General features: G+C 49.1%; 113 protein-coding genes, 1 pseudogene and 1 riboswitch (1 of these 115 running past the window's edge). Of the genes and pseudogenes, 62 read left to right on the top strand and 52 right to left on the bottom strand.

Translation table 11 applies throughout. The features are described from left to right. Positions 1-613: the 5' portion of a S24 family peptidase gene (locus ACYSNS_RS09785; protein ID WP_461722973.1), read on the bottom strand. Its footprint begins 35 nt before the window's first position; only the first 613 of its 648 coding nucleotides appear in the window; its start codon is at positions 611-613; its stop codon lies beyond the left edge, outside the window. Between the two features lie 308 nt (positions 614-921). On the opposite strand from ACYSNS_RS09785, the gene ACYSNS_RS09780 reads away from it, so the two are divergent. From ACYSNS_RS09780 to ACYSNS_RS09630, 31 genes are all read left to right on the top strand, one after another. Beyond that, on the top strand, positions 922-1,143 hold the full coding sequence (locus tag ACYSNS_RS09780) for a hypothetical protein (protein WP_461722972.1): 222 nt from the start codon (positions 922-924) through the stop codon (positions 1,141-1,143). 411 nt (positions 1,144-1,554) lie between these two features. Then, positions 1,555-1,935, top strand: coding sequence for a hypothetical protein (locus ACYSNS_RS09775; RefSeq protein ID WP_461722971.1), 381 nt, complete (start codon positions 1,555-1,557; stop codon positions 1,933-1,935). After that, complete coding sequence (locus ACYSNS_RS09770) at positions 1,932-2,720, top strand: hypothetical protein (RefSeq protein WP_461722970.1); 789 nt, start codon at positions 1,932-1,934, stop codon at positions 2,718-2,720. The genes ACYSNS_RS09775 and ACYSNS_RS09770 overlap by 4 nt, the downstream gene beginning before the upstream one ends. Before the next feature lie 4 nt (positions 2,721-2,724). Further along, complete coding sequence (locus ACYSNS_RS09765) at positions 2,725-3,081, top strand: hypothetical protein (protein WP_461722969.1); 357 nt, start codon at positions 2,725-2,727, stop codon at positions 3,079-3,081. 8 nt (positions 3,082-3,089) lie between these two features. Continuing rightward, positions 3,090-3,569, top strand: coding sequence for a class I SAM-dependent methyltransferase (locus ACYSNS_RS09760; protein ID WP_461722968.1), 480 nt, complete (start codon positions 3,090-3,092; stop codon positions 3,567-3,569). Beyond that, positions 3,566-3,850, top strand: coding sequence for a DUF2312 domain-containing protein (locus tag ACYSNS_RS09755; RefSeq protein ID WP_461722967.1), 285 nt, complete (start codon positions 3,566-3,568; stop codon positions 3,848-3,850). The genes ACYSNS_RS09760 and ACYSNS_RS09755 overlap by 4 nt, the downstream gene beginning before the upstream one ends. A gap of 152 nt (positions 3,851-4,002) precedes the next feature. Then, a complete protein-coding gene (locus ACYSNS_RS09750) occupies positions 4,003-4,284 on the top strand; it encodes a hypothetical protein (protein WP_461722966.1) in 282 nt (93 codons plus the stop codon). Beyond that, entirely contained in the window at positions 4,281-4,793 is a 513-nt protein-coding gene (locus ACYSNS_RS09745; protein ID WP_461722965.1) for an ImmA/IrrE family metallo-endopeptidase, read from the top strand. The genes ACYSNS_RS09750 and ACYSNS_RS09745 overlap by 4 nt, the downstream gene beginning before the upstream one ends. After that, positions 4,790-5,074: a hypothetical protein gene (locus ACYSNS_RS09740; protein ID WP_461722964.1), complete on the top strand. Its 285-nt coding sequence runs from the start codon at positions 4,790-4,792 to the stop codon at positions 5,072-5,074. Before ACYSNS_RS09745 ends, ACYSNS_RS09740 begins: the two co-directional genes overlap by 4 nt. Further along, positions 5,071-5,544: a helix-turn-helix domain-containing protein gene (locus ACYSNS_RS09735; RefSeq protein ID WP_461722963.1), complete on the top strand. Its 474-nt coding sequence runs from the start codon at positions 5,071-5,073 to the stop codon at positions 5,542-5,544. The genes ACYSNS_RS09740 and ACYSNS_RS09735 overlap by 4 nt, the downstream gene beginning before the upstream one ends. After that, positions 5,544-6,149, top strand: coding sequence for a hypothetical protein (locus ACYSNS_RS09730; RefSeq protein WP_461722962.1), 606 nt, complete (start codon positions 5,544-5,546; stop codon positions 6,147-6,149). Before ACYSNS_RS09735 ends, ACYSNS_RS09730 begins: the two co-directional genes overlap by 1 nt. Before the next feature lie 212 nt (positions 6,150-6,361). Then, the gene (locus tag ACYSNS_RS09725) at positions 6,362-6,598 is read left to right on the top strand and encodes a hypothetical protein (protein ID WP_461722961.1); all 237 of its coding nucleotides are present in this window, start codon (positions 6,362-6,364) and stop codon (positions 6,596-6,598) included. Positions 6,599-6,807: 209 nt separating this feature from the next. After that, entirely contained in the window at positions 6,808-7,041 is a 234-nt protein-coding gene (locus ACYSNS_RS09720) for a hypothetical protein (RefSeq protein WP_461722960.1), read from the top strand. Beyond that, on the top strand, positions 7,028-7,390 hold the full coding sequence (locus ACYSNS_RS09715) for a hypothetical protein (protein WP_461722959.1): 363 nt from the start codon (positions 7,028-7,030) through the stop codon (positions 7,388-7,390). Before ACYSNS_RS09720 ends, ACYSNS_RS09715 begins: the two co-directional genes overlap by 14 nt. A 1-nt stretch (position 7,391) precedes the next feature. Further along, positions 7,392-7,826, top strand: coding sequence for a hypothetical protein (locus tag ACYSNS_RS09710; protein ID WP_461722958.1), 435 nt, complete (start codon positions 7,392-7,394; stop codon positions 7,824-7,826). Between the two features lie 12 nt (positions 7,827-7,838). After that, positions 7,839-8,246 (top strand): hypothetical protein, encoded by a 408-nt coding sequence (locus ACYSNS_RS09705; RefSeq protein ID WP_461722957.1) that lies wholly within the window; start codon positions 7,839-7,841, stop codon positions 8,244-8,246. Further along, on the top strand, positions 8,227-9,474 hold the full coding sequence (locus ACYSNS_RS09700; RefSeq protein ID WP_461722956.1) for a PBSX family phage terminase large subunit: 1,248 nt from the start codon (positions 8,227-8,229) through the stop codon (positions 9,472-9,474). Before ACYSNS_RS09705 ends, ACYSNS_RS09700 begins: the two co-directional genes overlap by 20 nt. After that, positions 9,471-11,258 carry an anti-CBASS protein Acb1 family protein gene (locus ACYSNS_RS09695; RefSeq protein ID WP_461722955.1) on the top strand — a complete coding sequence of 596 codons (1,788 nt, stop codon included), beginning with the start codon at positions 9,471-9,473 and terminating at the stop codon, positions 11,256-11,258. The genes ACYSNS_RS09700 and ACYSNS_RS09695 overlap by 4 nt, the downstream gene beginning before the upstream one ends. A 1-nt stretch (position 11,259) precedes the next feature. Then, a complete protein-coding gene (locus ACYSNS_RS09690) occupies positions 11,260-12,084 on the top strand; it encodes a phage minor head protein (RefSeq protein WP_461722954.1) in 825 nt (274 codons plus the stop codon). Further along, complete coding sequence (locus ACYSNS_RS09685; RefSeq protein WP_461722953.1) at positions 12,084-12,491, top strand: HK97-gp10 family putative phage morphogenesis protein; 408 nt, start codon at positions 12,084-12,086, stop codon at positions 12,489-12,491. The genes ACYSNS_RS09690 and ACYSNS_RS09685 overlap by 1 nt, the downstream gene beginning before the upstream one ends. Before the next feature lie 334 nt (positions 12,492-12,825). Continuing rightward, positions 12,826-13,944, top strand: coding sequence for a DUF2213 domain-containing protein (locus ACYSNS_RS09680; RefSeq protein ID WP_461722952.1), 1,119 nt, complete (start codon positions 12,826-12,828; stop codon positions 13,942-13,944). A 12-nt stretch (positions 13,945-13,956) separates the two neighbouring features. Continuing rightward, positions 13,957-14,445 carry a structural cement protein Gp24 gene (locus ACYSNS_RS09675; protein ID WP_461722951.1) on the top strand — a complete coding sequence of 163 codons (489 nt, stop codon included), beginning with the start codon at positions 13,957-13,959 and terminating at the stop codon, positions 14,443-14,445. 25 nt (positions 14,446-14,470) lie between these two features. Next, positions 14,471-15,499 (top strand): major capsid family protein, encoded by a 1,029-nt coding sequence (locus ACYSNS_RS09670; protein ID WP_461722950.1) that lies wholly within the window; start codon positions 14,471-14,473, stop codon positions 15,497-15,499. Positions 15,500-15,514: 15 nt separating this feature from the next. Next, the gene (locus ACYSNS_RS09665; RefSeq protein WP_461722949.1) at positions 15,515-15,847 is read left to right on the top strand and encodes a hypothetical protein; all 333 of its coding nucleotides are present in this window, start codon (positions 15,515-15,517) and stop codon (positions 15,845-15,847) included. Beyond that, entirely contained in the window at positions 15,837-16,316 is a 480-nt protein-coding gene (locus ACYSNS_RS09660) for a DUF4054 domain-containing protein (protein WP_461722948.1), read from the top strand. Before ACYSNS_RS09665 ends, ACYSNS_RS09660 begins: the two co-directional genes overlap by 11 nt. Next, positions 16,313-16,687 (top strand): hypothetical protein, encoded by a 375-nt coding sequence (locus ACYSNS_RS09655; protein WP_461722947.1) that lies wholly within the window; start codon positions 16,313-16,315, stop codon positions 16,685-16,687. The genes ACYSNS_RS09660 and ACYSNS_RS09655 overlap by 4 nt, the downstream gene beginning before the upstream one ends. A gap of 11 nt (positions 16,688-16,698) precedes the next feature. Then, a complete protein-coding gene (locus ACYSNS_RS09650) occupies positions 16,699-16,926 on the top strand; it encodes a hypothetical protein (protein ID WP_461722946.1) in 228 nt (75 codons plus the stop codon). After that, positions 16,926-17,345: a DUF3168 domain-containing protein gene (locus tag ACYSNS_RS09645; RefSeq protein WP_461722945.1), complete on the top strand. Its 420-nt coding sequence runs from the start codon at positions 16,926-16,928 to the stop codon at positions 17,343-17,345. The genes ACYSNS_RS09650 and ACYSNS_RS09645 overlap by 1 nt, the downstream gene beginning before the upstream one ends. Positions 17,346-17,406: 61 nt before the next feature. Beyond that, on the top strand, positions 17,407-18,156 hold the full coding sequence (locus ACYSNS_RS09640; RefSeq protein ID WP_461722944.1) for a phage tail tube protein: 750 nt from the start codon (positions 17,407-17,409) through the stop codon (positions 18,154-18,156). A gap of 11 nt (positions 18,157-18,167) precedes the next feature. Then, positions 18,168-18,536 (top strand): gene transfer agent family protein, encoded by a 369-nt coding sequence (locus ACYSNS_RS09635; protein WP_461722943.1) that lies wholly within the window; start codon positions 18,168-18,170, stop codon positions 18,534-18,536. A gap of 65 nt (positions 18,537-18,601) precedes the next feature. Beyond that, a complete protein-coding gene (locus ACYSNS_RS09630; RefSeq protein WP_461722942.1) occupies positions 18,602-18,754 on the top strand; it encodes a hypothetical protein in 153 nt (50 codons plus the stop codon). Here the strand turns inward: ACYSNS_RS09630 and ACYSNS_RS09625 are convergent. Both ACYSNS_RS09625 and ACYSNS_RS09620 read right to left on the bottom strand, forming a co-directional pair. Further along, positions 18,751-19,299 (bottom strand): hypothetical protein, encoded by a 549-nt coding sequence (locus tag ACYSNS_RS09625; RefSeq protein ID WP_461722941.1) that lies wholly within the window; start codon positions 19,297-19,299, stop codon positions 18,751-18,753. The two genes, ACYSNS_RS09630 and ACYSNS_RS09625, sit on opposite strands and share 4 nt — an antisense overlap. A gap of 218 nt (positions 19,300-19,517) precedes the next feature. Further along, the gene (locus ACYSNS_RS09620) at positions 19,518-20,285 is read right to left on the bottom strand and encodes a hypothetical protein (RefSeq protein WP_461722940.1); all 768 of its coding nucleotides are present in this window, start codon (positions 20,283-20,285) and stop codon (positions 19,518-19,520) included. 20 nt (positions 20,286-20,305) lie between these two features. Between ACYSNS_RS09620 and ACYSNS_RS09615 the strand changes: the two genes are divergently transcribed. After that, positions 20,306-20,536, top strand: coding sequence for a hypothetical protein (locus ACYSNS_RS09615; RefSeq protein ID WP_461722939.1), 231 nt, complete (start codon positions 20,306-20,308; stop codon positions 20,534-20,536). Positions 20,537-20,586: 50 nt separating this feature from the next. Here the strand turns inward: ACYSNS_RS09615 and ACYSNS_RS09610 are convergent, their stop codons facing one another. Further along, entirely contained in the window at positions 20,587-21,120 is a 534-nt protein-coding gene (locus tag ACYSNS_RS09610; RefSeq protein WP_461722938.1) for a hypothetical protein, read from the bottom strand. A 445-nt stretch (positions 21,121-21,565) separates the two neighbouring features. Here ACYSNS_RS09610 and ACYSNS_RS09605 point away from each other — a divergent pair, with 445 nt between their 5' ends. Genes ACYSNS_RS09605 through ACYSNS_RS09565 form a run of 9 tightly spaced genes read left to right on the top strand, consistent with a single transcriptional unit; the run spans position 21,566 to position 30,879 of the window. Continuing rightward, complete coding sequence (locus ACYSNS_RS09605; RefSeq protein WP_461722937.1) at positions 21,566-21,910, top strand: gene transfer agent family protein; 345 nt, start codon at positions 21,566-21,568, stop codon at positions 21,908-21,910. Positions 21,911-21,915: 5 nt separating this feature from the next. Continuing rightward, positions 21,916-24,174, top strand: a complete 2,259-nt coding sequence (locus tag ACYSNS_RS09600) for a tape measure protein (RefSeq protein WP_461722936.1) — start codon at positions 21,916-21,918, stop codon at positions 24,172-24,174. Position 24,175: 1 nt separating this feature from the next. Beyond that, positions 24,176-24,775 carry a hypothetical protein gene (locus ACYSNS_RS09595; protein WP_461722935.1) on the top strand — a complete coding sequence of 200 codons (600 nt, stop codon included), beginning with the start codon at positions 24,176-24,178 and terminating at the stop codon, positions 24,773-24,775. Beyond that, positions 24,775-25,452, top strand: a complete 678-nt coding sequence (locus ACYSNS_RS09590; RefSeq protein ID WP_461722934.1) for a hypothetical protein — start codon at positions 24,775-24,777, stop codon at positions 25,450-25,452. The genes ACYSNS_RS09595 and ACYSNS_RS09590 overlap by 1 nt, the downstream gene beginning before the upstream one ends. Continuing rightward, positions 25,449-25,883, top strand: a complete 435-nt coding sequence (locus ACYSNS_RS09585) for a GNAT family N-acetyltransferase (protein ID WP_461722933.1) — start codon at positions 25,449-25,451, stop codon at positions 25,881-25,883. The genes ACYSNS_RS09590 and ACYSNS_RS09585 overlap by 4 nt, the downstream gene beginning before the upstream one ends. 15 nt (positions 25,884-25,898) lie before the next feature. Then, positions 25,899-28,940 (top strand): phage tail protein, encoded by a 3,042-nt coding sequence (locus ACYSNS_RS09580; RefSeq protein WP_461722932.1) that lies wholly within the window; start codon positions 25,899-25,901, stop codon positions 28,938-28,940. A gap of 3 nt (positions 28,941-28,943) precedes the next feature. Further along, positions 28,944-29,171, top strand: coding sequence for a hypothetical protein (locus tag ACYSNS_RS09575; RefSeq protein WP_461722931.1), 228 nt, complete (start codon positions 28,944-28,946; stop codon positions 29,169-29,171). Then, entirely contained in the window at positions 29,161-30,294 is a 1,134-nt protein-coding gene (locus tag ACYSNS_RS09570; RefSeq protein ID WP_461722930.1) for a hypothetical protein, read from the top strand. Before ACYSNS_RS09575 ends, ACYSNS_RS09570 begins: the two co-directional genes overlap by 11 nt. 12 nt (positions 30,295-30,306) lie before the next feature. After that, complete coding sequence (locus ACYSNS_RS09565) at positions 30,307-30,879, top strand: hypothetical protein (RefSeq protein ID WP_461722929.1); 573 nt, start codon at positions 30,307-30,309, stop codon at positions 30,877-30,879. 48 nt (positions 30,880-30,927) lie between these two features. On the opposite strand, the gene ACYSNS_RS09560 is transcribed toward ACYSNS_RS09565, so the two are convergent. Continuing rightward, positions 30,928-31,866, bottom strand: a complete 939-nt coding sequence (locus tag ACYSNS_RS09560; protein ID WP_461722928.1) for a hypothetical protein — start codon at positions 31,864-31,866, stop codon at positions 30,928-30,930. 170 nt (positions 31,867-32,036) lie between these two features. Here ACYSNS_RS09560 and ACYSNS_RS09555 point away from each other — a divergent pair, with 170 nt between their 5' ends. The 3 genes from ACYSNS_RS09555 to ACYSNS_RS09545 all read left to right on the top strand — a co-directional run bounded on the left by ACYSNS_RS09555 (position 32,037) and on the right by ACYSNS_RS09545 (position 33,388). Further along, a complete protein-coding gene (locus ACYSNS_RS09555; RefSeq protein ID WP_461722927.1) occupies positions 32,037-32,702 on the top strand; it encodes a lysozyme in 666 nt (221 codons plus the stop codon). Beyond that, complete coding sequence (locus ACYSNS_RS09550) at positions 32,699-32,953, top strand: hypothetical protein (protein WP_461722926.1); 255 nt, start codon at positions 32,699-32,701, stop codon at positions 32,951-32,953. Before ACYSNS_RS09555 ends, ACYSNS_RS09550 begins: the two co-directional genes overlap by 4 nt. Before the next feature lie 90 nt (positions 32,954-33,043). Next, entirely contained in the window at positions 33,044-33,388 is a 345-nt protein-coding gene (locus tag ACYSNS_RS09545; protein ID WP_461722925.1) for a hypothetical protein, read from the top strand. Positions 33,389-33,972: 584 nt separating this feature from the next. Here the strand turns inward: ACYSNS_RS09545 and ACYSNS_RS09540 are convergent. From ACYSNS_RS09540 to madL, 10 genes are all read right to left on the bottom strand, one after another. Then, a complete protein-coding gene (locus tag ACYSNS_RS09540; RefSeq protein ID WP_461722924.1) occupies positions 33,973-34,161 on the bottom strand; it encodes a hypothetical protein in 189 nt (62 codons plus the stop codon). Positions 34,162-34,753: 592 nt separating this feature from the next. After that, a complete protein-coding gene (locus ACYSNS_RS09535) occupies positions 34,754-36,928 on the bottom strand; it encodes an ATP-binding cassette domain-containing protein (RefSeq protein WP_461722923.1) in 2,175 nt (724 codons plus the stop codon). A 39-nt stretch (positions 36,929-36,967) separates the two neighbouring features. Then, on the bottom strand, positions 36,968-41,755 hold the full coding sequence (locus ACYSNS_RS09530) for a hypothetical protein (RefSeq protein ID WP_461722922.1): 4,788 nt from the start codon (positions 41,753-41,755) through the stop codon (positions 36,968-36,970). A gap of 76 nt (positions 41,756-41,831) precedes the next feature. After that, entirely contained in the window at positions 41,832-43,109 is a 1,278-nt protein-coding gene (locus ACYSNS_RS09525) for an HlyD family type I secretion periplasmic adaptor subunit (protein WP_461722921.1), read from the bottom strand. Further along, positions 43,081-43,728, bottom strand: a complete 648-nt coding sequence (locus ACYSNS_RS09520; protein ID WP_461722920.1) for a hypothetical protein — start codon at positions 43,726-43,728, stop codon at positions 43,081-43,083. The genes ACYSNS_RS09525 and ACYSNS_RS09520 overlap by 29 nt, the downstream gene beginning before the upstream one ends. A 1-nt stretch (position 43,729) precedes the next feature. Continuing rightward, positions 43,730-45,172, bottom strand: a complete 1,443-nt coding sequence (locus ACYSNS_RS09515) for a TolC family protein (protein WP_461722919.1) — start codon at positions 45,170-45,172, stop codon at positions 43,730-43,732. A 5-nt stretch (positions 45,173-45,177) separates the two neighbouring features. After that, the gene (locus ACYSNS_RS09510) at positions 45,178-46,545 is read right to left on the bottom strand and encodes a hypothetical protein (protein WP_461722918.1); all 1,368 of its coding nucleotides are present in this window, start codon (positions 46,543-46,545) and stop codon (positions 45,178-45,180) included. 726 nt (positions 46,546-47,271) lie between these two features. Beyond that, positions 47,272-47,952: a GntR family transcriptional regulator gene (locus ACYSNS_RS09505; RefSeq protein WP_461722917.1), complete on the bottom strand. Its 681-nt coding sequence runs from the start codon at positions 47,950-47,952 to the stop codon at positions 47,272-47,274. Between the two features lie 12 nt (positions 47,953-47,964). Further along, on the bottom strand, positions 47,965-48,726 hold the full coding sequence (gene madM / locus ACYSNS_RS09500) for a malonate transporter subunit MadM (protein ID WP_461722916.1): 762 nt from the start codon (positions 48,724-48,726) through the stop codon (positions 47,965-47,967). Continuing rightward, a complete protein-coding gene (gene madL, locus ACYSNS_RS09495) occupies positions 48,723-49,133 on the bottom strand; it encodes a malonate transporter subunit MadL (protein ID WP_461722915.1) in 411 nt (136 codons plus the stop codon). Before madL ends, madM begins: the two co-directional genes overlap by 4 nt. Positions 49,134-49,290: 157 nt before the next feature. Between madL and mdcA the strand changes: the two genes are divergently transcribed. The 7 genes and pseudogenes from mdcA (at position 49,291) to ACYSNS_RS09460 (ending at position 55,449) form a co-directional block, all read left to right on the top strand. Beyond that, the gene (gene mdcA, locus ACYSNS_RS09490; RefSeq protein ID WP_461722914.1) at positions 49,291-50,937 is read left to right on the top strand and encodes a malonate decarboxylase subunit alpha; all 1,647 of its coding nucleotides are present in this window, start codon (positions 49,291-49,293) and stop codon (positions 50,935-50,937) included. 9 nt (positions 50,938-50,946) lie between these two features. Further along, on the top strand, positions 50,947-51,264 hold the full coding sequence (mdcC, locus tag ACYSNS_RS09485) for a malonate decarboxylase acyl carrier protein (protein ID WP_461722913.1): 318 nt from the start codon (positions 50,947-50,949) through the stop codon (positions 51,262-51,264). Further along, positions 51,261-52,157 (top strand): annotated as a pseudogene (locus ACYSNS_RS09480) (biotin-independent malonate decarboxylase subunit beta); the annotation flags it as partial. The gene mdcC and the pseudogene ACYSNS_RS09480, both read left to right, overlap by 4 nt. Before the next feature lie 150 nt (positions 52,158-52,307). Next, the gene (locus tag ACYSNS_RS09475) at positions 52,308-52,931 is read left to right on the top strand and encodes a biotin-independent malonate decarboxylase subunit gamma (RefSeq protein ID WP_461723063.1); all 624 of its coding nucleotides are present in this window, start codon (positions 52,308-52,310) and stop codon (positions 52,929-52,931) included. After that, positions 52,928-53,674 carry a malonate decarboxylase holo-[acyl-carrier-protein] synthase gene (gene mdcG, locus ACYSNS_RS09470; RefSeq protein WP_461722912.1) on the top strand — a complete coding sequence of 249 codons (747 nt, stop codon included), beginning with the start codon at positions 52,928-52,930 and terminating at the stop codon, positions 53,672-53,674. Before ACYSNS_RS09475 ends, mdcG begins: the two co-directional genes overlap by 4 nt. Then, positions 53,658-54,515: a triphosphoribosyl-dephospho-CoA synthase MdcB gene (gene mdcB, locus ACYSNS_RS09465; protein WP_461722911.1), complete on the top strand. Its 858-nt coding sequence runs from the start codon at positions 53,658-53,660 to the stop codon at positions 54,513-54,515. Before mdcG ends, mdcB begins: the two co-directional genes overlap by 17 nt. Positions 54,516-54,519: 4 nt before the next feature. Beyond that, positions 54,520-55,449: an ACP S-malonyltransferase gene (locus ACYSNS_RS09460; RefSeq protein WP_461722910.1), complete on the top strand. Its 930-nt coding sequence runs from the start codon at positions 54,520-54,522 to the stop codon at positions 55,447-55,449. Positions 55,450-55,530: 81 nt separating this feature from the next. Here the strand turns inward: ACYSNS_RS09460 and ACYSNS_RS09455 are convergent, their stop codons facing one another. From ACYSNS_RS09455 to ACYSNS_RS09410, 10 genes are all read right to left on the bottom strand, one after another. Further along, positions 55,531-56,832, bottom strand: a complete 1,302-nt coding sequence (locus ACYSNS_RS09455) for an MFS transporter (RefSeq protein ID WP_461722909.1) — start codon at positions 56,830-56,832, stop codon at positions 55,531-55,533. A 24-nt stretch (positions 56,833-56,856) separates the two neighbouring features. Next, the gene (gene otnC, locus ACYSNS_RS09450) at positions 56,857-57,489 is read right to left on the bottom strand and encodes a 3-oxo-tetronate 4-phosphate decarboxylase (protein ID WP_461722908.1); all 633 of its coding nucleotides are present in this window, start codon (positions 57,487-57,489) and stop codon (positions 56,857-56,859) included. A 29-nt stretch (positions 57,490-57,518) separates the two neighbouring features. After that, positions 57,519-58,484 (bottom strand): D-erythronate dehydrogenase, encoded by a 966-nt coding sequence (gene denD / locus ACYSNS_RS09445; RefSeq protein ID WP_461722907.1) that lies wholly within the window; start codon positions 58,482-58,484, stop codon positions 57,519-57,521. 1 nt (position 58,485) lies between these two features. Then, positions 58,486-59,274, bottom strand: a complete 789-nt coding sequence (locus ACYSNS_RS09440; RefSeq protein ID WP_461722906.1) for a DeoR/GlpR family DNA-binding transcription regulator — start codon at positions 59,272-59,274, stop codon at positions 58,486-58,488. Positions 59,275-59,276: 2 nt separating this feature from the next. Further along, positions 59,277-60,056 (bottom strand): 2-oxo-tetronate isomerase, encoded by a 780-nt coding sequence (otnI, locus tag ACYSNS_RS09435; protein WP_461722905.1) that lies wholly within the window; start codon positions 60,054-60,056, stop codon positions 59,277-59,279. Between the two features lie 4 nt (positions 60,057-60,060). Beyond that, positions 60,061-61,329, bottom strand: coding sequence for a 3-oxo-tetronate kinase (otnK, locus tag ACYSNS_RS09430; protein WP_461722904.1), 1,269 nt, complete (start codon positions 61,327-61,329; stop codon positions 60,061-60,063). Between the two features lies 1 nt (position 61,330). Beyond that, positions 61,331-62,230: an L-threonate dehydrogenase gene (gene ltnD, locus ACYSNS_RS09425; protein ID WP_461722903.1), complete on the bottom strand. Its 900-nt coding sequence runs from the start codon at positions 62,228-62,230 to the stop codon at positions 61,331-61,333. A gap of 421 nt (positions 62,231-62,651) precedes the next feature. Further along, positions 62,652-64,016, bottom strand: coding sequence for a sensor histidine kinase (locus ACYSNS_RS09420; protein WP_461722902.1), 1,365 nt, complete (start codon positions 64,014-64,016; stop codon positions 62,652-62,654). Next, the gene (locus ACYSNS_RS09415; protein WP_461722901.1) at positions 64,013-65,125 is read right to left on the bottom strand and encodes an ABC transporter substrate-binding protein; all 1,113 of its coding nucleotides are present in this window, start codon (positions 65,123-65,125) and stop codon (positions 64,013-64,015) included. The genes ACYSNS_RS09420 and ACYSNS_RS09415 overlap by 4 nt, the downstream gene beginning before the upstream one ends. Further along, positions 65,109-65,789 carry a response regulator transcription factor gene (locus tag ACYSNS_RS09410; protein WP_461722900.1) on the bottom strand — a complete coding sequence of 227 codons (681 nt, stop codon included), beginning with the start codon at positions 65,787-65,789 and terminating at the stop codon, positions 65,109-65,111. Before ACYSNS_RS09410 ends, ACYSNS_RS09415 begins: the two co-directional genes overlap by 17 nt. Before the next feature lie 277 nt (positions 65,790-66,066). Here ACYSNS_RS09410 and ACYSNS_RS09405 point away from each other — a divergent pair, with 277 nt between their 5' ends. From ACYSNS_RS09405 to ACYSNS_RS09395, 3 genes are all read left to right on the top strand, one after another. Beyond that, positions 66,067-67,161 (top strand): ABC transporter substrate-binding protein, encoded by a 1,095-nt coding sequence (locus ACYSNS_RS09405; protein ID WP_461722899.1) that lies wholly within the window; start codon positions 66,067-66,069, stop codon positions 67,159-67,161. Positions 67,162-67,425: 264 nt separating this feature from the next. Next, a complete protein-coding gene (locus tag ACYSNS_RS09400) occupies positions 67,426-69,153 on the top strand; it encodes an ABC transporter permease (protein ID WP_461722898.1) in 1,728 nt (575 codons plus the stop codon). Next, positions 69,146-70,219 (top strand): ABC transporter ATP-binding protein, encoded by a 1,074-nt coding sequence (locus ACYSNS_RS09395; protein ID WP_461722897.1) that lies wholly within the window; start codon positions 69,146-69,148, stop codon positions 70,217-70,219. Before ACYSNS_RS09400 ends, ACYSNS_RS09395 begins: the two co-directional genes overlap by 8 nt. A gap of 142 nt (positions 70,220-70,361) precedes the next feature. Here ACYSNS_RS09395 and ACYSNS_RS09390 read toward each other — a convergent pair whose 3' ends face one another. The 7 genes from ACYSNS_RS09390 to ACYSNS_RS09360 all read right to left on the bottom strand — a co-directional run bounded on the left by ACYSNS_RS09390 (position 70,362) and on the right by ACYSNS_RS09360 (position 77,442). Beyond that, positions 70,362-71,192, bottom strand: a complete 831-nt coding sequence (locus tag ACYSNS_RS09390) for an ABC transporter permease (protein ID WP_461722896.1) — start codon at positions 71,190-71,192, stop codon at positions 70,362-70,364. 2 nt (positions 71,193-71,194) lie between these two features. Beyond that, the gene (locus tag ACYSNS_RS09385; RefSeq protein ID WP_461722895.1) at positions 71,195-72,046 is read right to left on the bottom strand and encodes an ABC transporter permease; all 852 of its coding nucleotides are present in this window, start codon (positions 72,044-72,046) and stop codon (positions 71,195-71,197) included. A gap of 29 nt (positions 72,047-72,075) precedes the next feature. Continuing rightward, on the bottom strand, positions 72,076-73,155 hold the full coding sequence (locus ACYSNS_RS09380; protein WP_461722894.1) for a quaternary amine ABC transporter ATP-binding protein: 1,080 nt from the start codon (positions 73,153-73,155) through the stop codon (positions 72,076-72,078). A 75-nt stretch (positions 73,156-73,230) separates the two neighbouring features. Further along, positions 73,231-74,082 (bottom strand): glycine betaine ABC transporter substrate-binding protein, encoded by an 852-nt coding sequence (locus ACYSNS_RS09375; protein WP_461722893.1) that lies wholly within the window; start codon positions 74,080-74,082, stop codon positions 73,231-73,233. Between the two features lie 219 nt (positions 74,083-74,301). Continuing rightward, complete coding sequence (locus tag ACYSNS_RS09370) at positions 74,302-75,822, bottom strand: aldehyde dehydrogenase (protein ID WP_461722892.1); 1,521 nt, start codon at positions 75,820-75,822, stop codon at positions 74,302-74,304. Then, positions 75,815-76,726, bottom strand: a complete 912-nt coding sequence (locus ACYSNS_RS09365; protein ID WP_461722891.1) for a dihydrodipicolinate synthase family protein — start codon at positions 76,724-76,726, stop codon at positions 75,815-75,817. Before ACYSNS_RS09365 ends, ACYSNS_RS09370 begins: the two co-directional genes overlap by 8 nt. Continuing rightward, positions 76,723-77,442: a GntR family transcriptional regulator gene (locus ACYSNS_RS09360; protein ID WP_461723062.1), complete on the bottom strand. Its 720-nt coding sequence runs from the start codon at positions 77,440-77,442 to the stop codon at positions 76,723-76,725. The genes ACYSNS_RS09365 and ACYSNS_RS09360 overlap by 4 nt, the downstream gene beginning before the upstream one ends. A 492-nt stretch (positions 77,443-77,934) precedes the next feature. On the opposite strand from ACYSNS_RS09360, the gene ACYSNS_RS09355 reads away from it, so the two are divergent. Further along, positions 77,935-79,260 carry an NAD(P)/FAD-dependent oxidoreductase gene (locus ACYSNS_RS09355; RefSeq protein WP_461722890.1) on the top strand — a complete coding sequence of 442 codons (1,326 nt, stop codon included), beginning with the start codon at positions 77,935-77,937 and terminating at the stop codon, positions 79,258-79,260. Positions 79,261-79,535: 275 nt separating this feature from the next. Here the strand turns inward: ACYSNS_RS09355 and ACYSNS_RS09350 are convergent, their stop codons facing one another. Beyond that, the gene (locus tag ACYSNS_RS09350) at positions 79,536-80,978 is read right to left on the bottom strand and encodes an RtcB family protein (RefSeq protein WP_461722889.1); all 1,443 of its coding nucleotides are present in this window, start codon (positions 80,976-80,978) and stop codon (positions 79,536-79,538) included. 867 nt (positions 80,979-81,845) lie between these two features. Beyond that, on the bottom strand, positions 81,846-83,402 hold the full coding sequence (locus ACYSNS_RS09345; protein WP_461722888.1) for an RNA-binding protein: 1,557 nt from the start codon (positions 83,400-83,402) through the stop codon (positions 81,846-81,848). A 208-nt stretch (positions 83,403-83,610) separates the two neighbouring features. Here ACYSNS_RS09345 and rtcR point away from each other — a divergent pair, with 208 nt between their 5' ends. Beyond that, the gene (rtcR, locus tag ACYSNS_RS09340; RefSeq protein WP_461722887.1) at positions 83,611-85,212 is read left to right on the top strand and encodes an RNA repair transcriptional activator RtcR; all 1,602 of its coding nucleotides are present in this window, start codon (positions 83,611-83,613) and stop codon (positions 85,210-85,212) included. Between the two features lie 100 nt (positions 85,213-85,312). On the opposite strand, the gene ACYSNS_RS09335 is transcribed toward rtcR, so the two are convergent. From ACYSNS_RS09335 to ACYSNS_RS09315, 5 genes are all read right to left on the bottom strand, one after another. Further along, positions 85,313-86,758, bottom strand: coding sequence for a c-type cytochrome (locus tag ACYSNS_RS09335; protein WP_461722886.1), 1,446 nt, complete (start codon positions 86,756-86,758; stop codon positions 85,313-85,315). After that, positions 86,755-88,410, bottom strand: a complete 1,656-nt coding sequence (locus ACYSNS_RS09330; protein WP_461722885.1) for a GMC family oxidoreductase — start codon at positions 88,408-88,410, stop codon at positions 86,755-86,757. The genes ACYSNS_RS09335 and ACYSNS_RS09330 overlap by 4 nt, the downstream gene beginning before the upstream one ends. Before the next feature lie 16 nt (positions 88,411-88,426). Further along, positions 88,427-88,999, bottom strand: coding sequence for a sugar dehydrogenase complex small subunit (locus ACYSNS_RS09325; RefSeq protein WP_461722884.1), 573 nt, complete (start codon positions 88,997-88,999; stop codon positions 88,427-88,429). Between the two features lie 326 nt (positions 89,000-89,325). Continuing rightward, positions 89,326-90,099, bottom strand: a complete 774-nt coding sequence (locus ACYSNS_RS09320) for an acetoin reductase (RefSeq protein WP_461722883.1) — start codon at positions 90,097-90,099, stop codon at positions 89,326-89,328. 91 nt (positions 90,100-90,190) lie between these two features. Further along, positions 90,191-90,751, bottom strand: coding sequence for a histidine phosphatase family protein (locus ACYSNS_RS09315; protein WP_461722882.1), 561 nt, complete (start codon positions 90,749-90,751; stop codon positions 90,191-90,193). Positions 90,752-90,805: 54 nt separating this feature from the next. Next, positions 90,806-90,957, top strand: a riboswitch (adenosylcobalamin (AdoCbl) riboswitch). A 3-nt stretch (positions 90,958-90,960) separates the two neighbouring features. Here ACYSNS_RS09315 and ACYSNS_RS09310 point away from each other — a divergent pair. The 3 genes from ACYSNS_RS09310 (at position 90,961) to tcuC (ending at position 93,544) form a co-directional block, all read left to right on the top strand. Then, a complete protein-coding gene (locus ACYSNS_RS09310) occupies positions 90,961-91,167 on the top strand; it encodes a CbtB domain-containing protein (protein ID WP_461722881.1) in 207 nt (68 codons plus the stop codon). A gap of 11 nt (positions 91,168-91,178) precedes the next feature. Then, positions 91,179-91,904 (top strand): CbtA family protein, encoded by a 726-nt coding sequence (locus ACYSNS_RS09305; protein WP_461722880.1) that lies wholly within the window; start codon positions 91,179-91,181, stop codon positions 91,902-91,904. Positions 91,905-92,230: 326 nt separating this feature from the next. Further along, entirely contained in the window at positions 92,231-93,544 is a 1,314-nt protein-coding gene (gene tcuC, locus ACYSNS_RS09300; protein WP_461722879.1) for a tricarballylate/proton symporter TcuC, read from the top strand. Between the two features lie 58 nt (positions 93,545-93,602). Here tcuC and ACYSNS_RS09295 read toward each other — a convergent pair whose 3' ends face one another. The 4 genes from ACYSNS_RS09295 to amaB form a co-directional block, all read right to left on the bottom strand. Further along, positions 93,603-95,033 (bottom strand): APC family permease, encoded by a 1,431-nt coding sequence (locus ACYSNS_RS09295; protein WP_461722878.1) that lies wholly within the window; start codon positions 95,031-95,033, stop codon positions 93,603-93,605. Positions 95,034-95,090: 57 nt separating this feature from the next. Beyond that, positions 95,091-96,365 (bottom strand): NAD(P)/FAD-dependent oxidoreductase, encoded by a 1,275-nt coding sequence (locus tag ACYSNS_RS09290; RefSeq protein WP_461722877.1) that lies wholly within the window; start codon positions 96,363-96,365, stop codon positions 95,091-95,093. Positions 96,366-96,521: 156 nt separating this feature from the next. Next, the gene (locus tag ACYSNS_RS09285; protein WP_461722876.1) at positions 96,522-97,745 is read right to left on the bottom strand and encodes a pyridoxal phosphate-dependent aminotransferase; all 1,224 of its coding nucleotides are present in this window, start codon (positions 97,743-97,745) and stop codon (positions 96,522-96,524) included. Positions 97,746-97,980: 235 nt separating this feature from the next. After that, positions 97,981-99,513 carry an L-piperidine-6-carboxylate dehydrogenase gene (gene amaB, locus ACYSNS_RS09280; RefSeq protein ID WP_461722875.1) on the bottom strand — a complete coding sequence of 511 codons (1,533 nt, stop codon included), beginning with the start codon at positions 99,511-99,513 and terminating at the stop codon, positions 97,981-97,983. Positions 99,514-99,623: 110 nt separating this feature from the next. Here amaB and ACYSNS_RS09275 point away from each other — a divergent pair, with 110 nt between their 5' ends. Further along, complete coding sequence (locus tag ACYSNS_RS09275) at positions 99,624-100,598, top strand: LysR family transcriptional regulator (protein ID WP_461722874.1); 975 nt, start codon at positions 99,624-99,626, stop codon at positions 100,596-100,598. Between the two features lie 235 nt (positions 100,599-100,833). Here the strand turns inward: ACYSNS_RS09275 and hglS are convergent, their stop codons facing one another. The 8 genes from hglS to ACYSNS_RS09235 all read right to left on the bottom strand — a co-directional run bounded on the left by hglS (position 100,834) and on the right by ACYSNS_RS09235 (position 108,945). Beyond that, entirely contained in the window at positions 100,834-102,201 is a 1,368-nt protein-coding gene (gene hglS / locus ACYSNS_RS09270) for a 2-oxoadipate dioxygenase/decarboxylase HglS (protein ID WP_461722873.1), read from the bottom strand. A 218-nt stretch (positions 102,202-102,419) separates the two neighbouring features. Beyond that, positions 102,420-103,469: an ABC transporter substrate-binding protein gene (locus ACYSNS_RS09265; RefSeq protein WP_461722872.1), complete on the bottom strand. Its 1,050-nt coding sequence runs from the start codon at positions 103,467-103,469 to the stop codon at positions 102,420-102,422. A 24-nt stretch (positions 103,470-103,493) separates the two neighbouring features. Continuing rightward, complete coding sequence (locus tag ACYSNS_RS09260; RefSeq protein WP_461722871.1) at positions 103,494-104,612, bottom strand: NAD(P)/FAD-dependent oxidoreductase; 1,119 nt, start codon at positions 104,610-104,612, stop codon at positions 103,494-103,496. Positions 104,613-104,622: 10 nt separating this feature from the next. After that, the gene (locus tag ACYSNS_RS09255; protein ID WP_461722870.1) at positions 104,623-105,981 is read right to left on the bottom strand and encodes an FAD-dependent oxidoreductase; all 1,359 of its coding nucleotides are present in this window, start codon (positions 105,979-105,981) and stop codon (positions 104,623-104,625) included. Further along, positions 105,968-106,282: a (2Fe-2S)-binding protein gene (locus tag ACYSNS_RS09250; protein WP_461722869.1), complete on the bottom strand. Its 315-nt coding sequence runs from the start codon at positions 106,280-106,282 to the stop codon at positions 105,968-105,970. Before ACYSNS_RS09250 ends, ACYSNS_RS09255 begins: the two co-directional genes overlap by 14 nt. Before the next feature lie 3 nt (positions 106,283-106,285). After that, the gene (locus ACYSNS_RS09245) at positions 106,286-107,080 is read right to left on the bottom strand and encodes an ABC transporter permease (RefSeq protein ID WP_461722868.1); all 795 of its coding nucleotides are present in this window, start codon (positions 107,078-107,080) and stop codon (positions 106,286-106,288) included. Then, positions 107,077-107,940, bottom strand: a complete 864-nt coding sequence (locus ACYSNS_RS09240; protein ID WP_461722867.1) for an ABC transporter permease — start codon at positions 107,938-107,940, stop codon at positions 107,077-107,079. Before ACYSNS_RS09240 ends, ACYSNS_RS09245 begins: the two co-directional genes overlap by 4 nt. A 6-nt stretch (positions 107,941-107,946) precedes the next feature. Continuing rightward, positions 107,947-108,945: an ABC transporter ATP-binding protein gene (locus ACYSNS_RS09235; RefSeq protein WP_461722866.1), complete on the bottom strand. Its 999-nt coding sequence runs from the start codon at positions 108,943-108,945 to the stop codon at positions 107,947-107,949. A gap of 232 nt (positions 108,946-109,177) precedes the next feature. Here ACYSNS_RS09235 and ACYSNS_RS09230 point away from each other — a divergent pair, with 232 nt between their 5' ends. Continuing rightward, positions 109,178-109,972: an IclR family transcriptional regulator gene (locus ACYSNS_RS09230; protein WP_461722865.1), complete on the top strand. Its 795-nt coding sequence runs from the start codon at positions 109,178-109,180 to the stop codon at positions 109,970-109,972. A 276-nt stretch (positions 109,973-110,248) separates the two neighbouring features. Here the strand turns inward: ACYSNS_RS09230 and ACYSNS_RS09225 are convergent, their stop codons facing one another. After that, entirely contained in the window at positions 110,249-112,762 is a 2,514-nt protein-coding gene (locus ACYSNS_RS09225; RefSeq protein WP_461722864.1) for an autotransporter outer membrane beta-barrel domain-containing protein, read from the bottom strand. A gap of 750 nt (positions 112,763-113,512) precedes the next feature. Here ACYSNS_RS09225 and ACYSNS_RS09220 point away from each other — a divergent pair. Next, complete coding sequence (locus tag ACYSNS_RS09220) at positions 113,513-114,331, top strand: M55 family metallopeptidase (RefSeq protein ID WP_461722863.1); 819 nt, start codon at positions 113,513-113,515, stop codon at positions 114,329-114,331. Positions 114,332-115,343 lie beyond the last annotated feature (1,012 nt).

The raw sequence follows: 115,343 nt of genomic DNA, 5'->3' as shown, positions 1-115,343 counted from the left end.
TCACTTTGATTGCGCCCTCAAGCTTTGGCGGGTCAATGTTTTCATAAGACGCGGGCTGCCAGGGTGGCGTCTCGGTTGGCCTATGCCGCTTATACGTAGCCTTGCCTGTTTCATCTGCAATGACATAACAGCCGTTTGCTACCAGCCGTCTATCGCGTGTATTTACAAATATGATCGAATCTGGCGGGCTTATTTTATTCATGGAAGGGCCGTCAACACGCAGCGCTATCCACTCCCCTTCTGGAAGATTTACCGTCTCAATAACAGGGTAATCAGATAGATTAGTGACGCTATCTTGTTCCGTCATTTCACCGGCACTAATCCACGAGATAAGAGGAACCGGCTGTATATCATAAACTTCTTCTGATAAATCATTCGGGTCACCTTCACCCAACATCAGCCATTTCAAACTAACGTTGAATGCCTTGGCATAACGCTTACCATCAACCGCTTCAAAACCGTTACGGCCAGCTTCGTGTGCCTTATAATTATTGACATTGATGTCAAGCAAATTGGCTACGGGCGTAGGGCCTGAAAAACCTGCATCTTTCCTGGCTTTGACAAGTCGTTTAGCGCGAGCAATGCGCTCAAGTTTTTTGAGATCTATATTCATGGTCTAAATTATACCCATTTATCGGGTACAAGTAATATCTTTGCGTATTGACAAGTTGAGGGTATATATTGTACCTTTACGCTTATGACACATACAGAAATTATCAATTCATGGCCTTCTTTAAAGGATTTTGCTGACGATATAGGCGTTGCTTATGGGACAGCTAAAGCCATGAGGCGGCGCGGTTCTGTTCCAGCAGTCTACTGGGATGTAATGATATCAAAGGCAGCTTCCCGTCATATTGTTGGGGTATCATATAAAAAGTTGGCAGTGTCCATCGCTCGCCCCTCCAAACAGGAGGACGCAGCATGAAGGCTTTGTACTGGATAGCTCTTATCTTTGTAAAAGCTCTTGAAGTGATGCTTTTTGCAATCATGTTTTTTCTTTTTTGCATTAGCTTTGTATGCGAGAAAATCAGCGAAGCTCTTAATGCTATAGACCGTATAGCATTAAGCCTATGCAGCATGGTTGCTGACTCCCTTGTGGCTAGGGATAAATATCTAAAAGCTAAAATCCGGGGACGCAAATGACCCCCATAACGATTTCAATCAATTCAACTATCACACGGGGCGCATTCCAGCGCGATCTTTCTACTTCACAGTCTCGCCCGTGTAACAGGCAATGGCTGGCTGTGAACTCCCCTTATGCGACGACAAACGAAAGCATACGCACTGAAATAAAAGCCATTGCCGATCTATTCCAATTTCCGCACGAGTTTAACGACTTGCTGTTGTGCGGAAACGGGGCTGGTTGCAGATTCCCCCGCATTGACCAGCCCCGCCCTTTTCGCTCGAACGTCACACATTACCCTAAACAAAACACGTCCGAGCGGTTCAAATCCAATTTCATCAACTCCTGGCTGTCTTTGATCTCCTTTCATGAGTTCAAAAATAGCTTGGGAGTTTTCGTAAATGTCCAAAAATCCTTCGGAGTTTTCCGAAATGTCTGAATTAGTTTTTGCGTCTCAGATTTTGAAAGAGCATATCGCGCCGCGTTCGGTGGGCGACCAGATCAAAGCACGTATTCGGTACGCCGCTCGCAAGCTTGGCTGGTCATACACACGAACGAATGACGTTTGGTATGCAGATGAACGTATTTCATTAAAGCCGCGCGAGTTGCGCCAGATCGAAGATTACACGGGAATTTATTATGGCCGCAAGGAAGCACAAGAGATCGACGATCTTATCAATGCCGCAGACAGTTTCTTTGTGGGCGAAGATGAGAATTTCGTTCGCGCGTTTTTTGCTGCGTTTCGCACGTTCAAGCGCACTCTGGATAGCGCCGGAACTGAAGGCGGAAGCGGAAAGGAAACGTCGGAATGAGCATTGACGCCGCAACTCTTCGTCACCTCTCATCTCTGAAACTATCAGCCGAACAGATGTCCGGCGTTTTGGAAATATTGGCTGGTATCGAAGAAAAAGAGGAAAAGCGCAAGGCGTCTCAACGGGAACGTGTTCGTCGTCATCGTGACAATAAAACCGTTACTGTAACGTTACAGAAACGTGACTGTAACAGTGACAAAACGTTACCCCTTTCCCCTAAAAGAAAGGTCCCCCCATACCCCCCTAAAGAAAATAACCCCTATCCCACGTTTTCGGAAACTATCGTTTCCTCAAACGAAACACGCGCATCGGCAAAACGGGAAATCGAAACTGAATTTCACGGGACCTTCTGGCCAGCCTATCCCCACAAGGTCGGCAAGCCTGTAGCGCTCAAAGCTTTCCTCAAAGCCAGAACGTCAAACAATCTCGAAAGCATCATGGCGGGGCTAAGGGGATACATCGCCCACAAGCCACCTGACAGGTCATGGATGAACCCTGCAACCTTCCTGAACCAAGAACGCTGGAACGACCAACCTGCAACCATCACGGAGCAAAACCATGCAAGCGCTCACACAGACAACCGACCGTCAGCTCGCAAAGTCATCGACGCAATGCGCGGTCTCTCTGATGAATTCAACGCTAGACAAGCTTTCCACGCTCATGAAAGAGGGGTATCCGCCGATTTTCAAGGCTGGCAAGAAGTTGACCCCTTCGCAGATCGAGAAGACCCAACGGATAGTCACAGCGGCCCTCAACTCACTCTCGTTGCCAGCAACGGCAGATGAAATCATGGATCAATTCTATTTGCTCTCAGGTGCCATGAAGCTTCCAAGAGATATGGATGGGGAAAGCGTTGCCAAGGGCTACATGATTGCTCTTGAAGGCTGCTCAAGTTGGTCAATCCGTGAAAGCGTGATCCGCATCATTAAGGGCAATGCAGATGGCTTCAACAAAACATTCATGCCAGCAGCGCCCGAATTGGCCGCTTACTGCCGAGAACTTGAAAGGCTTGAACGGAGTAAAATAGAAGCTATCAAACGCCGCATAAAAGCCGATGAAGAACAATCGCCAGCCGAAAGCATAACGGCAGAACGCTTTCAAGAGCTTCAGGGCGCAATCAACCAATACACAGGAGAGGCAGCATGAGCCAGATAATGGAAAAACCTATTCTCGACGTTTGTTGTGGATCCAAAATGTTTTGGTTTGACAAATCTGATGATCGAGCGATTTACGGCGACATACGCGCTGAAAAACATACGCTTTGCGACGGTCGTACGCTTGAAATCAGCCCTGATATAAATATCGATTTTCGCGACCTGCCATTTGCAGATGATAGTTTTCACCTGGTCGTGTTTGATCCTCCGCACCTTGTAAATGTCGGCGATAAAAGCTGGCTCAAGCTCAAGTATGGGAAGCTAAACAAACAAACATGGCGCGATGATCTGCGCAAAGGATTTTCCGAAGCATTCCGGGTTTTAAAGCCAAACGGAACATTGATTTTCAAGTGGGCGGAAAAGGATATTCCAGTGCGCGAAATCCTCGCCCTTACACCACACAAGCCAGTCATCGGTCATAAATCAGGGAAATCCGCTGGTACACATTGGATTACATTTCTCAAAGGAGCAGCAGCATGACCACACAAACCGAAACAAATACCCCCGGATATGACGCGCATGTTGCGCATGTCGTGGCGTCAGGACAACTTCGTTCTTTCATCGAGCGCATTGAAAACCGAGAGGCTGAAAAGAAAGTCGTAAGCGACGAGATCAAGGACATTTATGCGGAAGCTGAAGGATCCGGCTTTGACAAGAAGACCATGCGCGGAATCATTCGGCTTCGCAAGAAGGAAGAGCATGAGCGTCAGGAAGAGGAAGCCATGACGCAGCTTTACAAAGACGCTCTTGGAATGAAGTGAGGTGGGAAGATGGGTGATTTGCTTTTATTCTCTTTGCAGCTATTGGGCCTTCTATTCCTATGGCTTATCGGGCTTTGTTTAATCATCGCGATATTTACCCCCATAGTTCTTTTTTCATGCGAGATTTTTAATTCAATTAAGGGGCGTAAAAAATGATCTGGCCCTTTCGAAAGCAGGCTGAAAAGACATTCAAAGCGACTGCGTTTGGTCACTATGCAACCGGTGTTTCATGCCGTGAAGTTTACATTAACCTGTTTGAACATGAAGACGGAAGCCGCTCATATACGGAGCACTTTGGCAAGGAATGCGATGGAATACCGGATGATGCGGCATTCAGCGTAAAGGCAGAAGCCGAGGCGTGGCAGTACAAAGGCTCATTGCCCCGGTGTCTGTTCAATGCACTTGACCGCTTTCCTTTGGAGGTGGGCGAATGATGATCGCTGAATTAAATCCAGAGCTGAAGGCCAAAATCGAGCAACACTTGAAAATAGCGCCTGTGAAAATTGGCGATATTGCAAAAGATTTGGGTGTGATCGTTAAACGTTCTGCAAACCTTAAGCGCAGCATTTCCGGCAGCATTAAGAAGGTTGATGGCAGATGGTTTATATACATAAACCGCTTTGAAGCCCCGAACCGGCAACGATACACACTCGCGCATATGCTTTCGCATTTTATCCTTCACCAGCACGTCATTGAAGAATTGGGCGGTGTATTAAACGACAACGTTTTATACAAAAGTGATGCATCCACAGAGATAGATAACGAGGCAAGGCGGCTGGCACTTGAACTTATTGTGCCTAGCGACCTGTTTATAAAACGTCGACAAGAACTTATCCAATCGAACAAAGGAGGCACGGTAGAATGCTTAGCGTCTGAGTTCAGAATACCAAGAGCTATAGCTGCACTTCGCCTCATTGATGTCCATTTGGAGGATAGGCTATGAGACGAGCAGCCAAACGCGACCTATCAGAAAAAGGCATTGTGAGGGTTCTGGAACAACTTCACATGTCCGTCTATCGGCTTAACCAGCCCGTTGACTTGCTCGTTGGTTTTCGAGGCAAGAACTATCTTGTCGAGGTCAAGAGTGGGCGGAAGGGATACGGCAAGGGCCTTAACGACAATCAAACAGAATTTGCCAATAGTTGGCGTGGCGGTGACGTTGTTATCCTGCATGACGAAATCGACGCTTACGACTGGTACAAGATAGTAGCGGGGCAAGCATGAGATTCATAGACGATAGCATACACTTCAAGCCGTCTTACAATCCGGCATTCATTGAAAGAGCCGCCCGCAACAATCGTTTGAGAGCCGTAAAGCGCGAGAATGAAGAGCGAGCTATTGCCGCGAAAGAACGGTTTGAGAAGGCACTGAAGCTGCTTGAAGCAGCCAATCAAACGGAAACAACTGAAACAGTAGAGCCGGTCATAAAGCGCAGCACCTATCAGAAGATTGAGTTCCGCATATGCAAGGCGCTGAAGATTACCCGCAATGAAATCCGCTCAGTACGGCGCGACAGTGAGATAGCTTTTGCGCGGCAAGCAATCATGTATTGGGCCGTCAGGCTAACCCCGCTTTCATACCCCAGAATAGGCGTACTCATGGGCGGGAAAGACCACACAACAATCTTACATGGCGTGAAAGTGTACCGAGTAAAGCGCGCGAAAATGGGCAGAACATTGAGAAAGGCACGATAATGTTCGGACAAGAGACAATCAAAACCAAAGCACGATCAAAAGCAGACAAGTTACGGTCAAAGCGTAGTCGTGGACGGCCAAAACTTGAGGGTATCGAGCGCGAACCTAATGGCCGCCGGTTAAGGGCAAAAAAACCAAAAGAAGCAATTGATAAACTCGCTATCTCAATGCGAGCAAAACATACAGGATTAAGTATGCAACAAGCTAAAGACCCTCGGGCGGCAACCTATATTGGAAGACTTTTCATGATGGGGGTTGAAGGTGGCGGTATAAGCGAAGACCAGTACAATGCAGCGGTAAAGTATCTTGAGATTGACAACAATTTCAAGAAGGCACAGCAATCACCTGGTGCATATTATGACCAGCATAGCAGCGCTGAAGATCCTATGCTTTATGAGGAATTTTGTATCATCGCAAAGCAGAAGTACCAAGCAGCCAAAAAAGCTATTCAAGAGGCGCAATTTGATAACCGTTATGATAATCTTTATGCAGCGCTCCAATATGTTGTAATTGAAGATTTAGAACTGCCATACTTAGTCGGAGCAACGCGCTTGCTTTTAAACGCGCTTGAACGTCATTTTTTTCTTGCAAAAACATGTCACTAATTATTTAATGACAAATACGGCACTACTATAACTGCGTCAAGATTTTAGGCGTTGCGGCTAGACCGCGTTTTCTGATCCAGCATTACCGGCCCATTGGCGTGCCATGGGTTCAAAGGCTACCGAAGAGCAATCTAAGGTGGCCTTTGCTTTATTCGCGTGGGTGCAAGTCAAAACAGTTTGTCTATCAAAAACGGCAGAATGTGAGAGCCAAAATGCGTCCTTGTATTCACTTCGTCGGCTTTCGCGGTGAAGAATACTGGAGTGCAATCAAGGTATTTGGAAAGCCTGACTTTATCCATAGAGGCTGGGATATGAGAGCGCAACGCGAGATTGCTGACGATGATGTTATCGTCTTCGCGATCGGCAACGAGCATCTAGATCCAAGCCGATACAATTACAACGATTTGCAGGAACAACAAGCAACCGATCAACTGACAGACAGACGTTAAAAGCGCGTTGTGACGTTCCTGCTTTCAACACTGAGGCCCAGCATGGCTAAGCAAGTTTATAGACGCGGGCTTTTATTCCCTGCAGGAACCTTAAAGTCAGTTGTAGTGGAGCAGGAAAACGAGGATAGCCCACTTCCTCAATTCGCTGTGGGCGACCGTATATTGTGGGCTTATCCAAATACCGGGAAAATAAAAGTCGAGGCGATCAAATGAGCAAAGGACGCCGCCACTCATTACGCCACCTGTCTAAAGCGAAGGCAAGCAGAGTTATCCAAGGCGAGAGGCTTAGGGCTGAGGGTGTTGAACTCCTTATCGAAGGACTAAACATGCTGCTTGCGGGCCTTCAAGAAGCTTTAGACCAATCTATGTCTTTCAACCGTGCCATATATGGAACTGGGATGAATATGTTCGATCGTATCGAGGCATTACATGCAGATCAATAAGGCATTACTCGAACACATCAGCTTGCACATGAGTGACCTTGAAGTGACCGCACCCGGTGCTACGAGATACATTGCAGTCTTTGAAAGATATAATTTAAAGGGGTGGGGAAGCACTCTCATTTGCCAGGTTGATCGCGAAGGTTCAGATTTATACATAGACCAAGCCCCTCCAGAAAGCGAGCGCGGTTACGTAAACGATATAAAACTAGAACTTTATACAGTAGCAAACAGACGCCTACAATTGGCGGGTATATACACAAGCTATAAAGCCTCAAGGCTACCTAATGGCAAATATAAAATTCTTGCCATCGGAAGCAATGACGGTATCGCGGAAGTGATGTGGGGTTAAAATGCAGATCAATGAAGAAGTATTAAAGCGCCTCGGCTTTACAACGCCTGATGGCTTTGAACTGCAATCTGCAGAGATTGGCACTGATCTTCCTGATTGCGCCAATCCTGATAGAGATGACGTATGCGTGACGGTAACAATGAAGATTGTTGAACCGGGGAAAGGCACCTCAAAAGATAATCCTGAAGATATGGAATGGGCAAGCATTCATTTGCCGATTGTCTCATTCGTCAAAACAGGGCCTATTGAGGTAGAAAGCGTACAATATTTATGTGACTACGGTGTTCTAATCAAACTATCGGCAAACGGTAAAACAGATAAAATCAACGTTGGTGATACGCTTTTAATCACAGCGCGAACAGGCAAAAGCTGGAACGCAAAAGTCGCTAAAATAGAAGACCGCTTTATAGAAGCGTGGATTGATACGATAGCGTAAAGGCGTTTACTCATGACAGATAATCAAAAGCCAATGGGACGCCCTACAGACTTCCGCCCAGAGATGGGAGAAGAGATATTAGCGCTTATGTCCACAGGGTTATCACTTGCTGCGGCAGCCGCTGAAATAGGGATACACCGGCAACGTGTCTATGAATGGGTCGATAGGCATCCAGAATTTGCGGACACTGTAAAGCTCGCACAAGTAAAAAGGCAGGCTTTCCTAGAAAAACGGCTCTTAAATGACGCAGCAACGGGGCCTGTCGTTACATCTACTATTTTCGCACTGAAAAACGCAGGGCCAGAAGACTGGCGGGATAAGCGCGAACTAGACCTACAGTCGAGTGACGGTTCGATGACACCAAAACCAAACGTCATCGAGTTTATAACACCACAGGCAGATGACGAAAGCGACGATTGAAGAGATCCCCAAAATCACGAAGAACTTTGCCCATGAGGCGAGAACACGTGTTTTTAAGGGTGGTCGAGGATCAGGCAAAACAAGAGCACTAGCAAAGCGATCGGCGCTGCGCATTTATCAATTGGCTGAGATGGGTGTCGAAGGCGTCTTTCTCGCTTCACGTGAGCATTTAAACAGTCTCGATGAAAGCTCGATGGAAGAGATTAAAGCGGCCATACGTTCAGAACCATGGCTGCACGATTATTTCGAACTTGGCGAAAAATACATAAGGACGAAAAATAGACGTATCAGTTATGTGTTCGCTGGATTGCGTCATAATCTCGATAGCATCAAATCGAAAGCCCGCATCATTGGCAACTGGACAGATGAAGCGGAAAACGTTTCCGAGGTAGCTTGGCGCAAGCTGATACCAACACTGCGAGAACAAGGCTCAAACTGGAAAGCTGAAAACTGGATTAGTTACAATCCTGAAAGCCCTGATAGTGCTACTCATAAGCGGTTCATCGAAAAACAACCTGATGATTGTGTTGTAACGGACGTAAACTGGTCGGATAACCCTTGGTTTCCAGATATACTCAACACACAGCGTCTCGAAGATCAACGGTTACGACCAGAGATTTATGACCATGTGTGGGAAGGCCAGTTTCTAACGCTGACAGATGCGCAAGTGTTTGCTGGTAAATATCGGATATCCGAGTTTGAATTATCACCCTCATGGGATGGGCCATATCAAGGCGGTGACTTTGGTTTCAGCCAAGACCCAACGGCTGCGGTTCGATGCTACATATCAGGTGATGTTCTGTATGTGAGCCATGAGGCTTATAAGACAAAGCTTGAACTTGATGACACAGCAACATTCATAAGCGGGAAGATTCCTGATTTCGGTCGATATGTGACGCGATGGGATAATGCTAGGCCGGAAAGTATAAGCTATCTCAAGCGTCATGGCTTGCCCAGATCAGAAGCGGTCGCGAAATGGAAAGGCAGCGTGGAGGACGGAGTTCAGTTTCTTCGCTCATTCCGCGAGATCGTTATTCATTCGCGCTGCAGCAATTTAGCAAGAGAGTTCAGGCTTTACAGCTACAAGACAGACAGAAACACGGGTGATGTATTGCCGGTGATAATAGACGCGTTCAATCACGGGATAGACGCCCTACGCTATAGCGTTAATCCGATGATTAAGAGGCAAGGCTATTCAGCCGCGGATATGGCAAAGGCTTTTTCATGACAAAAAAAAATAAAGGCCAAGTGCTGACATTCGATGGCTTTGCCAATGTGATTGCTGGTCTTGGCGCCGCTAATCCAAAGCAGTCCGCAGATACCTATATAAACAACTGCGATTGCCAGTCTTTAGAAAACGCTTACCGCTTTTCGACATGGTTTAAAAAGATCGTTACGGTTCCCGCCAAAGATGCAACGCGACAAGGCCGGACGTGGAAAGCTGAAAAAGAGCAAGTGACTGCTATTGAAGCCGTCGAGAAGAAGCATGGCGTACTAAAGAAGGTGCAACAAGCAATCATATGGCAGCGTTTATATGGCGGCGCTGTGATGGTTATCGGAGGCTTGACAGGTTCGAACGAAGAAGAGCTTCAGCTCGATACAGTCGGCAAGAGCGCTCTCAAAAGCATCACAGTGCTATCCAAAGAGCAGATAGGTTACAGCAATCTAATCAGCGACCCGTTTTCGCCCTGGTATGGTAAGCCTCATAGCTGGACGATAAACACCAATGACGGACAATCGGTCAACCTTCACCCCTCCCGCGTAATCCTATTCAACGGCGACAAGGTGGCTTCAAACAATAATACGACTTTATGGGGCGATAGTATTTGGGCACACATGCGCGACAGTGTGACGGCAAGTGATGCTGGCGCTTCGGTTATCGCTGCACTAATGAAGGAAGCCAAGGTTGATATCTACGGGCTGCCCGATATGATTGGAATGATGGCCGATGGTGAAGGCGAACAGGCCATTATGAAACGCTTCATGATGACCAATGTTCTCAAGAGCGTGACAAACTCGGTCATTAAAGACGCAGAAGATACGTGGGATCAAAAGCAAATCAATTTTAGCGGCTTGCCTGATGTTATGACAACACTCCTAACCATCATGGCGGGCGCAGCCGATATTCCAGTAACACGACTAATTGGCAAGAGTGCCAGCGGCTTGGCGGCTACTGGTGAGCACGATCTGGTCAATTATTATGACAATATCAGGTCGATGCAGGAAATGGAGATAACGCCAGCAATAGAAACGCTGGACGAGATTATCATTCGTTCTGCTCTCGGTTCGCGCCCCGATGAGATCCATTATGAATGGGATAGCCTCTGGCAGCCGACAGAAAAGGAACAGGCCGAAACTGCAAAGATCAAAGCCGAAACAACTGTTGCCTATGTCAATAGCGGTTTGTTGCCAACGTCTGCTTTGTCTACTGGTGTTCAAAACCAGCTTGTAGAGGATGGAACATATCCCGGTCTTGAACAAGCAATGCAGGATGCCGAGAACGACCTATCGTTGCCTGACATAACAGAGGAAGAAGTGGAGCGATCGCTGAACGTATCAGATGCGGCTCCAAAACCATTATACGTAAGCCGCAAGGTCAAAAATGCAAAAGACATTTTAGCATGGGCAAAGATGCAAGGTTTCGAAACTACTTTAAAGCCTGATGACTTGCATGTAACTATCGCTTATTCGAGAAATCCTGTAGATTGGATGAAAGTCGGCGAGTCTTGGCAAAACGAGATCACGATAAGCGAAGGCGGACCACGTTTAATAGAGAAATTTGGTGACGCAGTTGTTCTCCTTATTTCGTCGAATGAACTGTCATGGCGTCATAAAGAGATTAGAGAGGCTGGCGCTTCGTGGGATTATGACGAGTATCAACCGCATATAACTATTTCATACAATTCAGAGAATTTGAATATAGATAGCATGTCGCCATATCAGGGTGAAATTATCTTTGGGCCAGAGATTTTTGAGGAATTAGGCACTGAAGACCTTATCGAAGAGGTTTGATGTGCAGAAGATTGATTTAAAGCGCCAGATTAAAGCCAAAGGAAGCCATAGAGCGCAAATCGACGCGCCTTTGATAAACACCACCAAAGCACAAAAAAACGATCTGGCGAGGCTCTATGTCAATATCGTGCGCATATGGCAGCAGGGTTCAAAGGAACAGATAATTCCTGAGTATCAACGGTCGCTGGAGCAGGCTAGTTCAAATGACGGCATGATAGCGGATAGAGCAAGCGATCTCGAAGTTATCATTGAAGCTATAGAGAGCGCCGCAGTACAGGCGACGTTCACCTTCCGCAATCTATTCCGTTCATGGTCGCAATCCTTCCAGTTGTGGCATATGCGGCGTTTTATACGAAGCATTCTTTACGCGACGAATGTTGACCTATCAACGCAGATAAGCGGCGATGACGTTACAGAGACTATGGAAGACATCTTGGCTCGGAACGTTGCGCTTGTCCGTGACGTATCCAATCAAACGCGCGGGCGGATTGCAGATATAGTATTCAGGGGGCTACAGAACAGAACGCCAGTGAGAGACGTTGCGAAGCAGATAAGCGCGGCAACGGGCATGGCAAGAGACCGGTCATTGCGCATAGCCAGCGACCAGACTGTCAAGCTTTCATCTGAATTGGATAAACAACGCCAGTTGCAAATGGGCATGACCGATTTTGAATGGATCCATTCTGGCAAGAAACACTACAGGCCGGAACACTTGGCGAGGAATGGCAAGATTTTTTCTTGGACAAGTGAAGTCGCCAAAACCGACCCGCCCGGGCACGCCCCGTTTTGTGGCTGTAAGGCTAAAGGCAAGCTAAGGTTAGTTTGATGGCAAAAATCAAAGGTGCCGACAGGTTCCAAAAGCGATTGCGCGGGATGCGTGATATGAAGCAGGTTGTCGCAGCGCTCTATGCGGCAGGACAAGATATTGAGATCGAAGCCGAACGATCAATAACGCAAGGTAGCGTATCGGGAAAAGGGCACGTTCCCTCTCGTCCTGGACAGCCACCAAACGCTGATACACGCTATCTCGATACAAATATTGAAACGACTATCGAAGCGCAAAACCCACCGACCGTTCATGTCACTTCACATGCGCCTTATTCCGCTGCTTTGGAATACGGGACGAGTAAGATGGCAGAGCGTCCGTTTCTTCGTCCTGCCGTAGAAAAAAACCGCAAGAATATAACTGAAAAAGTCAAAGAGGCGGTGAATATTACTATTCGGCGGTCGTAATTTTCTTCAAGCACTTTAACGGCAGGTAAAAGCTATCATCATCATGAAGCGTTGATGCAAAACGATAGGGTTCCGAAGTCGTCCCGAATTTACTATCGGTAGGAGTATACGCTACGTCGTCTTGAGTTCTATGCAAAACAGCATGCCCGCTTTTTATTTCGCATATCGTTGCTGTCCCGAGCTTAGTTGAACTGTGAATAGGTTCTGGACTAATCCACGATATAAACTGCACTCTATCGCCTTCTTTCAAGTTCTGATCATCATTCTCTGAGAGAACCCAGAAATATAATATTTTCTCTTCCATTTTTTTCCCTTAAAAAGAAGTTATCTGACCATGCAATTCACTGACAGATTAACTCTGGACGGCGTTCGCCGTACCGGTGACGGATACCTTGTTGCTACTCCAAAGGTGGCACGAACTGGCATTCAAGTCTATGCCGGATATGAGGTGGACCCACAGGATATTCATGGGCTGCGCGATAAAGCCACGGTCAATGTCTACCGCCCAGAAGATGAAGTGTTCCACGCTGATGCTCTCAAGTCATATGCGCATCGACCAGTAACAAACGATCACCCGCCTGTCATGGTCGATGCTTCAAATTGGAAACAATACGCAATCGGACAAACCGGCGACGAGATCGCCCGTGACGGTGATAGCATTCGCGTTCCTCTTGTCCTGATGGATGAAGCAGCGATCAATGACGTTGAAGGCGGTAAGCGCGAATTGTCCATGGGATATAGCGCTGAACTCGTTTTCGGCGACGGCGTAACGCCGGAAGGCCAGCCTTACCAAGTCAAGCAAACCAATCTCCGCATGAACCATCTTGCAGTCGTCACCGCTGCGAGAGGCGGTTCAACACTCAAAATCGGTGACAATGATATGAAAGGAAATCGGTCAATGAGTAACCGAACGATCCAAGTTGATGGCCTTCCGGTGGAATTGGCCGATAAGGACGCTGCTATTGTCGAAAAAGAGTTGAATAAGCTCAAAGAACAGGTTGCAGCAAAAGAAGAGGAACTGGCAGAAGCCAAGAAAGCATCTGATGCAAAAGATGCACAAATGGCAGCTAAGGACGCCGAAATCGACGCTCTCAAAGGCGAGGTATTGGACGCAGCCGCACTTGATGCCCGCGTTGCAGCCCGTGCCGAACTCATTGCTGTGGCCAAGGATATTGCGCCAGATGTGAAAACGGCTGGTCTATCCGATGCCGACATTCGCAAGGCGGTTGTGGTTTCCAAGATTGGCGATGAAGCCATGAAAGACAAGCCAGAAGCCTATATCGACGCCCGTTTCGATATTCTGGCGGATACAGCCAAGAAAACCACAGACAGCAACAACGCTCTTCGTGGTGCGATTGCTGGTATCAAAATAGATGCAAGCGATTCATTAAGCGCAGAAAAGACTGCGCATCAGGCAATGATTGACCGCCTCAACCGCAAAAAATCAGCATAAGGAGAAATAGCCATGCCTTTTCAGACAAATTATAAAACAACTATGGACGCTGGACTTGTCGGTCGTCGCGTCAATATGGAAGAATGGAACACCGTTACTTGCCTTGCAGAAAATACAGGCACTTATCCGATCAATTATGGTCAACCAGTGCAACGCGGTACAGCAGGCGAACAGGTTCGCAAGCTTGCCAACGGTATTTTCCGTGGCATTACAGAACTCGACCAGACAACAGGTGATGAATCCTACTCTGAGGGCTACAATGTACCTGTGATGGAAAGTGGCGTTATCTGGGTGGCTGCTGGAGGCGTCTGCACTATTGGCGGCGAAGTTAAGTGGAATCCTGCCACTGAGCAATATTCAGATGCCGGAACCGTAACAATCCCGAACGCGGAATTTGACAGCTCAGCAACCGCAGCAGGCGATATTGTCAAGGTTCGCTTGCATCGTATCCCTGGCGCTTCTGGCTCGACTAGCGGCGGCTCTGGTGGCAGCAATCCGTAATATTTGACAAAAGGAAACCAAACAAATGAATACGAATTTTTCAGATGCTATGCAAAAGCTCTATGATGAGCCGCAAGCAATTATGGGCTATGCTCGCAAACAGGGTTATGTTGTCAATACCCGTGTTTATCAGATGGAATATCCAGAAATGGATTATGCTGCTCTGGTTCCAGTCAACACCAATCTTCCTGAGTTCGCGCTTGGGCAATATACTGGACAGATTGAAAATGTGGGTCAAGCTGAGTGGCAGTCTGGCTATGCTAAAGATATCCCACTTGCTGATGTAAAGCAGTCAGAAATCATGTCGCAGTTTGATATGTACGCTATCGGGTATCAGTGGAACCTAGAAGAACTTGGTAAGGCCATGTTTATGGGTGTTCCATTGAGTGACCGCCGCGCAATGGCTGCACGTCAAGGCGCAGAACAGTTCTTATGGCGTAATGTCATCACAGGCTCAAAAGGCAAGAAATGGACAGGACTTATAAATAGCGCGTATGTGAAACCTATTGCGGCACCGGACACTGGTACGGCTACACCGAATACAGCTTGGGTTCTTATTAATGGTACTGGCAATAAAACAGCGGAGCAGATCGTTGCGGAACTTAACGGTCTTATTCTTGGCAATCAGAATATTGATGACATCGGCATTATGTCGTCTCTTCTTGCCGATACTATCCTATTGCCGCCTCGTGCATTCAAATATATCAGCGAAACACCTTATGGTGTGACTGCTCCCAATATGACTATTCTAACGTTCTTTATGCAGAATAACGAATACACACGTCGTACAGGGCAGCAGATTAAAGTTCTTGATATGCCCGCGCTTAGCCGTGCGGCTACAGAAGGCATCGCTGGCGGCGGTCGTGCAGTTGGTTATCGCAATAGCGATGACGTTCTTTCATTGCCCTTACCGATGGCTTACCGCTTCCTTCCCGCCTATCAGGACGGCGCTCTGAACTTTGTTGTTCCGGGTATTGCTCGCGTTGGCGAACTCGATGTCATCAAGCCCAATGCCATTCGCTATCTCGACGGCGTGACACCGGTTCCAGCTTAACAATAGGAGGGGCAAATGCAAACAATCAAAAACCTAACCAACTCGCCTTATGATGTTCACGTTAAAGGTGGTGGCAAAAAGCGACTTCCTGCAAGGGGAGAAATCACGGTTGATATTGACCCGTTGCATTTGCCCTTCTACCGCCATGTCGGATACTTCCAAATCGGCGAAACAAAAGGTAGTGACGAGCCTAAAAAGCCCGTCACAACCACACAGAATCCCGCTGATAGCAACCTCGAACAGTTGCAGGCAGATTATACCGGATTGACTGGCGAAAAACCTCACCACCTCTGGAAAGAGGAACGGTTGCAATCTGAAATCGACAAGGCTTTGAACGATGGCAATTGAAAAGGTGACAGTCGATCAGTTCAAGACTGCAAAGCCGCAATTCGCAAACGTGCCCGACGATACGATACAAACATATCTTGACCTTGCCGAATTGTGGGTGGATGGCTCATGGCCCGAAAAGCTATATAAACCTGCAATGATAGCTGCGGCTTGTCACCTCATGACACTTGATGGCCTTGGAGCTGATGCATACAGTCAAAGCCAAAAGGACGGGACGGCGCAATTCAGCACTATCCGTTCGGGGCAACTATCGTTGACGCGTTATCAGCAATCATCAGGCGGCAATTCTGACTATCAGTCATGGCTATCACAAACACCATGCGGGCAGTTCTTCTTGCAGCTATTGCGGCGTGTGAAAGCGGGACCGCGTGTTGTAACAGTTTCAGGTATGGGCTGCGCTTCACCTTATGCGAAAGACCAACATTGCGGCAGCTACGGTTGGCCCGGTGTCTTTCTAGGAAATAAATGATGTCTTTGCTTTCAAACGGATCGATCAAGGCGCTATTTTCATCTGTCTTGTCATCTATCTATGAAGATGGGCAACTTATCAGATCAACAATGGTGCGCGATCCCAAAACCGGCTCAATGCGACCAGTAAAACAGCCTCCAGTAACGATCAAGGTACAAATCGACGAATGTACCGAAGCCATGCGCCAGCAGGCTGGATACACGGACACAGACGTTCGCATGATTATCCTTCAACAGGGGATTGAGGGCGAAAAGCCAAACAGTGATGACCTGATTGTCGCTGGCGGGCAGAACTGGAAAGTTTACGGCGTGACAGAAGATCCCGCCCATTCATACTGGCAGATGCGAGCGGTCAGACAAGCGTCTAAATAAGGAAACATAACATGGCTAAACGGACGAAAGCCCGTGTCGTTAAGACACAGGCAACAGATAAACGCGCCAACATTCTTGTTGAACTGCATCAACACATTGATATCCCCCGTTTTCGTGATGGCGCGAAAACACCATGCGGTTTTACAGCGTATGATGCGGGAAAGCACTTCTTTCCTCGCAATATTGCCTTGTATCTCATTGAAAAAGGCATGGCTACAGAATTGCCGGACGAAGCCTAATGGCAGCCGACCTATCGCTTGCGATTAAAGGCTCGGTCATCAATCAGTTGATGGGTGACGGCGACCTGATGGCGATCGTTCAAGACCGTATTTATGGACTGAGCGCACCAGCTAACCCGACCTTTCCTTTCATAAAATACGGCAGCGCTATCTCAACCCCTTATGATGCCACCTGCTGGACTGGTTCTTCTGTCAGGGTGACGCTTCACGCCTTTGCGGAAAGCACGGACGAAATGGCCGGTGAAGATGCTGCATATCTTATCGCCGGACTTATCCAGAAAGCCATGTCCGACTATGTGCCAGATGATATCGACATTATTGAAAGCGAATGGCTGCAAACAAACGTCATTCGCGACGGCGACGAAGCCGACCGTTACCACGCAATCATAGAATTCCAAATCACGGCCATAGAGCAGTGACCAGCCTTTAGCGCCCTTCGGCAAGGCAAAATCATTTACAATTAAATATGGAGAATGACCTATGGCACGTAAAACACGTGATAAAGACGAAGATAACTATTCGATTAAGTATGGAAGCCAGCAGCTTTTAATCGAAGGCATTGCGGGCAGTGATAGCTTCACTGCACCTTGCGGTATTACCAGCCTGACAAAAAGCGTTGAGACAAATACTAACGATATTGATTTACCTCCCTGTAATGACCCTGATGCAGTTATCTGGTTAGGTATTGACCCCGTTTCGAAGCGTTTGACCCTTACAGGCTCAGGAACTCTTGCAAAGCAGGACTATTTGGACTTCTGGGAAGACTGGAGCATGTCAGAAGGCAATGAAGGTTCTTTCCGTCGCGTTCGTTGGTATCGCAATCTCGACGCGGACAATGCAGGATATTGGGAAGGGAAAGCACTTTTGACCCAGTGGGAAGAAAGCTCAGAAAGCCGTGGTCGTTGGCAAATGTCATTCACAATCGTATTTGATGGACGCCCATCTTGGACTGATATCCCTGCTGCACCTGTCAACACGGTTGCTCCGACAATCACCGGTACACCGGCGGTCGGACAAACGCTTACTGCTGATGCCGGAACATGGTCAGGCGACCCGACATTTACTTATCAGTGGCTGGCTGATGGCGTCGCAATCGCAGGTTCAATGGGCGCAAGCCTGCTTTTGTCCAACAACGAAGTTGGCAAGGCCATCTCCGTTAAGGTCACAGCCACGAACCTTGGTGGGCAAAACACTGCGACCAGCTCTCCTACTGCCGCAGTGACAGCGTAAAGGGGATAACAATGACAGGTAACCTCAAAGCAGAAGTTGTTTTGCCTTTTGGCAATGGAGAATATCTATTTGCTTTAAAAGGCACACAGGTTGAAGAGCTTGAGTATTTGCGAGACAAGACGGGCTTTGGGGTCATCTATCAGCGCGTTTTGTTGGGTGGTTGGTCTGTTGGCGACCTATACGAAATCATCCGGCTTGGATTGATAGGTGGCGGTATGCCAATACTTGAAGCCAAGAGAATTGCTGACACGTACTGCGTCGCTCCATACAGCGGAGATGATACAAGTCCGGAATCGGTAGCACGTGCAATCATTTCGGCTGTAATGACCGGCTTTGAGGACTTACCCACATCGGGGGAGCAGGAAAGCCCGAAACCCTGATTGACTTCGGGGCGTATCGGGCAGCTTTCTTCAGTAGCGGGATAGATCCACGCGCAATGGAGACAATGAGCCTTTACGAACTCGTCTCTATGGTGAAAGCCCTGGAATTGCAAAACAAGGGTATCAAAAAGGTTGAAGTAACAGACGAAGAGCTGGAACAAGCCGAACAGATGCTATTCGATGCAACGCGGTTTGATCCAAGTGTGCAATTGATCTAATTCCCGTGTAATCGCTGCATTATTCGATTAATTTCTTTTAGTACCCATAAAGCGTCTTCCAATACCTCGCCTATAGTCATGTCACGCCTATAATACTGCATCACTCGGTGAGATAGGTTGGGTATCTGTGTTTTTAGCTCGTGCCCAAATTCTTTCAACAGCTTTGCTTCATACTGACAAATTCCAAAAGTTGCGTTTTGTATTCGATCTAAGTCAGCAGTTATTGTTGTTGCCAAATCGCTAAATCGCATAAATTGCTTTTGGTCTAAGAATATAGCAGTCTCACCTATAAAAAATGGGCTTTCCATCGTTTTTTGTTCGCCAATTTCACGTGACAAAAATCGAATTAGTTTTTCGGTGTCCCTCTGAACCTGGATCAAATCATCAGTCAGTCTATCCAAAAGAGAATCTCTAATTCCTGAAGTGTCCTTTTTAAATCGATCAATGTATTTTGTAGCGATTGGATCTAACGCAGCGACAGAAGCCACTACGGACGCCACCGTAGATATAACCGTCCACGGATCAGGATCAAATTTATCAGACATATCTACTCCCATTTCTATAGAAAGGACTACCCAATGCAACTGGAACATTGGCTGGCCGCATTATGCGTATTGAACATGGTCTTGAATATCATCAACATGTTTATGTCACGATCAGAGCGCCGTGAACGGCTTAGCACAGAGAAGAAAATGAGTCGATTCCACTAGTCCTTGTAGGTGTTATAAGAAGATATAAAAACTTTTCTAGCATTTGATAAAAATTAAAAAATGTAACCAAACATCACTTTTAAAAGCTCAATAGCCGCTGTACAAATCTGACCAGCAACAGTTTCTGCGAAGACCGTTGATATCCAAACCAGCCCTCCAAGGAATAGAGTCTTCAAAACTGTAGACCTCACAGTCATAGCTTGCCAGATACGCCGCATAGCCCCGACCTCTGAAATGGCTTGCTCTTTTGCTCCAACATCACCAGAGTTCACAGTTTTGAGCGTTTTTTCAAGCTCTTCAAGTCTTTTATCCAACTCTTGATATTCTGGTGTATTATGGTTGATTGAGACAGTTCTATCAGAAGCTGGCACATCAATTGATGAAGAAGCAAAGATCTTCTTTATTTCCCTTCGTAACTCGCGTTGGAAAGGATGAAAAAATTGCTCTGACATTTTATTGATATTGTCATCAAATCTATTACCTGAATTAAAATACATAAACGCAAAGCCTTCTGGCTTAACATCTGGTTCAAGAAGCTTTTCTATCACTTGTAGCTGTGCACTTAGCCTATCCTCTTTTCTGTCAGGCCATTGTATCAATGCGCTCCCGACCATTGAACTTGGCTCTTTGAAAATATCGGCATCATGTTCTTTGATATTTATCTCTGAACGCAATCTTAGAATATAGCCTGTAACAGATGGACTAGAATAAACAGTTAGGAAGTCATGCCAACGTTTTAAACTTTGTTTGAAGTGACGATAACCTGACTTTTCGACTAAGATAGCTAATTCATCATACTCTTCAAAAAAATCATCTTCCATCTGATCCCCCTGAGGTAAACATGCGAGTTACAGTTGATACAGCTCACAAAGATTATATCTCGCCAGAAAACCGACAAGGAATCAAGACATTTTTGAACGACGTCGAACAAACAGATGTCTATGCGGCTGATGAAGAAAAAGGCACCATCACGAAGGTCAAGAAAGATAAAGATGACAGACGGATTGTCAAAGATGGACAAGTGCAAATTGAGACAATCTGCGGCAGCGTCAAAATAAATTTTCCACGCTAGAACCACATTTTTAACAACCTGCTTTCGCGCTAGTCCTTGCCGGTGGGTGGTTATGGGGTTTGTGAGCACCATATCCTCGCTTGCCCAACCTCACATTCACAGCCTTTAGGTGGAAAGCAAAACAAAGAAGATAAATCGACTTCCTGTTTATCAAGCTCATAGCATTGCGGGCAGGAGTTTGTCGGAACCCAATAAAAAAGTCGGGTGTAACCTCTATCAATCCATTCGGTTGCGCTTTTGACCATCGACATTGCAGAGGTTGAACGCAAGATTGTATATAAAATAGCGTCCAGCGGACTTTCTTTACCCTTGTCGGTCAAAAGGTCGTATGCCTCATATGTATAAAACGCTTTCTTTCTTATCTTGAGTGACTTCTTTTCGACTTCGGGGATTGGGTGCCCTGATTTACGAAAGGCGAGTTCGATAGGTCGCGAACCTAACTGCATAGCTTCACGGGACAATCTGGCTATATCTTTGTATTTATCAATGCGAACTAGCCCTAATGCTGTGCAAGACTCATGGGCGCAAAGTTCAGCCAGTTCGTTGATATAAATACCTAACAAATTGGCTGGTGTTTTATTCATTTGTTACGCGGTTTTTTTTCACCGAACCTACCGAGACGTACAAAGCGCATGGCTTATAGTGTTGAGAGGGATATAAATCACTCATTCTAATGAACAATCTTTTTTAACAGAGCAATAATTAAACCAATTGTCGGAAGCCCAACAATTACAATGAGAACCTTTATGCCATCTGGCACACTGGCCCATCCTTTGTTTGGGTTGTAAGTTTTGGTCTTCTCGCCGCAGCGGCTACAAACCGCAGCTGGCGAACTTATGGACAACAGCAGCCAAACGACGAGCCAAAGACCGCCGGTAATAATCGTCAAAATCAGATGCAACAGATGGTTCGGCCTGTTTTCGTAGGCTGGAACTGTCGCATCACATGATGGGCAATATCTTGAAACTATTCTTTGAGACATAGCCCAAATTATCACAACAATTTAAAAAGTGAAGAACGGAAGTGAACATGTCACATCTGAATACTGCATTGTATCTAAATTGGGCCGACGGCACTTATAAATTCCTTCTAGGGAAGAAGGAAATAGATGAACTTGAGCGGAAGTTAGGTAAAGGCATTGGCGAGATTAGCCAAGTCTTCGCAGCGCGGTCATGGTATTTAAACGATATATACGAAACCATACGTCTCGGTCTTATTGGCGGGGGTATGGGGCCACTAGAGGCAAAAGCATTATGCGACATGTATGGCACAATGCCTATCGCTGACGGTGAGAACTCACCGGCATCTGTAGCCGAGTCAATCATTGCCGCATTGATGTTTGGCGCTCCTGCCTCAGCGCGAGTTGCGGAGTAATAGCTATGGCGGCAACGGCGGATCAGGTTGTAGTTGAACTTAAAACAAAAATAGATACATTTTTGCGCGACACGAAACGTGCGGGCGATCAGTTTGATAGCCAAACAAAACGTATGAGTAATTCTGCAAGCCGCATGGCACGGCAGATAAGCACGTCTACAAGCACTATAAAAACGGCCTTTGCCGCATTAGGGGCAGCTTTTACCTATCAAAACTATCAAAAACTTACCGATGAATACACGACAATTCAAAATGCATTGAAGGCCACCGGCTTAGCAGGGGACGATCTAGCAAAGACGTATTCTGATCTATATCAAGCCGCGCAACGTAATTCAGCACCTGTATCAAGCCTTGTGCAGCTATATTCGCGTTTATCTATAACTCAAAAAGAGTTAAACACATCATCATCTGAGATTGTTCAATTTTCGGACACTATTTCTCAGGTTTTGAGGGCAACGGGTACGTCATCACAAGAGGCTTCAGGCGCGCTATTGCAGCTATCGCAGTCCTTAGGTAGTGGAACCGTCAGAGCTGAAGAATTTAATTCTATTCTTGAAGGCGCGCCTGGCATATTGCGCGCTGCTGCTGCGGGCTTAAAAGAGGCGAATGGTTCAGTGTCAGAGTTAAGAAAACTGATGCTTGATGGGAAGCTATCCTCCGAGGCATTATTTAGAGCAATCATGGCAGGCGCAGGAGATGTCACGCAGAACCTCGGCTCAACGAATAGAACAATCGCACAAAGCATGACAGGACTTTACAACTCACTCGTAAATGCAGTGGGTAAGTTTAATGAATCGTCACAGGCTGCCAATACTTTCGGTAAGTCATTGGATGGCTTGGCAACGTCAATTGATAATTTCGATATGACCGGCGCTATATCAGAGGTAAACAACTTTATCGGCACATTACGGTCCGGCGTAGAGGAGGTTATCAAATTTTCAGATACGATGTCGGAGTGGGCCCGTAAGAAGAGTAAAGACTGGGGCACTGACCGCGTAGGAGAGTATCTAGGGGGTTCAGGGGTGCTTTCATATATCGGCGCTGAAAGCAATAGCCAAAGAGCTGCGCGGCTGGAAAAGGAAAACGGCAAGCAATCTTGGCGCACACAAGGATCTGCCGATGGGCAAGAATACGTCGACGGCTTAGAACAATCCATAGTTGCAGCTTACAAACCGAAGTACCCGAAAGGGGTTGCTGATTATCTAGCCAGCCAAAACACAACAGTAATAACCGCAAGCTCACCCAATAAACCAGCGAATAGCCAGCAAAAGCCGGTTTCGATAGCAGATTATCCCGCGATGGGAACAGGTAAAACCGGCAAGGGAGCTAAGGAAAAAGAAGATGAATATCAGCGGTTAAACAAAAGCATATACGAACAGATCGATGCGCTCAATGCGCAAGCGACGGCACAATCTAACCTGAATCCGTTTATTAACGATTTTGGTTACGCCGTGGAAAAAGCGCGTATTCAACAAGAACTCCTTACTGCTGCCAAAAAAGCAAACATACCTATCGATAAAGACACTACAGCGGCGATAGACGATTTATCGACAAAATATGCATCTGCGTATGCCTCTCTTGCGAAGCTTAGCGCGGGTCAAGAAGAGATGCGTCAAAAGCTTGAAGCTGTAAAAGACGTATCTCGTGACGTAACGCGAACGTTTGTCGATGGGATGATCCAAGGCAAGTCAGCAGCCGAGGCTTTAGGCGACGCTGTATCGCGTCTTGGGCAAAGGTTCCTTGATGCGGGTCTCGACCAACTCTTCAACGGCTTATTCAGTGGGGGATTGGGTGGTTTGTTCGGCGGTGGGCAATCCCTATTTTCTCGATACGGTAGCGGCGTCGGGCTATATGACAGCGGCGGCTATACCGGTGCAGGTGGGAAATATGAACCTGCTGGCATAGTACACAAGGGGGAAGTTGTATGGTCGCAGGATGATGTGAAGCGTTGGGGCGGGGCTAAAGCCGTTGATGCTATGCGCCGTGGCTATGCAAATGGCGGCATCGGCGGACAGCCCTCTATCCCTGCAATTCCTCGCATTCCGTCACCTTCTGATTTACGACCTAAGCCAAACCAAGTAGCGGTCAACTCAAACGTTCGCGTGGGCGTAGATCAAGACGGCAACTTGCAAGCCTACGTCGCGAAGGTGGCTCAGGAAAACACAGCAAAGGGAATTCAGCGGTTTGCTGGAAGCCGTGAGTTGCAGCAAATAGCATGGGCGCAAGCAAATAAACGCGCATCAGATAAGTTTGGGAGGCCGTAAGATGTATCAAGACCCATTTGATTTTCTCGACGGTTTTCCAGGATGGCCCACGAACTTTGATCTATATCACCGACAGGAGCGCAGCCGAACCGCTGGCGGCGTGACAATCGTCAAAGATATGGGGTCACCACTATGGAAGGCGTCGTATTCTTCAAAGACATTGCGCCCGTCCGAACTGTCTTATTGGCGCGCGCGGGCAAATGGGCTTGGCAATGGCATTGTGCGGTTTTATGCAAGGCCGACAAACTGTTTTCCATGGGCCTATCCGAACGGGAAAGGTCTTGGCGATGTCTCCAAGGTGTCGATCCAGACTATCACCAACAACAACGCCTTGACGTTTTCTGGCTTGCCGTCTGGCTATGTCTTTACCGTAAGCGATAAGATACAGATCGGCGACCGTGACCTGCACGACGTTATTGCGGTCAACGGCATATCTGTTCAGGTATATCCGCCTCTTTGGCCCGGCGCCACGACCGGCACGAAGGTTACGCTTGTGCGACCTCATTGTTTGATGACCATCGTTCCCGACAGCTTGTCAGCACAAGCCGATGCTGGCACGGGGCGCGGTACGGTGTCGTTTGACGCATTGGAGGCACGTTGATGCGTTATCTATCACCTGAGAACGTGACAGCGCTTAAACAGCGCGTGTTAATGCCACGCGAATTCTTGTGGGTTGTGGCAAAGGATATGAACAACGGTTCGCAATTCCCTTATGGTTTCTGGTCGGGTATCGGCAATATCCAAGCAGAGGTATTAAACCCGGATACAGGGCGGCCCGAAACGCGCTCGTTTGAAGGGTCAGGAACACTCATAGAAATTGACGCCATCCCTCAAACGGTCGGCATTGAAGCAAGACCGATCAATATCAAGATGTCGCAATTAAGCGAGGGCGTCCAGAATATCGCTCGCGGTTATGACCTCAAACAAGCGCGTATCGAGCTTTACCGAGGTCTTTTGAATACCGAAACGCGATTGCCGGTCGCGCCAGCGTTTTGCAGGTTCATCGGCTTTGTTGATGAAGTTGACATCACGACCCCGAAAGAAAACGAAGAAGGGGCAATCTCTCTAAGCTGTTATTCACATGCGCGAGAGGTATCCCGCTTTAATCCAGACACGCGATCAAACGAAAGTCAAAAGCGTCGTTCGTCGAATGATGGGTTCTTTGAAGACACTTCGACAGTTGGCGAATGGGAGCTTTTTTGGGGACAGACCAGTGGCAAGGTTGCAACCACGCCATGGAATAAACGAAGCGATCAAGGAACGGTGTCTGGCTTATGATACGGAAAGCAGTATCGAGCGACCTACAAGACGTTCTGCGTCTTTGTCGTGAGTTCCACACAGCATCGGGCGTACCCTTCCCGTTCTCAGAGACGATGGCCAAAGCGATATTCCAAGCTTGCTTAACAAATACCGACCTTGTTTGCCTTCTCATGGAGAACGAAACAGGCGTCCAAGGCATATTGGCGGCACAGTGTGGTTTGCACCGGTTTTCACCGGTCAAAATCGCAGAAGAGATCATTTGGTGGGTCTCTTCAGAACATCGCGGCATGTCATCAATTAAGATGCTGGAACGCTACGAGGAATGGGCGAAGGCAAAGGGTTGTGCATTCGCGTCCATGATCGGTCTTGGTGACGATCCTATCACAACCGCGCTCTATCGGCGCAAGGGATATCAGGCGCAGGAAAAGCACTTCCTCAAACGCCTCTAAAAATCGGAATACAACATGGCTGTTTTTACCGGGTTAGCTACGCTGATCGGCGGATTGTTTTCGTCCGTCCTTGGCGGCGCACTTTTGAGAGTCGTTCTTGGCGTAGGCTTAAGCCTCTTGGGGCAAACGCTTGCGGGCAAGAAGAAAAAACAAAGTGAGCAGTCAGGCGTTCGTGGGGAAATCGCAGGCGGCGGAGACTTGCCGCGCTCTATACTGCTTGGTCGCATCTGCACCGCCGGTTCGCTTGTTTATGCCAATACATGGGGGCGTGCCAGCAAGACGCCGAACGCCTATGTTACACAGGTTATTGCACTGGCTGATCATAGGATCAAAGGCATATCCGCGCTTTGGGTGAATGGTGAGCCTGTCGATATTGACCAAAACAATTCTTCATTAGAGGGATACAACATCCCGCAGTATGACGGCTGCCTTTTCATAAAGCCAAAGAATGGCGAGCAAACAGTTGCAGACCCTTTACTGGTGCAGCGTGTTAACAACTCCGAGCGTCCTTGGCCAAATACCCGTGTTGGCTACAATGTGGCTTATTCGATTATGACAGCAAAGGCCAATCCTGAGCTGTTTACAGGCTTCCCGCAATTTAAGTTCGAAGTGCTTGGAAGGCGGCTTTATGACCCGTCGCGCGACAGCTCGGTCGGCGGGCGCGGCTCGCAACGATGGGCTGATACTTCCACATGGGGCGGCGACGGCGACGATCTTCCCGCCGTCCAGATATACAATATCTTGCGTGGGATCTATGAATACGACCAGAACGGCGTCCGCACATGGGTTTATGGGCTTCAGAATATGCCTGAATCCCGCTTGCCTGTCGCTCATTGGATTAGCCAGATAAATAAATGCCGTCAACTCGTGGATGGGCCAAATGGGCAAGAAGAACAGTATTTATCAGGCATTGAGATAACCGTCGACACTCCAATCGGCGACACCATTGAAAAGCTTCTAACCGCCTGTAACGGTCGGTTGGTCGAAGCGGGTGGCTTCTATAAGATTTATGTCGGCGAACCGGATGCACCGGTCTATTCGTTCACAGATGCCGATATCCTATCGACTGAAGAACAGACATTCACGCCGTTCTTTGGTCTTGCTGAAAGCGTCAACGGCGTGTCTGCTACGTATCCAGAGATTAACGAAGGCTGGAACACCAAGACCGCGCCAGCTCTTTACAATAGAACGTATGAAGCAGAAGACGGCGACCGCCGGTTGATGACAAGCGTTCAATTGGATACGGTTTATCGCGCTTCGCAAGTTCAGCGGCTTATGCTGTCGTCATTGCGCGAGGCAAGGCGTGCCCGCCGTCACACATTCCTTTTGCCACCTGAAGCATGGGTGTTGGAGCCGGGCGATATTGTCTCTTGGACATCCGAGCGTAACGGCTATGTCAACAAGCTGTTTCGCGTTGATGGCACGATCGATCACCCGAATAATGACGTGACGGTTGATCTTACAGAAGTTGATCCGTCAGATTACGACTGGGATCAGCAAAACGACTATACGCCGCCGGAGTTTGCTCCTCTTGGCCCTGTGCGCCCACAGCCGCAGCCCATGATTGACTGGACGGCAACAGCCTCTCAGGTTGATGACTATGAAGGCAACGCCCGCCGCCCTGCCATCCGTCTTGGTTGGGATGGAGAGCAAGAAGACGTTTACGCCGTTCAATATGAGGTTGCTCTTGCCTATAACCTTGAGGTCGTCGTCCGTGGAAGAACCGACAGGCCGGAAGTCGGATCACTTCTGATAAGCCAAGACGTACTACCACTGACTGATTATGCTATCCGTGGGAAGTATGTGTCCAGCTATAACCGGCAAACGCTATGGTCGGATTGGCTGACGGTTAGAACGCTTGATATCCGTCTTGGCCCGAAAGACATGTATCCTATCGACCTTGGCGATCTTACAGAAAACATTAACAAAAATCTTGAATTTTCCGCAGATACTTGGCGTTACGTTTTGGAAGAAATGCAGCGGCTTGGAGAGATATCATCGGATCAAGGCGCAGAAAACTATCTACAACAGCAAACGATAAAGCGGGAACTATCCGTCTCGCTTGAGACAGCAAGCGCCAACTTTACTGAGCAGATAACGGTAGCTGTTGGCGATCTCCGCGCTCTTGCGGCAAGAACGCAATCGCTGGAAGCAAAGGTTGAAGATCCCGATACAGGATTAACCGCGACAGCGAACGCGGTTGATCTGCTAAAAACGGAGGTCAAGGAAGTTGACGGCAAGCTCACCGCCACAGCCGAGGCCGTTACCATCGTTCGCTCGCAAGTTGGAAACGTAACCGCAGAAGGTCTATTCCGAGTAAAGACAGAAGCAACCGCCGCAGGTTCAAGCAGCACGATAGGTTTGACGGCAGCGGCATCAGATGCCAGCGGCCCTAACAGCGCTTCGTTGTTCATTGATGCAAAGACTGACGGGACAAGCCGCGTCTCTGTCGTTGGCAACCAGTTTGTTGTGATGAACCCGTCGAACAAAGGGCAATACTACCTGCCATTTCTTATCCAAGATGGGAAAATGTATGCCAACGAAATGTATGTCAATTGGGCGAAGATAACGGATGTTCAGATTGACACAGCGCAGATAAGAGACGGGTCTATTACATCGGCAAAGATTGGATATTTGGAAGTTCAAACAAGCAATTTGGGCTTTAACAGCGTCACCAAAGCTTATCAGAATACGGGGCTTTTGCCACCGTCAGCGCAAGCAACACCGATTATCAACCTAAGCACGAATAACCCGCAGGCGAACACGTCTTTAGTTGGCTGCAACTACAATCTGTATATCAGCCCGGTTAACTCTAACAGTGATTGGGGTATCAATGTTTATCTATCCAATGCCACGACAGGCAATAGAATATGGGAGTTTACCCATACGGGACGCGGTGCGGGTTGGATAGCGGGCAGCGGGCTTAATATCGATGCCAGTGCAATCAATGGCACGAATACCTATCAGTTTTGGGCCGTGTCTAACGGCTCGGTTAGCGCGACCGTTTCACGCGATCAAGGTTTCGGGAAAATCAGCGCCTTAATATGGGAAAGATAGAACATGACTGAGAAAATACGATTGGAGCCGCTGGCTCTATTGAACGAAGAATCATGGCTGGCAGAAAAGTTAAAGGAGAGAGTTAGACTTCTTTCCCATTTTCGTTTCGTCGCTGAACAAGAGCGGGACGCAGCAGTTGCAAAGTCGGAACAGCTTGAAGAAGAGAATGCGCATTTGCGTTCCGAGGTTAAACGGCTGACGCCAGAAGCGGAGGTTATCAATGGCCTATGATAATGCCCAATTGATCGGCGTACGCCCGATCTATAGCGTTGGCACAATTACCCTTGTTGCCGGCGAGAGAGACTTCACGTGCGTCGGAACAATGTTGCAGTCTATTGCGAACGCATGGCCCGGTGACGAGATAGAAACGACAAATGGAAAACGTTTAACGATTGCAACAATTACCAGCGACACGAAAGGAACGTTGCGCGATCCTTGTCCGGCAGATTGTGCGGGTGAGAACCTTCCCGTTTACATAAGGCCACAGCCGGACGGAAGCCGTTCAAGCGCCGCCGTTCGCAATCTTATCGCGAAATACGGAACGGGTTATGTTGCGGCTCTTGCAGACCTGACGCTTGAACCTGGACAAGTTCCCGCCGCCGGTCAAGTGCAGGGCAGCTTTGTTGCTGGCGACTTGCCTACCGCTCCTGATTTAAGCCCATACATGAAGATCGAAACATACGACAAAAACGGCAAGAAAGCCGACGTTTACGACGCCGGGAACTTCGTTGAAAACACAACGGCCCACAACGACAAAGGCGCTCTCTTACTCACGAATGCCGAGCGTGAGGCAATAAAGAACAGAGTTTCAACCGTTGGGCAGGTTATTTACTCAACAAGCACAAAACCGCCATATGGCTGTTTGTCGCCGAATGGAACATTAATTAAACGGGCTGATTATCCGCCACTCTGGCAATTTGCAAATGATAGCGGCATGATTGTTTCGGATGCGGATTGGTTAGATGTGACGAAAAATAATTGGGGTAAATGGTCAACAGGTGATGGCTCAACTACATTTCGCATTCCAATGATTTTGGGTGAATTTTTGCGTGTGTGGGATAATGGTCGGGGTGTCGATAATGGGCGTGTTGCAGGTAGCTGGCAGGGCGACGCGATTAGAAATATTACCGGCGGGGGTGTGCTGCATGGTAGCGACCAAGGTACGAACCTAGCTTCGGTTTACGGAGCCTTTTCCGGCAACGTTCTTTCCAATTACAAAAACGGCGGTGATTACGTCAATTCAGGCGCGAATTCCTATGGGAGCTTTTCACTTGACGCTTCAAGTGTTGTCCCTACAGCGACCGAAAACCGACCGCGCAGTATAGCACTCCCCGCTTACATTTGTTATATCTAAGGAGCTGTTTAAATGACAGGAACTTATTTCTTATATTCACCAGCCACGAAAGAGTATCTAGGCAGCGGTGTCGCAGATATTGACCAGCAAAACCCCGACAGATATCTTTATCCGGCCTTTAGCACGCGACAGAAGCCTCCAGAGGTTGAAGAAGGCGTCGTGCTTTTATGGACTGGCGCGACATGGGCTGGCGTTAAAGATTATAGAGGTCAGGTCTGGTTCAAAGAGACTGGAGAAGAAGTCACCATAGACTTTATCGGCGACCCGTCAGAGCGCGGTTTGACGGCTGACAAGCCTGTGTTGCCAGAACCGGAACCAGTCGTACCAGCATTAACAGCAAGACAATTCTGGCAAGCTGCACTTGTAATAGGTGTAACAGAAGAAGGTTTAGCAAGTGAAGTTTCGTCACCCGAAAGCCCGTTATATGTGGCTGATGATGAAGAGCGCGAAAGCGTGTTGATTGATATCAAGAAGACCACACTGTTTAGCCGTGACCATTACCTTGTTGAGAAAATGGCGAAGGCGAAGGATATCCCGACGGAACAGCTCGACTGCCTTTGGCAGTGGGCTTCAAACATTCAGTAAGCACAGCACAAATTCAATACCCGTACGCACCGCCTCAATGGCGGTTTTTTATGCGGACGGCAGAAGTTTTGATTCGACAGCCGCAATGGCAAGTTGTGCAAACGAAGGTGGTAGTTCTCCCTTTTTCACCTTGCTAGATAGGTAACCACTAAATTTCCCACCTTCAATGTACTCGGATTGAAGCCACTCTCTAAAATCACCAAGTGCTGATAACGGGTAACACCAAGATTCCTGCGGATTGGATTTAGATTGTGGATGGCTATCCGGGTAGTGGTGAGGGTATTTATTTCTGTAACCATGTACTTCTGAAAGGTTTTGTTCTTCCCAAAACTTGGACCAATGTAAGCCTATGGAGATATCTACAACAAACTTATCTCCAATCTCAGCCCCCGCCATGATCAATTCGTATATAATGGTATGGGCTTCATTAAAAACATGGAAATAACCCTTCGGAGCGGACTGGAAGTTCAATGATATGCGCTCATGCCACTTATCAAAACGGTTAGCATGAGTTGGGTCATAACCAACTTGACTATAAATCAAATCATTAAGTTTAGAACCTGCCAAAGTTCTAAAATTGTCTCTAGCCGTCTCTTGGATATTACTACCGGCGTCAAATGCATAGTACTCAAGTATAGATAAGCAAACATCTGATGGGTAACAATAATGAACCACTCCTTTATGCGTGACTTCTATATACGCTTCGGGGCGTGGAATGGTTATTTTTGAAAGGATGCTTTTAATAGTCTTAACACGAGGTTTCTCAACTTCGTCCGACCATTCTTTACTAATTTCTCCAATTCTGGAGTGATGAACCCCGCAAAGAGCAGCTAAGCCTCGCTGGTTAAGGTAGGGAGTACCATCAGTCAACACCCCCATTCCTATACCCTCTAATTCCGCATCCTTATCAATGAACAATTGCCCTTGTCCCGCACTGGTGCCCTCCCTCAATGAATTTGCAGCTAACTTATTGATCTTAATATTCATTTTGGTGGTGCCCTCCGTGTGAAAATTACAACCATCAGTTTATGATCCTTTAAACCCACACGCAATAATTATTCACCCCATTCACAACGAAAAGCAAGTTTCCAATCACATACCGAAAAATAATTTGCCTCGCTATTGCGGGGCTTTTTTATGCCTGAAAGGAAAATAAAATGGCACGACAAATCAACAAGCTTGGCCTTGACCATATCAAACAGTGGGAAGGCCTGAGAACGACAGCCTATAAGGATGTAGCAGGGATCTGGACGATTGGATATGGACACACGGCTGCAGCAGGTGAACCAAAGCCCAAGGCTGGCATGAAAATAACCGAGAAGCGGGCGACTGAGATTCTCATGTCCGATTTAGGCCAGTATGAACAGGCGGTCGAAGATGCTGTAAAGGTCGATATCAATGACAACCAGTTCGCAGCGCTCGTCTCTTTCACTTACAATGTGGGTATTGGAGCTTTTAAAAAGTCTACCTTGCTCAAAAAGCTGAATAAGGGCGACTATGATTCCGTTCCTACCGAAATGATGAAGTGGACAAAGGCAGGCGGCAAGCGTGTTCAAGGGCTTGTAAACCGCCGTCGCGCTGAGGGGGCAATCTGGATTAAGGGCGCTTTCGTGTCTTCCAATTTTGTGAAGCCTGATGCGAACAGCAACAATCCTTTGAAGAACCCGCAAGTGCTTGCACCGGTTACTGGCCTCCTATCTGGTCTAGGCGGTTTTATCTCTGGCACTGGCCCTGTTCAATGGGCTTTTGCAGCTATTATGGTTGCGGCTTTTGCATTCGGCATCTGGCATTTCTTCTTTCGTGATAAGGACGCCGTGGCATGACGCTGCCCTATCGCATCGGCTTCTTAGCCCTTTTGTTCGCCGCCGCCTTTATAAGCGGCTTCTTTTATGGCCGCAGCTATCAACATAAGGCCACGCTTCAAAGCGTGGTCGAGGCTTTCCAAACCCGCGAGGAAATAGACCATGAGACTTCTGACCTTTCTCCCATTGATGCTTGTATTGCCATTGGCGGCTTGCCAAACGAGTGCGCCGCCCTCTTGCGCAGGGTGGAAAGCTCCACCGAAAGCGAATGAACCCGCCCGCATGGTTCAGATTGAACCTGAGCTAACGCGCTGGATAATTGCAACAGACCGCTTCGGTCAAAAACAGAAGTGCTGGAAATAATGCCACAGAAAATCATCCCGCCAGATTGGCTTGCCTATCTGCTCTACACAGTTTTAACGGCTCTTGCCGGTGCTTTTGGTGCCTTTGTGAGACAGATCCACGGGCCAGCCCGCAAATGGCCGCAGCGTGTTATCGAATGGATAGGCGGGGCATTATGCGCCGTCTATGGCGCTGAGATTGTTGCGCAAACGATCTATCACCTGCTAAGCAAATACGACCTTATCCATACAGGCTATGTTGTGCCTGAAAAGATTATCGGTTTGGCGGGGTTCTTATGCGGTGCGCTTGGCGTGTCTGCGATTGATGGGGTGATCGCCCTGATAAGAAAGAAATGTTCCGATTGATAGATGATATCATTGTCATACAAATTCTTGCTTCTTCCCTATCACCAAATAATTAAATTACTCCATACTAACAATGATTTATCCCCAACAGCATGACAGTAACGATAACAATTCTTTAAAGATGCAATCTGTTCCCAGATGATCATACTACATAACTCACGACGTTATGGAGAGTAAGTGCTATGACAAAGAAAATGGATACATATGAGAAAAGACGCCTATTGATGGAGTGGGCAGCAGATGCATTTTATCGCCGGTCAAGGTACGAAGCGTTGCTCCTAGACATGATAGCTACGATTCTATGGGATAATGAATGAAGCATTGATATTATCATGTGGGGTACAGAAACTAATCGCGGATTTTGGGGTATACGCCCAAACTCCCGTTTTTCGTATGGCAATACCCGCATGATAGTTTTGGCTCTATATCCTTCAGATAGTAATCTAGCCCAAACCGTTGCTCTAGGGCTTTCCTGTCCAACATGAGACTATGGCGGCATTCGTTGCAATACGCATAGATGTTAAACCAGTGCTGCAACGTTCTGAAGGTCTCCTCTTCGGTGACAGGGTAAAAACGAAAGCGGTTCATTTAGGTAGATTCGGCTTCCAACCACGTGCATAGCCGCTCGACATCGCGCTGGCTGCGGTTCCAATCTGCTTTACCAGCATAGACCGCTCTTCTAGTAACTGGCTTACGAGCGCCTTTATGTCCCCGTTCCATGCATCAATCAAAAGATCGATCTCGTCTTTCTGTCTCACTTCACTCGACTCCATTTTGTTCCCGTATTGTTCTCATTTTGTATTTAGGAGTCAATGGGGTGGGTGTGTCCTATTTTGGGAACTGAAAAGTAAGGGCAACGTTTGAAATAATCTTTAAAAATCAATAGAGCGCTTATGCCCCCACTTTTTTATAACATGTTGTTTTAATGGAGTTTTGTCATATCTCTTCTGGGCACCATATACACCTCTTTGAACCAGAGAGTAATGCCATCTTCGGTTAGGCTTACGAGTGGTATGTCCCGGTTATTGCAAAGGTTCAACGTGTTTTCAACAAACAGCTAAGTTTAGAGTACCCAATCATCGCTTTGCGAATGGTTTTCTAGCGGTATCGCTTGTGTTTTACTCTTGAAAAACAACATTCATCAGCCAAAATTCTAAAATTCAACCACAAAGCTGGTTTGATGACTTTGACGGTTGCGTCGTAATGCAAACAACAATCAACGCGCGTGTTGTAATTGATCGCGTTTATACCCTTCAAAAAAACTTCGCGCATACAAGCAACCCATTTTGCGCGGCCAATCAGGTTCAAGTGTCCGTTCCTATGGTGATATGACAAACGCGCACTAAACAACAGGGCTTATAGTCTTCAACTTTCCACGCGGCGCGTGCTCCGGCTTAAGAATTCCTGGGTTGGACCGTCAAATTTAATATGGCCCTGATCAAGCACTATAACGCGTTCCGTCAATGCAAGCATATCGTAGCGGTCAGTAACAACGACCATCGTTGTGTCAGGGGTCAGTTTGTTTTTTAAAAGATTTGCCACACGAGATTCCTGCTTCTGTGACAATTGTGATGTCGGCTCATCCAATAGGAAAATCTTGCGCTTACTTAACGCAAGTCGCGCAGATGCAAGCATTTGCCTATGGGCAGGATTGGGATAAAAACCTGCATCACGCCAAGTGACTTCAAGCTTGTCGGCAATCTGCATCTCGCCACTCACAAGGTCGAGCTGGTGCAATATATCTTCACATTCCTCACGTGATAGCCGTTCTTCCAAGCATAGAAATTCATACACCGAACTCGTCAACATGACATGGTCTTGCCAGTCATAATGCACTAACCGTTTGACCGTCTCGTCACCCGCATGCAGTGGTCGTTTAGAAAAAGCTATTGTCCCCTTTTCTAGAGACAAATACCCTGCAAGCAATTGCAAAAGTGTTGTCTTGCCGCTGTTTGCTGGTCCAAATATTGCAACCTTCTGTCCATTTGGAATGGAAAGCTGCAGATTATCCAGAACAATCTTTTCAGAGTTATAATAGAAAGATCCTTGCTCGATATTCCAAAGCGGTGTCTTCAGGTTTTCTTGCTTTTCAAGATGAAGCGCCGTTTCTGTCGCTTCACTGCTTTGCGCAATAACCTCTTTTATATTTTTATAAGCCTGACGCGCGCCGTAGGCATCATAGACGATGCTGGAGGCGCTCAGAAGTGGCTGCATCATTCTTCCGGCCAACAGGATGACGGCAAAAATCGCCCCTTGGTTTAAAGAGCCTGCAACGACAAGATAATATGCACAGATGACGATAACGACTGTTTGACCAGCATTGATAGCGTAGTTTGCACGCTGTGATCGCGCCGAGCGCTGATAGCGCTGTTTCCAGTTTTCAGTCTCGCTTTCTGAATCCGCCATAAACCGATCACTCACGACATCGGGACGCCCGATAATCGAGGCGACCTTAAGATCAGCTAAATTGGGCGCGTCGCGATGCAGCGGTCTGACATTATAGGCAACCGCCGCTTCACGCCAAGAGTGAACCATAAGACCGATAATCACTGCAATTACCAGAATGGGCACGATAACAACCCAATGCCCCAATAGCGCAATGAAGATGAGAAACAGCAACATGAACGGCACATCGATAATGTTCGCGTTCAATGCCATAAGACCAAAATTGCGCACTTGACGCCAATCGTTCAAACTACGAAATTTTCGAGCACCCCATTCATTGGACTGACTGACATTAATTCGCAGTAAACGTCGAATGATATTAGGCTCAAGCGTCGTATGCAAACGCTGTACCAATTCAAGGTTTAAACGTTGTCGATCACGGCGCAACAAATATTCGGCAATACCGGCCAGAATAACACCAACTGAAAATGCCCATAGAGATGCTGATGCATAAGCTGGCAGAATACGACTATAGATCGCATTAAGATAAAGTGGTGTGACTACAACCATGAGATTGATGAACAAAGAGCCAAACAAGAGCTTTTTAATCAACGAGACCGAAACAGGATCTGCACTGATGAGACGCCTCAGTTCAAAATGATCAAGCAGGCTTGCTTTGAAAACCTGATATTGAGGAATAGAATTGTTGATCTCATCGTCTAAGAGCTGAGGGACATTTGCAGCTGATGGCTTAAGCGCATCGCTCGCACCTCCATCGACTGCCAACATCTCGACTGCCGATGGTGATTGTTGCTTCCCGACATTATCCGGTTCGTCTATCGGATTGGCCGGTTGGCCATCGCCTTCAGCAATACCATCACCCGATTGATCCTCGATAAATCTCAGCTTCCCGTTATTGGCAACACATGCCGCGCGGTAATCTCCCCGTGGGGTGAGCACAATATAAAATCCGCCGATCTGTAATGCTGACTGTTTATTAACACGCACCACATGCACACCCACCTGTCGCTCAACAAGTTTTATCAGGGTTTCGTCGCTGGATACCGGCAATGTACGAATTCGTTGCCAATGGTAAGGAAGAGAACCGCGTAGCTTGTCACACGCGGTCTCAAGAGCATCAATTAAAGCGATCATTCACACAACTTCCAAAACCATCAACCGATGCCAAGACACCTATTGCGGATGAGAATCCCCTTCAGAGCCGACGGTGACATCAATGGTATGGCCGGTATTATTTCCTTGATCGTCAAACGCTGTCCAGGTTCTATTGCCATTACCGTCATTGGCTGTTTCTTTCCAGTCCCAACCACCTTGCTTGTCATCAACGTTGAATTCGTCATTGCCGTCAACGAAGAAGTGGGCATGATATTTGCCATCCGCATCGGCGGTGCCGGTTATGAAGTCCTTGAAAAAGCCATCCATATCAAGGTTGACGACATCCTTATGCTTGTCGATAAAGCCAATCGCTTCAACATTTTTGAAGCCACCACTAATATCATATTGCGAACCGCGTCCGGTATCCTGACGTTTTACAAACCAGTCTTCACCGCCCTGCCCATCGAAGGAAATGAGGTTGGTATTGTAATTGATCGGATGAACCGAGAAATAGACCAGATCGTCACCCTGTGTTCCGACTAGACTGGTGATATTCGTAACGGTATCATTTTGGTTGCGATCATTATCGCGAAGCAAAGTACCTGAAAACTCACCGCTCATCGTGAAGACGAAACTATGCTTGACAGTATCGCCATCCTTATTCACATAAGTGTTCAGTGCGCTGTAATCCAGAGTAGCAGAATTGTTGCCTGTTCCATCAAATGACGACCAGACACCGCCTTTACTGTAAAATATATCATCCCCACCATTGCCGTGAAAATTATGACCGCCGGATTCATGGCCATAGAATTTATCATCACCTTTAGTGCCGTATATTTCGTTGATATCGTGCAGCTCGTCGTTACCCTGTTGTCCGTTGATACCTTTCTTAACCGTGCCGGTCGTACCACCAGTCATTGTGACGACGACACCGTTAATATATTTGCCATCCGAAGTTTCATAGTCATAACGGACAGTATCATTCGCTGAATCGCCGTTACCATCTATTTTTGTAACGCCATCGGGACTGGCATTCTCGACAGAATAAAATACATCTTCTTTTGTACCACCAACCAAAATGCCGTCAGTTCCCCAGCGCCCGGTGATCGTATTCTTATAATCAAGGGCCCCATAGGCATTTTCAAAATCGTGCAATGTATCTCTTCCGCCCCAGAGGGTCGTTGCATACCCTTTGTCCAGATCGATAATAATTGTTGTTCGTGATCCGATAGTCGGGGTACTTGCCCAAGCGTCTAATGTGGTATCGCCCGGCATCCCCATAATCTTGCCACCATTATTGGGACTTCCGACGTAATAAGTATCCGAACCCGCGCCACCATAATAGATATCGCTTCCTTCGGTGGATAAGAACCAATTGTCTTTTTCATTGCCATAGATCAAATCGGAATATTTTGATCCGATGACATGCTCGACATTGGTGATGCTACCCTTCATGTCGCCCGAATTGACCACGCCACCGTTTTCATCGAAGCTGGTCACCTTGGAACGATCGCTATAGTTACCGTTACCTAAATTGATATAGACGCCTTCTGTCCGCGCATTCAAATCAACGCCATTGCTGTAGACTGGCTGGAACGAAATCCAATCATTCTCAAAACCGCCATCGTCCCGCGTTCCGCCATCATATTGAAGATAGCCGGAGCCGGCAAAAAGAATATCGGTCCCCTTGCCGCCTTTGACAATAAATTTGCCGGTCGAGCCACTAAGATAATACTTATCCAGCCCATCTTCGTTGATGATGGTGTTATCGCCTGTTGACTGTTGAAAATAATAAAGCCCGTCAGACTTATCTTTGTCGGTTATTTTATTCGAGCCAGTGGAAAATCTGAAGTCGAAAACATCAGCAGTTTGTTTATTATAACTTTCATAAACGGGATTGCCATTGGCGTCACGAACGATATGGCCCCATGCGTCATATTTATAACGCTGGGTGACTGTCGTCTTATTGCCACCGGAATCGACGATTTCATTATTACCGTCCGTATAGGTGAAATCGTAATTGTCAGAACCGTCTTTATCGGTGATCAACGCATTGCCATGCGACGACTTGAATTTATAGGTGTCATTACCACCATAACCGGCGCTTGTATTCACACCCTCGTCGGTTATTGAGATACGGCTCGTATCTACCGCATTCTCGAAGACATATGTGTCATCACCACCTTTATCAGTGATGTAAACCTCGCTCTTCGTATAATTGAAATTGTAGGTATCATTGGCGGCGTAATTGGTCGTTGCAAAAACACCGTTATCGCGGATGGTCACTTTACCTTCCGAACGAAGGAAATTGTACTCATCGTGATAGTAACCATAATCGGTAATATCGACTTCACCCTTGGAGTCATTGAAGTTGTAAACGTCTATGCCGTCGGAATCGACGATGGTGGTTTTGGTTATATTGGTACCGGTGAAATGGTACTTATCATATGAGTAACTACCACTACCATTGTCATTGATCTGAACGGTTCCACCTGTTGCACCGGTAAATGTATAAACGTCATCACCCCAGGCGTCAGTGATTTTTACATCGGTGTTTACAATGCTGGCAAAGTTATAGGCGTCGGCGCTATTGCCATTGTTGATTGCACCATTGTCCACGATGGTAACATTGGCGCCATTGGCGCCTGTAAACCAATAAATATCACGGTAATTCCCATGATCGGTAATATCGATTTTGCCTGTAGTACGGTAAAATTCATAGGTTTCCGCGCCACCATAATCGACAATTTTCACATCGGCTTTTGTATCGCTGAATTTATAGTAATCCGTATAGGCTCCATAGTCTGTGATATTGACCTTATTTTCGGTCTTCTCAAAGTTATAAGTATCTGTACCGTTGCTATCAATGATGGTCACGTCCGCTTTAGCCTGCGTGAAATTGTAAACATCGTTGATATTGGATGTATTCGCTCCAACCGCTTCGTCGGTTATCTTGACCGTTCCGCTGGCAAGTTTGAAGTTGTAGGTATCTGCACCACCCTTGTCATTGATGGTGTTTACGCCCGTCGACGAGTTGAAATTATAAATATCATTCGAACCGTTCGTACCAGTATCAACGATGGTGTTCTGACCAGATGATTTTTCCAGATTATAGGTGTCAAGACCCGCGCCACCAAACAACTCGTTGTTACCGCTGGATCCGGTTATTTCACCACTTTCCTGATTAATCCACTGCAAGTCAAAAACATTATTCCCGTCTCGTCCGTCGAAATAATATGATGTACCGGCATTGCCCATAATGAAATGGTCATTACCCTTCGTACCAATGATTTGCTGGATATTTTTTACGGTAGCAATTTCGCCGCTACCCTCGTCGGTAATCTTATTGTTTTTCAGATCATAGGTAAGACCGAAGACTTCACTTGAACCGATTTTTTGCGTGAGTATATAGCCATCACCGAAGATCAGGCGGTTCTTATCGCCACCTGCACCATCATAGGTAATTTTATCGTGGAATTGGGAAGCATATATCGTATCGTTACCGCTGCCACCAATGATCTCACGTTCATTCGGTGTTTTCGGTAAAACGATTGCGTGATCACCATTGATGACTTGATCAGGATGGTCGCCATTATATTGATTGGTAAATTCCGACTTTGCCTGCGTTTCTTTACCGTTTGCATCCACCCAGGTAACTTCAATGCTGTTACCGTTATAGTCGACATTGCCTTTGTAGCTTACGAAGATCTCGTTATCTTTAAGCTCGATGCCATATTTCGCCACAAAATCGGCGTAACCAGGACCACCTTTCCAGATGATCGTCATGCCAGCCGGTATGTTCTCGACATTTTTTATGGTTTTTCCGGCAACGCTTTCCCCACCAACCAATTGGTCAAACGTTACGATACGTCCAAGACGGTGATCAAGATTATTGGGATTTTCTGGTGTATTGACCTGCCCATGTTGAAAGGCATCATTATCGGCATGGATTGTAAATCCATCTTGCTCACCTTCTTTGCCGCGCAGGTCAAGAACAGCTTTCTCGTCATACTGCACGCCCAAATCAGGATCATTACGCGCATCGACACTACCGCCACCCAGCAACCATACCTTGTTGCCGTCGCTGTCGGTCATCTGGCTATTGCCGACTTGATAGAGATTGGCTTTTTCGACGAAAGGAAGACCCGGATCGCCGCCGCCGCCGCCTTCACCACCACCTTCGCCGCCGCCCTCACCGCCGCCGCCTTCGCCACCGCCGCCGCCGCCACCTTCACCACCGCCACCGGGTTTTTCCGGCTCCGTTGGCTTCTCGGGCTCAGTTGGCTTTTCTGGTTCTGTTGGCTTTTCCGGCTCCGGTGTGGGCTCTGGATCGGGTTCTTTCGGCGGCGCTACACCTGATTGCGATGTTGAAACGCCAAAATCCAAGGTGCCATTGTCGCTGTTGCTATTTTGTCCGATAAAGTCGGCAACCGAAAGCCGCGGCGTGCTGCGCCCACCATCGGTCAAGTCCGGAGCATAGTCGTCAATATCCATCGTTGAGGCAGTGTTGGCAGATGGAGCATCAATAATGACCACAAGCGGATCAACCTCGACCTGCGGCGTTGCATTAATGTCCTTGATCTCGGTCATTTCCGGCCCGGGCTCAATCAGGTCGGCGCGCTGGAACAGTTCTGTTGATGATATGACCGTGCCATCTTTAAACAGCAGATTGAACACATTTTCATGCATGGATGAAATCTGTGCTGCCTGCACCAACACCAGCTCGGCGCCATCCTTTGTCCGGATAACCACGTCACTCCCGCGTACGATAATCTCAACCTGCGAGATATCCAACGGTATTTCGTTATCGGAATAGGTATCAACGAGAACGGATAATCCGTCCTTTTGCGGTAATGGCAATTTCATATCAATATAACCCCTTAAACCCCGTATATTTCATAGTCTATTTCGTTAAAAAGGACAACTGCGGCATTTTTGCGCCTCATTCGCTGAAGACGATCGACATACCATCGACAAACGGCTTGAACAGATATTGCAGAAATGTTCTCTGCCCAGCCAGCGCGAATGTCTCGACGGTCATACCGGGAAATATTTTCATATTGTCCGGCTGTGCATCCATATTGACGGTAACTTCATAGTAGCGCCCCTTTTCGTCGTCGCCGACGGCATCTGCACTGATCACCGCAACCTTACCTTTTAGTGTCGGACTGCTATAGTTTGAAATCGCCATGACGCGCACGCGCACATCCTGCCCAACCCACAAACGGTCTCTATCCTGCGGAACCACCTTAACGTCTGCAACCAGCGGAACTTTGCTTGGCGCAATTTCAAAGAGCTTTTCTCCCGGACGCAATACGGCACCTACATGCGGCATGACCACTTGCTGGATAACACCATCCACCGGTGACGTGACTTCAGAATTCAAAGCCCTTTTCTGGCTGGCTTCCCACTGCGCTCTCGCCGTTTCCAGCTTGACCTGAACTTCGGCCAGTTGCTTGTTGGCGTCTTCAACAAATTCCGTTCGGTACATAGACATTTTCAGCCGCGCCTCATCACGGGCCGACGTCATTCCAGGAATTTTTGAACGCGCATCTGCAAGGGCGCTCAACACCTTTTGATATTCCAGTCTGCGCTGTACCAAAGTCGCTTCGGCGGCCGCACCACGCGCAACCAACGGTTCCAACAATTTGATATGCTCATTGGAAAGCTGCATTTCTGCGCCCAAATTCTCGATAGCCACATTGTTCGATGTCAACTGTGCTTCTTTTTGCTCGAACTGTGTTTTTGCGATCGCGATCGACTCATTGAGTGCACGACGACGCGCATTATAGAGATCTGTTTCATTGCGATAGATTTCGGCCAATTTCGGGTTGGCTGGCGGAGGTGGATTAAAATCTTTTCCATCCAATTCAGCCCGCAACCGATTTTCACGGAGCTCAAAAGCCCGCACCGCAATGAGATTGCTTTCATTATCTTCTGCAATTGTCAGATTTTCGACCGTTGCCAAGGCCTGACCAGCTTTGACATTTTCGCCCGTCGTAACAAGCAACTGCTTTAAAACACCGCCTTCGGCGTGCTGTATCTGAATATTGTGTCCTTCAACACGAATAATACCCATACCCCGCACCAACACATCAAACGGCCAAAAAGCCGCCCATAAGAAGGCGGCAAAAAGGCATAGAGCAAGAAGCTTCTTTTGCAGCGTCGCGTTTTTTATCACCGCGACGACATTATCGTTTCGGCTGTAAGGTGCTGCCATTGGCTTCCTCAAACCTCAAAATAAGATAATCACCGGCATTGTCGGGAACGATCAAATTATCAAACAGAATATTTTTGATAGCGACGTTTTCCTTACGCAAGGCTGCCATAGTAGCCACGACACGATTAACCTGCATGGACAAAACGTCTCCGGTTGAAACACCAACACTGCGCGCCACGGAATAAATCCGCAGCTTATGCAATGACAGTTTCTCTCGGTTTTGCCGTGCCCAAGCACGCACCTGCTCCTGCTGTATAGTGGTAATATAGGTACGACTAAGCTCGATATTCAACCTCAGATCACCATCTCGCGGTTGGAGAACCTGCGTATCCACCATCACCAATGGCAACTTGACTGCTTCCTGACTATCGCCTGCTCCGGATTCTTTGTCCTCAGTCTTTTCAAGTGAAACCGGTGCGGTCGGATCGCCAGCCTGCGTTGTCGCATCGACAGGCGCCTTGGCCTGTTGATTGCCGACCTCGTCTTCAGGCCCGGCGATTTTCGACGTTGCCACGATCACCTGAAAAAGCATCGAGAGCAGAAGAAAAACCATCAACAGAACGGTGAGCATATCTGCATACGCAATCCAGATACTTTCACCTCCGCGTTTGCTCGACATATTATTGCTCCAACAGCTGAAGAGCGACAAGGCCATCACGCGGCTTGCCGGCTAGATAATAGATACTGAAAACAGACCGGATAAAACCATAGCGCGCATCGATAGAGTCGGTATGCGCCATGAAATATTCTGTTTCTGCGGAAATCAGATCAGACAGCTTTCTGTCACCCAAACGAAACTCGTCAAGATAGAGACCGCGGGTTTTATTGGCCTCGAAACTTGCTTCCTGGCTGATGGCCCATTGCTGCGCCGTAATATCGATATCACCCAGCAACGCCCGCACCTGATCGTCAATTGTAGCACGCTCTTTGCCCAATTGCGCCTTGGCTACATTTACCTGCGCATAAGCTTCGCTGATCTTGCCTTTTTTCGACATATCGAAAATGTCGAAAGTCAGCTTCAATTTGACGCCGCCATCGGTACTGGAAACATCATAAAGATCATCAACACTTTCCAAAGCCCGCTTGTAGTCAACCGAAAGATCAAGGCGCGGTAACCGGTCAGCTTTAGCGCCAACAACGTTTTCCATACTTCCATCCAGAGCCGCCCCTCGCGCCAAGACTGCCGGATTTTCGTCAGCCGCAACAACAGCCACACTTTCCAGCCCTTTGACACGCGGCAAAGCAACACGCTTTGGCTGCATCACCGTCACATCAATCCCTACCAATGCGTTGAGCCGCTGGCGTGCACGCGAAAGAGTGAGTTCAATATTCTTACGGCGATTTATCGCATTGCTGAGAGCCAAACGACCTCTTACAGCGTCCGACTGCGGCGAAATACCACCAGCCACACTCTCTGCGATAGTCTGGTTCAGTGCTTCTATCTTGTGCACATATTGCGAAGCCGCACTCATTTGTTCGGTATAAGCCTGCACTGATAGATAAGCGTTGGCCGTGTCGAAAAGTACGGTTAGGTCTTCAGCACGCTTTGCATGGCTGCTTGCACGCAAATTGTGTTCGGCAACCAGATTTTCAGACTTACGCCTTCCAAAATCATAGATGTTATAACGCACATCAATACCCGCATAAGCAACATCTTCAAAGTCGCGATCTCGCCCATCTATACCGCCATCGTGACGGACGGTTGGGGCATTCACTTCCGCACTGACAACGGGGTAATATTTGGCACGTGCCTGGGACACGCGTGAGTCAGCTATATCCAATTCGCCTTGGGCAATTTGCATTGTCCAGGAATAGTCTGCCGCCATCTTCAAGGCTTCTTGCAGGCTCAGTAGGCGATTTTCACGTTTGGGAAATTTGCGCTCGCCTGCAGCATCGACCGCAGAGCCATTTCGATCTTGTGATTGCACTGATCGCGTAGTCACCGGGTCGATAGCGGGAGAGCCATTTCTACCGGCCCTATCGGAAGCACAACCTGAAGAAATGGCACAGCAACCGACTAGCAAAACCGAGGCCAGACGTCTTAACACATAAGAGCAATGCATCGCATTTATCCTTTCACATAAGGATCAGCAACTGTTCTCTGTGCCGCTTTGACAGCCGAAACAATAGACACACGTGCCTCAGTCAAATCGCGCATGCCTTCCATGACGGCCTGCTGTTGCGCGCGCAATACTTGGGCTGCCATTTCAAGGGCGGCTTGCTGCTCATTGCCATTCAAGACAACACGTGATGTTTGATGCTCGATTGCCAGCGTATTCTTTTCAATCTGGACGAGTTTTTGTAACAAGCTTTCAAGACCGCCGACAAATTCGACACGCACTTGGCCAACCTGTGCGACTGTCTGCGCTACAGATTCACTATTGCGCTCCGCAGCCTCGGTGGCACGAGCAATGAAAGCGCTATTTGCTTCCGATGCATCGGTCAGGCGGATGACGGCTTCACTACCATTTTGCGTTACTTCGAGTACACGCTTCAACGCATCGCTGTTTCCCGCCACGGTATCAAGAATTGTAACCACCGACTTATTGATGACATCGGATTGCTGCTCGAAAGCCTTTAGAATCTTTTCAAGCGTCTGTTGTTGCGCGATTTGCCCTTGAACAAACCCGCCGGCAACATCAACCAAACGCACACTATCTTCACGCGCCACATTGACATGGCGTGAAAGCACAGCCGCAAGACGATTGACGGCGCGACCCGTTGCATCGGCAACATGATCTTCACCAATCATATCGGCCGCATTTTCTCCACTGGCCACAAACGACCATTTCTCCACATCATATACCCATCCATCCGTGGCGCGCCCCATGAAGTGGGCCAGAAGACCGGCACAGATAGATGATGCAAGACCAAACATTGATGAAGAGAAGGCCGTCGCCATACCACCAAGTGGCGCTGCAAGCGAGGTTACCAGCAATTTGGCATCGACCTGATCACTTGAAGACAAGATATCAATGGATCCGCGGATACCATCCATTGTGAAGGTCAAACCGAAGAATGTACCCAATAGACCAAGCGAAATCGTCGCCCCTGCGGCGTAGAAAATGAAATCAACACGCCAATCCAACGCTTTGGAAACGAGAGAGACTGCAGCAGTTCTTTCACCCTCGTCAAAACTTACAAGATCCTGAAGTCGTCCACGCAAAAGACGCATACCGCCGCGGAGTTTTGGCTCTTCACCATCACGCGGAAAATGCTTTTTGAAACTCTCCCACTGTGCCATGCCTTTAGAAACATAGATAATCGTGTAAACGGCATAAACCAACACAACGACATCGAAGAGCGCAATGGCAGAGTTGAAAATGATGTTGTGCGCAATGAAGTCGCCGTGATATATCAACGTATACCCTAGCGCCAACAGAGATAAGATCGACAACACGAGTGAAAAATAAAGCACTGAACGCGTAGAGCTCATAAGACCCCCTTACAGGCATAAAGCGGCATCGTCCAGCTACACGAGCTGGCTACCGACAAGCAATTAGAAAATAACCCCTACTCAGACCCGACCTGAGGCACTATTGAAACAAACCGGAAAGATTAATGAGCCGGTAAAGAATCACCTAGCCTTTTAACGATATTATTTTTTTTTTCAAGTTATAGTGAATAAGGTGAAAAACACTTCTGACCCAAAATGGGAAAACCGACCAGCAAGTCATTGATTTATCTCAGTTTGTAGCAAATTGTCGCACATGAAAAAGAATACAACCAAAGGTTGATTTTCGTGAAAAACAACTCAAATACGTCTTAGCTTGACTTAATTTCCGTAAAAAAGAATAATTTTTACAACCTATAATCGGCATATGCGTCGATATTTGCAAGATTTCTACCTGCAAAATGCTGCTTCATGATGCATCGCACTTCCCGTCAATTTGGATAAGAAAACTATCTCGTCAATGATAGGACGACAAACAATCGAAGCACTGGATTGAGATCTCGCAATATTTTCTCGGCTTTTTTGAGAGGGCATTTCGTCCGCATATTACATCCAGATACGCGCTTTCTTTGCTGATAGCCGCGCGGAGCGAACAACTGCTTTATTAGAGATGTTCCGGATTGAGGTGAATCATCAATCGGATAAGATGCCGTGGGAATTCAAAGGCTTAAGCCGCTCCGGCCAGATAGCATCAGATCGAAAAGCGCTCTAATGTTCAACAGGGCGGCTTTCTATGTAACGAGCGAGCGCCGTTGCCGCATTCAACATGTGGGCGCGCATGAGCAGTGCCGCCCTTTCTGCATCGCCTTGTGAAATCGCTTGCATAACCATGTCGTGTTCATTGCGTGAACGGCTCATCCTGTCGCCTTCGCGAAGCTGCGAGCGTCGAAATGCACTCAACCTGGACCGCACTGACACAGCCTGTTCCTCCAGAAAGCTATTATGCGTCGCCTTGTAGATTGCTTCATGGAATTGACGGTTGAGGCGATCATAGGCATCAATGTCGTTATTTTGCACCATAGCGAAAGAAGTTTCATGCAACTGCATTAAATGGCTGCGTTCAAGTGGTGTCATGCGGTATGTGGCAAGGCGCACACACATAGCCTCTATCTCGGCCGTCGCTTCGAACATATCCATTATACGTTCAGCCGTCATCGGCGTCACGATGAGACCCCGCCGACCGCGTTTTTCAGCCAGTCCATTGGCCTCCAAATGGCGCAATGCTTCGCGCACCGGCGTGCGCGATACACCATAGCGCAAAGCCAATTGCTGTTCATCAAGGTCGGAACCGGACGGTAAAACACCGCTGGTAATTTCATCACTCAGGGCATTTCTAATGCGCTCGGAAAGTGAGCCTGTCTGGTCCATGTCGCCGGTATGATCGTTCATTCTTCCACACTTCTAGAATATCATTTTCACGACCAAATAAAGTACAGACGGCCCAAGAAGGCAACCCAGCCCGGTATGAAATGTTGCAGTCAGCGCACCATAAGGCACCAATCGACGGTCAGTAGCAGCCAAACCACCGCTAACACCGCTGACCGTCCCCATCAACCCGCCAAATACCATTGCACTACGCGGATTGTTCAAGCCAATCAGATGGGCTACCAATGGCGTACCAATCATGACCAAAATCGCCTTGAGCACACCCGTCGCAATTGACAATGCCATGACGGCCGAAGTTGCCCCGATTGCAGCGCCTGTAACCGGCCCGACAATATATGTGACAGCCCCTGCCCCGATCGTCGTCAAAGAAACGGCATCGCGATAGCCGAAACCATAGGCCACAACCACTCCAATAATAAAGGGCAGCACTGTCCCCAGCAGCAAGGCGACGAATCCTATAATGCCAGCCTTTTTAGCCTGTTCGACATCCACTTCAAAAGCTGTCGCAACAATGGCAAAGTCACGCAACATGGCACCCCCCATAAGCCCAACACCGGTGAGACCGGCAACATCTGCCAGCCCTTTTTGCCCCCCGGTTGCAAGCCCGCCCCAAAAAGCCAAGGCAAGACCGACGAGAATAGCGATAGCGGAACCATGCACACGGCCAAATGTCAGATATTTCGACAATAGCGCCGACACCCACATCACCAGCCCAATAAATGCGAAAGCAGTCAGAAGAGCATTATGGTTGAGGACATTGAAAATCATCTCACTCATTTTGCGTCTCCTTGTGCCTTTTCACGCGCTTCGATTTCATCCATCGTTTCAGTTGTGCTGCTCATCTTGCCAATAAGCGCGACGGAGGCGAAACAAACGATGATCGCGCTTACCGCAGCCACAACAACCAGAGGCCCAGCTTCGACCGCAGCCACAACATTTTGACTGGCCGCCATCGCCACGACGATCGGAATGTAAAGCGCGCCCCAAAACTCGACGCCAAAAATGACACCACGACTTAAAAGGCCGCGTTTCTTCAGCCAAAAGCGGGCGGCAATAAGTATTATCATGGCGATACCAACACCGCCGACATTGGCCTGTACGCCCAATATCCTTCCCAAAACATCTCCTAGAAAGCCACCCAAAAGGGTACAGATTGCCAAAAGAGCCACACCGGATATCGTCATTTTCGATACCTCCGCGCGCTCATCGATTTATCACTAAAATTCCTCATTTTTTCCTCCCAAAAAATAAGCTCACTTAAAACATACAATAAATAAATATTATGGACAATATGGATACATTAATATATTTTAAATTCATTATTGTATGCAGGAGGATGTTATGCATAGTTGGAACAAGCAAAAAACTGCGCTTGATCAACGAATTTCCGCAGCAAGGCCCTTTGCCGACGGCAAAATCATAAAGCTTGATGTTTTAGAAAAATTTCTGGCCCATGTGATACATGCAGGCGACCGAGTCTGTCTGGAAGGCGACAATCAAAAGCAGGCCGACATCCTGGCAAAAGCACTTGCGAAACAGGATCCCAAGCAAATCCACAGCCTGCACATGGTACAATCCGGCATTGTCTTACCCGAGCATCTGGATATTTTTGACAAAGGCATAGCCAAACGTCTGGATTATTCCTATTCAGGCCCGCAAGCAGGCCGCATTGCCCGCATGCTTTTTGGCGGCAAAATAGAATTGGGGGCGGTTCATACCTATCTCGAACTTTTTGCCCGCTACTTCATCGACCTGACACCCAATGTCGCGCTGATCGCCGCGGTTTGCGCCGACAAGGATGGCAATCTCTATACCGGACCGAATACCGAGGATACGCCAACTGTTGTCGAAGCGACATCCTATAAAAGCGGGCTTGTGATTGCGCAGGTGGCTGAAATTGTCGACAAAGTGCCGCGCGTCGATATACCCGGCGATCTTGTCCATTTTGTTGTTGATGCCCAAAAGCCGTTTTACGTCGAGCCGCTTTTTACCCGCGATCCCGGCGCCATAACAGAAACGCAAATCTTCATCGCAATGATGGCATTGAAAGGCATATATGAACCCTATCAGGTAAAACGGCTTAACCACGGCATCGGGTTTAGCACGGCAGCTATTGAGCTTTTGTTACCAACCTATGGTGAAAAGCTCGGTCTTAAAGGCCGGATATGCACCCATTTCGCGTTGAACCCGCATCCGACTTTGATACCGGCTATTGAAGCCGGTTGGGTCGAGCAAATCCATTGCTTCGGTTCCGAAGTCGGTATGGAAGATTATATCCGTGCACGATCTGACATCTTCTTCACCGGCCCGGACGGGTCGCTGCGCTCCAATCGCGCATACTGCCAGACCGCGGGGCTTTATGCCTGCGATATGTTTATCGGCTCCACGCTGCAGATCGATCTTAATGGCCACAGCTCGACCGTAACAACCGATCGTGTTGCCGGATTTGGCGGCGCACCCAATATGGGGTCGGATCCGCATGGAAGGCGTCATGGCAGTGCCGCATGGCTGAAAGCCGGTGAAGAGGCCAACCCCGAAACGCCCGCTGCCCTACGACGCGGACGTAAACTTGTGGTGCAATTGGGTGAAACATTCGGCGCAAACAACGTCCCGCTTTTTGTTGAGCGACTGGACGCGGAAATTCTGGCTGAAAAGCTTGAACTCGATTTGGCCCCCATCATGGTTTACAGCGACGACGTCACCCATATTGTCACCGAGGAAGGCATTGCCAATCTTTTGTTGTGTCGCAACGCAACCGATAGAGAACAAGCCATACGCGGTGTAGCCGGTTATACAGAGATCGGCCGCCAGCGCGATAAAAGTTATGTCGAAATGCTGCGTCAACGCGGCGTCATCCAACGTCCGCAGGATCTGGGGCTGGATCCGCTTGATGCGGACCGGCGCTATCTTGCCGCACGTTCCATCAAGGATATCATGCAGCAATCGGGCAATCTTTATAATCCCCCCAGTCGGTTCCGTAATTGGTGAGTACGCAAAATGGAAAATCTGAATTTCAAGTTCAAAACTGCCAAACCGGCGACCTGCAAAACTAAAATGACGATTGCGGGCGTTGTGGCCTCCGGCAATCTGGAAGTGCTGATTGAGGATAACCTTGCACCTGACGCGTGCATAGTCGATGTCAAAACCGCCTCGCATGGCTTTGCAGAGGTTTGGCAGGCTGTCCTGGACGATTTTATGAATACGCATGCAACAGGCGGGCTGCGCATTTCGATAAACGACGGCGGTGCACGGCCAGATACGGTTTTGTTACGACTGGCGCAGGCCATGCGCTTGCTTGAGGAGACAGAGCAATGACACGACCAGCAACCAATGAACAGCTAAGCTACTATGAAGCAAGCGCGCGCCAGCGCATCCATGACTTGGTCGATCAGCATAGCTTCAAAGAGTTTCTCGGCCCCGAAAAAAGACAGACAAGCCCGCATTTGAAACTGTTTGATCTTCCCGAACAATTTGACGATGGTGTGGTTGTGGGGGAAGCAGAACTTGCGCATCGTAAGATCTATATTGCGGCACAAGAAGGACGGTTCATGGGCGGGGCCATTGGCGAAGTTCATGGAGCCAAATTATTGGGGCTCATTCAAGCGGCGCAAAAGCACCAACGCGATCTGGTATTGCTGCTTGACACCGGCGGTGTGCGATTGCAGGAAGCCAATGCAGGCGAGATTGCCATCGCTGAGATCATGCGGGCGATTATCGAAGCCAGACTTGCAGGCCGAAACATCGTGGTGGCAATCGGCGGCAGGGCTGGTTGTTATGGTGGTGGCAGCCTGATTGCGGCCTGCGCCAGCAAGATCGTCATGTCAGAACATGGCCGCATGAGTGTAAGCGGGCCAGAGGTCATAGAGACCAATAAAGGGGTAGAGGAATTTGACTCGCGCGACCGTTCGCTTGTCTGGCGCACAATGGGGGGTAAGCACCGCTATCTCATGGGCGATGCGGATATATTTGTCGACGATGATATCCTGCAGTTTCGCAGGGCCATTATTGACGCCCTCAATGATAAATCTGATTTGGATTCATCCGCAATTCTTGCACAACAAAACAAGCTTTCAGCAAGGCTGCATGCTTTCGGTAGTGCGCCTGATGCACTGCAGATATGGGCGCAACTTGGCGTTTCAAAGCCGGAAGATATACCATCATTGCAAACGGAAGACTTTAAAACGATTGCCGACAAAGCACGCCAAAACCTCCCAAGCGAAACGTATCATGAAAAGCGGAGCGAAAGCACACTGCCGCAACCTCTCGCCTTGTTGGTTGAACGGCTTTTTGGCAAGCAAACGATCATCCAGATTGATGGGAATAGGCTGAGTGCCACAGCAACCTTGAATGGTCGGGATGTGAGAATTATCGGGCTTTGCAATGGGGCTAGTGTGACCATTGATGATGCCTGCGCATCGTCACAAGCGGTTCTTGATGCCATGCAGACTTCACCTGATTGCTGCATTGTCGTTTTGGTTGATTCAGCAAGCCAGAATATGAGCAAAAGGGATGAACTGCTCGGTCTCAATCAATATCTTGCACAACTTGCAAAGACGTTATTGTTTGCAGCTGCGAAAGGCCATCCGACCATTGGCTTATTATATGGCACAAGTGCTGCGGGTGCTTTCATTGCCAGCGCGTTGGCAACGCAAATTTTGATCGCATTGCCGACGGCCAATCCGGCAGTGATGGACCTGCCATCCATGGCGCGCGTAACCAAGCTATCGGTGGAAAAGTTACAAGACATGGCGAAGAGGACGCCGGTATTTGCGCCGGGATTGGCTAATCTTCTGCAAACCGGCGGTATTGAAACGGTATGGGATAATGATGATGCGCTTGGCGCAAAACTTGCAACACTCATCGACGAAATGAATTCCCCGCCTTATCCCGATTTGCGGCGCCAAAAAGGTTTGGAGCTTAAAGGACGCCTGAAAGCACTGGCGATCAGTGAGGACATCGTCGCATTGGCGCAAAACGCATGAAGATGATGCATCGCCACGATCTTGTTTGGCTGAATAAAGAAGGCTGGGCCGCGTTGGAGCGGGCTGCCGCAACGGTGCAAACTTCTTCAGTTAAGCAACAGCATAGCGATGTAGAACATCCCAACATTCTCTGCCGAACATCAAATGGATTTCCTCAATCCGGTGCAGACTTCGCCCAACCACCATTATGCTGGCGGGACAACGATCTACCGCTGATCGTATGCCAACAAAATGCCGATATGGATGAAGGCATGGTATTACTCGGTTTGCCACTGCCCCCTGCCCAAGGCAAACGCCGATTGTCTTTGACCGTGCAAGCCGACCACATCAAGAAAATAGAACGACCACCTTTACTTTTGGATACCACCGGCTGCGCACCGACAGATTGGCACGCAACAATCGAAAAACTCATGAGATGTACGCCGGCCTTTCGTGTCTTCGGCAGTCTTGCGTGGCAATATCTGACTGGTTTCCAATATTTAAGCGCGACGTCCGATCTCGATCTTTGCCTCGATATCAACAGTTTGGAACATGAGATTCCCCAACTTCTCAACGCACTGAATGAGGTTGGCAAGGACGCTCCAATGGTCATCGACTGCGAACTGATATCGGCAGCAGGCGGCGTCCAATCGCGAGAACTCAACCAAAAACCGGTGAGGCAACTTTTGGTAAAAACTTTAAAAGGCGTGCGGATGATGGACTATGCCGAGTGGATTGGAAGCGAAGATGCAACGCGACTGTGATAGTGTCATTCACCCAAGTAATAAAACGCAGTGGCTAGCCATTATGGTCGGCCATCTGGCGCATAAGGCGCTTTGCTTGGAAGTGCGAACCTTTCCTAAACCCGGTCTCGTCAGTCACCGCGATAATGGTGCACATCGCGATATGAATTGTGCGCTGCTGGAAAAAAGCGCCGCAACCTTAGAGCCGTTTTTCAGACGGTTTTATCAAGCAGGTCGTTTAAATGCGACAATGGACGAATTGCGCCATATTGGATTGCAAGCAGAAGAAACTATGTTGCATGCCACCGGTGGCATTAATACACATCGCGGCGCAATATTTTCCATGGGGCTGATCAGCGCAGCCTATGGATGGCGGCAAAGACACTCAAAAAAACAGCATCGTCTTGGTTCTATCATCGCCGAAAGATGGGGCAAAGCAATCATCGATGGCCCCGTGATAGCGACAAGTCACGGTCATCAAGCCGCGAGAAAATATGGTGCAGGAGGCGCAAGACTTGAAGCGGCCTGCGGCTTTCCAACCATCTATGATATCGGCCTGCCGGAGCTCGAAAAAGCGCGTTATCTAAACGCCTGTCCCGAAGCGCAGCGTGTTCATGTTACAATGGCACTTTTGAACCAGATGGAAGACACAAACCTGCTGCATCGCGGCGGTCTGGAAGGCATGCAATTTGCCCAAGACAGTGCACAAGCTTTTTTGAAAAACGGCTCGATCAGTGTCAAGGATTGGCAGGATTCAGCACAAAAAATCCATCGCATCTTTATTGCCCGCAATCTCTCACCCGGCGGTGTTGCAGACATGCTGGCAGCAACTCTATTCATCGACTGTCTGGAAAAGGCATAACACCATGCTGGCTTTGTTATGCGGCGGACAAGGAAGGTTGGAAAGCGGATCGTTTGATCTTGTTGCAAAGGCTAATGATCCAATATCCATAGTGGCTCCGGCAAAGCATGTCTTGTCAGAGGATCCCCTTACACTTTTTCACCGACTGCCACCTGCCACTGTGGCACAAAACCAATATAACCAGTTTTTCTCGGTACTATTGTCTCTCGCCCATTATGGATTGATCAAAGATGTCCTACCCGAGCAATTTGCCGTTGCGGGTTACAGTGTCGGCGAGGTTGCAGCATTTTGTCTTGGTGGAATTTGGACCACACAACAGACGCTGCAAATTACATGGGAACGCGCGAGGCTGATGTCATCCTCGTGCCAGCTTCCATGCCAGCTCGCCTTTAGCATGGGTTTGCCTTTGAAGGCCGTTGAAACGGTTTCATCAAAATATGCATTTTCCCTCGCAATTCGAAATCCTGACGATTTCTTTGTTTTAGGTGGGCCCGTCGAACATGTCGGCAGTCTGTGTTCTGAGCTGAAAGAACTTGGCGCCAAACGAGCAGAGCCACTTACCGTTTTTATTCCCTCGCACACCCACTACCTTTCTTCTGCGGTAGCCCCGTTTCAACGCTACATTTCGGCTGTTGCCGCCACGCCATTAAACGATGATCGTATTCTGTTTAGCGGCCTTGATGGAATGCGCATCTATTCTTCAATTGAGGGCATAACGAAACTGAGCAAAGCCATTGCTGCGCCGCTTGATTGGCAATCGACCCTTTTATCTCTTTGCGAACAAGGCGTGACCCATGTTCTTGATCTTGGGCCGGGTAATGCACTTGCCCATATGATCAAGGCAAATTATCCGCATATTGCGGCTTATGCAGTTACCGATTTCCAAAGCATAGACGGACTTAGGAAATGGGTTGGTGGCGTAGCAACGGCTTGAACCACAGGTACAGCCGACACAATCCTGAAACAGAAAGAGCGGCCCGAAGGCCGCCCGTCATGTCTTATTGGTAAGACTGTTTTACCGGTTAACCTTGCTTGCCGGAATGGCCAGAACAATGGCTGCACCCAACACAAGGAAACCCGCCAACACATACATGCCGATTTCCGACGAATGTGTCAGGTCGCGTAATGTGCCGATCATGTAAGGGCTGACAAAGCCCGCGAGATTGGCGATAGAGTTGATAATGGCAATACCGGCAGCTGCTGCGGCTCCACTGAGAATTGCGGTTGGCAACGACCAGAAAAGCGGTGCGCAGGCAAGCACGCCGGCGGCAGCCATCGACAGGAAGATGATGGAAACAGTGGTGCTTGTTGCCGAAGCTGCAACAATGAAACCAACTGCACCTAGGAGTGCGGGGACCACAAGGTGCCAACGACGTTCGCGATGCTTGTCGGCACTACGCGAAAAGATAATCATAGCGATAATCGCACAAATGAACGGAATAGCGCCAAGGAACCCGATCGTCAGATTGCTTGTCACGCCTGAAGCCTTGATGAGGGTCGGCATCCAAAGGGTCAACCCATACTGGCCCATGACAAAGCAGAAGTAGATCAGCGTCATCACCCAGACCATAGGATTTTTCAAAAGGCCGAAGAACGAATGATGGGCGTCTTTTCCTTCTGAATCGGCAGCGATATCTCGCATGACCAAAGCTTTTTCTTCATCATTGAGCCACTTTGCACCCTTCACGCTATTATCGAGATAGAGAAGAACAACGACACCAAGGACAACAGCCGGAATAGCTTCAAGCACGAACATCCACTGCCAACCATGCCAACCCGCGGTTGAATGGAAACGATCCATGATCCAACCCGATAAAGGATTGCCGAAAATACCCGCAGCAGGGCTGCCTGCCTGAAAAATCGCAAACATCTTGCCACGGCGATGTGACGGAAACCAATAGGTTAGATAAAGAATGACGCCCGGGTAGAAACCTGCTTCGGCAACACCCAAGAGGAAGCGGAGAATATAGAACTGCCAGTCTGTCTGCACAAAGGCGAAAAGCCCCGACAAAAGCCCCCACGTGATCATGATACGGGCAATCCACATACGGGCGCCGACACGGTGAAGCAGCATATTGCTTGGAACTTCAAAAAAGAAATAGCCGATAAAGAACAGTCCGGCACCCAAACCGTAAACCGTTTCGCTGAAGCCAAGATCGTCGGCCATCTGTAATTTAGCGAAACCAACATTAACGCGGTCAAGATAGGCTACGATGTAGCAGATCATCAAAATAGGAACGATGCGTATAGCAATCTTCCTATAGGTGAAATCTTCCCTTGCCTTGTCCATCCCGCCCGTTTGTAGATCGGTATTCATAGATAGCCCTCCCTCGAGCTGTTCTTATTTGAAAGTTGTCAACAGATCATCGATCTGTGCAGCGGTCAGTTGCCGCGCCGGTTCATTTTTCAGCATAAGTGCAAGCCGTGCCGATTCTTCCAATTCTTCAGCTGCATAAACCGCATCAAGAAGCGTCTTTCCCGAAACCACCGGCCCATGATTGGCGAGCAACATGGCCGATGCTGTCTTTGCCTCTTCGTGGATATCATTTTCCATGGCACTATCGCCTGGCCGGTAATAACGCACGATCGGAAGACGTCGCCCGATACGCATGACGAAGTAAGGTGTCAGCGGCGCTATCGGCATGTCGTTTTTGCCGTTTTCAAGGCAGCTGACCGCAGTCGCATAGGTCGAATGCAGGTGAACAACAGCTCCTGCCTGCGGACGCGCTGTCAGCACGGCGCGATGCATGAATACTTCTTTCGAAGGCTTGTCGCCTGAAATGTGGTTCCAATCCTTATCAAGCTTGCTAAGGCTCTCAGCCCTTAGGCGTCCTAGGGAAGAATTGGTCGGTGTCATGAGATAACCGTCCTCAAGCCTGACCGATATATTGCCTGCACTGCCAACGCTGAACCCTCTTTGAAAGAGGCTTGCACCAAGCTCGACAAGCAATAGGCGAAGTTCCTGCTCTGTCATTTTTTTATCCTGATTGTCTTTGCTATGCTTTATGATTTTGTGACGAATTCATCACGATACTGGCAGACGATGCTGTCAAAATCTGCATCGCTGGTGAAGCCCAGGGAAAGCGGTCTGGACACATCGAAATCGCCCGGCCATGAACATACAATGTCGATAACACGCTGTTCCGGCACTTCGCTGACCAAAGCCCGAACGTCTTTTCCGGCGACCTTTTCCAGACTATCGAGCATTTGCGCAACGCTGACGCAGAGGCCCGGCAGGTTCAGCACGCGGTTGATGCCAAGCTTTTGGGCGCTAACGGTCAGTGCATGTGCGAGATTTTTGACAACCGTATTGGGGGATGAAAGCCACATGCGGGTTGCAGGAGGAACCGGATTGTTGGACGCGATACCTGATAATGGCTCGCGGATAATGCCGCTTGCAAAAGAAGATGCGGCAGAATTTGGCTTTCCAGGACGGACCACAATGGTTGGCAAGCGGCATACTCGGCCATCGACAAATCCACGACGGCTATAGTCGCCAACCAGAATTTCGCCTATTGCTTTTTCAGCGCCGTAGGATGACTGCGGCAGCAATGCCAGATCCTCCGGGACGGTATCCGGCATAACACCGCCAAACACGGCCAATGATGAGGTAAATACGAAAATCGGCTTGTCTTCGGTATGGCGTGCAGCTTCCAAAAGCGCTCTTGTACCGTCGACATTGACACGCATTCCGACATCGAATTCCGCTTCCGACTGGCCGCTTAATACCGCAGCCATGTGATAGACCGCAACGGTACCCTTGGTGATGACCTGGCGGGCAAACTCGCCATTGGCAATATCACCCGTCATGGAGATAACACGCGGATCTTTAATCGGGCATTCGGCCAGGTCGACCGAGATAATCTGATCAAATGCCGGATAGTTTTCTGTCCCTTGTGCTGCCAGAAGTGTACTGATCAGGCGGCTGCCAAGGAAGCCCGCACCACCGGTTACGACGATCTTATTCATTTTATGATCCTTCTATGGAATTTTCAGCGTAATCAACGAGATGAAGCTCGACACCACGCTGCGTAATGGCATCCTGCGCGTTTTGCGGTAGCGCTTTATCGGTAATAACTGCCGTCAATGTATCAAGCGGAATGGCATTGAAAGTACCGACACGGCCATATTTGCTGCTATCGGTCACCAGAATTTTTCTCGATGAACTTTCAACAACCGCGCGTTTGACTGGAATTTTGTTTTCCTGGGGCGTGGAGATTCCCCGCGGCCCAAAGGAAGATGTCGAGATAAAAGAAAGGTCGAAATTGAAATGCCGAATGCCGACACCGGCTGACGTGCCCACGCAAGACTGGTTTTCCCGCTCGACCTCTCCACCGGTATGGAAAAGCCTGCAATCGCTTTCCTGACTAAGAAAAGCTGCAATAACAAAGTCATTGGTAACAACCGTCAAATCGGGAACTGTCGTCAAGTGATGTGCTATCTCGAGAATGGTTGTACCGGCATCCAGATAGACAATCGATCCCGGCTTGACCATGCTGGCAGCAAACCGGCCAAGCGCGGCTTTTTGCTGGTGGGCGAGAGCGCGTTTGGCCAAATGCGAAGGTTCGCTGGAAATTCTTTCCGGAAGCTGGATGCCACCGGCAACAGATAAAGCGCGCCCCTGATCTTCCAAAGCACGAATATCGCGGCGAACCGTCATCTGCGATACATTCAAAATATCGGCAATCTCGGCGATAGACAAAACGCCGCGTTCCGACAATCTTTGGATAATCAGCGCCTGCCTTTCTGCCGGTATCATGGTCAGTTTTTCCTGTAAGGTGCAAACCAACCCAAGCCGTCTTCGGTTTTACCGCGCGGGTTATACTCGCAACCGATAAATCCTTCATAACCGGCATTATCCAGCGCCGCAAAAAGATGCGGAAAGTTTAATTCTCCCTCGTCAGGCTCATGGCGATCCGGCACGGATGCCACCTGAACATGGGCGAATTTGCCGGCCATTTTATCGGTCAGACGGGTCAGGTCGCCGTCCATGATCTGGGCGTGATAGAGATCATATTGTACCGATACATTGGGGCGGCCTACACGCTCCAGAAGCTCTACCGCATCGAGCTGATGATTGATGAAATATCCGGGCATGTTGCGGGTATTGATAGGCTCCACCAAAATCGTAATGCCATGCGGTGCCGCCTTATCGGCTGCATAACGGAAATTCTCGATAAAACTCTGTTCGCATGCAGCACGATCAAGCCCGTCCACAAGACCGGACATGGCATGAAGCAGTTTGCAATCAAGGGCTACGGCGTATTCAATCGCTTTATCGACATTGGCACGAAATTCCTGCTCGCGCCCCGGAATGGCAGCCATGCCGCGCTCGCCAGCATCCCAATTTCCCGGAGGCATATTGAACAATGCCTGCTTTAACTGATGTTTTTCCAATTCTGCAGCCAGCACTTCCGGCGCATAGTCGTAAGGAAACAAAAACTCGACCGCTTCAAAGCCTGCTTTGGCCGCCAGACCAAAACGCTCAATAAACGGTACTTCTGTAAACATCATAGAAAGGTTGGCAGCAAAACGTGGCATCGCATCAATTCCCTTTACTTGTCGAGATTGTCTGAGCGGCAAAAAAGAAGTCTTCCTTGCCGAAATTTCCTGATTTCAGTGCGAATGACAGTGGCTTCCCGATACCCCGCACCCATGGCACGCCGGGCGCAATCTGCGGGCCGATGGCAAAACCATCAATAGCAAGCGCCTGTGTGACAGAGCCGGACGTCTCACCACCAGCCACGATGAAGCGGGTAAAGCCGCGCGCTTCCAAAGTCTGGGCGAGGTTGGCAAACAATGCTTCAATGGCTGCACTGGCTTCTTGCGCACCAAAACGGTTTTGGGTCGCTTTCAAATCATCCGGTGACATTGTTGCATAAACCATGGGTGCATATTCATCACCCTGATGGGCGATAACCCAATCAGCAACTTCTTTAAAATAAGTGCCATCATCCATAGCACGTGCAACATCAATACTACAGGCGGCAGCCTTTTTCTTGTATTCGGCAACTTGCGCATTGGTCATTTGTGAACACGAGCCGGATATCACAACGGTCGCGCCTTCAACCGGTGCACCGGCAGATTCTGCCTTTGCGACATCACCACGTAAATCTGTCCAAGCGCGCGCCATACCATCTGCCAGACCGGAACCACCGGTGACAAGCTTCATGTCCGAGACAGCCTGCCCCAATATCTCGATATGGCTTTCATTAAGCGCGTCAAGGACTGCGTAATCAACCCCTGCAGCCCTTAGATCCTGCAGCGCCTGTCTGACGGCTTCAACGCCTCTATCAATAATGGTCGCGCAAATATTGCCTGCACGGCCGCGCGATTGTGCTTCCATCACGCGCATAATATTGCTGTCGGTCATCGGGGTGACAGGATGGTCGCGCATACCGGACTCGCTCAATGGCACGCCGTTGACGAAAAGATAGCCATGATAAATCGTGCGTCCATTGACGGGCAAAACCGGACAAATCACCGTAAAATCTTCATTCAGCGCATCAAGCAAGGCGTCGGTTACCGGCCCGATATTACCCTTTGCGGTACTATCAAATGTCGAGCAATATTTAAAAAAGAACTGTTCACAATTGCGCGCTTGCAACCAGTCAAGTGCTGCAAGGCTTTCAGAAATAGCTTTTTCAGGTGCGCAAGAACGGCTTTTTAAACTGATCACCACCGCATCGGCATCTGTCGCCAGGTCTTTAGGCGGAACACCATTGAGTTGCACAGTGCGCAGACCATTGCTGACCAGAAATCCCGCAATATCGGTTGCGCCGGTAAAATCATCGGCAATAACACCAAGCCGCATATCAGGCACTCCTATCGGGCAATTGAATGCCTGCAAATGTTTTTATCACCGCCGCATCATCCTGTTTGCCAAAACCGGCATTGGATGCATTGGCGAACATGGTATAGGCCGTACTGGCCAAAGGGAGCGGAAAATTCAATGCCAGTGCAGTCTCTGTTACAAGACGTAAATCCTTGACGAAAATATCCACGGCGGATTTCGGCGTATAATCACCATCAACCACATGCTTCATCCGGTTTTCAAACATCCAGCTATTGCCAGCCGCATGGGTGACAACATCATACATGACATCGAGAGGAATATTGGAGCGGGCGGCAAGTGCCATCGCTTCTGCGCCGGCTGCAATGTGAACACCTGCAAGCAGCTGATGAATAATCTTCACTGTCGAGCCTAAACCGATCTCTTCACCAATGTTGTAGACCTTGCCCGCAACGGCTTCCAGAACAGGTGCCAATTTGGCAAAAGCCACATCGGAACCAGACGCCATGACCGTGATATCACCGGCATCGGCTTTCACCGCACCACCAGAAACCGGCGCATCAAGAACCAGCAGGCCATTTTGTGTCAGCAGACCGGCGATCTCTTTTGCATCCGTAGCGGAAATCGTTGATGACACCATGATGGCGGCACCCGGCTTCATGCGACTGGCAAAACCATTTTCGCCAAACAACACCGCTTTACATTGTGCAGCATTGACCACCAAAATGAGCAAAGCATCGAGATTTTCAACTTCATCACAGGTGGGGCCAGCACCAATCGCACCTGCATCAACCAGCGAGCGGCATTTTGCTGCATCAAGATCCACACCATAGGTATGAAGACCGGCAGCAATGCACGAACGTGCAGCGCCCATTCCCATAGAACCTAAACCCACAACACAGACGCTATAATTCTCAGGCATCAAAGCCTCCCTGCTATTTCCTGTGGTTAGGCTATCGACTCCCCAATCACTTTGCAACAGATTTTAACAAATTATAACATAATTGATCTTAATCATGTTATTTTTTGATAAATTGCAGCGAATTGCCTCCTTGATCGTCGCGCTTTCCCATACAACTTGATAGTCATGACAATGTCGCTTTTTGCGCGCGCCTGAGTAACAAGCGTCATCAGCGGGCGCTTTTTTGCAATGTGACCCAATGGGCAATGCAGCAGCATGGTGAAGGCGTTGCGCAAAATGATGCCAGAAAAAAGCTGCCATCTATCCCGTTGCACAAAGTGGCTTTTGTCAGAAGAAAGGCTTTCAATACTTTAGGGTCAGGACCTATTGATTTGTCGCGCTATCTTATTCGATTGCTGTTTCACATCAATCGGGAACCACTCTAGTTGATAGGCAGACGGACTTCGACACGCAGACCTTTTCCATCGGCTGCATCAGAAAGGTCAAGCACACCGCCATGTGCTTCGGCCACCTGTTTTGCAATCGGCAGTCCCAGACCCGACCCCACGGATTGCCCCGCATTGCGCCCCCGCTGAAACCGCTGTAAAACAAGGTCGCGTTCTGTTTCATCAATACCGGGGCCATGATCGATAATATTGATGCATAGCCATTGACCTTCCCGCATGGTGGCCATGACCACATCCAAATCAGAATAGCGCAGCGCATTGTCAATCAGGTTTCGCAGCATCTCGCGCAAAGCTATCCGGTCACCCTTGATGCGGAGATTGCGGGTTTGCGCATCCATACGAACGCGAACCCTTTGTGTTTCATCGGGATTTAAACGATTGATCACATCATCGACCAATATATCGATATCGACATCGCTTTCCTGCTTTTGTTCAAGACGATGGGCGATGGTCGCATCCATCAATAATTGGGAGACGAGTTGGCTTGCCTGTATGGCGCTCCGTTCAATTTTCAACAATCGTTCCTGGCGTTTGCGGTCGTCGGTTTCATGGACGGCAACTTCCACCTGTGATCGCAATGACGCCAGCGGCGTGCGTATTTGATGGGCCGCATCTGCCACCAGATCACGCATACGCCCCGAAGCAGCAAGCAACCGCGCCATAAACAGATTCAAAGCAATAACCAGCGCATTGATTTCATTCGGTGCCGGACTTTCCAGCGGCGACAAATCGGACGGATCGCGCCGATGCAATTCGTTTTCCAGTTTTTTCAAGGGCGAAAAGGTCAAGCCGATACCAAGCCAGATGACAATCAGTGCTATCACCATCAAAGCCGCGATAGCGATGATCTCATTATGCATGATGCTTTTTTGCAAAATATATTGCTCCAGCCGGGTTTGCGCCACGCGGATTGTTACCCAGCCGGTTGCATCATTGAAGGCCACAAGCCTTCCCACCGTTACAATTCGGATGGGTTCATCATGGTAGCTGATCGTGTCGAAACGCCCATTGGCCGCCTCCGCCAAAGGCAGACCCGCATCGAGGTCCCGGTATCCCGTAACGTAGCTACCGTCGGCATGGCGGACAACATAGAACGTCCGGTCATCACCCGAAAACATGGAAAAGGCCGCACTCGGCACTTCCACCACCACCCGCCCATCTTCCGTTTGGACCGCATTGGCAATCGTGCGTGCCGATGCAAGAAGGAGCCTGTCATAAGCACTTTCCGTCGCTCTCTCGACACTTTTCTGCATAAAGATAAGCAGGGCAATGCCTGTGGTAAAAAGCAACAAAAATGCTATGAGTGACACGCGGCGGCGGAGCGAGAAATGCCGTTTCACGGTCGTTGTCCAATCGTGCGCGGTACGTCATCTTTTTCCTCGCGGTCACCAATAATATCAAGCCAGACGCGCAGGAATTGCGCCCTTTTTTGATGATCATAAGCAACAAGCAATGTCGGCGTCATGGCAATAGGCTGAAAGGCTCCTTGGCCCATTTTCATGATGGATTGTTGCGTGAAGCGGCCTGACACCTCTGGCATAATGGCCCCAAATCCGGTTTCACCGGCAGCGATCTCCTGTCCTTGGCGCGACAAGAGAAAATCAACAAAACGCTTGGCAGCCTCCGGCTGACGGGATGTACGCGGGATGATGGCGGAACGTGCCAGCACAAGCGTATAATCGTCGGGAACAATCACCACAAGATCCGGATTTCTGAGGGCTCGTGCAAAAGCGTAGGAACCAAGCAGATTATAGGCAATGGCAATATCGCCGCTTTCAAGCGCGCTCAGCACTTCCGGCGATGATGCGCTCAATTGCGCCTTGACCGCCGCAAAGGCATTAGTAAGCCGCCAGAAATTCGACGATATAAGCTCGTCATGGGTTGCCATCACATAGCCTACACCGGAAGTTGCTATATTGTAGGTACCGACTTTATGCATAAAGCGCTGTTTTTGCCCTTCCAAAAGCTTTGCCAGTTGCAAGTGCGTGTGCGGTGCCTCGTCGGCGGCCATCAACCGCCGGTTATAAACAATAACGGCTGGCTCAAATGTGAAACCGAACACTTCATCCCGCCAATGCGCCCAATCAGGCAGACCTTCGAGATAAGGGGAAGCATAGGCGAGCGCGTAACCGTCATTTGCCATTTTCATCTGTAAATCCACAGCGGATGAAATAATCAGATCGGCTTTCGGATTGAGATCGTCATGGATGACACCGTTGAAAACCGCACCGCTTTCAAGCTCCTCATAACGGACAGCAATACCCGGATTAAGCTTTTGGAATGCGCGGATGAAGGAGGAAAAAAGCGGGCCGTCTGTTGTACCGTAAATATGCAGCGTAGAAGATGGTGTATTCGATGCCGGATAGATATCAACCGATGCAAAAGCGCTTTGCAGAAAGCTGAAAAATGCCCCCGTGATGAACATGAAACGGCTACACAACATGGTCATGTCGCTCCTGAACCCGATAGCCGACGCCGCGCAGGGTGAGAATTTCGATATCCGACTTTTCGAGCTTTCGCCGCAGGCGTGAAATATACACTTCTAAAGCGTTGAACGAGACATCGTCATCTATATCGAATAATCGTTCCATCAGCAGATCTTTCGATACGGCTTTGTTGAGATTGTGCATGAGTATTTCAAGCAGCTTATATTCGCGCCGGTTATATTCCATCTCCTGTCCGGCAACGACCAATTGATGGGCAGCCATATCGATACTGGTGTTGCCAATGGTCACAACACTGCTGGTGATGCCGCCAACCCGACGGATTGCCGCCCGCAAACGTGCTTCAAGCTCGCGGAAATCAAAGGGTTTAACAAGGTAATCATCGGCACCAAGATCAAACAGACTAACCTTGTCATCAATTTCAGACCGCGCTGTTATGACGACAATGGGCAGGCTGAAACCAGAACTGCGCAGACTTTTGATGATGTCGAAACCGCTTTTATTCGGCAACATAAGGTCAAGCACCAAAGCGTCGAAATTGTGCGACCGAATGGTGACAAGGACATCGTCGCCATCTTGTACCCAGATGATTGCATGGCCAAGCTGACGAAGGCGTGCCTCAATGGCTTCGCCCAGATCATCATTGTCTTCAACAAGCAGTATGTGCACGATAAATCCATCCTCCCGGCACCGACAAAGATAGCGCATGGTGGCTTCCCAAAGCCCGCCTTACGCCCCTCTATGCCTCCCAGCCTCATAGTCTCCAGCTGTTATAGAGGCATAAGAAAAACGACATGTCAAAGCCGAGTTTCATGACAGCTTCCTGTCAGCTTTCTATGTCATAGTAGCAAAATGGCGTTTGCAAAACTCTTTGGAGGAGGAGAGCAGACCCGACATAGAGCAGTGTCGCAACGACATTGTTTGCTTCATTGGAGGAGGAAACCAAATGAAATTTTTGTCGATGATGACAGGCATGACTGTTGCCGCATCCGTTATGCTTGCAACCTTGCCGGCTCAGGCACAGGACATCCCCGAAGGTTATCCGGCCGATTACGCCGAACTTATTGCAAAAGCCAAACAGGAAGGGCGTCTTTCGCTTTATTCTGCAACCGATGAAGAATTGGCCAAGGGCCTGCTCGACGCTTTTACAAAAAAATACGGCATCAAGATCGACTTTACCGATATGGGCACCAACAATGCCTATAGCCGTACCGTCGCTGAAGCAGAGGCCAACCAGACCGGCGGTGATGTGGTCTGGAGTTCGGCAATGGACTTACAGCTGAAACTGGCCACCGACGGCTATGCTGAAACCTACCAATCGCCAGAGATCAAGAACCTGCCATCTTGGGCCAACTATAAAAACATGGTTTATGCCACCACGGTGGAGCCAATTGGCGTGATCTATAATACCAAGGCGTTTCCTGAAGGCACTTTTCCCAAAACGCGTGCAGATCTTGTCAAATATGTCCAAGAACATACCGATACACTTAAAAATAAAATGGCCACCTTCGACCCTGAAAAAAGCGGCATTGGCTTTTTGATGCAGACCAATGATGCGCGTAATAGCGATAGTTTTTGGGATTTGGCCAAGGCTATGGGCGCGGCAAAGGTCAAAACCTATGCAGCAACCGGCACCATGCGTGAAACAGTCGTTTCGGGTGAAAATGTTATGGCCATCAATGTTATCGGCTCTTATGCACTTGATTGGGTGAAAAATACACCAAATCTCGGCGTGGCTTTCGGTACAGACTATACCGCCGCCTTCTCACGGCCCGCAGTTATTCCGCGTGGCGCACCGCACCCGAATGCAGCGCGTCTCTTTCTCGATTTCATGTTGTCGAAAGAAGGCCAGACAGCGCTTGCACAACACGGCCTGCCATCCGTTCGCACCGACCTTGATGGTGATCTGGATCTGGATTCACTCAACGAGATGGTGGGCGGAAACCTCAAGCCGATTGCTCTTGATGACGCGCTTCTCGACTATCTCAAGCCGCAAAACCGCATCAAGTTTTTCCGCGAATGGAATAAGGCGATCAAGTAGTTCTTTCCTGCTGCATTTGAAAAGGGTGATGGGAATGTCCCCTTTTCATTTCACTCGACCTTCCCGTTCAAAATAAAGCAGATGATGCCTTGTCCGGCCTGCAATCAATACGGGTTTGTTTTCAGCACCTTGTGGCTGCATTGAGCAGAAAAATCACTGCATGTTGGCTTGCGGATTTACCCCCTTCATCTGTTTTTACCGGTTTCCCTATGAAGATCGTTTCACACGTCACGGGAACCGCGTTCTATCTGAGAAAGTTTGACAATGGAAAATAGCAGACTTCCCCCCGCCAGACCATTTTCATGGCAAAAGCTGCGCGCCGATGCCGTAATCTATCGCTGGATCACCATTCTTCTTCTGGCCGTCACTGTCCTTTCGCCCGTTGGCCTGATTGTTTACCAGAGCTTCCTTGACGATGCTTTTTTCAAAAGCAATGTCGCCTTTAGTCTTGATGCATATGGCTTTGTCTTGACCGACCCGGATTTCTATCGCGCCCTTGGCACAACCATTGTCATTGCGGTCGGCATGGTCATCATTTCTGTACCGCTTGGCGGCATTCTATCATTCCTGCTAACGCGTACCGATTTGAAATTTCGCAGTGCACTGGAAATATTGGTTTTGGTGCCCATGTTCATTTCGTCCATCGTTTTGGCCTTCGGTTATACGGTTGCCATGGGGCCATCGGGTTTCTTGAGCATATGGACATCCAATATCATCGGTTTCGTCCCATGGAATATCAATTCTGTCGGTGGTATTATTGCCGTGGCAGCTTTGAGCCACGTTCCCTATGTTTATCTTTATGTCACCGCGGCCATGCGCAATCTGCCATCCGATCTGGAAGAAGCGGCACGCACGACCGGTGCTTCAATTTTCCGCGTTTCGCGCGATGTCACGCTACCAATGGTTCTGCCATCGCTGGTGTTTGCCGCCGCACTCAATCTTCTTTTGGGGTTTGAACAATTCGGCATACCGTTGGTGCTTGGCGACCCATCCGGCACATTGGTTCTAACGACTTACATCTATAAATTGACCACTCTGTTCGGCGCCCCCACCTATCAGCTCATGGCTGTTGTGGCCATGGTGCTGATCTTGCTGACCTTGCCACTTATCTTTGCCCAACGCCAAATCCTCAAACACAGCCGTCGCTATGCAGCGCTTGGCGGCAAAGGGGTCAGAGCTTCACCGCTGAAGCTTGGCACAAAGGGTCAGATAATCGCCCTCACCGCCATTGCTTTCTGGCTATTTGTTTCGGTCATTATCCCGGTTGGTGGCATTACGCTTCGCGCTTTCGTTAATGCCTGGGGTCAGGGGGTCAATGTTCTGGATCATTTGACCCTGGCCAATTTTTCCCGACTTTGGGAAGTCCGCAACCTTTCAACCGGCATTATCAATACTGTCATTCTGGGTGTCTTCGGCGCGCTGCTTGCAGTGTTTGTCTACCTGCTGATCGGTCTTGCCGGACACCGAAACCGCGGAATGAGCGGCACCCTGCTTGATTATATCGTCTTGTTGCCGCGCGCCCTTCCCGGCCTGATTATCGGTTTGGCGGTCTATTGGGTATTTTTGTTTGTTCCCTTTTTGACACCGCTCCGGCCCACGCTCTTTTCACTCCTGATTGCCTATATGGTGGTGGGGCTTGCTTATGGCCTTCGCCTGTTGCAGGGCACTTTGTTGCAAGTCTCGCCCGAATTGGAAGAGGCCGCCCGCACCAGCGGCGCAACCATTGGCCGCACATGGCGCGACATTGTGGTGCCGCTTGTCAGACCCGGCCTAACGGGTGCCTGGGCGCTGATCATGATCTTGTTTTTGCGCGATTATGCCACAGGCGTTTATTTGATGAGCGCGGATACCGGTGTCATCGGTTCGCTCATCGTCCAGCAGTTTGAAACCGGCGCCATGGATACCATCGCCGCCCTGGCTTTTGTCAGTATTGTACTAACCGCAGCAGCGCTTGCGCTTGCCCTGAAACTGGGAGCAAAAATCAATGAATAGAACCGAACTCGTCGTCAAAAATGTAGAAAAATGGCTCGGTGGCCTGCAAATCCTCAAAGGTGTCGATTTTACAGCCCAACGCGGCTCCATTGTCGCGCTTCTGGGCGGCTCCGGTTCCGGCAAGACGACGCTTCTGCGCTGTATCGCCGGATTGGAAAACCCTGAAGTCGGCTATATTCAAATCGGCGAACGCATTGCCCGCGATAGCGTGAAAAACATCCAATTGCCGCCTGAACAACGTCATATCGGCCTGGTATTCCAGTCCTATGCGCTTTGGCCCCATCGTACTGTGCGGGAAAATGTCGGCTATGGCTTGAAACTGCGCCACGTCAACAATGAAGAAATTACCCAGCGTGTCGATAAGATACTCAAAACAATGGGGCTTGATCACCTTGCCGACCGTTATCCCAGCCAGCTTTCCGGCGGACAGCAGCAGCGCGTTTCCATTTGTCGTGCCGTTGTCTACGAACCGCGTGTTTTGTTACTGGATGAGCCCTTGTCAAACCTTGATGCGAAACTTCGGGAAGAAGCGCGCTACTGGATCCGCAAACTTATTCTGGAACTGGATATCTGTGCTATACTTGTAACCCACGACCAGACAGAAGCTTTGGCGGCTGCCGATCATATTCTTTTGTTGCAAAATGGTCGGATCATCCAGCATGGAAGCCCTCTGGATATCTATTCCAATCCCAATAGCTTCTATTCGGCAGAATTTCTCGGTGCCAACAATGTCGCTGAAGGGCGTATTCTGGAAAGAGATGGCAATATTGCTGTCATCGGCGACGAGGACTGGTCTATAACCGGAACGTTACGGGACGAGAAACCGGCGGAGGTCGGCGAAAAGGTCAAGGCGGTGATCCGTCTCGAACATATAAGGGTGAAAAAAACCGCTGTAAAAGGTTCCTCTCTTATGCATCTTGATGCAAGTCTCTATCTCGGTGACCGTTGGGAATATCGTTTGCACCATGGCGGCCTTGAAATAAAGGCCAGCGGAGCAGAAAGGCTTGACGCCGGTAACGTGCATGTTGCCATAAAACCGGAAGATGTCTGGCTGTTCAATATCTGAAAAAACGGACAGGCGCACCTCGCCGCCTGTCCCTTCATTGACCTGTTACAGCGTGTAGCCAAAAGTGGGACCGGCTTTGGATGAATATACGCGAAAAAATGGCTCATGCGTGGTGTCTGAACGCGATAGAACACGACACGCATTAGCGTTGTTTTTGCGTCAGTGCGGCCTTGGACAAGCGGTCTAAAAGCAGCGCGATGGCAACAACTGAAAGGCCGGCGCGCAATCCTAATCCCATTTCCATACGTGTGAGACCGCGCGTTACTTCTGCGCCCAACCCTCCGGCTCCGACAAGTCCGGCCAAAACCACCATGGAGAGTGACAGCAGAATACATTGATTAAGCCCAACCAATAAGGTCGGCATTGCAATCGGCATTTCTATCTTGAACAGGATTTTGCGAGGGGACGCGCCAATCGCGTATCCCAATTCAAGATATTCTTTTGGGATCTGTTTGAAACCGAGCGCGGTCAAACGCAGCATGGGCGGTATGCCATAGATAATGGTCGCGATGATTGCTGGAACGCGGCCTAAGCTGAACAGCATGACAGCCGGTATCAGATAGACCCAAGGAGGCACAGTTTGCATAATATCCAATAGCGGGCGAATAGTTCGTTCCAAACGAGGTTTGCGGGCTGCCAATACACCAATCGGAAAGGCAATCAACACCGAAATCGTTACCGACACGACGACCAGACCAACGGTCTGCATCGATGCCTGCCAAAGATTGCTGAAAAAACACAAAGCAAGTGCACAGGCAGAAAACACCGCTATCTTCCAATTTGCCAGATAAAATGAAACGCTGAAGACAAACGCGATAACCAAATAAGCGGGGAAGAACAACAAGGCTGTCTCGATGGCACCCAAAAATCCTTCGACAACGGAGCTGATCGCCGCAAAAAGCGGATGGAAATTGATGTTTAACCAGTCAACGACGGGTGCCAAATAGGATCCGGGTGAAAATTGTAAAACCATCTTTACGTCCTACCCGTTTTGTTGGCGCTACTTTGTGTAAGACCATCAATAATCATCGTCAGAATGACGATTGCAATGGCAGCATTGATGGATAGAGCGATGTCCAAAGTGCGAATGGCGCTATAAATCGTCTGGCCAAGCCCACCAGAACCGACAATGCCGGCAATGACCACCATACCAAAGGCCATCATCAGACTTTGATTGATACCAGCCAATATACTTGGCCGTGCAAAAGCCAAGCGTATCTTGGTAAACATTTGCCGTTTCGTCAAACCAGTCGCATCGCCAAGCTCGATAAATTCATTGGGCGTCTGGCGCATACCCAGTGACGTCAATCGTATGACCGGCGGTATAGCGATGATGATAGTTGCCACCAGCGCAGTTGCAGGCCCATAGCCCAACAATGCAATAGACGGTAAAAGATAGATATAGGGCGGGAGTGTCTGCACAAGATCAAGAACGGGATCGACAATGCGCCCGACCGATTTGACAAGACCGGAGAGAATACCGATGGGAAGGCCGATTGCTATCGCCATAAATGTAGCAATAACCACCAGCGAAAGGGTACTGAGTGTTTCAGCCCATAATCCCATTGCAAGGCAAAGCACAAGCGCGAGCGCGCTGATAAGTCCGAAGCCGAGATGCACAAGGCGCCAGCCGATCAGACCGAACAGCACAATAAGCACAAGCGCCGGTGGCAATTGCACAAGCCACAAAACGCCATCATAAATCGCTTCCAAGCAATCACGAACAAAAGAAAAAAATGCATTTCCATGATCGCTGATCCATTCCAGCGCGCTATCGACATAACCATCGAAAATTTCAGCCAGTGTAGCAGTATCTAAAAACAGCATGTGCCCTCGCCTTTAATGTGCGCTCACCTTCAATGTGACTGTACCGGTTTGTCCTGCAGGCCCTTTAAAAGGCTATGAATGGTGATGACACCAATCGTTCCCGTTTCATCTGCAACCGCTACTGCGTCCTTGCCAGACTCCAGTAAAATATTGATCAGATTTTCAATGTCGGTATCGGGGCCGGCAATGGCCAGAGCGCTCAAGTCGTTCTGCGGTGTTGACGCGCGGTAGTCGCTCGGAGCTATCATGACCGAATGCGCCTTGACGAGATGCATCCGGGAAATTCCGGCAACAAATTCAGCAACGTACTGGTCTGCCGGATTGAGGATGATTTCTTCAGCGGTGCCGACCTGAATGATGATGCCATCTTTCATGATTGCAATTCTGTCGCCGATGCGTATGGCCTCGTCCAAATCGTGGGTTATGAACACCGCAGACTTACCGAGCTCTTTGGTAAGCTGACGAAACTCGTCTTGCAATTGACGCCGTATCAGTGGATCAAGGGCACTGAAAGGCTCATCCATCAGGATAATTTCAGGGTCAGATGCCAGCGCTCGTGCAAGGCCGACGCGTTGCTGCATACCGCCCGACAATTCGCAAGGGTAGCGCTTTTGCCAATCAAGCAATCCAACTTTTTGCAGCGCTTCGGTGGCTATTGCCAGACGTTTGGCCTTGGCAACGCCGCGTACTTCCAAACCAAATGCCGCATTTTCAACGACATTGCGGTTGGGCAGCAAAGCGACGTTTTGGAAGACCATGCCAATATTTTTTGCGCGCATTTCACGCAGCTCCGCGGCGTTCAGCTTGGCAATGTCTTTGCCTTTTACGATGACTTTGCCAAGACTTGGCGTAATCAAACGGTTGAGCAGACGTATAAGCGTCGATTTACCACTGCCCGATAATCCCATGATACAGAAGATTTCGCCACGCTTGACTTGCAAATCGGCATTTGAAACACCGACGACACAGTTATAATCGTTTAATATCTGCGTCTTGTTCAAGCCTTGTTGGGTCACGGCATCCACTGCGCGCTCCACATGATGGCCGAATATTTTCCAAACGGACTGACAGTCGATAAGAATCTCGTCCGAGACAATTTGCCCAGTCATGGTTTTGCCCTCAAAATTCACATTGATCGCTTGTATTGTTACCGACACAGGGTGGCCGGCATCATGCTTGTTCCGTCAGGGCTTCTTGATATTCATCCAGCGCTTGACCAGATCGGTATGGGCCTCCATCCAATGATCGACAGCCTCATCCATTGTCTTGCCATCGTTGTACTCGGCGTTGATGGCGGTAATATCGTCGAGGGGGATATAGATACCGGCAAGCAATTCCCTGACATGCGGATTGGCTTCCGAGTAACCTTTATGCGCAATATAGTAATAGGCTTGGGCACCGGGGAATATGCCCTTTGGATCTTTCAGGAATTTGATGTCGTATTTTGCAAACATCCAATGCGGTTTGAATGTCGTCACGGCAATCCACTCGTTGCGGCTGATTGCCGATTGCAACGCCGCTGTCATTGCAGCCGTACTGCCTTCAACCAGTTGCAGCTTGAGGCCATAGGCCTTGACGGCATTTTCCGCGTCAAGCATCAGACCCGACCCCGGCTCAATGCCAATGATACGCCCGTTAAATTTGGCGGCCTGCTCGTTTAATTGATCCAACGAGTCAATATTGACATAGGCCGGAACGGCAATAGCTTGATAGAGGCCATAGGATACAGGCGAAATCTTTTCGAGACGGTTTTTATTCTTGTTCCAATAGTCTTGCGTTGCATAATTGATTTGCGATGTAAAAATTTCCACATCACCCCTCGTCAATGCCGCGTAAGCAATGCCGAGTTCAGAAAATTGGGTGACCTCGACCGTGTAACCGGCTTGTTCAAGCACCTTTTTGGTGATGCCGGTAATGGGCGTCAGATCCTCCCAGGACATCGTGCCCAATTTGATGGTTTTCTCTTCGGCACGCAGTTGGGTGCAAGCCAATGTCATGACAAAAACAAGACAGACGATTTTCCAGAAATATCGCATTATTCTCTCCTCAATTCGTTCCCAGTCACCCTTTGCGCTTTTTTCTTTTTTACCTGTCAAGCAGGCTTTCGGCTTTAAGGGTGTTAAACGGCCAGTAGTATAGCCGGCTGTTCTTCATTCTTCGCTCTGCACATATCCATGTTCTGCAAATACCAATTCACCCGGCAGCAAATATTCCGGCTTTGTAACTGCCGGCACATAGTGTGCAGAAAAACCAATCTAAGATGCCACAGCCTCCTCTTCCGAATGATCGCGGCTATCAATCCAAATCGTTTTTAACTCAGTATATTGATCATGGGCCCAAATCGATTTATCGCGCCCGCCAAAGCCGGATTCTTTGAAGCCGCCAAATGGTGTTGTCACATCACCCTCGCCAAAACAGTTAACCGTCACAACACCCGCCTTGATTTCGCGTGCAAGGCGGAGTGCGTGACTGAGCTTACTGGTATAAACCGAAGCCGCCAGGCCATACACCGTGTCATTTGCCAAGGCGACAGCTTCTTCCAGTGTATGGAATGTTGTGACCGATAAAACAGGGCCGAATATTTCTTCGCGGAAGAGACGACTTTGTGGGTTAACACCATCGACCAACGTCGGCTCAACAAAAATATCACCAGAGGTTTTCCCCCCTGAAACGAGGTTGAGCTTTTCACGTTTGATGTCTTCCAGATAGGATATGACTTTTTGATAATGGGCAGCCGATACCAGCGAACCGACACGGTTTTCAGGTTCCAACGGATCGCCCATCTTCCACGCGCCCATATGTTTGACGATACTTTGCAGAAGTGCGTCCTTGACCTTATGGTGGACAATCAAACGCGATGTCGCAGAACAATTTTCACCCATATTCCAGAATGCGCCATTGACCACCTGTTCGGCGACCTTATCGATATCGTCAATATCTGCGGTGACAATCGCCGGGTTTTTACCGCCACATTCCAGCACAATCTTTTTCAGGTTGGAATCGGCCGCATAACGCAGGAAACGACGGCCTGTTTGCGTTGATCCAGTAAAGCTGACCAACGCGACATCCATATGTTTTCCAAGCGGCTCACCCGCGTCTTCGCCGCTTCCGGTAACCACATTAAATATGCCTGCCGGTATTCCTGCTTCGCTGGCCAGTTCGGCAACACGAAGCGACGTCAGACTGGTCTCTTCCGCAGGCTTCAGAACGATGGAACAGCCCGCCGCCAACGCAGGACCGATTTTCCAAGCCAGCATAAGCAATGGAAAATTCCATGGTAAAACCAAACCTACAACGCCGATGGGCTCACGGACAACCATAGCCATGACATCATCACCCACCGGTGCGACATGGTCGTAAATCTTATCAATCAGTTCAGCATGCCAACGTATCGTGTTGATGGTTTCGGGTATATCGGTCGACTGGCATTCCCCCACCGGCTTGCCAGAATCGAGACTTTCCATAACCGCCAATTCATGACGGTTGTCATGGAGAAGGCGGGCAAAACGCAACATGATATTTTTGCGTTCGGCGGGCGGCAAAAGGCGCCAACGACCATCCTCAAATGCTTCTTTGGCTTTTTCGACCGCAAAGTCGATATCCTCGGCGCAGCAAGCCGCAAGTTCTGCTAAAACTGTCCCTGTCGCCGGATTGATAGTTTTAAAGCGTTTGCCCGCTATCGCCGGACGAAAACCGCCATCGACAAATGCGTTGGATGGAAATGACATGGTTTTTGCAATGGCCGCATATTCGGCCGCCGTGAGGATATCAGGCATTTTTCTCCTCCGACACAATGTCTCCAATAGCGCTTTTTAAATCCGCGACGATTGTTTGCAGGGCTTGTTTTTCTTGCGGTTGCAATCCCTGTAGCGGAGCGCGCACATCGCCGGCATGTAAACCTGCCAATTCACAGCCATATTTGATCGATTGGACGAATTTCCCACCTTCCAGAGCATCCATCAAAGGCAGCATCGCTGTCATGATTTTACGTCCCTTGGTAAAATCGCCCTGCTCAACACAGGCCTCATAAAGCGCTATATGCTCGTGCGGGATGAAGTTTGACGCAGCGCATACCCAACTTTGAGCACCCCAGGCAAAAAATTCCAGCGCCTGATCATCCCAGCCACACGACATTGATATCTGCGGAAATTCACGCGAAAGCATGTGAACCCGCGCCATATCACCCGAACTTTCTTTGATCGCCTTGATGTTTTTTGATCGGCTGACCCGCGTAAGATAATCGCGCCCCATATCAACACCCATGCGCGCAGGATAATTATAAAGCATAATGGGAAGGTCGGCAGCCCGGTCAACTGCCAAAGCATGCGCCGCATTTTCTTCTTCTGTTGGAAGTGCATAAGGTGGCGACGTGACCAGAATTGCATCCGCGCCGATTTCCCGCGCATGTTTTGCAAAGACAATAGCGTCTTCCGTACGGATCGCTCCAGTGCCGATGATCAGCGGCAAACGTCTGCCAATGACATCTTTTGCAAAAGCATTCAGCGCCAGACGCTCGTCTTGTGTATGCGCATAATATTCACCAGTCGAACCGCCAATAATGATACCATGAACTTTCGCCTCAATCAGAAACTCCAACACTTCGCTGAAGGCCTTCCGGTCGATCACACCATCGCTTGTCAAAGGCGTAATTGCCGGCGTGTAAATACCCTGAAATTTCATGACAACACCTTTTTATCTGTAAGACTGGCAAGCGCGACACGGCTGTCCTGCTCCAGCGACTGAGGCGCGACAAACAGCTCCATATCTTTCCGCGATAATTCCCAATGCTCAAAAACGGTATCGACAATCAAATCTTCATCGCGCTGCTCGATTGCCGTAATCATAAGGTCGTGGTGCTCAACTGAAACGAGCACGCGTTTTTGCATATCTTCGTCGCGGGGGCGATAGAACGTATGGCCAATGCGGGCGTGGTCAATCAGCAAGCGGTTAAGACTTGCACACAGATACACATTACCCGACATCTCTCCCAACATCTCATGGAAACGGTTATTTTCGATCACCATGGCGTAAGGTTCGCCTAAAATACTGGCACGCCGGTAACGCTCCTGAACCTCCCGCAAAACATCCAACTGTGCTCGCTTATGATTTTGCGTGGCGAGCCGCCCGATTGCAGCATAAATCATCGGCGCAACCTGAAAGAAACTACGCAATGTCGAGTGATTCATCGGGGTGACACGGGCACCGCGATTTTCTTGAATGGACACATATCCTTCCCCCTCAAGACGGCGGAAGATTTCCCGCACCGGTGTGCGTGAAACACCATAGCGCTCACCCAATGATACTTCGTCCAGATTGGAATCCGGATCCAGCTCCATCGTCAATATTTGACGTTTCAAGTCCTCGTAAAGTTTATTCTTCCCACCCGGCACAGACATCATCCCATTATTGGTTATTTATTTACGTCTTGATTGGAAGAATACATTGCCTTAGAAACCTGTCAACTAATTTTGTATAAATTTTGTACACAATCTATAAAAAGGCATCATGGCGCGCCGTCAGAGCCTCAACTGACAATCGCTGTCGGTAGTTTTTCCATCACCACAAAATCAGGCTTTATCCACTTGATTTGAGCGCGTTTTGCGAAAGTGTGAAGCGGTTTTAGGATGTAAAAGCGTTGTAAACATCGGATTTGAGTGTCGATCTGACCCAATCAGATCGAAATACATTCTGTTTTTTCATTTGAACTTAAAACGCTATTTCGCAATGTAAATCGTCCAGATTGTCACTAAAATGAACGATAGGATATTGCGTTTTCTCAAAACTCATCATAAGTTTTATTGTATACATATATTATACAATTTATATTTATATTTTTTGACCAGCTATAATCATGCAATTCTCATATGTTTTCTGTGGAGGACAGGCTTATGAAGACGATTGAACGGTTTCCCACCTGCGCCGGAGATCTCGGCTGGTTTGCCTTATCGCGATATAAGGATCATCCCTTTACACCACGACAGCAGCTACAAAAAACCTATGACTACGTTGTCATCGGTGGTGGATTTGCTGGCATCAACGCGGCCCATCGTCTCGCCGAATTAAACCCTGGGGCTACCATTGCAGTTTTTGAAGCTTTGAAAATCGGCATGGGAGATAGCGGACGTAATGCCGGTTTTTTGATGGACGTTCCCCATTCCTTTGGAGAACCGGGAATGACGATTGCCGATCATCAATACCGGATGAAGCTCAACCGTATTGTCATTGCACGTATGGATGCCATAAGGGTTGCCAATAATCTTACATGCGACTGGAGACAAAGCGGCAAATATCTGGCAGCGCGCGAGCCGAGGTTTTTGAAAAACCTCTATGCGATGGCCGATATCATTGATCGTATCGGCGAAGAAAGCCGGTTGATCGATAAGGCGACCTTGGCGGAAAAACTTGGTATAAATTATTATATCAAGGCGCTTTATACTGCCGGCACTTGCCTTATCAACCCTTCCGAAACAGTAAGGGGCTTGGCTAGCGTCCTACCCGGAAATGTTGATATCTTCGAAGAAACCCCCATTGTGCAAATCGACGATCGCAAAGTGGTCGAAGTCACACTGGCTGATGGCATCCGTATCAAAGCCGGCAAGCTTCTTTTGCTGGCCGGGGTATTTATCGACCGGTTCGGCATTGAAAAGGCAGGGCGCATGACTCCTGCCGGCAGCTTCGGCGCTTTTACCCGTACACTGAAAGAAGAGGAAATGGCACAATTTGCCAAGATCGTCCCTTGGGGCTGCACATCGGCCCATGCAGCTGGCACAACTGTGCGGCTGCTCACAGATAAGCGTGTTTATGTGCGCAATGGACTGACCTTTCCAACCCATCTATCCTTATCGAATTCACAAGTAGATCATGCCAGAAAACAATTGCGCCTTTCGTTCGAAAACCGGTTTCCCACCTTGCGCCATGTCGAGTTCGAATATGTCTATGGCGGCATGATCCCGTTGACCATAAACGGCCAATCTTTCTTCTTTCAAAAAAGCCCGAATGTTTATGCCGCCGCAGTTGGCGATGGATGCGGCTTGACCCGCAGTTCTATGCTGGGGCTTTATCTGGCAGAATTGGCCAGTGGCATCGACGGTGAAGAAGTCCGCCATCTCCTTAAAACAAGCAATCCCGGCTGGTGTCCGCCCGAACCAATAAAAACCTTTGCCGCCAACATACGGATGAAGCTGGAAGAATATCAGGCGCGCGGTGAAGTGTAGAGCGCTTTTCGACCTGATGCTATCCGGCCGGCGCGTCTCAAGCTTTTGATGTGTCGCGGTATCTTATCCGATAGATGATTCACATCAATCGGGAACCGCTTTAGGGTCAAGACTATTCATTTGAACGAAACGACAGGTTGAGAATTTGCTGGGAACGCAGAGATGCGCCACAGGATTTATGACCATTCCCAAGCCGCTTCGCTTTTTCGGCATCGCCTTTCTATCGTTGCGGGACACAATCCTTTCGCCGGTTGATACCGGCGAAAGTTTTCTTATTACGATGGAGATTTTGACGCGTCTTTTGCTTTTTTCTTACGACGCCACGGCGCATCGGCAAGCCAATTTCCCGCCATGATGGAACCATAGGGCACGACCTCGTCAACAATGTCAGCAAGGCCATATTCCTTTATCTGCGCTCGCACCGTATCGGCATTTTTATAGGCGGAGGGCAGTTCCGACACATCGGGCTTTCCCGCAAAAAACCGTACATCAAGTCCTTTTGTTTCGCGCGCCATCACAGCCGCAATATCACGCTCGCTTAAGCCGCGACTATCGGCGCCGAATTCAGCACAAAGACTACGAACGTAGCCCGAGCGCGAAAAATTACGCCCTGCACCATGGGGCGAAAACCCTAAACCATGGGATGCATTTGATCCGCGCACGATCAAAATCGGCTCAGCCATATTCAACGGAATAAGCGTCAGATCCGTCGCATCATGCGCCCAACCGTCAAAAGCCGGCGTTGCACCTTTAGCATGATAGAACAGACCATCACTTTTTTGGAACACAAAATTATGCTCGTTCCAAAACCGGTCATTCACACGCACACCAAGTTTTTCGGCTGCGAGATCATGAATGGCGAAATGATTTTCCTTTGTCCACTGGCGAACGATCTGAAGCGCTGACCAATAGCGTTCTCCTTCCTCGCTTTCTGCCGGGATCCACGCATTAACCTTATCTGTTTCCGGTGATAGGATTTCACGAAACTTGTTCGCAATTTTCATTCCGCGGTCATAAAGACGAGCGCCGGGTGCACGCGAGCCGTGATGCGTGACAAGAACCGTCTCGCCTGTCGATTTCAACTGCCCGACATAAGCAAAATGGTTTCCATCGCCCTGTGTCGCAAAATGCTCTATCGCGGTACTCGTCATGGCATCAAGATACGGGTTGTCCTCAAATGCCTGCATGGTCTGGTTACTAGGCCGGACTTGCGCACCGCGCGCACGACCACCGGGACCAAAATGGGTGGACTGATGCACAGCATCAAGCAATGCGGCCGGATCAACACCCGAAAACACCGAAAGTGCCATTGAACAACAGATATCGGCCGAATGCATACCGGGATGGATCGCCTGCGATGCAACCACACCACCAACCGGAATATTGCCAATAGCACCGGTCGGGCAAGCGTCTGGCATAATCGCTGCCGCTTTTACAACCGGCGTCATGGCAAGTTTGCGCATCGTCGCGATAACATTCTCGACATTCTTCTGCTCAATCTCGTTTTCACCACGAATATTGACATGAATGGGAACGCTGCCTTCAGTTTGCAACGGCAAACTGGGCGGAGGCGCGAAAGTGAGTGCCTTTTGCAGAGCAAGATCTATTGCGCCGCCGCTTGCCAAAACTGCGTTTGCAGCCTCCAGAGCAGGGTTAAACCATTTTCCCGGTTTCATACCAGCATTAATCAGATCCTGTCCGCTTAGTGTCTGTGTCATTTTCTTTTCTGCTTTTTTGCAGCCTTTCTTCCTGAGTTTAAAATTGTTACGTTTTGTATTCCTGTTCTGGTGACAAAATTTGCAGGACATTTTCCTGAGCTACTGACTTCATCCGAATCTGGGATGACTTGAACATCCGACCTCTCCGTTTTGCGGAGCGCTCTACCCATGTAGTCCTGCATGCATTCACCAGACAAGAAATTGCGGCGACAAATAGAGACAAAACCCGGATGATCCCGCCCATGCCAAAGAGCGTCTTCCAAGGGGGAGTCGAACCACACCAGATCATCCATTAATGGCGGATGTAGTTTTGTCGGGCATTCGCCGCATCATTTGGTTAAACATTGTATGACGACGAGTGTTGAAAAGACTTCTTCCGTTTGGAAGAGAGGGCTTCGAACCCACCGCTCCGTAGAGTTACCATGTAGTCTGTTCGGGCATTCGTCACATGACAGTTGAAATCTTACCTTTCTTACAGCTCTACGTCTTCATCCTACGCATCTTCTTGCTTTTGATAATACGCGTCGAATTAGCGCGTTTCGTCTTTTTATTTAGAATTGGCTGTTATGAATATGACTGACAGCATCGGCGACAAAGAGCGACAAAACACCGGCGGCTCCGCCCATGCCAAAGAGCAAGCTCTTACGGGGCATAAAGCCACACCAGATCGTTGGAGGATGTAGTTTTGCCGTGCATTCGCCGATTGAATATTTGAAAAAGTGTGACGACAAGTTCGGTAAAGACATCTTCCTTGCGGAAGTTCGGGCAGATGCCCAACGGCTCGTGATAGGAAACGTGTAGTCTTAACCAGCATTCGTCACACTTAGAGCGTATTTCGATCTAGTAGGTTGAGCTCGACGCTCTAATTCAAAGTTCAGTTTTTTCTATCATTTCCATCCAATTCACTTTCCCTTCTTTTCGGGTGGCAAACTCATTCACCAGGTCAAAGACGGCGTCGGAAAACCCACCTATATTCAATACGTCATCACCGTTAAGCGCGGGCGTGTCGGTATATGGCTGTATATCCAGACAGACCATTTTCGCCTGCGGATTGCGCTTTTTTATACGCCGCCATTGCAGCATCATTTCCGTCGGCCTTCCAAATTGGTTCGCATCGACCCATGATTGATTGTCCGATATAAAAAACACCAGATCGACTTTCTCATTTCGGTTGGCCAGTTTTTTTAATGGTGCCGAACAATTTGTTCCGCCGCCACAAACATTTGCCAATTTTTGCGCATTGGTCATCACGCTGTCACGTCCATTCAAGTCGAGATTGACAACCTCGTTCTCAAACGGAAGCACAGTCGCATGCGGATTGCGTCGCAAAAAGGCTGCCGTTATCAATCCAGCCACGTCAACACAGCGCACCGCTGAAGTCGCGCCCTTTCGATAGCCTGTTATCGCAGAGCTCATCGAACCGGAAACATCCGGGCACAACACCATTCGCCCCTTGAAGCTTGGCACATTTTGCAAAGAAACTTCCATTGCATCCTGTAATGCATCACGCACTTCTGGCGGCACCTGAACATCAGCCATTTTCCAAGCCATGAGCAGCTGATAGGGGAAAACTTTTGCACGCCTGATTTCGTCGGCATCGCGCAATCTTTCGGCAACAACAAAGCCCATACCAGCAACGTCAAAGACGCCCTTTCTGGCAAACATATTCAAGTTTTGGCGCAATGTCTGCCAGCTTACCCTTTTAGCAACTTGTGCCCATTGCACAGCTTCAAGCGGCAAAGTGGTCAGCATTTGAAACGGAACATTGGGCACCGCAAGGGTATGGTCCCGCTTGAACGCTTCAAACTGTGCAACAAGTTCCGGCAAAGCGGCGACATCATAAGGCTTTCTTAAAAGCCAGGCGTAGAAAGCCTTCCTTTCTTCATCCTGTGGTTTGGGATGAACCATTTTTACAACATCCGCCAAGGATGGGTCGTTGCCAACCGAAGCATTGAGCAATTGCTGTACCGAGGCACGTTCCAGCCAGTTCTGCACCATTTTTTTCGGACGTGTACCAAGCGACTTTCGCCCTGCGGCACCTGAACGCATCAATTGAACAAAATTACGCAGCATCTTGCCGTTTTTTATCACGTGCGGAAAAGCTCTCGTAAACAGCGCATGATCCAATGAGGAAAGAACGGCCAGCAGCGTTGCAGGCATATCTTTCATATGTCCCTGACGGGCAGCGTAAACCGCAACCTTTGCCAGAAATTCAGGATCGACCTGAGCCGAAAGTTCCAGCACTTTTGCCAGTTGCATTTCGCCCGTTCCGTAGAACGTATTGTTGAATGTGCCGGTCTCCGCCAATTGGGCCAATGCATCATAGGCAGATAGCTGATAGGACGGCGCACTTTCCATATTGCGCCCATCGGTACCGGCAAGCCATTTACCAAAATATTTTTTAAACACTGCCTTGTTTGCCATGATAGCACCTCTTTATCTGTTATGCCCTTAACATTTCAAGAACTGTGCCAAGTTGAAAAAAAATTCAAAAATATAACGTTATAAATTTACAAAGTATTGTTTTCATTGCATATTTATTTTTGGAAAGAATTTTCAGCGACAAAAACCGTTGACAAAGGCCCTTGAGTAATATCTCATTCTATATAAAATTTTATAAGGTTTTATATAAATGAAGCGAACAGTCGTTTTTAGTATTCTGGGCACAACACTGGATCAGGTTAAACGACGCAAGCGCTTGGGCAAATGGCGCCCCAACATCAGTCTTTGCATGCAGCCGGGTTTGTTTGTTGATCGGCTGGAACTTATCCATGGTGAAACGTCGCAGAAGCTGGCAAGCAATGTTGTCAGCGATTTACAGGAAGTGGCACCGGCGACCCGCGTTCGCGAACATATTTTGAATATGGATGACCCATGGGATTTTGCCGAGGTCTATAATGCGCTGCGCGATTTCGCGCGTGGCTATCCTTTCGACCCCGACCATGAAGATTATCTCGTCAACATTACCACGGGTACCCATGTTGCGCAGATTTGTTGGTTTTTATTAACAGAAGCGCACCTTATTCCGGCGCGGCTGATACAGCTTTCACCACCACAAAACCGCGAAGAAGGTGATGGTTTTGTCGGCACATACAAGATTATCGACCTCGACCTGTCGCGTTATGATGATATTGCCAAGCGTTTTGCGTCGGAACGTCTGGACGCGACGAATTTTTTGAAATCAGGCATTTCCACACGCAATGCAGCATTCAACCAAATGATAGACGAGATTGAACGCGTGGTGATCCGTTCCACGGCACCTGTCCTGTTGATGGGGCCGACAGGCGCGGGAAAATCGCAATTGGCGCGAAAAATATTCGAATTAAAAAAGAGAGAGCGAAAAATCATCGGTGCCTTTGTTGAAGTCAACTGTGCAACACTGCGCGGCGACCAAGCCATGTCCACACTATTCGGACATGTCAAAGGGGCTTTTACCGGTGCACAAGGCGAGCGTGCCGGCTTGATGAAAACTGCCGATAAGGGTGTTCTTTTTCTTGATGAAATTGGCGAGTTGGGCTTGGATGAGCAGGCAATGTGTCTGCGGGCATTGGAAGAAAAGCGTTTTTTTCCTTATGGCAGTGATCGGGAAATCGCCGTTGATTTCCAGCTGATTGCCGGCACCAACAAAAATCTGGCCAAAGCAGTTGCTGAAGGAAAGTTTCGCGAAGACCTATTTGCGCGGCTCAATCTATGGACTTTCCAATTACCCGCCTTGCGAGAGCGACCAGAAGACATTGAACCGAATCTCGATTTCGAGTTGCACAAACATTTGGAGACGGAAGGCCAAAACATTACATTCAACCGCGAAGCGCGCGATATGTTTTTGACTTTTGCCACCGGTTCAAACGGGGTTTGGCGCGGTAATTTCCGCGATCTTTCCGCCTCTGTAACGCGTATGGCAACCTTTGCCGCACAAGGCCGCATTACCTGTGATATCGTAGAAAAAGAGATTCAACGTCTCAAACAGCTTTGGAAAGCTGAAACCGATAGCAAAGACGACTGGCAGACTATCCTGACTGAAATATTGGGTGCCGATGGCATGACAGAGATCGACCGTTTTGATGCGGTACAATTGGCCGATGTCATTAATGTCTGCCGGTTGCACACAACCGCGAGTGCTGCGGGACGGGCGTTGTTCGCCCATTCCCGTGATGTTAAGAAAAGCAAAAACGATGCCGATCGTCTGGTGAAATTTCTTGCTAAGTTCAACTTGCGATTTGACGACTTGATGTAAATTCTGCCCGCCGACCGCTATTTTAGGATGATATTGAAGGCGGCGAAGAGATCAGTCCGTTAGGAACGGAGCAATGACTCCGTCCCTGCTTCGGATAAGACTAAAACCGCGCATTGTGCGCCTTCAGTTTCCTCCGTCCATAGATCATCGAGGCCAGACAGAGCAGAACCAGCAACACCACGCAGATTGCCGGTGCAATAAATGGCTGCACCAGCGCAAGTAAGGGCTGCGGGCCGCCAGCCCGTATTGCTGCAACATCAGCCACACTGACATGCAAATTGGCATTGCCGAATGATGTCAACACGTAGTTGGCAATTTTTTCAACATCGTCATCCGACAGTTCAGCGATTTGCGACCCCTTGCCGAATGTCGGCATGATGACAGTGCCAAGATCGCTTTGACGACGAACGCCAAAAAGCATGGCGGCCACGAGATTATTGGGATTACCACGGCTTGTAGCTGAATTTCCTATTAGCGATGGATAGGCCTGATTATCGCTGCCTTTGCCATCCGGTTGATGGCAGCTGGCACAATAGCCCGAATAAAGCGCCATCCCGCTTTGCAATGTATTATTCGCGGTTTGCGGTTCAGTTCCACGAATTGTTGCTTCCAGATCGACATTGTCGGTTGCCTGCTCGACTTTTTTAGCATTCGCATGATTGATCGGCGGAACAACTTTTAAATATGCGGCAATAGACTGTAGATCGCCGTCTGGAAGGTAACGAAAACTATCTTCTACGGCCTCGGCCATGGGGCCGGCGGCCTGCGCTTTGCCAGCCAGTTTTCCAGTTTTCAGATAGGTGACAATGTCTGTTTCACTCCAAGTGCCTATCCCGCTTGCAACATCTGGCGTGATATTTGGCGCATACCACGAACCGACCTGTCCGCCGCCAAGATAATCGGCGCTATCCGAACCCATCAATAAATTTCTTTGCGTGTGGCAAGTGCCGCAATGCCCCAAAACGTCAACAAGATAGGCCCCGCGATTTTGCTGATCCGTCAGCTTGGGATCGGGAGAAAAAACTTTATGCCGCGCAAAAATGACATTCCACACCGACATGACGTAGCGCTGATTGAAGGGAAAACCCAATCGGGTTTGCAGCGTGGGTGCTGCATCAACCGGTTCGGTTGCAAGGGTCAGATAGCTATAAAGCGCGGCAATATCTGTATCCGTCATCTGCTGGTAGGTATCATAGGGCATAGCCGGATAAAGATGGGTGCCATCCGGTCTTATGCCTTGGCGCATCACCGTCTTGAATTGCTCCAACGTATAACTGCCAATGCCATATTGCTTTGATGCAGTGATATTGCTTGAAACGATAACACCAAGCGGTGAGACAATCGCATAATTACCGGCATAGGGCTTACCTTGCGCATTAGGCGCGGTGTGGCAGGCAGCACAATCGGCTGCAATGGCGATCTTGCGTCCCTGTTCAATTTTCCCCGCATCGGAAAGCTGCGCGGATGCCAATCCCATAGGTAATAAAATCGTTATGAAAACAGCGCAAATCGAACTGACGAGTGAAAAAGAAATTGCGCGCATCATGATTTTTTCACCAATCCATGGGACATATCGTCCGCAGCCTTCAATGCCAAAGCAGCCATTGTGAGTGTGCTGTTTACAACACTGGCCGAAACCATTGCCGCACCGCCCGGCACCCACAGATTTTCATGGTCATGGGTGCGACAATTTCTATCAACAACCGAGTCACGCGGATCATCTCCCATAATACAGCTGCCCATAATATGGTTATTGGCATTGAGTGCTGTTGTAATGCTGAAATCTTCACCGCCGAAAAGCTGACCGATATGTTTAAGCTGCTTGCATGACTCTTCATAACCGCGTTTGACATAATCACCGACATCGTAACGGATATCTGGACAGGGCAGCCCATGGGGATCCAGCCGGTCGGCACTGAGTGTCAAACGATTTTCAGGATCGGGCAGAGGTTCAAGGCTGATGGAAAGATCAACCCCGTGGGTGACCCGTTTACGGATCTCTGCATCCAGCGCTTTGCCATAAAGACCTTTGGCCAAGGCGGCTTTGGTGGCGGCGGTAACCTGTGTAATATTGTAAACGATGATTTTCGTTGCAGAATATTGCGACCGGAATGCGCCATCGCGCGGCCCTACCAGGCAAGAACTTTGCGCCGGCCCCTGCCCCAACCACAAAGGCTCGCTGGTTTGAAAATAACAGTGAAAACCGGAGTGATCCATCATGTTGCGGCCAACCTGGTCGGACGAATTGGCAATCCCGGCGGGGTTTCTGTCATTGGCCGCCATTAACAATAAACGCGGGCTTTCAATGGCGTTTCCGGCAATAACAAATTGCTGACCGCTGGCTTTATGCGACACATGGTTTTCATCATACCAATGGACAGCAGTCACCCGGTTGTTTTCATCCGTATCAATGCGATAGACAACCGATTGGGCAAGCACGACCGCACCCTTTGCCTCTGCCCGCATGACATGGTGAATACCATTATACATGGCACCGATAGGACAGATGGGCTGACAGTTGTTATTGCCCGCACAAATAGGCCTTTCCTGCCATTGTCTGGTTGAACGCGCCTGCGGGATAGGGACGCTGCGATAGCCGTGCGGATTAACAACCTCGGCGAAGCGTTTGTCGCCATAGCCCCATGGCACCATATCCATTGGATAAGGTTGTGATCTCTGCGACGGTGACTGCAATTGCGGATCGTTGGGGCCAGCCACACCGAGTTGTTCTTCGGCCTGACAGTAATACGGTTCTATTTCTTCATAACTGATAGGCCAGTCACGCCCGACGCCATATAGCGAATGCATTTTGAAATCTTCCGGCAGGTGGCGCCAACACGAGGCTGCCCAATGCCATGTAGTCCCGCCAACTGTGCGCAGATAACCTTGCTTGAATGATGATGCACTGGGGCCGGTTAAATGGACATAGTTGTTTTCCGGCCAATAAAGCGGTGCGGGTGCTTTGTCCGATTGCGGATAAAGCCCCTGATAGTCCGATCCGTTACGGTTATCAAAAGGCATGTTGCGCCAGTTTTCAACCGCCTGAGCGCGCGTAATCCGCAATCCTGCCTCAAGGATCACAACCGAGTGGCCTTGGCTGGCCATGCGGTCGGCGATGAGTGAACCGACAACGCCGGAGCCCACAACAATCACATCGGCACTCACATCACCATTGTGAAATTCCGGTTTTTTAACCATCGTGAATAATACCTGTTTATAAAATGGAAGGTTGGGTTTCGGGCATGCGGCTGACACCGGGTGGCAGGCTGTCTTTCCAATAAAGCGGGCCCTTGCTGCCATAGGTCGGCACAATCAGCCCGTCCGATACAGGGCGATACATCAATGCTTTTTCGTAAGCGACAACAACCGGCCCGTCATCGGTTTTGACGGTGCCGGTGTACCAAGCCGCAATGATCGACAATGCTGCCGCTTTCAAATCTTCGGCATTGATGGCGGCCATGTTGTCTTCAACAGACTTTAGTGGCGATGTTAGACTGAACAGCTCGCTGCTTTGCGTGATGAAAGCCGGATTGTGGTGTGCCAACGCATCCTGAATACGCCGCGCCGTGATCGGGGAAAGATCGCTATAGCCGGTCAGTGCGCATGAAAGCTTCAGAAAATCCGCCACCGGAATTTTTTGTGCTTCACCTGCAAAGGCAGCTTTTGATAAAAAAGTGCAAGCTAGAAGCGCCCCGACACTTTGCAACAATAAACGCCGGTCTAAAACAAAAGCGCTATTGCTATTTTCCCGCATCGTCGCAGGTTGACTTGATTTCGATTTTTGCATGGCCCAATGTATCCCGTAAAGTGCCCGCAATTTAGCAGACTGTGCAGACACGGACACATCACATATAATCAAGATTAAGTGAGATTGCGGGTAACGCGTTATAGCATTTTCCGAAAAGTGTGAAGCGCATGCGCAGGAGAATTGATACACCGGATCAATTCTCTATCCTGCTCCTATCGGACAAAAAATCGTACCCTAGAGGCCTATTGGAGATTTACCCCCCGAAGATCAACGTGATGTCTCCGCCCTTTTCGCACCCAAAAAAACAGCCGGGCGATGAAACCCGGCTGTGTATCGAAACTCTTTTTTTGCCGAAGCGGCTTATCTTAGCGATAGACAATACCGCCATCAGTCAACATAGACTGACCGGTGATATAGTCTGAATCCGAACTTGCCAGGAACGAGACAAAATTTGCCACATCTTCCGGTGTTTGCGCGCGCCCAAGCGCAATACCGTCGACAAACTTCTTATAGGTCTCGCCTTCTTTAGCACCTGTTGTCTCAGCAAACCGCTTGTCAATCTCAACCCACATATCGGTTCCGACAACACCGGGGCAATACGAATTCACGGTGATGCCCTTCGAAGCATATTCTTTGGCGGCTGTTTGTGTCAAAGCGCGCACGGCAAATTTGGTTGCCGAATAAACGCCGAGCATAGCGAAACCTTCATGGCCGGCAATGGATGAGGCGTTGATGATTTTGCCTTTTTGCTTGCGCTCGATAAACTTTTTCGCCGCAGCCTGTATGCCCCATAATGTCCCTTCGACATTGATTTTAAGGATTTTATCCACTTCCTCAGGCGTTACATCGGCCAAGGCATTTACCTGTGCGATACCTGCATTGTTGATCATCACATCAAAGCCGCCAAGATCTTTTTCGGCTTTGTCGATCGCTGCATAAACATCTTCACGTTTGGAAACGTCTGCCGTAATTGTCGTTGCTTTGCAGCCCAGGGCTTCCACTTCCTTGGCAACACCGGCAAGCTTGTCTTTTTGGATATCGACAAGTGCAATATCAAACCCGTCTCTTGCCAACCGCAAGGCTATTCCGCGGCCAATTCCCTGACCTGCACCGGTGACAACTGCAACTTTAGCCGACATGACAACTCTCCTTTTTTGTTAACGCATCTCTTTAGCACTTAAGAACGAAAACACTGCGGAACAAGGGGCAAAGCACCGATAAAACGACAATTCAAATCGAAAGGTCAAACGATGCGGCTTGGAGTTTCCAGCTTTGATTTTGTCGGATGACCTCTATCCTTGCAAGCGGTGCAATATCCATCCTGAATAAAGACGCCAAGGGTGCGGAAAGAACATGGACCAAAACGCATCGGATAATGATTGCGTCGGTAAGATACAGAACAAGGTTGCTGCTGTCGTTTAGATTTTCAATCCATTCTACACATTTGTCATAGATCTGCGCATAAGAGCTTCCCCCATGCGGGCTGACGTAAGGGTCTTGCAACCAAGCTTGCAAAGCCAACGGCTCTTCTTTGGCAATATCCTTCAAAGAACGCCCCGCCCAACGGCCAAAATCATATATCGGCAAGTCTCTATCAATTGTATAGGGATATTGGAGCCGCTCAGCCGTTGCAGTGGCTGCTAGACAGGGCGCGCAAACAACGCTTTTCAGGTGCTCCAATTTGGACATATCGGAAATAGCGATATCGCCATCAAGGGCCTCGTTACCGGGAAAGATGCCGCGCCGTTGGGCTATAGTTTCAGCATGGCTGAGCAAGGTTATATGCAACAAATCGTGATCCCTGTTTTTGCGGCCATATTGCTTTGACAGACTTTTGCAATCGGCATATCATAGTCCAACATTCAATATCGTGGAACCCGGTGTCAATCCGGGGCGGTCGCGCCACTGTGACTGTCTACCATGTATGGGACAGAAGCCAGAACGTCGATTTGAATGTTTTTTACTTCACAACGGGACGCGTAATCCTAAGGAGGTTATCTATGTCTGTCAAAACGGTCACTGCACCGCAAACTCTTTCCATCCCTGTCAAAGACATTCTGCCCTGGGCGATTTTTGGCGGCCTTTTATGCCTGATAGCGCTCTACTTCATCACAACGGAACAAGGTGCCCTATCAGTTTTTAGCGGCACGACCATCCATGAATTTGTGCATGACGGGCGCCATCTTCTTGGCTTCCCTTGCCATTGAGGAGATGAAACATGATGGGTTCTCTCCTTTATAGGGGCATGCTTGTCGGCCTTGTGGCCGGTTTGATTGCCTTCGGTTTTGCTCGCCTTTACGGCGAACCTTATGTGGATGCGGCCATTGCTTTTGAAGAGCAACATGCCGCTATGGAAGAAAGTGGCGGACACAGCCACGGACAAGAAGAAGAAATTGTCAGCCGTTCGACACAGGCGGGCCTGGGACTTCTTACTGGTCTGGTCGTCTATGGTGCGGCGGCAGGTGGTCTATTTGCCTGTTTATGCGCATTTGCCTTCGGACGGTTAGGGCGCCTTGGGGCCAAAGCGACAAGCCTTCTCCTTGCCGTTTCGGCTTTTATTGCCGTCGTCTTGATGCCACAACTTAAATATCCGGCCAATCCGCCTGCTGTCGGCAGTCCTGAAACCATCGTCAGCCGGACGGAATATTATTTCGGCCTTATCCTGATATCGTTATTGGCCATGATCCTCGCCTATCTGGCGGCCCATAAGCTTGCAGAAAAATATGGCAGCCTCAATGCTGCCATCACGGCGGGTTTCGGTTATATCGTGTTTATGGCGGTCGTTTATCTTATCATGCCAATCATTAACGAGGTTCCAGCCGATTTTTCCGCCGATGTCTTATGGCATTTCAGAACGGCGACATTCGGAATACAGGCCATCTTATGGCTGATATTGGGTGTCGGCTTTGGCTATCTTGCAGAAAAGCGGCTCAAGGCGTCTTGAGCCAAATACCTTTAGCGTTTTTAGCGTTTTGAATACACGCATTAAACCCACGTTTGAATGCATGTATGCATTCATGAGAAGCCCAATTGGCAAACGGGTGCCGGATTATTTTACCGGCAGAAGCAATCGCCACTTTTCAACCCACGCTATAACACCGGCATGACTTTTTGGTGGGCAGGAAGCCAAGCGCTTGCTGCCCACTTTTCATATCGGCATGGCAGTGGCTCAAAGCTTCACAGAATATTGTAGGAATTACACATTGTTGTGTATAGTCGAAACCAAGTCAAACCAGCATTGTTAGCCTCTATTGACGTGAGGAGTTAGCAATGACGAAATCGAATAAATTCATGACGATCTTCCGGGTTGTTTCAGGCAACTTCATGGAAATGTTCGATTTCATGGTCTATGGCTATTATGCGTCTTATATTGGCGATGCGTTTTTCCCCTCCCACGACCCGACTGCCTCGCTGCTCAAGTCTTTTGCGGCCTTTGGTGTTGGTTTTCTTATGCGTCCGCTCGGTGCATTTGTACTGGGTGCCTATACCGATCGGGTCGGTCGCAAAAAGGGTTTGTTGCTAACGCTGACCCTCATGGCAACCGGTACTCTGCTTTTGGCGATTACGCCCGATTACGCCTATATTGGTGTGCTGGCACCGATGATCGTTTTACTAAGCCGCCTTTTACAAGGCTTCTCTGCCGGTGCAGAACTGGGTGGGACATCGGTTTATCTGGCGGAAATATCCAACAACACCAATCGCGGCTTTTATGTCAGCTGGCAGTCGGCAAGCCAACAGGTTTCGGTGATTTTTGCCAGCGGCCTTGGCGTGTTGCTGCATTCGTTTTTTTCTGTCGACTTTATCGCGGGATTTGGCTGGCGTATTCCATTTCTCATTGGCTGCCTCATCGTACCGGTGCTGTTTTACATCCGCAGTTCGATGATGGAGAGTGAAGTATTCGAAAAGAACAAATCCCGCCCCGGCATAAAAGAAGTTTTTCATTCCATTGTGGCTGACTATCCGGTCATTCTCCTTGGCATGATGATGGTGGGCATGACAACCGCGACCTTCTATCTGATCACCGCTTATATGCCCACTTTCGGCCGCGTAGAATTGAAATTAACGGCGATGGAAAGCCTGATCATTACGACTTGCATCGGGTTTTCGAATTTCTTCTGGCTGCCGGTCATGGGTTCTGTCAGCGACAGGCTGGGGCGCAAACCGATTTTGATTGCCGCTACAATCGGCACAATCATCACCGCCTTTCCGCTGATGTTGTGGCTGGCATCTGCACCTAGTTTTCCGCGCCTTCTCATCGTCGGCATGTGGCTGTCATTCCTTTATGGCAGTTACAATGGCGCCATGGTTGTGGCTTTGACAGAAGTGATGCCCGCCGCCGTGAGAGCCACCGGCTTTTCACTTGCCTATAGTCTGGCAACCACGATATTTGGCGGTTTCACCCCCTTCATCTGTACATGGCTCATCAATATGGCACGCCATTCGCTGAGCGCCGACCATGCCTGGATTGCCGATGCCATGCCCGGCGTATGGTTGACGGTGATCGCCTTGATGAGCGTGATTGCGGTTTTCGCACTCTATCGCATACGCAGCCATCTTTCCAATGCCCACACGGTAGAGCTGTGATAAACAATCAAAACTTGAAATGGCCGCTTTTTTTTCAAAAGGCGGCCATTGCGAAAACTTATTTCCTCACGCGCAGCGTACTGTTCCAATAGCCGAAAACGGCATAAAAAACGACACCGATACACGACCATATGAAGCAATAATAACGGGTCGATGCCGGCAGATTCCAGAACAAATAGATGCAGCCAAGGATAATGATCGGCCCGCTCAGCCACACAAATGGTACCTTGAACTTACGCGGAAGCTGCGGTGCGGTGATGCGTAGTGCTATAAGGCTGAAGCCGGTCGCGGTAAAAGCAATCAATGTGCCCGCATTGGCAAGTGCTGCAATTTCATCCAAACGGAAGATACCGGCACAGATCGAGATCAAAACTGCTGTAAACAGCGATGTAACAATCGGCGTACCGGTTTTGGCATGCACACGGGACAAAGCTTTCGGCAATAATCCGTCACGCCCCATAACGAAGAAGATACGTGTCTGCCCATAGAAATAGGCCAATATCACTGTGGGAAGCGTAATGACAGCGATGGCACCAATAATGGCGGCTGTCGTCCCTTGTCCCAGATTGCGCAAGATGAAGGCAAGCGGCTCGGTACTGGTGGAAAACTCTGTGTAGTGGCTGGCACCGACAGCAGCGACAGCCACCAGCACATAGACCACAATGCAAATAATCAGAGAGCCGATAATGCCGATCGAGAGATCGCGTTTGGGGTTCTTTGTTTCTTCCGCCGCTGTTGCTATCGCATCAAAACCGTAAAATGCAAAAAACACAATGGAGGCGGCGGCCATAACCCCGCTTTCAAAGACTTTGCCATGTTCAACAGTGACTGTCTTTTCAAAGCCATAGGGCATGAAGGGATGGAGATTATCGGCGTTGAAATAGGGAAGCGCAATGGCCACGAACAAGCCCAATGCAGCAATCTTTATGATGACCAAGATAACATTGACAATGGCACTCTCACGCGTGCCGATGATGAGCATACCCGTTACGGCAAAGACCACCAGAACCGCTGGCAGATTGATCAGTCCGCGTTGGCCGTCAATAGAAACCGTATGATAGCCGACCGTCAGCCAATAGGGCAGATCAATGCCCAAACCATGCAAAAAGCCCACCGCATAACCCGACCAGCTGACAGCAACAGTGCTGACGACCAAGGAATATTCCAAAATAAGTGCCCAGCCGACAAACCATGCCAGAAATTCACCCAAAGCCACATAGGAAAACGTGTAGGCACCGCCGGTGCGCGGAATTGCCGTTGCAAGCTCCGCATAGGCAAAACCGGCGCATGCAGATATGACGCCGGCAATAACAAACGATAGCAGAACTGCGGGGCCTGCGCGCTCTGCACCAACGCCGATCAGCGTATAGATGCCGGTGCCAATCGTTGCCCCAACACCCAAAGCAATGAGATGGGCCCAGCCCAGTGTCGGGCGAAGCTTGTTTTTAAGCTCGATTTGATATGGTTTTTTTCTGAATATAGAAATCATCCTTTTCCCCTTTTATTTTTGGTGGATGTCTATTACCGTCTGGCCCGAGGTCGGACTTTATCGACTGATACTTTTGACCAGCTGATTGGCAGCAAAAACAAAGCGGTAAAACCCTGTCATCAATGCACGATTTTTGACAATTTTTGGCTCACTCAACGGCATGGGCAGCGTGTCGTCATTGGCGCCGCTCAACAATTCGGCCAAAGCTTTTCCAAAAACGGTTCCCGGCGTTATGCCTCGTCCATTGTAGCCGATAGGCGTATAAAGATTGTCGGCCAGACGATGGATGCGCGGCAAATGGTCGGGTGTCATGGCGATGTTTCCATGCCAGGCGGATTCAAATTCAATCTCGCCCAATTCCGGGAAAAGTGTCTCGAGCCGCTTCCGCGCCCAGCGCTTTGACAAGCCGTCCAGCCCGCCAATGACACTGCCCATGGAACCCACAATGATGCGGCCGAAATTGTCCCTCCGGACAGAAAACATGATCGTGCCGGTATCCCATAGCCCCTGCCCTTCTTTAAGAATATGCGCCGCCTTTTCACCAAAAGGTTTTGTCGCCAGCTGGAAATAATGGATAACGGTGATGGTTTTTTGCAACTGCGGCCATAGGCCATCGGTATAGCCGTTTGTGCCGAGGACAACTTTTTTGGCCCTTACACGACCACGCGAGGTCATCAGGCACCACTGATCGCCGTCACGCTGAATTTTTTGAACCTCGACACCGGTTCTGATCCTTGCACCGGCATCTCGTGCGGCCCGTGCCAGGCCGCGCACATAGCCCATCGGGTTGATGGTTCCGGCGCGGTGGTCAAGCAGCCCGCCATAAAAACCATTCGTGCCGATTTTTTCTGCCGCCTCTGCGCGTGACAAAAGATCGACGGGTGCACCCAAACGGTGCCAATCTTCCGCGCGTCTTGCCAGATCCTCATAGCCTTTGGGCGAGTGGGCCGCGTGAATTGTGCCGCTGCGGTGCGGTTCACACGCGATTTTATAACGTTCTATCAAAGAAAAAACATAGTCGGGCGCGTTTCCCAACACATCAATCAGCTTAAGCGCAACGTCTTCGCCCATAAGCTCGGAAACCTGACGCGGAGGCAGCCACAAACCCGCATTGACCAAACCGACATTGCGGCCTGAACCGCCAAATCCTATCTGGTTCTTTTCAAGAACAATGCAATCCTGACCACGTTCGCTGGCATGGAGCGCGATGGAAAGGCCGGTAAAGCCGCCGCCGACTATGGCAATGTCGGCGGTTTGGTCGCCATCCATTTCAGCGGAATAATCACTTTCCTGCGCAGATTTATCCCATAAGGAAATTGGTTGTGTCGCCATTTTATGCTCCCATTTGTTGGACAGAATGGGAGGATCGACGCACTCTTTATGGTGCTTGAACTTCCATTATGTCTGAAGATTTCTACGATTGAATGCCTTGCCTTGAACCTATCCAATAAGACGTTTGCCATTTCGACAGACCCATGCAGAAGGCTATCAACCGTGTATAAGAAGTTTCTCGCTCGCAGCCTTTATTCGCTGCATAGCCTCTCGCAGCTCTTGTTCACTCGTGGCATATGAAATGCGAAAAAACGGTGCAAGACCGAAATAGGTGCCCGGCACAACTGCAACATCTGCGGCCTGCAACAGATAATCGCAATAATCGATATCAGTTTTTAAAAGCCTATCGTCGGGTGTTTTTTTACCTAAAATGCCGGAGCAATCGGCAAAGGTGTAGAATGCACCTTCCGGCTTTCGGCAGTTTATACCGTTTATAGTGTTCAGGACGTCGACAACCAGATCGCGGCGGTTCTGAAAGCTTTCGCAGCGCTGGCGGACAATGTCCTGCGGGCCATTCAAGGCCGCAACGGTGGCTGCCTGGCTGATGGATGACGGGCACGATGTCGACTGGCTTTGCACAACAGCCATGGCTTTTATCAATTTCTGTGGCCCCGCCCCGTAACCGATACGCCAACCTGTCATTGCATAGGCCTTGGAAACACCGTTGCATATGAGAATGCGGTTTTTCAACTGCGGCATCACAGCCGCGATGGTTGCAAATGTCCGGTTGTCATAAAGGATATGCTCGTAAATATCGTCGCATAGGATCCAAATATCAGGATGCTTTTCCAATACCTGCCCAAGCGCTCGAAGCTGCTCTGCAGTATAAGCGGCACCGGACGGGTTGGACGGAGAGTTCAACAATAACCAACGCGTTTTTGGCGTGATAGCGGCTTCCAGCTTTTCGGCTGAAAGGCAAAAGCCATCATCCTGTCCGCATTCGACAATATGCGGTTTGCCGCCGCAAATGGCAACGATATCGATATAGCTTGTCCAATAGGGCGCGGGGATAATCACCTCATCCCCATCGTTCAATGTCGCCATAAAAGCATTAAACAAGATCTGCTTGGCACCGGCTGCGACAGTGATTTGATCAACCGCATATTCAAGCGCATTATCGCGTTTGAATTTATCGGCGATAGCCTGTTTCAGTTCCGCTGTGCCGTCCAGTGCGGTATATTTGGTATCGCCCGCCCACATGGCCTTGGCGGCAGCTTCCTTGACGAAATCCGGCGTATCAAAATCCGGCTCGCCGGCACCCAAGATGATTGTGGGATGGCCTGCACGCTTGCGTGCTGCCGCCTCTGCCGTGATGCGCAAAATTTCTGAAACACCGATCGAAGCGATCCGTTGCGAGGGGGTGAAGGTATATTCTTGCATGCATTCCTCCCGATTGCCTGCGTGACGTTTTCTGCTTGCCCGACCGAAGGCTTATGCGTCAGAAACCGCAATTCCAAACTATATTCCGTTCAGTCTGATCAGCTCGGACCAAAAGTCCCTCATGACGACCCGACTGTTATTCGCACAACGCTTCTTTCCCGATAGGAGCCGGGGAAAAAACAGTCCGGGGGACTGTTTTTCCGGCGGATGCGTTACACACTTTTTGGGAAGCGCTTTAATCTGCCTGAATGTCGAATTTCACCCCTTGTGCCAATGGCATTTCATAGCCATAGTTAATCGCATTGGTCTGCCGTCGCATATAGGCTTTCCATGCATCTGAACCGCTCTCACGCCCGCCACCCGTTTCCTTTTCACCTCCAAAGGCACCGCCGATTTCTGCCCCGGAAGAGCCCATATTGATATTGGCGATGCCGCAATCGGAACCCACAGCCGAGACAAAACGCTCAGCCTCACGCATATCCGTGGTAAAGATTGCTGACGACAGACCTTGTGGTACAGCGTTTTGCAGCGCGATTGCCTCGTCAAGTTTGTCATATTTCACGACATAAAGAATAGGCGCGAAGGTTTCATCCACCATCGGGCCATTTTGCGCGAGCATTTCCACCAAAGCGGGGCGCACATAAAATGCATTTTGCGCCACACCTTCTTGATAGCGTCCGCCACCATGCACAGTGCCACCGGCCTTTCTTGCGCCATCCAAAGCCCGCTCCATCGCCTGAAAAGATCCTTCATCAATCAATGGCCCCACCAGAACACCATCTTCCAGCGGGTTGCCGATTTTCACATGGGCATAAACCTTTTTCAATTTGCCAATCAACGCGTCATAGACGCTGGAATGCACCATCAAGCGGCGCAGTGTGGTGCATCTTTGCCCCGCAGTACCTATCGCGCCGAAAGCAATAGCCCTGAGTGCCAATTCCAGATCGGCTGACGGTGTAACAATTGCCGCATTATTGCCGCCCAATTCCAGAATGGAACGTCCGAAACGTTTGGCAACATTCTGCCCGACAATGCGGCCCATGGCGGTTGAACCGGTGGCCGAGATGACGGGTACACGACCATCATTGACCAGCGCATCGCCTATTTTATAATCACCGATCAGCAATTGCGCCAAACCGGCAGGTGCCTCGTCAAAGGCGGCCACGACTTTTTCAGCAATCGCCTGCACAGCCAATGCCGTTAACGGCGCCTTTTCTGATGGTTTCCATAAAATCGTGTCACCGCAAACGAAGGCCAAGGCGGCATTCCAGCTCCACACCGCAACCGGAAAATTGAAGGCGGTAATAACGCCGACAGGGCCAACCGGATGCCATTGTTCCTGCAAACGGTGGTCGCAACGCTCCGACCCCATGGTCAAACCATAAAGCTGACGTGAAAGACCGACGGCAAAATCGCATATGTCGATCATTTCCTGTACTTCACCCAGACCTTCCGAGGTGATTTTACCCACTTCTATCGAAACAAGACGGCCAAGATCGTGCTTATAGCGACGTAATTCTTCACCCAGAAGCCGGACAAATTCACCCCGCCGTGGTGCTGGCACCTGACGCCAGATACGGAAAGCGGCGTCGGCTTTTTCAATCGCCTGTTTGGTTTCAGCGCCTGTGCTTTGTACGACTTGGGCGATGATCTCGCCGGAGATAGGAGAGGTTACGGCCAGATCGCCATCACGATAGAGATGCGGTGAAACCCCAATCTTTTCCAGAATTTTTCCGGTTTCAGCTTTCAAGTCATAATGATGTTGCATGGTCGCCTCTCTTGTAGTTTCTTCGTTGTGGCTATTCTTTCCCTATTCTTGTGGTAAAGAACAAATGATGGTAATTCATCACACCATGACGAAATGGAATGGAGGGGGACATGGCGTTATCGCGAAGCCTTATGCCGTCGTTGCAGGAGCTTACGGCCTTTGAAGCAGCGGGGCGGCATAAAAACTTCACCACGGCAGCCGACGAGCTTTCGCTGACACAAAGCGCCATCAGCAAACAGATCAAAAATCTCGAGACGACTTTGGGCGTTGTTCTGTTCAACCGCGCGAAAGGCCGTGTGGAACTAACCCCGCAAGGCGAGCGCTATCTGCAATCGGTCAGGCGTATTCTCTATGATTATGAAACGGAAACCCATTCCATCATTGCATCATCAGGGAGCGAGACAACATTGCGCATCGCTTCGATACCCACTTTGGCTGCACGCTGGCTTATTCCCAATCTTCCACAATTCATGGATCAGCATCCCGCGATTACCGTTGAGGTGACAACCGAGCTCAACCCGTTTGACTTTAATGAAAATCCCGTCGATCTGGCATTGCATTATGGCGCGCCGGTTTGGCCCTATGGCGAGCTGATCTATATGTGTCACGACGCGATCATCGCCGTCGGCAGCCCCAATTACATGAAGAAGCATGTTGTCAAACATGCAGACGATCTTGGAAAGACAGTCTTGTTACAACAATCGACACGTCCGCATATGTGGCAGGAATGGTCGGAGAAGGTCGGCTGCACACTGACAAATCCTTATCGCGGGCCGATATTCGACCAGTTTTCGATGACCATCCAAGCCGCTGCAGCTGGCATGGGTATGGCACTGGTGCCGACATTTCTGGTACAGGAAGAGTTGCGCAACGGACTATTGATAGCCTTGGATGAAGCACCACAATTCAGCAGTGGTGCGTATTACGTTGTCATACCCTATCGTTCACGGCACAATCCAGCCATCGACCCCTTTGTGAAATGGGTCATCAGCCTCACCCGTCCGCACTCCCGCCAACCGGCTCTGGCCGCGTCGGATAAGCAGGATGCCCGTACCTTTATCAATCCCTATGATAGTGACATCTGAGGACTGATAATTAGAGGCTGAAAGCCGGATGGAATGAACCATCCGGTTTAGAGCGCTTTTCGAACAGATAGCATCCGGCCGGCGCGTCTCAAGCTTTTGATTTGTCGCGGTATCTTATCCGATTGACTGATTCACATCAATCGGGAACCGCTCTAATATCAAGATAGCGAAAGCCAGCTTGATCTGCATGGCGCGCGCATTCGAAAAACACGGTCGATCAAACAGCGATATTTTTTTACCTCAAATCTTTCCAGACCTGCTCCAGCGACTGATTTTGCTCTGTCTCGTAAAGGTCGTCACTGTCGATAACATCGCCGCCCAAATCCGCTTTAAATGCGGCATAGTTTGCATTACCGGCAAAGTTTTTCTGGCTTTCATCTCCCAGATTGGACTGAAAGATACCGGCGGCACTGACGGGTAAGAAATCCTCATAAGTGATCGGCGTTGCCTCGACAAAACCGCCATCGATCAAGACTTCGATATCTGTGCTATCCGGTGCGCCGCTCTTACCCGTCACCTTGTAATGGAAATAGGCAAACCGCTCGCGGCGCAGGATCGTTTCATCGTCGGGGAAAGCTGCAAACTTGGCTTTCAGCTGCGTCATATATTCATGTGCATTGCTGCCATCACCTTTTAGTTGCACCGAAGCGCGCGTTTCCAATAAAAGCTTGTCGTAAAGCGCCCGCCCTTTGGGTGTGAGCGCGGCACCCCTTTGTTCAATCTCACCGAAGCGCGCCGTATGCGTACCATTCTGGCTTGTTTCACCCGAAGCTGTCTGGAACGCAATCGGTTCCTGTAACGCCCTGAAACTCGTCTGCCGCAAAAATATCGGCACATCGCGATGCGGCGGCCCTTCAATAACCGCTTTGGGTGCGATGCCTTTTTTCGGCATCCCTTCCTGCACGGCATCAATGTCAAGGGTGCGTGGCGTCAAATGGTTGATGTGAGGCCCTTTGAAACAGACAATATCCGCAACCAACGGATGGGCTGCCCGGAATTGCTCGTAAGTCTCGGCGCTGACGGTAGCCTCGCTATGCCAGCGAAATGTTTCCAGTGCTTCGGCTACAAACTGTCTGGCATCCGCATCTGCAAGCCCGCCTTGCTTTTCCGCCTTTTCAATCAGCTGCAAACATCCGTTGGTAAAAATGTTGCGGCGGGCCAGAATTTCATCGGCCTTTTTTGCAAGCGCCGGGCTTTCCAACAGGTCGGTTCGTAAAAGCGACGTAAAGACACGGAATGGGTTTAACCGGAGTGACTCCTTGCCATAGGGGCGGAATGCCGTTGAATGGATCGGCATGCCCGCCACGGAGAGATCGTAATAGCCCACGGGAAACATACCCATGACGGCAAAGAGCCGCTTCATCGTGCCAAGCTCTTCGCCCGTACCAATGCGGATCGCGCCATGTCGCTCCAAGTCCAGACGTTCTTCTTCTTCATTTTCACGGATACGCCGGTCAAGTTCAGGATCGCGCTTGCGCGCTTCATCATTCACCTCGCGCACCAGATCCACCAGAACGCCATATTGTGGAACTTCCTTTTTGTACATTTCCGACATGGCCAATGAAAAATAGGTGCGGATAGTATCTGGCGAAACCAGCTGCATAACGTCTCTCCCTCGTTTATAAGTGCATTGCCGCATTTGATGGGGCCGCATTTGATAGCAATGCAGCCTATCGCCCCTTGAAACCTTCTTGAAGCGACAAAACGGCCTTCGTCCATTCCATATTGGAATGATGCAGATGAATGCATTCCATTAAAAAGGGAGGGCTTTGCCTCCCTTTGTTTCTACCGTCGTGGCTTATCCATGATGTTTCAGCAGATTTAACGTTCAATCCGCCGGTTCCAACGATTATTCCATTCGGGGCGCTTCGCGTTGATGGCATCCCAATTCAAAATGACGGTATTTTTGAGATAGTCGTTGAATTTCTGCAAATGGTCTTCGGCTTGCGCTGTGGTTGCATGAACGGTCTGGTTGGACGGCAAGACGTTGCCATGGGCAAGTGCCAGACTTTGGGCTTCAGGCGAAAGAATGTAGTGGGCAAGTTTCTGCGTCAATTCCGGTTCGGAATTTCTGGCGATAGCGCATTCTGCAACCATCAGCAGCACCGAGCCTTCCTTTGGCTGTGCATATCCGACATCGATGCCTTTTTCCTGAAAATTGGCCGCCCCTGTGGGCGTGAGAGGAAAAATGGCCGCCTCGTTGGTTTGCACCATTTCCGATATTTTCGCTGAATTGGGAATATATTCAATGACATTGGGGGCGATCTTTTCAGGAAAAGCCTTGAAGCCCGGTTCGACGTTATTTTCATCACCGCCTTCGATACGGTTAAACATCAGAAAGGCATGCAGCCCGAAGGATGAAACCGAAGCCGATTGGAACACCACCTTGCCCTTGAATTTCGGGTCGGCCAAATCAATCCATGATGTTGGTGCCGGCCAATGCTGCTCGGCAAACATTTTCTTGTTATAGCCAAGGCCGGTCATGCCCATATCGATACCAATGGCCATGCGGTCCTTCATTATGGCCGCGGGTGCCAGCTGTTTCAACACCGGTGCATCATCGATCGGCTGGCATAGGCCAGCGCTGATAGCGCGGTTCATGACGCCATCATCCAGAAAGATCAAATGCATTTGCGGATTATCTTTTGCAGCGACAGCCTTAGCCATAATATCGGCAGACGTGCCGGGAACAACGACGATGCGAACATTGTTTTCCTTTTCAAAAGGCGGAAACACATATTCGCTGAAGGCACGCTCGAAGTTGCCACCATTCATGCCGACATAAAGCGTTTTCTGCTGTGCTGCAGCCTGCGTGAAAGGCAGGCATATTGCGAAAATTCCCGTTGTCAGAAAAGTTGATTTTAAAGTCATATCATTCCCCTTTGCTCTTATTGTTCAGCTGTTTTTAAAACGGTCGATCTTAAACCCTTGAAGATCGACCGGTGATTTGCCCGTGGCGATGAGTTCGGCAATGACCGATCCAACACCCGGTGCAATTTGAAATCCCGCACCCGAAAAGCCGAAGGCGTGGAAAAGGTTTGGCGTTGTCCGGCTTTCGCCGATTACCGGCTGGTGGTCGGGCATTTCGCCCTCGGTACCAGTCCAGCTGCGAATAACCATGGCATTGCCCATGGCCGGAAACAGTGCGCGCATGTCGCGCATCAATGCCAGAATATTTGCCGCAACCGGTCGCGAGAAATCTCCCCCTTGGCAGGGTATACCGCGCCCGCCACCCGCCACCAGATTGCCGCGCTCGACCTGACGGCAGTAAAAGCCGCCGCCCTCCTGCCCCAGACTTACCGGAATCTGTGGTGCTACAGGTTCTGTCACGACCATCAGCGGATAGATTTTTTTTAATGGCACCGTTTCATCGAACCAACCGGCCACAGTATTAGCCCATGCGCCCGCGGCATTGACCAGAAATTGCGCGCGAATTTCCATTGCTGTTTGTGTTTTCACCACAAAACAATGGCCATGATATGCGGCACTCTCCACGCAGGTCTGTTCATAAATATCAGCTCCTGCCGCCTGTGCAGCGCGCGCAAAAGCCGGAGAAACCAGACGTGGATTGGCTTGCCCGTCCCCCGGGCAGAATGATGCCCCCGACACCGCGCCCTGTAACCAGGGGAAGCGCTGTTTTACTTCCAGCCCATCGTAGAGTTGCAGGCCCAATGGAAAGTCTTTGACGCTTTCGGCATAATGTTGCAGCTTTACAAAAGCCGCATCGCTGCGGGCGAGTTTTAAATGGCCGCTGATCTGATACTCGCCATCGGTATGGATAAGTTCCGGCAAACGCTGCCAGATATCATAGGCATATTGCGACAGGGCCATTTGCACCGGTGCGCGCCCCTGCCGCCTGACACCGCCATAATTGACGCCACTGGCCTGCGCACCGCAATAGGCTTTTTCTAATAGAATGACGGACAGCTTTCTGCGTGCCAGAAACAAAGCCGTTGCAGCTCCTGCAAGCCCGCCGCCGATAATCACCACATCACATTCTTGTTTTACCGACATGCAGCACCGATCACCCTTCTTTAATAGAAAGCGGCTTGATCGGCGGTTGCGCACGCAACCGCCCTATATCTTCAACTGCACAGGCATGGTCGAGGCGCAAAAGCTCGGCCAGCGCAGCGCCGCACATACGCCCCTGACAACGCCCCATGCCCACACGGCTGACCGCTTTGGAGCGGTTCATTTCCCATTGTTGGTAGAATTGCTGCCGGTTACGGATATTAGCAATGGTGATCTCTTCACAGCGGCACAAAACCAGATCGTCAGGTACTTGCGCCATCCAGTGAAGCGGGAAAGGAAAGGCTTTGTCAAAGGGCTTTCTTGCATGGCGCAGTTTCTGTCGCTTGTTGATAAGTACGTGATGGCGCTTGCTGTCGTAAGAGCGGCCCATATCGGCCAAAACTGACAAGGCGGCGATTTCTCCCGATAGTTCGGCAGCGTCTGCCCCTTCAATCGACGCCCCATCGCCGGCCAGATAAACATCATTGCGCGATGTACGCGTATCCACACCGCTCTTGGGCGCCCATGCCCTATCCTGCGGGTTAAAGGCAAATGTCACACCGGCAAGATCAGCCAGTTGGGTTTCAGACCGAAGGCCGAAATTATAGGCAAGTGCCTTGGTCGCTATTGTATGGATTGAGCCGCCTTTTTTAAATGTGACGGCTTCGATACACGCCCCTCCCTGTGCTGTGACCTGTTGCACACCACTGATAATGTCTACACCGGCAGCCTTGAGCTTCACCGCATAGGCAAGGCCACGCCAGATTGTGAGAAAATCATGCATGGCTGCGGCGATAAGATGGCGTTTTGTTGCCATGGGCGCGGTATCAAGTATGGCCCTGACGCGCGCTCCCGCTTTCATATATTGATAGGCTACAAGATAAAGCAGCGGGCTTGCACCCATAAAAACAATATCGTCGCTGACAAGTGTTGCTTGCGCTTTCAAAGCCGTTTGTGCGGCCCCCAAAGTGTATACGCCGGGCAGTGTCCAGCCTTGAAATGGCAAAACCCGGTCTGTCGCCCCTGTTGCCAAAATCAACCGGTCAAATGGCATATCGTCATGCGTGCCATTGCCGCTCAAATGCAGTGTTTTTTCCTGCAAATGCCATACGGTGGTTTGCGGGTGATAATCGATTGCGGGGCTCAACCGTGTAAAGAGCCTATGCAACCTAGCGGCTTTGTGCGACTGGTCGCCGTAAAGGGCTACTTTCGGCCGCCCGTCACCAACAAAACTTTGCCGATAGATCTGCCCGCCGCATTGGCGTGCCTCATCGATCACAACAGGGGAAATACCGGCCTCAACCAGTGCATGCGCCGCGCGTATTCCAGCCGGTCCGGCCCCGACAATGACAATTTTCTCATGCTTCGCCATGCTGTTCAGCCTTCTCGATCATGAAATGCATATCCGGCTGCAACAATGTGGTGCATGCCCGCACACGGTGCCCATCGGTCAGGGCGACATAACAATCCTGACACACACCGATAAGGCAAAAACCGGCGCGAGGTGTTTTGTTGAAGTCACTCAACCGCACATGGCTGACAACACTCAAAATAGCCGTCAACACCGTGTCACCGCTATAGGCTTCATAGGCAATACCGTTGATCCAAAATCGGATAGGCAGACGGTCGCAACAAACGGCCAGACGCTTGAAACGCGAGCGACATGGTTCCATCGTTCAGCCCTTTCCCACCAATAGCCGATCCAGCCCGAACAACCGGTCAATGACAAACATGGCGATTGCTGTCAAAACGATCATCAAAGCGGAAATAGCCGCCATCATCGGGTCTATGGATTCGCTGGCATACATATACATGCGCACCGGCAAGGTGTAGGTTGTTGGTGACGTGATAAAGATAGACATGGTCAGTTCATCGAAACTGTTGATGAAGGCCAGCAGCCAGCCGCCACAAATACCTGGCAACAGCAAAGGCAGCGTTATACGGCGGAAGACTGTCCACTCGCTTGCGCCCAATGTACGCGCCGCATGTTCGGCATTTTCATCAAAGCCATTCAGCGCCGACAAGATCAACCGCATGCAATAGGGGGTGATAATGGTCACATGCGCCAAGATCAACCACGAGAAAGATCCGGTGACGCCGATCAGGGAAAACAGTCGAACGAGTGCCACCCCCAATACCAGATGCGGGATAATGAGTGGAGAAAGGAAAAGCGCATTCAACGCGCCTGCACCGGCAAACCGATAGCGGGAAACGGCCAATGAAGCAGGAACAGCAAATAGCGTAGAAAGCGTTGCAGCAATTCCCCCCAATAACAGGCTGTTGCCAAAAGCATCGACAAACAAGGCATTGTCGAAAATGGCATAGAACCACCGCAAAGACAGTCCTGCCCATGGCATGGACAATGTGTTTTCCGGCGTGAACGCCACCAGCACAACGACAACCAGCGGCAACAGCACAAAACAGGTAATCGCGGTATGCAATAACAGGGCAAGCGGGCCATTGCGTATCATTGATAAAGCTTTCTTTTGGCTCTTGTTTCAACATATTGGTTGCAGCCAACCATGATGAACAGAATGGCAATCAGGATGATGATGGAAATGGCGGCTCCTTGCGGCCAATTGAGATCAACCATAAACTCGTCATAAACAACGGTAGCCGCCATTTTCAGCCGTCGTCCGCCCAGAAGGCCGGGAATGGCGAAGGAACTCGCTGAAAGGCTGAAGACCAGTAAACTGCCCGATAACAGCCCAAGAATGGATTGCGGAAGGACGATGCGACGAAACGCGGTAAACCGCGATGCGCCAAGCGTCAGGGCTGCTGCTTCCAGCATGGGGTCGATCTTCTGCAACGATGTCCATACCGGTATCACCATGAAAGGCAGCATGATATGAACAAGAGCGATGATGATGGCATATTCGGTATAGAGCAACGATGTCGGTGCAAATCCCAAATATGACTGCAACACCCCCCAGCCGCCTTCGGAACCCAATACCATGCTCCAGCCAAACGCGCGCACAACCACCGAGACCAATAATGGCCCAAGAATAATCAGCAGGAAGATGGAGCGCCAAGGCGCACGCATACGTGACAGGATGTAGGCTTCAGACCCACCGAGAATGATACAAATCACGGTGGTGATGAGCGACAATTTGATGGTGCGCCAGAATATCTCCAGATAGTAACTGTCGGTTATGACCACGACATAGTTGGCCCATGTATAACTGTCCTGCACGCCCTTGTTGTAATCGAAGACATTGAAAGACAGGATAGTGACAAGAGCCAACGGCAAAAGCACCATGCCGGTAAACAGCAAAAGGCTTGGGAACGCCAATGCCCATGGAGTGAAAGATGAGGGTTTCGCCTTTGCCATCTGCAATCACCCACCCTGCCTGACCGTAATGACACGACAATCGGTGTCTTCCCAAGCAATGCCCACTGTTTCACCTTCGAGGGGCGGCAGCGTGCCGACATTGGGCAGGCTGATGGTGAGCAACCCGGCGGGGCCATCGACATTGACCAGCCAGTTGGCGCCGAGGAAATAACGGTTGACGACCTGCCCCTGCAACCGCGCATGATCAACATTCACAAGCCGTAATTTTTCTGGCCGGATGGTGATGGCCTGTCCGGCTGCAATCGCGTCTACAAAGCTACCGCTTAGCACATTGGATTTGCCGACAAAGGCGGAAATAAAATCATTCTGCGGATTTTCATAAAGTTCGTAAGGTGAACCAACCTGTGTGATGGTGCCTTTTTCCATCACCACCACACGATCGCTGATCGAAAGCGCTTCGGCCTGATCGTGCGTTACCATGATGGTGGTAATGCCGACTTTTTTCTGGATACGCCGCAGTTCAAATTGCATTTCCTCACGCAATTTCGCATCAAGGTTTGATAGCGGTTCATCGAGCAACAACACCGGCGGTGCAATCACCAAGGCGCGGGCAATGGCCACCCGCTGCCTTTGGCCGCCCGACATTTGGCGCGTATAGCGGTCATGCAGGTGGTCGAGTTGCACCATATCAAGGATTTTGCGCACCCGTTGCTGCCGTTCGGCTTTGGCGACGCCACGCATTTCCAACCCGAAGGCGACATTTTCGCTCACCGTCATATGGGGAAAAAGCGCGTAACTTTGAAAAACGACACCAAGCCCGCGCGCTGCGGGCCGCAGCCTTGTCATGTCGCGGCCATCCAATATAAGCTTGCCCTTTGTCGGTTCCACAAGGCCGGTCAACATCTGCAAGGTTGTTGTCTTGCCGCATCCCGATGGCCCCAACAAGGATATGAACTCGCCCCTTTCAACATTGAGCGAGAAGTCCTTCACCGCCGTAAACGAACCATAGATCTTCGTAAGCTCTTGCAATTCCAAAAAAGACATTGGCGCTCCTCATACCTGGCCGGAAGGCCGGTTTGTTCCGTGTTTTTAGGCTGACGCGAGGGGGATTTTCCCAATGACCGTTCGCCGCATTTTTCAAAAATGTGGCACAACTTCTGGAATAGCTCTAATTAAAAATTCAATTTACAGAATAAATTTTTTAATTATTCTGTATTTCAGAATTCTATATTTAATTTTAGGAATTTAATTTTATTTTTCGTCGTAAAGAGGTTTTATGAATAGCAGTTTGAACAAGTCGCTACATATTCTACGTTATCTTGCCAGTGCGACCAAGGATGGCGCACGCATACAAGACATAGCCGCTGATGGCGGGTTGACTGCTTCCTCGGTGCATCGTCTTCTCTCCTCATTGGTGGAAGAGAAATTTGTCGAACAGGTCGAAGGTTCAAAACGTTATCGCCTATCGCTCGACTTCTTTCTGCTGGCAGCCAATGCTGCCCATGGCGACAACTTGTTGCAGATTGCGCGCCCCTCGCTGCTCAGGCTTTCAGCCACGCTCAATGACACGGTGTTTTTGATGGTGCGGCATAATTTTGATGCTGTCTGCCTTGATCGTATCGATGGCCCGTTTCCCATCCGCTCCTTTACCGGCGATATTGGCGGGCGTGTTCCGCTCGGTATTGGTCAAGGCAGCCTTTCCATATTGGCATTCTTGCCAAAAGAGGAGCAGGATGCCATCATCCAGTTTAACATGCCGCGTATTCTTGACCGTTCCAATATGGATGAAATCGACCTGCGCACGACCATCAAATCTGTGCATCAAAAGGGTGTAGCCCATTTCAATTTCCAGCTTATTTCGGGTATGGCCGGACTTGCCGTGCCGATTTTGGATAATAATGGCTATCCGGTCGCAGCCTTGAGTGTTGGCACTCTAAGCGACAGGCTGAATGACGAAAGAGCGACATTGATGCAGCAGCTTTTGCAAAAAGAGGCAGTGCTCATCGGCAACAGGCTCAACCCTTTTGATCGGACATTGCGCAAACCGATACAAGCCCTCCGCCCCCTTTAGCGTTCCCATTCAACCGATACCGTCATCAGAATGCACTTGAGTCAGAACCTATCCATGCAAAAATGGATAGTAATTTGTGTAAGTTAGCGGTTTGGTGCGTTTTAACATTCGGCCTCTATCACGCATGAAAACCCGACCAGTCTAGATCTGGTCGGGTCCGGCAGATTGGGTGTCTGCCTAGAGCAGCCTTAGATGGATCTAAGGGGTCAAATCGATCCTAAAACTACTCATCTCCAACGGTATAATTCCATAGACCGCTGCGTAATCCAGACAGCTTTAAAATTGCTGTCTGTAGCCCGCATTCAACTGCCACGCATTAAAGGTGCCACCGATGGCATAGTTGGCATCCATGTAAAGGTTTTTGTTCTTATCAACCTGAACATTCATGCCGATACCATTATCCCACCAGCCTGTATCAAAACTATATTTTTCGACGAATGTGTTATTGAAAGTATAATCCGTATCTCCGTCGAATTCTTTCAGATAACCCGTCTTAAAGTAGAGATCGACCGGATTGCCATCATTGACAAGTGAATACCCAAAGACCGCACTCGCACGCCCCAAAAGGCTATCATAACTGCCAAGTTTGGTACGAAGTCCATTGCTCGAACTGATCGTACCACTGCCCATATGCGTCCAGGTCAACTGAACCTGTGGTTCGACATAAAGACCAAGCTTGCTTGTCCGATCCTTGTAGAAACGCTGCCCTATCTCAGCACCAAGCGCATAGCCATCCATGTCGCCATCGCCATTCACACGATACCCATTGACTGTCTTGGTGTCGAAGTCATTTTCTGCATGGAGGTATTTGGCAAGTGCATCAACATAAAAACCATTTTGATGCTTATAGGTCACATAGGCACCAATGTGGTATTGCTCAGCATCACCGTCACCGATTTTGAAGTCAATATCACCCTTGGTATAGCCGCCCATAAGGCCAACAAACAAATCCGCTGCATGGTTATTCAGCTCAATGCGCTTATCAACACCGCCCTGTATGCCCCAATAGGTCATATCAAAGCCGGATAGCCGGTCTCCTGAAAACTGGTCAAGGCCGCCACCAAAGCTGCGCATCCACACCTCACCATCCTTGTCAGGTGAACGACGAAGTTCGCCCATACGTTGAAGCAATGTCTGGTTCTCGATAAAGCCCAAATAATAGTTCACGTTCAAGAAATTTGCCGAATTGTCTGCCGTATTTGTCAAAGGCGGTGTCACCGGAGGGCTTGGAGGCGTTACCGGCGGTGGATTGGGATTAACCGGTGGTTGCGGCGTCTCTTTGTGAGACAAATACCAGTTGCCATCGGCATATTGGCTCAAACCATAGACATATGGCCCAACATCAGCACCAGCACTGCTAAAAACCGCATTGTTATCGGATTGGTTAGTACCTATAAAATCGACGACTTTTAATTCTTCGGTGCCGGTATAGCCACCAGTGCGATTATCGGTAAACACCATTTGATGCGAACCTGCGCTACTTGAACGAATTTCAAGCAGATCACCAAACAAAGCCGTCGGTGCCATGTCGGTGCGCAGGTTGAACAAACCATTGCCAGAAAGATTATCAACAGACAATGTTACCTTATTGGCATTCGTCACAGCAATAGTCTGGTCACCAAGTGAAGCTTTGGCGTTATGACCAAGTTTCAAATCCGTCACATTCGAGCTTTGCCACATCTGCCAATGACTGCTTGCACCATCAATATCAAGCTTAATCACACCGCGATCAGCAGCTGTCGCAGCAGTGAGCTCTTTATTGGCATTACCGGTCAACCTCGAGCCATCGCTCATATGAAGGTCGATAACACCTTGTCTGTCAGCGATCAAATCACCGGTCACGGCATACTTAGCTGGCATCAAAGTTCCGTCCGGCTTCTGCGAAGCAATAAGCGACTCCAATCCGCTAGAGTACATCGCGTAGCTGCCCTTGGTCACATCAACCGAAACATTCGTGTCGCCGGTCAAATATACCTGACCGCCCTTGAAGGAATTGGTCACTCCTTGATAGACAACGTCTCCATCTTGCGTAACAATTCCGTGGGCACCCTGCCCTGTTGTCGTAATATTCGTACTACTTAATGTAATAACACCAGTCCTATTTGCGAAAACGGCAAAAGCATCCTTGCCCGATGTAATTATTTGGCTCCCATTTCCAATACTAATTTTGGGAGCATTGCCGAGAGGCATAGAAGCGCTGCCAGCAGTATTCGTTTCATTGCTACGGCCACCAGCATAAACACCATATCCTGCTGCATCACTGACGTTGTTGCCATCACCTTGTGTTTCAAGAATAGCATATTTACCTATATTCAACGTTGCCGGGTAATCCAAATTATAGCCAATGTTCACACGTGCTGCTGAACCTGATTGCGAATAAAGCTCAGCATAATCACCAACATTTAGAGTCGCTTGTGTATTGATGGTTATATTAATTGCGTCACTAGAATAGCCATTGGCATGAATTATAAGTTTATTAGGAATATTTGCTACAAAACGGTTACGATTTATTTGTATTCCATCAGCGGCCATACCATTGACCGTGATATCGAGTATCCCAGAAGTAATCGTAACGTCTTCATCGAGATAAAGACCATGCCCCTTTGCTCCGGTACCCCTACCATTCATGACAACGGTAACAATATTCAAATCGTTGAGTTTTTTTCCGAGTGAAGAATTATTTCCATAAAAATCATATGACGTGGCTGAATTAGCTGGATTAAGTAAAGTTCCTCCACCACAACTTGCCTCTGTCGCATTTACCAATGTGCATGGCAGATTTTGCGCCATAGTATGTGAATGTGTGCCTACTAAAGAAAATAAGCTCACGCCTAAAAACAACGTTGTCAGTTTCAACCGCTTATTGAAAACAGAATTTAGCTTAAAATCTGCATAAGCTATTGAAAAATATTTTTTATTTAAATTCTTGGGGGGGGGGGGGGGGGGGCAAATTTAATCACAAGAGTAACCCACCCTTTATCCCAACAACTGCCCAATGCAATTGTCCCAAACCCAAAAATAAAAAACCAAACCGCCAAAAAGCGATTCGATCATTTACGCTTGCTTTTAACCATAAGGTCACGCAACGACATATGAGTCAAGTTAAAAAAGAGATATATTTACTATTCTCTTATAATTATTTGTTTCTTTTTCATTTATTTTAATAATAAATGAAATCTTATCTACATTGAATGTCATTAATTATCGGTTTCAATATATAATATATAACAAATATCTATATAAATATGCAATATTAAATAAAATTAAAGTATAAATAAATAATACAAATTTTATAATAAGCAATAAAATCAAAATTATATGATTAATATTTTATTTTATAAAATTATTTATTGGAATTTATGTTTTGAATTCCTAATCAAAGCATGCGATATCGTGCGCGAAAATGTGAGCGTTTCAATGGCGCTCCACGGTTGCATCAAGCGGTCGAAATCTGGCATAGTTTTCAAGCTATTTTATCATATTGTTGCCTGTGTCCATCATGCATGGCCATGGGCTTCTAAAACAAGAAAGTACAATTTCATGAAGCTCTTCATCTCTGCCGATATCGAAGGTGTCGCCGGTGTTGTTACAAGCCAGCAATGTACCCCGGGAAATACCGAATATGAACGCGCCCGGCGCTTGATGACTGAAGAGGTGAATGCCGCCATTCTCGGTGCATTTGAGGCTGGTGCAAGCGAGGTGGTCGTCAATGATTCCCATGGCCCCATGGTCAATCTTTTGCCCGAACTTTTGCACCCTGAAGCCGAATTGATCCTTGGTAAACCCAAACCACAAAATATGGCTGCGGGCTTGAATGAGGGGTTTGACCTCCTCTTCCTAACCGGCCATCATGGCGGGGCAAGCCTGAACGGTGTTCTTGCCCATACCACCAACGGGAAAGCTTTCCGCGCCATCTATCTTGGCGATCACCGTCTGGGCGAGCCGGGTATCTATGGGGCCTATGCAGGCGAGCTGGGAATTTCCGTTGGTCTTGTTACCGGTGATGACTGCACAAAAGAGCAAAACCTACCGCTTTTTCCGCAAGCGGAATTTGCTGTGGTCAAACACGCCTTGGGTAATCGCGCGGCACGTTCGCTTTCACCGATAAAAGCGCGAGAGCTCATTCAAAAAGCAGCTTTTCAGGCAGTTAAACGCCGTAGCGAGATCAAGCCCTTTGTCCTCACCACACCTTTTCTGGCACAATTTGTTGTTTCGATACCTGCACTGGCAGATCAGGCTATGCATTTGCCGCCTGCCAAACGCATTGATGCCGTCACTGTAGGGTTTGAATGTGAAACAGTCCGGGATGCAATTGGCTGGATGTCTGCACTTTCCGCACTTTCATTCTCGGTTTTATAGGATAGCAAAACGCTTTCCCGTTTTACCTTACAACATGAACAGCGAGCGACAAAACTTGTCGCTTGCAATCATATTCGGGAGCCTCTTTACGACAGCAAACATGGCTGAAAGGCTAGGGTCAGGACCTATTAATTTGACTGATATGGCACAATAACAGCAAAAAGATGCGCGAAGGAAAGCGAAAGCCAAGTTGTATGCTTAGGTATGAGCTTTTCTATCATGCAGATTGAAGCTGTTTTTGTGTCCCTTCGGAATATGGTCAATTTTGCTGATAATTTTGTCGAAGCCCCTTGAAAATATTCATATTTCCTGCGGCTCTTCTCCTCGTTCTCAACAAAATTTTCTCATACCATTTCGTTCAAATAAATAGGTCCTGACCCTAGGACAATTCCCGAAAAGTTTGACGCCGTTTTTCATCGGGTCATGGTTTCACTCTAATTCTGTGTTTTTTCGTCTTTTTCCTCACCTAAAAGTCTATCAGCTTCTGTTGGCAATGCTCTGACGAACCCTTTTTACATCCTATCAGGATTGGAACTGTTTTTCCCTTAAGGTAAAACACACTATTCGCTTTTGAAAATAGATTTCGTTCTCTAGAGCAGAGTCACTTGAGTGAGGTCATGGGTCTGCTCTCATCCATTGTTTTTACGCGGTTCTTATCCTAAAACCGGTTTCCACTTTTTGGGAACCGCTCGACTAGAGTAAACCTTCTTTTTTTGGGGGCATGGATTTGCTCCAGATTTTTTATTTGTCGCATTGTCCAACGAAAAAGCCGATTCAACTTTTTCTGGAAATGCTCTAGTGCCAAGTTCTGCAACGGTGGTGCTGTTATCCGTTTGCGCTCAGACATCAGTCGTATGAGCCTGTTGCTTGCAACGTGTTATTTTCTTTTTTTTGAAGGATAGTCACAACACGAAATAGCGGTTTCCGGGGGAAAAAAGCCATAGATACCCCCTACCCCATGGGGTCATCTCTTTTGAGACAACACACCATGAAGCAGGGGCATCCATAGCCA

This window comes from Bartonella sp. LJL80 (assembly GCF_054871565.1).
Note: the sequence above shows the minus strand (reverse complement) of the source record. Positions and strands in the feature narration are given on the sequence as shown.

Bases quoted from the DNA above. Each gene is read 5' to 3' on its own strand.
- ACYSNS_RS09685 (WP_461722953.1), top strand. From the start codon at position 12,084: ATGGCAAAAATCAAAGGTGCCGACAGGTTCCAAAAGCGATTGCGCGGG.
- ACYSNS_RS09390 (WP_461722896.1), bottom strand. From the start codon at position 71,192: ATGGTTTTACAATTTTCACCCGGATCCTATTTGGCACCCGTCGTTGAC.
- ACYSNS_RS09710 (WP_461722958.1), top strand. From the start codon at position 7,392: ATGCAGATCAATGAAGAAGTATTAAAGCGCCTCGGCTTTACAACGCCT.
- hglS (WP_461722873.1), bottom strand. From the start codon at position 102,201: ATGCAGCTGGTTTCGCCAGATACTATCCGCACCTATTTTTCATTGGCC.
- ACYSNS_RS09375 (WP_461722893.1), bottom strand. From the start codon at position 74,082: ATGCGATATTTCTGGAAAATCGTCTGTCTTGTTTTTGTCATGACATTG.
- ACYSNS_RS09760 (WP_461722968.1), top strand. From the start codon at position 3,090: ATGGAAAAACCTATTCTCGACGTTTGTTGTGGATCCAAAATGTTTTGG.
- ACYSNS_RS09680 (WP_461722952.1), top strand. From the start codon at position 12,826: ATGCAATTCACTGACAGATTAACTCTGGACGGCGTTCGCCGTACCGGT.
- ACYSNS_RS09595 (WP_461722935.1), top strand. From the start codon at position 24,176: ATGTATCAAGACCCATTTGATTTTCTCGACGGTTTTCCAGGATGGCCC.
- ACYSNS_RS09705 (WP_461722957.1), top strand. From the start codon at position 7,839: ATGACAGATAATCAAAAGCCAATGGGACGCCCTACAGACTTCCGCCCA.
- ACYSNS_RS09590 (WP_461722934.1), top strand. From the start codon at position 24,775: ATGCGTTATCTATCACCTGAGAACGTGACAGCGCTTAAACAGCGCGTG.
- ACYSNS_RS09320 (WP_461722883.1), bottom strand. From the start codon at position 90,099: ATGTCGGCTAAAGTTGCAGTTGTCACCGGTGCAGGTCAGGGAATTGGC.
- ACYSNS_RS09725 (WP_461722961.1), top strand. From the start codon at position 6,362: ATGCGTCCTTGTATTCACTTCGTCGGCTTTCGCGGTGAAGAATACTGG.
- ACYSNS_RS09730 (WP_461722962.1), top strand. From the start codon at position 5,544: ATGTTCGGACAAGAGACAATCAAAACCAAAGCACGATCAAAAGCAGAC.
- ACYSNS_RS09750 (WP_461722966.1), top strand. From the start codon at position 4,003: ATGATCTGGCCCTTTCGAAAGCAGGCTGAAAAGACATTCAAAGCGACT.
- ACYSNS_RS09575 (WP_461722931.1), top strand. From the start codon at position 28,944: ATGACTGAGAAAATACGATTGGAGCCGCTGGCTCTATTGAACGAAGAA.
- ACYSNS_RS09560 (WP_461722928.1), bottom strand. From the start codon at position 31,866: ATGAATATTAAGATCAATAAGTTAGCTGCAAATTCATTGAGGGAGGGC.
- ACYSNS_RS09635 (WP_461722943.1), top strand. From the start codon at position 18,168: ATGACAGGTAACCTCAAAGCAGAAGTTGTTTTGCCTTTTGGCAATGGA.
- ACYSNS_RS09265 (WP_461722872.1), bottom strand. From the start codon at position 103,469: ATGACTTTAAAATCAACTTTTCTGACAACGGGAATTTTCGCAATATGC.
- ACYSNS_RS09700 (WP_461722956.1), top strand. From the start codon at position 8,227: ATGACGAAAGCGACGATTGAAGAGATCCCCAAAATCACGAAGAACTTT.
- ACYSNS_RS09540 (WP_461722924.1), bottom strand. From the start codon at position 34,161: ATGGAGTCGAGTGAAGTGAGACAGAAAGACGAGATCGATCTTTTGATT.
- ACYSNS_RS09645 (WP_461722945.1), top strand. From the start codon at position 16,926: ATGGCAGCCGACCTATCGCTTGCGATTAAAGGCTCGGTCATCAATCAG.
- ACYSNS_RS09550 (WP_461722926.1), top strand. From the start codon at position 32,699: ATGACGCTGCCCTATCGCATCGGCTTCTTAGCCCTTTTGTTCGCCGCC.
- denD (WP_461722907.1), bottom strand. From the start codon at position 58,484: ATGAATAAGATCGTCGTAACCGGTGGTGCGGGCTTCCTTGGCAGCCGC.
- ACYSNS_RS09740 (WP_461722964.1), top strand. From the start codon at position 4,790: ATGAGACGAGCAGCCAAACGCGACCTATCAGAAAAAGGCATTGTGAGG.
- ACYSNS_RS09675 (WP_461722951.1), top strand. From the start codon at position 13,957: ATGCCTTTTCAGACAAATTATAAAACAACTATGGACGCTGGACTTGTC.
- ACYSNS_RS09415 (WP_461722901.1), bottom strand. From the start codon at position 65,125: ATGACCATGTTGTGTAGCCGTTTCATGTTCATCACGGGGGCATTTTTC.
- ACYSNS_RS09525 (WP_461722921.1), bottom strand. From the start codon at position 43,109: ATGGCAGCACCTTACAGCCGAAACGATAATGTCGTCGCGGTGATAAAA.
- ACYSNS_RS09345 (WP_461722888.1), bottom strand. From the start codon at position 83,402: ATGGCAAACAAGGCAGTGTTTAAAAAATATTTTGGTAAATGGCTTGCC.
- otnK (WP_461722904.1), bottom strand. From the start codon at position 61,329: ATGCGGCTTGGTGTTATTGCCGATGATTTTACCGGCGCAACCGATATT.
- ACYSNS_RS09370 (WP_461722892.1), bottom strand. From the start codon at position 75,822: ATGCCTGATATCCTCACGGCGGCCGAATATGCGGCCATTGCAAAAACC.
- ACYSNS_RS09360 (WP_461723062.1), bottom strand. From the start codon at position 77,442: ATGTCTGTGCCGGGTGGGAAGAATAAACTTTACGAGGACTTGAAACGT.
- ACYSNS_RS09670 (WP_461722950.1), top strand. From the start codon at position 14,471: ATGAATACGAATTTTTCAGATGCTATGCAAAAGCTCTATGATGAGCCG.
- ACYSNS_RS09330 (WP_461722885.1), bottom strand. From the start codon at position 88,410: ATGGTTAAAAAACCGGAATTTCACAATGGTGATGTGAGTGCCGATGTG.
- ACYSNS_RS09505 (WP_461722917.1), bottom strand. From the start codon at position 47,952: ATGAACGATCATACCGGCGACATGGACCAGACAGGCTCACTTTCCGAG.
- ACYSNS_RS09745 (WP_461722965.1), top strand. From the start codon at position 4,281: ATGATGATCGCTGAATTAAATCCAGAGCTGAAGGCCAAAATCGAGCAA.
- ACYSNS_RS09755 (WP_461722967.1), top strand. From the start codon at position 3,566: ATGACCACACAAACCGAAACAAATACCCCCGGATATGACGCGCATGTT.
- ACYSNS_RS09400 (WP_461722898.1), top strand. From the start codon at position 67,426: ATGGAAAATAGCAGACTTCCCCCCGCCAGACCATTTTCATGGCAAAAG.
- ACYSNS_RS09440 (WP_461722906.1), bottom strand. From the start codon at position 59,274: ATGATACCGGCAGAAAGGCAGGCGCTGATTATCCAAAGATTGTCGGAA.
- ACYSNS_RS09665 (WP_461722949.1), top strand. From the start codon at position 15,515: ATGCAAACAATCAAAAACCTAACCAACTCGCCTTATGATGTTCACGTT.
- ACYSNS_RS09780 (WP_461722972.1), top strand. From the start codon at position 922: ATGAAGGCTTTGTACTGGATAGCTCTTATCTTTGTAAAAGCTCTTGAA.
- ACYSNS_RS09355 (WP_461722890.1), top strand. From the start codon at position 77,935: ATGAAGACGATTGAACGGTTTCCCACCTGCGCCGGAGATCTCGGCTGG.
- ACYSNS_RS09305 (WP_461722880.1), top strand. From the start codon at position 91,179: ATGATGGGTTCTCTCCTTTATAGGGGCATGCTTGTCGGCCTTGTGGCC.
- ACYSNS_RS09250 (WP_461722869.1), bottom strand. From the start codon at position 106,282: ATGGAACCATGTCGCTCGCGTTTCAAGCGTCTGGCCGTTTGTTGCGAC.
- ACYSNS_RS09220 (WP_461722863.1), top strand. From the start codon at position 113,513: ATGAAGCTCTTCATCTCTGCCGATATCGAAGGTGTCGCCGGTGTTGTT.
- ACYSNS_RS09565 (WP_461722929.1), top strand. From the start codon at position 30,307: ATGACAGGAACTTATTTCTTATATTCACCAGCCACGAAAGAGTATCTA.
- rtcR (WP_461722887.1), top strand. From the start codon at position 83,611: ATGAAGCGAACAGTCGTTTTTAGTATTCTGGGCACAACACTGGATCAG.
- ACYSNS_RS09605 (WP_461722937.1), top strand. From the start codon at position 21,566: ATGTCACATCTGAATACTGCATTGTATCTAAATTGGGCCGACGGCACT.
- mdcG (WP_461722912.1), top strand. From the start codon at position 52,928: ATGAAGATGATGCATCGCCACGATCTTGTTTGGCTGAATAAAGAAGGC.
- amaB (WP_461722875.1), bottom strand. From the start codon at position 99,513: ATGCAACATCATTATGACTTGAAAGCTGAAACCGGAAAAATTCTGGAA.
- ACYSNS_RS09545 (WP_461722925.1), top strand. From the start codon at position 33,044: ATGCCACAGAAAATCATCCCGCCAGATTGGCTTGCCTATCTGCTCTAC.
- ACYSNS_RS09640 (WP_461722944.1), top strand. From the start codon at position 17,407: ATGGCACGTAAAACACGTGATAAAGACGAAGATAACTATTCGATTAAG.
- ltnD (WP_461722903.1), bottom strand. From the start codon at position 62,230: ATGCCTGAGAATTATAGCGTCTGTGTTGTGGGTTTAGGTTCTATGGGA.
- ACYSNS_RS09395 (WP_461722897.1), top strand. From the start codon at position 69,146: ATGAATAGAACCGAACTCGTCGTCAAAAATGTAGAAAAATGGCTCGGT.
- ACYSNS_RS09580 (WP_461722932.1), top strand. From the start codon at position 25,899: ATGGCTGTTTTTACCGGGTTAGCTACGCTGATCGGCGGATTGTTTTCG.
- ACYSNS_RS09325 (WP_461722884.1), bottom strand. From the start codon at position 88,999: ATGCAAAAATCGAAATCAAGTCAACCTGCGACGATGCGGGAAAATAGC.
- ACYSNS_RS09310 (WP_461722881.1), top strand. From the start codon at position 90,961: ATGTCTGTCAAAACGGTCACTGCACCGCAAACTCTTTCCATCCCTGTC.
- ACYSNS_RS09335 (WP_461722886.1), bottom strand. From the start codon at position 86,758: ATGATGCGCGCAATTTCTTTTTCACTCGTCAGTTCGATTTGCGCTGTT.
- ACYSNS_RS09225 (WP_461722864.1), bottom strand. From the start codon at position 112,762: ATGGCGCAAAATCTGCCATGCACATTGGTAAATGCGACAGAGGCAAGT.
- ACYSNS_RS09515 (WP_461722919.1), bottom strand. From the start codon at position 45,172: ATGCATTGCTCTTATGTGTTAAGACGTCTGGCCTCGGTTTTGCTAGTC.
- ACYSNS_RS09230 (WP_461722865.1), top strand. From the start codon at position 109,178: ATGAATAGCAGTTTGAACAAGTCGCTACATATTCTACGTTATCTTGCC.
- ACYSNS_RS09610 (WP_461722938.1), bottom strand. From the start codon at position 21,120: ATGAATAAAACACCAGCCAATTTGTTAGGTATTTATATCAACGAACTG.
- mdcB (WP_461722911.1), top strand. From the start codon at position 53,658: ATGCAACGCGACTGTGATAGTGTCATTCACCCAAGTAATAAAACGCAG.
- ACYSNS_RS09650 (WP_461722946.1), top strand. From the start codon at position 16,699: ATGGCTAAACGGACGAAAGCCCGTGTCGTTAAGACACAGGCAACAGAT.
- ACYSNS_RS09405 (WP_461722899.1), top strand. From the start codon at position 66,067: ATGAAATTTTTGTCGATGATGACAGGCATGACTGTTGCCGCATCCGTT.
- ACYSNS_RS09585 (WP_461722933.1), top strand. From the start codon at position 25,449: ATGATACGGAAAGCAGTATCGAGCGACCTACAAGACGTTCTGCGTCTT.
- ACYSNS_RS09530 (WP_461722922.1), bottom strand. From the start codon at position 41,755: ATGAAATTGCCATTACCGCAAAAGGACGGATTATCCGTTCTCGTTGAT.
- madM (WP_461722916.1), bottom strand. From the start codon at position 48,726: ATGAGTGAGATGATTTTCAATGTCCTCAACCATAATGCTCTTCTGACT.
- ACYSNS_RS09620 (WP_461722940.1), bottom strand. From the start codon at position 20,285: ATGGAAGATGATTTTTTTGAAGAGTATGATGAATTAGCTATCTTAGTC.
- ACYSNS_RS09775 (WP_461722971.1), top strand. From the start codon at position 1,555: ATGTCTGAATTAGTTTTTGCGTCTCAGATTTTGAAAGAGCATATCGCG.
- ACYSNS_RS09520 (WP_461722920.1), bottom strand. From the start codon at position 43,728: ATGTCGAGCAAACGCGGAGGTGAAAGTATCTGGATTGCGTATGCAGAT.
- ACYSNS_RS09245 (WP_461722868.1), bottom strand. From the start codon at position 107,080: ATGATACGCAATGGCCCGCTTGCCCTGTTATTGCATACCGCGATTACC.
- ACYSNS_RS09350 (WP_461722889.1), bottom strand. From the start codon at position 80,978: ATGACACAGACACTAAGCGGACAGGATCTGATTAATGCTGGTATGAAA.
- ACYSNS_RS09535 (WP_461722923.1), bottom strand. From the start codon at position 36,928: ATGATCGCTTTAATTGATGCTCTTGAGACCGCGTGTGACAAGCTACGC.
- ACYSNS_RS09365 (WP_461722891.1), bottom strand. From the start codon at position 76,726: ATGAAATTTCAGGGTATTTACACGCCGGCAATTACGCCTTTGACAAGC.
- ACYSNS_RS09460 (WP_461722910.1), top strand. From the start codon at position 54,520: ATGCTGGCTTTGTTATGCGGCGGACAAGGAAGGTTGGAAAGCGGATCG.
- ACYSNS_RS09510 (WP_461722918.1), bottom strand. From the start codon at position 46,545: ATGAGCTCTACGCGTTCAGTGCTTTATTTTTCACTCGTGTTGTCGATC.
- ACYSNS_RS09615 (WP_461722939.1), top strand. From the start codon at position 20,306: ATGCGAGTTACAGTTGATACAGCTCACAAAGATTATATCTCGCCAGAA.
- otnI (WP_461722905.1), bottom strand. From the start codon at position 60,056: ATGCCACGTTTTGCTGCCAACCTTTCTATGATGTTTACAGAAGTACCG.
- ACYSNS_RS09240 (WP_461722867.1), bottom strand. From the start codon at position 107,940: ATGGCAAAGGCGAAACCCTCATCTTTCACTCCATGGGCATTGGCGTTC.
- ACYSNS_RS09600 (WP_461722936.1), top strand. From the start codon at position 21,916: ATGGCGGCAACGGCGGATCAGGTTGTAGTTGAACTTAAAACAAAAATA.
- ACYSNS_RS09380 (WP_461722894.1), bottom strand. From the start codon at position 73,155: ATGACTGGGCAAATTGTCTCGGACGAGATTCTTATCGACTGTCAGTCC.
- ACYSNS_RS09235 (WP_461722866.1), bottom strand. From the start codon at position 108,945: ATGTCTTTTTTGGAATTGCAAGAGCTTACGAAGATCTATGGTTCGTTT.
- tcuC (WP_461722879.1), top strand. From the start codon at position 92,231: ATGACGAAATCGAATAAATTCATGACGATCTTCCGGGTTGTTTCAGGC.
- ACYSNS_RS09255 (WP_461722870.1), bottom strand. From the start codon at position 105,981: ATGGCGAAGCATGAGAAAATTGTCATTGTCGGGGCCGGACCGGCTGGA.
- ACYSNS_RS09455 (WP_461722909.1), bottom strand. From the start codon at position 56,832: ATGAATACCGATCTACAAACGGGCGGGATGGACAAGGCAAGGGAAGAT.
- ACYSNS_RS09770 (WP_461722970.1), top strand. From the start codon at position 1,932: ATGAGCATTGACGCCGCAACTCTTCGTCACCTCTCATCTCTGAAACTA.
- ACYSNS_RS09765 (WP_461722969.1), top strand. From the start codon at position 2,725: ATGGATCAATTCTATTTGCTCTCAGGTGCCATGAAGCTTCCAAGAGAT.
- mdcC (WP_461722913.1), top strand. From the start codon at position 50,947: ATGGAAAATCTGAATTTCAAGTTCAAAACTGCCAAACCGGCGACCTGC.
- ACYSNS_RS09720 (WP_461722960.1), top strand. From the start codon at position 6,808: ATGAGCAAAGGACGCCGCCACTCATTACGCCACCTGTCTAAAGCGAAG.
- ACYSNS_RS09630 (WP_461722942.1), top strand. From the start codon at position 18,602: ATGAGCCTTTACGAACTCGTCTCTATGGTGAAAGCCCTGGAATTGCAA.
- ACYSNS_RS09695 (WP_461722955.1), top strand. From the start codon at position 9,471: ATGACAAAAAAAAATAAAGGCCAAGTGCTGACATTCGATGGCTTTGCC.
- ACYSNS_RS09275 (WP_461722874.1), top strand. From the start codon at position 99,624: ATGGCGTTATCGCGAAGCCTTATGCCGTCGTTGCAGGAGCTTACGGCC.
- ACYSNS_RS09655 (WP_461722947.1), top strand. From the start codon at position 16,313: ATGATGTCTTTGCTTTCAAACGGATCGATCAAGGCGCTATTTTCATCT.
- ACYSNS_RS09385 (WP_461722895.1), bottom strand. From the start codon at position 72,046: ATGCTGTTTTTAGATACTGCTACACTGGCTGAAATTTTCGATGGTTAT.
- ACYSNS_RS09295 (WP_461722878.1), bottom strand. From the start codon at position 95,033: ATGATTTCTATATTCAGAAAAAAACCATATCAAATCGAGCTTAAAAAC.
- ACYSNS_RS09715 (WP_461722959.1), top strand. From the start codon at position 7,028: ATGCAGATCAATAAGGCATTACTCGAACACATCAGCTTGCACATGAGT.
- ACYSNS_RS09285 (WP_461722876.1), bottom strand. From the start codon at position 97,745: ATGCAAGAATATACCTTCACCCCCTCGCAACGGATCGCTTCGATCGGT.
- otnC (WP_461722908.1), bottom strand. From the start codon at position 57,489: ATGACAGAGCAGGAACTTCGCCTATTGCTTGTCGAGCTTGGTGCAAGC.
- ACYSNS_RS09555 (WP_461722927.1), top strand. From the start codon at position 32,037: ATGGCACGACAAATCAACAAGCTTGGCCTTGACCATATCAAACAGTGG.
- madL (WP_461722915.1), bottom strand. From the start codon at position 49,133: ATGACGATATCCGGTGTGGCTCTTTTGGCAATCTGTACCCTTTTGGGT.
- ACYSNS_RS09260 (WP_461722871.1), bottom strand. From the start codon at position 104,612: ATGTCGGTAAAACAAGAATGTGATGTGGTGATTATCGGCGGCGGGCTT.
- ACYSNS_RS09570 (WP_461722930.1), top strand. From the start codon at position 29,161: ATGGCCTATGATAATGCCCAATTGATCGGCGTACGCCCGATCTATAGC.
- mdcA (WP_461722914.1), top strand. From the start codon at position 49,291: ATGCATAGTTGGAACAAGCAAAAAACTGCGCTTGATCAACGAATTTCC.
- ACYSNS_RS09290 (WP_461722877.1), bottom strand. From the start codon at position 96,365: ATGGCGACACAACCAATTTCCTTATGGGATAAATCTGCGCAGGAAAGT.
- ACYSNS_RS09660 (WP_461722948.1), top strand. From the start codon at position 15,837: ATGGCAATTGAAAAGGTGACAGTCGATCAGTTCAAGACTGCAAAGCCG.
- ACYSNS_RS09625 (WP_461722941.1), bottom strand. From the start codon at position 19,299: ATGTCTGATAAATTTGATCCTGATCCGTGGACGGTTATATCTACGGTG.
- ACYSNS_RS09735 (WP_461722963.1), top strand. From the start codon at position 5,071: ATGAGATTCATAGACGATAGCATACACTTCAAGCCGTCTTACAATCCG.